This window comes from Clostridioides sp. GD02367, assembly GCF_045900275.1.
Lineage (GTDB): Bacteria > Bacillota > Clostridia > Peptostreptococcales > Peptostreptococcaceae > Clostridioides > Clostridioides difficile_A.
The window spans coordinates 173,015-288,357 of sequence record NZ_JBJODK010000001.1 but is presented as its reverse complement, the minus strand read 5'-3'; the positions used below and the strand labels follow the sequence as shown (position 1 = coordinate 288,357).

The window sequence follows — 115,343 nt, the reverse complement described above, 5'->3', positions numbered from 1 at the left end:
GGTTGAAAAAGATTTAGACTTCGAATCTATAGGCCATGCTTTTATATCTGGATTAGTTTCTGGAAAATATGAAGGAAAAGGTAAACTGCCAAACGAAAAGGAGGAAAAATAAGATGAAAAGAGGATTAACATTTACAGTAATAGCACAGGCTCAAAGTTTAAACTATGGTGAAGGGATAGGTAATATATCAGAATTAAAAAAACTAAGTAGAGCTGATGGAAACATCTATACATTTGCATCTCGTCAGTGTTTAAGATATGACATAGTACGATTAGCTTCGGAGTTATTTAATTGGAATTTACAAGTTGTTGATAAAGGAAAAGGTACAGTTCAATTTAAAGATAATATAAGTATAAGAGAGTCAGAAGAAATGGATTTATTTGGATATATGAAAACAAATAAAAAAGATGAGAAGGATAAAAAAGGAGGCTCACTTACTAGAGAAGCTACTGTAAGATTAAGTAATGCAATTTCTCTTGAGCCATATAGAAGTGATATGGACTTTTTAAATAATAAAGGATTAGCAGATAGAATAGGAGAACACCCTAATCTTGCAAACATAGAACAACATTTAAGCTACTATACATATACAGTGACTATAGATTTATCTAAAATAGGTAAAGATGGAGATATAGAACTTGATAATAAAGATAAATGTAAACGAGTAGTAGAATTTTTAGAAATAATAAAAGTATTAAATAGAAATATTAGAGGTAGACAAGAAAATTTATCTCCTCTGTTTGTAGTAGGAGGAGTGTATGAAATAGCAAATCCATTCTTTTTAGGTAGAATAAAATTAAAAGGAGATAAAAATGGATTTAAAGTAAATAAGTCAGCAATAGAAGAAGTAGTTCAAGGTACTTTTTTAGGAAAGGGTCTAAAAGAATTTACTTATGTTGGAATGGTAGATGGAACATTTACAAATAAAGAAGAGTTTGAAGAGTTATTTGAAGATAAATTTTTAAGTGTAGATAAATTTTTTGGACAATTAGTTAAAGAAGTAAAGGAATATTATGAGGTGAATTAATATGAAAGTATTGAAATTAGATTTATTTCAAGAAACTGCATGCTATAAAAAACCATTTGCCATGAAAATTACAGAAACTTATCCACTACCACCATATTCTACAGTAAATGGATTAATTCACAAAATATTAAATGCTACAGAGTATATACCATTTAATATAAGTGTACAAGGAACATATGAAAGTATATTTAATAATTATCAGACAACATATTTTTATAAAAAGGATAGTATTACATCTATGCCAATGAATAGTCATATGTTATTGAATGTAAATTTGATAATTCATATAGGTGGGGATTTTGATTTATTAAAAAAATTATATGATAGTTTATTAAATTGTAATGAACATTTATCATTAGGTAGAAAAGAGGATTTAGTAAGAATTAATGATATTAGATTTGTAGAAGTTAACAAATTTGAATTAGATGAAGACATACAATTAGATGATTATGAAAATTATAAGTTATCAGAATATGATATAAAAAGACCTATATATATACCAAAGTCAAGCTTACAAAATACAGATATATATGTTATAAGCTATAGGCTCCATAATTATTATGATAATAATGCTAAAGAAGATAAGAAAAGAGTTTGGAATAAGGTAGATAGTTATTATGTTGAAGATGGAAGTACTATATCAATTGGAGATATATTATTAGATAATGAAGGAGATATATTATATTTTAACAATATAAGTTAGGAGGAAGGTTATGTTATATGCTAAATCTAATCCAGTGGAAACACTGAGAGAGCATACTGATGAGCTTTTAAAACAAATGAATGTGTTAAGAGAATGCTATGGGACAAATATAAGTAGACTAAATTTTTTAGAGGAAGATAAATTTTGGCAATTACTTGATTTTGTTATAGAATTTCATGATATTGGAAAAGCATTTTCTCCATTTCAAAAACTAATAAGAAGTAGAATGGATATTGAAACAAATGAACCTAAGATAGTAACTCATCTAGAAAATAGTATAGGCCATAATTACCTTTCTCCTGCATTTATTGATTATAGTTATGTAGACAAGGAAAAAGATAGAGAACTGAGAGAAGTATTAAATCAAGTTATTGTATATCATCATGAAAGAGATATATTTATAGATAAAGATTTTAAAACTTTAATACAAAAAATATTAGATGAGGATTTAATAAATAAAGTTTATGAATTACAACATGAATTTAAAGTTAGATATCCAATAAGAACCGAAAAATTAAGTAAAGTGTATATACAAAGTGTAATAAAAAGAATAGATAAAAATCACAAATACTATAATCTATATATTATGTTAAAAGGTATATTACATAGATTAGACCATAGTGCTTCTGCTCATGAGATTGTTGAGTGCAATAGTAACATGAATATAGGTGAATACACAGAAAAACATTTAGTAAAAGAGTTTGGTAGTTTAAGAGAAGTGCAGTCATTTGCTAAATCAAATAGAAATAAGAATATAATACTAATTGCCTCTACAGGGATGGGAAAAACAGAAACTGCTTTAATTTGGATAGATAATGATAAGGCATTTTTCACACTGCCATTAAGAGTGAGTATAAATGCGTTATTTGATAGAGCTAAAAATATAGTTGGAGTAGGAGAATCAAATGATACATTCTTAGGTCTGTTACATTCAACAGCAATAGATTATCTAGAAGAAAGTAATCAGGAAAATTCAAATGAGATTGTAGATTTAGCAAAGTTATTATCTTGTAAACTGACATTTTCTACAATAGACCAAATATTCAAATTTCCTTTTTTGTATAGAGGGTATGAAAAAGTATATTCAACATTAGCATATTCAAAAGTAGTAATAGATGAGATACAAGCATATTCACCAGAAATAGCAGCTGTATTGGTAAAAGGTATAGAAATGATACATAAAATAGGTGGAAGATTTATGATAATGACAGCTACTATGCCAACTATATATATAGATGAACTAAAAAAAAGAGGTGTAATTGATAGTAACTTAGCTGATTTAACATGTAACACAGAAAAAATAAGACATTGTGTGTCTATTGTAGAAAATTCAATAGATGAAAATTTAGAACAAATAATACAAAGTGGAATGAATAAAAAGGTTCTTGTAATAGTAAACACAGTTAAAAGTGCCATAGAAAAATATGAATTAATAGAAGATATAGTTAAGTCAAAAGGAATAGATGTTAATGTAAATCTTTTACATTCTATGTATATACAAGAAGATAGAGCAAAGCTAGAAAAATATATAAAAGAATTTGCAGATAGTAATAGTAATGGTATTTGGATTACTACACAATTAGTGGAAGCATCCCTTGATATTGATTTTGATGAACTTCATACAGAAAATTCAATACTAGATAGTCTATTCCAAAGATTTGGTAGATGTTATAGAAGTCGAGAGTATAAAGAAATTAGCCCAAATATATTTATATATACAGAAAAAGTTACAGGAATAGGTAGCATTTATGATAAAGATATTGTAGAAAAAGGACTTGAACTATTGAAATCTTTTATAAATGGCAAAGAATGTTTGAAGATAGAAGAAAAATATAAGGTAGAAATGGTTAAGATGCTATACTCTAAAGAAAATTTAGAAGGTACAGACTTTAAAAAAAGATTTACTAGTGCTTTAAATATTTTAGACACTATAACACCATATAGTTTAGGCTCTAACGAGGCACAAAATATACTTAGAAATATTGAAGGATATACAGTAATACCAGTGGATATATATAATAAAATTGAAGAGACTTTAATAAAAGATTATGAAGAATTAGGACAAGAACTTACAGAAGCATATAGTAATGATGATAGAGAATTGATAAATGAAATAAAGTTTAAGAGAAAAAAGGCTAGAAGAGAGATAATTAAAAAAACTGTAAATTTACCAATATATAAAGCTAAACAAAATATAATGGACATACAGGTGAAAGGTCTTGAAGATTTAAAGATACTTTTATATAAATATGATATACATGAAAATGAGCATACAAAACAGATATTTGGCAAAGGTGTGCTTATAGGTAAAGAAATAGACCAATTTATTTGATTTTTATATTAACAATGTGGCTAAAATTTACTAAAGAAGGTGATTTTGTGCCAATAGATTTAGAACTATTAAAAGTTCAAGGAGTAAAGATAAATTATTATTATGTATGTAAAAGAAAACTATGGTTATTCTCTAAAGGAATAACTATGGAACAAAATAGTAATAGAGTATTGTCTGGAAAGATAGTACATGAAGATTCATATAAAAGAATGAAAAATAAAGAAGTGTTGATTGATGATATCTTGAAATTAGATATAATAAAGGACGAGTATGTAAAAGAAGTAAAAATAAGTTCAAAGATGAAAGAAGCAGATGAAATGCAGTTATACTATTACTTATACTATTTAAAAGATAGTATGGGGATAGAGAAAAAAGGAACTATAAATTATGTTAAGGAAAAGAAACAAGAAGAATTGATATTGACAGAGGAAAAAGAAAGAATTATTGAAAACACACTTATAAATATAAATGAAATAAACATGAAGTTATCTCCTCCCAAAATTGAAAAGAAATCTTATTGTACAAAATGTGCTTATTATGAATTTTGTTTCGTGAAGGAGGAGTAACAATGTATAGAGATTATTATATTATAAGTAATGGGAGTATAAAAAGAAAAGAAAATACGATTTACTATTATAATTTAGAAGGTGAGAAAAAAATATTACCAGTAGAACAAGTTGATGATATTCATATATATGGGGAAGTGGATTTAAACACAAAACTTATAAATTATATAAGCCAATATGGAGTTATGCTTCATTTCTATAATTACTATGGATATTATTCAGGTACATATTACCCAAGAAAGAAAAATGTATCAGGATTCAGTTTAGTATCTCAATCGGCTTGCTATTTAGATAAAAATGAAAGACTATACTTAGCAAAATCATTTGTGGAAAGTGCATCATATCATATTTTAAGAAATATGAGATATTACAAGGTTGATGAAAGCTTAATTGATACTATAAAAGATGAACTAAATAGTTTGAATGATGTCAAAGAAATATCAGAACTTATGGGTAAAGAAGGAAGAATAAGAAAAACATACTATAAATCATTTAATCAAATATTGAAAGATGACTTTGAGTTTTATAAGAGAGAAAAAAGACCTCCTAAAGACCCAGTAAATGCTCTTATGTCTTTTGGAAATAGTATAATGTATACAAATGTTTTAAGTGAAATATATAAGACACAACTTGACCCTACAATAAGCTTTTTACATGAACCATCGATAAAGAGATTTTCCTTAAGTTTAGACATTGCAGAAATTTTCAAGCCAATTATAATTGACACAATAATTTTTAGCTTGATTAATAACAAAAGAATTAATAAGAGTGATTTTGAATATCAGGACAAAATTTGTTATTTAAGTGAAAAAGGAAAGAAGAAATTTCTACAAGAATTTGAAAATAAGATGCAGACAACTATAAAACATAGAAATCTTAATAGAAAAGTTTCATATAGAATGTTTATAAGGTTAGAATGTTATAAATTAATTAAACATTTTATCAATGATGAAAAGTATAAAGTTTTAAAGGCATGGTGGTAAAGTATGTTTGTTATTGTTACTTATGATGTTGTTGAAGCAAGGTCATTAAACAGGGTTAGAAAAACACTTAAAAAATATCTAACTTGGACTCAGAATTCTGTTTTTGAAGGAGATATTACTGATGGGAAGTTACATAAATGTATTTCTGAAATAGAAAAGATTATTGATAATAGCGAAGATTCGATTTATGTTTATGAGATAAAAAATCCTAATTCAATTAAAAAGAAATGTTATGGTATTGATAAGTATTCTGATGAAATGTTTATATAGGTTTGCAGTGAGCGATATTTGTGCTAAAATAAGGCTTAACAGTTGGAATATAAGAGATTGAAGGGTACTGATAATTGTTATTAATTGCACTATTGCTCGCTCACTGCAAATTTTGATGTTTTTATTGAATTATGATTGCGTGAGTGTAGCATTTTCAGGCTATTCAATTGCACCTATTTTGGGGTTTTATATTAACTAAGTGGTATGTAAAGTGTAAAATCTTCAAAGAAATCCATGAGGGACTTAAAGTTTTATATTAACTAAGTGGTATGTAAAGACAGTATAAGATACTTCTTCTTTTATAAATTTCTTTAGTTTTATATTAACTAAGTGGTATGTAAAGTTATAATCTTTTATACCAAATTTACTTGCTAGTATCCGTTTTATATTAACTAAGTGGTATGTAAAGTTGTATCCTTTTATCCCCATTTTTTCAGCTAATTTTGTTTTATATTAACTAAGTGGTATGTAAAGCACCTCTCGTTACTATGCTATTACTATCTATTGTTAGGTTTTATATTAACTAAGTGGTATGTAAAGAGAACCATTTGTTTCCCAAACTCCTTTTACTTCACTAGTTTTATATTAACTAAGTGGTATGTAAAGATATTTGTTGATTTGTCAGTTATATGTCAGTAAATAGTTTTATATTAACTAAGTGGTATGTAAAGTAGTATTGACTTTCTTTTTAATCTAATAAAACCTTGTTTTATATTAACTAAGTGGTATGTAAAGTTCAGCTTCTCATGAGTGTAATCATATCCAAATAACGTTTTATATTAACTAAATCATATCTAAATGAAGTAAACTTATACTATAAATAAAAATCAACATAAAAATGGGGTGAAATAAAATTTATGATAAGAAAATCAAATGATAAAGATATAAACAAAATCATGGAAATATGGAAAGAAAGCACAATCAAAGCACACAACTTTATAAATAAAGAATACTGGGAAAATAACTATAACACTGTCAAAAATGAATATATACCTATATCAGATACATTTGTATATGAGGATGGTCAAGAAATAAAAGGATTTATAAGCATAATAAATAAAAGCTTCATAGGAGCCTTATTTATAAATTCAAACTATCAAAACCTAGGTATAGGAAGTAAACTTTTAGACTATGCAACTAAAGAATACAAGAATCTAAGTCTAGCAGTATACAAAGACAATAAAAAGGCAGTTGTATTTTACAATAAAAAAGGATTTAATATAGTAAAAGAGCAAATAAATGAAGATTCAGGATTTAAAGAGTACATCATGGAATATAGTAAATAACATTAATATATTTATTATTCCAATAGGCATAATTTAAAGAATATTTTTTAGAGTTGTGAATTACATGTACTTAAGATATTAATAAACATAATGACAGGGGGAAAAATAATGAATAAAAGAGCATTTATATATTACACTAGAATAAGAGGATAGCGCACAAATTGTGGCTATTTTACAACAGCTTATAACACATTTTATATAATCTAGAAAAGTTATCTTATGCAAGTAGCCATAATTTCGTGCTATTTAAATTAAATAGTGAATTTAAGGAGATTATGGGAATGAAACAGAATATAAGTAATGTAAATAAAAAAAATATCGGTAAACTAAAAAAGATAGAAACAACTAGATTACTACTTAATGAAAATATAGAAGTATTTAAATGCCCACTTTGCAAAAAAAATATGGTTACTGTTGATAAAAATAGTGTCAAATGTGTGAATAAACACTGCTTTGATATATCTAAAAAAGGATATGTTAATTTATTAAATAGAAATACAAAAACTATTTATAATAAAGAATTATTTGAGTCAAGACATGAAATATATAATTCTAATGTGTATGATTATTTAATAGAAGAAATAAAATCTATAATTAAAAATTACACTTTAAATAAGTATAGTAACTATGTATTAGATGCAGGTTGTGGTGAAGGATATTTCTTAAATAAATTATATGAAGATGAAGAGATTAATAATGGATGTAAATTAATTGGAATTGACATAGCTAAAGAAGGGATTTCTATTGCTACAAGAGGAGAAAATGAAATTATATGGTGTATTTCAGATTTAGCAAATCTGCCACTTCAAGATAGTAAGCTTGATATAATATTAAATGTACTTTCTCCTGCAAACTATAAGGAGTTTACAAGAGTTTTAAATAATGGTGGAATAGTAGTAAAGATTGTTCCAGAGTCAAATTATTTGAAAGAAATAAGAAAAAGTATACAGAAAAATGTAAAAAATAGTTATTATGATAATAAAAATATTGTAGATGTATTTAAGAAGCATCTTGATTTAATTTATGATAGTAGAATTAATTATAAGACCAATATCAATGTATTAAACTTAAGTAATTTAATTAAAATGACCCCTTTGACATCATCATTAGCTGAAGAAGAAATTTTAATGTTGTTAGAATCAGGTATATCTGATATAACAATCGATTTAAGAATCATAGTTGGTACTATAAAGAAATAAAAAGAATCCTTATAAGAGTTAGATAAAGTTTAATTATGGTTTTATAATAGAAAATTGCTATGAGGCCAGCTTAGTAAAGTTGGATTTCATAGCAATCTTAATTATCATAAAAATGTTTATTTTATATATTTTAAAAACTTATATAGTATCTAATAAAATATTCTTCTTATTTAAAACTATAAATTATTAAATCTTAAAATATTCTTTTTGAGACATGTTTATTTCAGAGTCACAATTTCCACAACAATAAGACGTTGAGATATCTTTAAATTCTTCGTTATTCTCATCAAACTCCATTTTTTTCTTTGCAAGAATACCAACCTTAGTTAAATTAGAACCACAATTATTACAGTTTTGGATTTTACATATACTATATAATTTGTCAGGTGTAATATTTTCTAATAGTTCTTCACAATTACAACATCTAATAGAAGCAATTTCACTAGATATTTCAACAGGTTCAGATTTATCAAAAGAGAATTTATATATTATGTCATTTGATACTTTATAACCAGTATCAAAAATATTCGAATTACAGTTTGGACACAAGTATTTTGGGATATATACATCTTTCTTTTCAAGAATATCACTACTAGTATGACAATCTAAATCATTTAAATCTGAACTTTCATCTATAGTTTTATACTTATTTAAATTTAGAAGATAATTATAAATTCTTTTATCTTCATTCTGTTTTGCTGTATTTAAAAGATGACTCATTATATTAGGATATTCTTTATTTTTTGATGGTGCATTCAAATCTATATAATTATTCTCAATAGCAAAGGATAATATATTAAAGTAATTATACTTAACTGCAAAAAATAATAACATTTCATCAAATACTTTATCTATTACTTTATCAGAAATGCTTATCCAAAAATCTGGCGAATCTAAATAAACTTTCTTACTAAGTTCATCCAACTCTTCATCTATGTTATTTAAAGTATTTTCATTAATTTTCATATCATCACTTCCTTATTATTTTTATATAAAATAAAATCTCATATAAAAATATATCATATTATAATTTACAAGTATAGACAAAATAGGTTTGTTTCTAAATAAATTTTTCTAAATGACCATTAAAATATAAAGCATTAATCCACAGTTTACTTAAAAATAAAATGTAAACCTATAATATATTTTAAGTTGACAAAAAAACGTCTTTCTTTTATACTAAAACAAAGCTTTGATAGAAAACTTGTATATATACATATAAACTAAATTGAATAAGACATATGAAGGGAATTATAAAAATGAAAAATACTAAGGTAAATATTCAAGATTTAACTAAAATGTCAATATGTGTAGCATTGTTATGTATATCATCCTACATATATATACCATTGCCATTTACACCAGCAGGAGTAACAGCACAAACAATAATGATAAATTTAATAGCTTTGATTTTAACACCAAGACAAGCATTTAGCACAGTTGGCGTATATATAATGATAGGTTTAATTGGAATACCAGTATTTGGTGGAGGAACATCTGGGATTGGAAAATTGTTAAGTCCAACAGGAGGTTTTTATTTTGGATTTTTGTTTGCAGCATTAATTATTAGTTTATTAAAAGGAAAAAATAATGATATTAAACGATATATACTAATAACAATTTTTATTGGTATGCCAATTATATATTTTATGGGAACAGTATTTATGTGTTATTTTAATCAAATGACAGTAGAAGCAGCACTTTTTACAGCTGTTGTACCATTTTTAATTGGAGATACAATAAAAGCAGTTATTGCATCCTTTTTAGGTATTAAATTAAATAATGTACTAAAAAGAAATCTATTATAAGGAGAGATTATAATATATGGAAGAAGTTTTTATATTAGGAGGACTTAGAAGTCACATAGGTCTAAAAAATGGGATATTTCAATTTGTTCAACCTGAATCATTAGGCGCAAGTGTATTAAAACATCTAATTGAAAAATATGAAATTGATAAGATTGATGAGATTATATGTGGAAATGCAGTTGGAACAGGTGGTAATATAGCAAGATTAATGACTTTAACAGCAGGTGTGTCAAATGAAGTACCTGCTTTTACTGTAGATATGCAGTGTGCTTCTGCTATGATGAGCATAGACATAGCATTTTCAAAAATTAAATCTGGGCAGTGTGATTTAATTATTGCTGGTGGGTTTGAAAGTAGCTCTCTGCAACCAATGCGTACATACCATAAAAATGATAAACGATATGATATAAAGAATCCTAATTATATAGTTGCTCAATTTTCACCTGATGATAATAGTGAAAATAGCATGTTAGAAGGTGCAGAAAGAGTAGCAAAATTGTATCAGATTAAGAAAACAGAATTAGATTTTTGGGTGAAAGAAAGCCACAAAAGAGCAAAGAGGGCGAGAGAAGATAAAGTACTTGAGGATATCATATATCCTATAGATAATAATACTTATGACGAAGGTATACGAGACAAGATGAGCCAAAGATTATTAGACAGAGTTCCACCGATTTTGGGAAAAGAAACTATTACAAATGCAGCAAATTCATGTCTTATTAATGATGGAGCTTCATTTATTATATTGTGCTCTAAAAAATACATAGAAAATACAAAAAAGAAGCCTAAAGCAAAGATTGTCAATGCATGTACAATAGGAACAGATGCAAATTTAAGTCCAACATCTGCTATAAAAGCAATGGAAAAAATTTTAGAAATAGAAAAAATTAATTATCTAGATATATCTGCTGTTGAATTTAATGAAGCATTTGCAGTTATAGATGTACTATTTCAAAGAAAATATCCAGAATTGATTGATAGATACAATTTATTTGGTGGAGCTTTAGCATATGGCCATCCATATGGTGCTTCAGGTTCAATTATTGCATTACATCTTTTAAAAGCATTAGAAAAGACTAATGGTAGATATGGGATTTGTTCTATAGCTGCAGCTGGTGGATTGGGTTCAGCCTTATTAATTGAAAGGGTGTAGATTATGAACTACTATGAACTTCTAAAAATAAAAAGAGATAGTCATAAAAATAAAGATTTTTTAATTATAGATGGGGAAAAACATACTTATAAAAATATGTTAAGTTATAGTGAGGAGCTTGGAAAACAAATTTCTATAGGAGATAATACACCTATTTTAATATATTCTAAAAGTATAATGTTTCAGTTAGTGAGTTTTTTCGCAATTAATTATTCAAAAAATGTACCTATTATTTGTCATTATAATCTTTCTAAAAAAGTATTGAATGATATTCTAATAAAAAATAATATTTCAATAGTTATATCTGATGAGCCTATGGACAACATTAATTTATTTGATGATAATGAAAAAGTAAAGAAAACTAATTTTTCTATATTTAATCCTAAATTTAATATATATATGTATCAATATAATACTCCTATAAACTATATAGATAAAGATATTTGCATGGGTGTTTTATCTTCAGGTTCTACAAGTGTTCCAAAAGTATTGTATAGAACATATCATAGTTGGGTTGGATTCTTTCCTATTCAAAATGATATTTTTAATATATCTAAGGAATCAATTTTATTTATTAATGGAACATTGAGTTTTACAGGAAATCTAAATTCTTTAATATCAGTATTATATGAAGGTGGAAGTGTTGTAATAAGTTCAGGTATGAATTGTAAGGCATGGATAAAAGCAATAAAACAATATAATATAACGAATATATATCTCATACCTACAAAGCTACAACTCTTAGTCAAACATTTAAAAGAAGAGATACTCAATGTTGTAAGTATTTTCACTGGCTCTCAATTATTGTTTGAAAATACTGCAAAAAGTTTAAAGTACTATATGCCAAAATCTGAAATTATTTTATATTATGGAGCAAGTGAATTAAACTACATTACATATTTATGTTATGATGAATTGATTAAGAAACCTTTAAGTGTAGGAAGACCATTTCCTAAAATAGATGTATATGTTAGAGATGGAAAGATTTTTGTAAATACAAAATATGCAGTATATGATGCAACAAGACCTTATTCTGTTAATGATGTTGGATATTTTGATGATGATGGATATTTAATTTTTGAAGGAAGAAATGATGATATTGTAAATATTGGAGGATTTAAAGTTAGCTCTACTAAGGTTGAAAATGAAGTGAAAAAAATTCCTCAAATTGAGAACGCAGTTGTATTACCATATTCAGACTCCATAAGAGGAAGTCAAATTGCATTATTTGTAACAATTATAGATAAAATTACAAAGAAAGATTTATTAATTAAAATGAGAGAGAATCTAATAAAAAATGAAATACCAAGAAAAGTTATCTTTTTAAATTCATTTCCATATACCTCTTCTGAAAAGATAGATAGATTAGCATTATTAAAAATATTATAGATATAATATTTAGTAATTTTAGTGAACCAATATATTGATAAAAACATATTGTATATAGTAAAGGAGGCTTACAATATGTCAAATCAATACGATATAACTGTTATCGGGGGAGACCTGCGACAAGTGTACATGGTAAAAAAACTAATTAATAAAGGGTATTCTGTAGTCACTTATGGAATATCAAATGAAATAATAAATGGAATCGTTGGAAAAGCAACTTCACTAGCTGAGGCACTATCCAAAAGTTCCATTATTTTATGTCCAATTCCATTTACAAAGAATCAAGTTAACATTGAAAATACTGATGGTTGTCTAGATGCTACTATTGATAACTTGCTAATTAATTTATCTCCTAATCAAATATTATTTGGAGGTAACATACCAACTAAAGTTTGTAAATTTTGTGAGCAACACTCTATTCAGATTTATGATTTTATGAAAATGAATGATGTTGCTATTTTAAATGCAGTTGCTACAGCTGAAGGCGCTATAGCAGAAGCTATTAAAAGAAGTATAATTAATATACATCAAAGTAACTGCTTAGTATTAGGTTTTGGAAGATGTGCACAAATACTTGCAAAAAAATTATACTCTTTAGATGCAAATGTATGTGTTGGAGCAAGGAGTAATGATGCAAGAAGTACGGCTAATGCATTTGGATATTCTAGTATTTCTTTGAATCAACTTGATGAAAAACTTTTACAGTTTGATTATATTTTTAATACTATACCAGAATGTGTTTTAACAAAAGAAAGACTGGAAAAAGTATCACAAGAAGTAACTATTATTGATATAGCTTCTTCTCCTGGTGGAGTGGATTATTCTGTTACGAAAGATACAGGTATTAATGCGACTCTTTGTCCTGGGCTTCCTGGTAAATACTCACCAAAAACATCTGGTGAAATTCTTGTTAATGCTATAGAAAATATTATAAATGAAAGAAGGGGTTAGAAATGAGACTTGAAGGACTTACAATTGGAGTAGGATTTACTGGTTCGTTTTGTACTTATGATAAAATATTTATAGAGTTAGAGAATTTGGTTAAAGAAGGAGCAAATGTACACACTATATTTTCAGATGTATCACAAAATATTGATTGTAGATTTGGAAATTCTGAAGAGTTTATGAAAAAAGCATATGAACTTACAGGTAATAAGCCTATAGTTACAATTGAAGAGGCAGAGCCATTTGGACCTAAAGGGATTGCTGATATTATAATAATAGCACCTTGTACTGGAAATACTGCTGCAAAATTAGCTAATGGGATTACAGATTCACCAGTATTGATGGCAGCTAAAGGTCATCTTCGTAATGATAAACCATTAGTAATATCAATATCAACGAACGATGCTCTGAGTTTCAACTTCAAAAACATTGGTATTCTCCTTAATTCTAAAAATATATATTTTGTACCTTTTGGTCAAGATAACTGTAAAGCAAAGCCTAATTCTATGATTGCACATACTGAGTTAATAGTTCCAACTATAGAACTTGCTCTAGAGAATAAGCAATTGCAACCAGTTATAAAAAGTCCACACCAATAAATTAGTGATGTGATATATGTATTGTATGTAATATTAATAAAAGTCCAGCAATGTTATTTGCTGGACTTTTATCTATAATATATTAAAAGTATTTACCTAATCTAATTTATAAACTGGAATTTATATTACTTTGCTTCTTTGAATATCAAGTTAACTGTACTTGATACAAAACAAGCAGACATAATTAAGATAAATACTGATAGTCCTCTAATAAACAAATTGTCCACATAATAGGTTACTACTGCAATACCTCCAAGAGCTAAAATTGTACTCATAATTAAAGATAAAATGCTAATTACTTTTAATTTTTTCATCCTTATTCCTCCTATGAACTCTAAGTTTATCTATATTGTATTAACTATATCTTATTTCATATCACATAAGAATTGTGAATGTATATGTTTAATTATACTATATTAAAAAATTCTCCGTATATATTTTTATTTATAAGAAAAATGACATGTTAAAATAATAACGTTATCATTAAGTTTTGAGATGGATTTTTCTATAATCTACATAAAAAATAAAGTGATATATGATGAAAATAAGTATTCTTAAAGTAGAGTATTAGTGGGACAAGTAAGATTATTTTAAATAAAAATAAAATGTTAAAAAAATAACTTGAAAATAGAAAAAGAAGGTGCTATACTGTTAATAAATTAACAGTTAAGTAAAAAATACTATTCTAGGAGGTTGTCAAAATGGCCAATAAAGAACAGGATATAATAGAAAATATAAAGGGAGATGAGGTTATGTCAATTAATGTAGATGTTGTAAATAATGTTGAAACTTTAGTTAAAAAGTTAGCAAAAATTAGAGAGGCTCAAAAAATATTTGCCACATATACTCAAGAGCAAGTAGATAAGATTTTTTTAGCAGCATCTTTAGCAGCTAATAAGCAAAGAGTTCCTCTAGCTATAATGGCACAAAAAGAAACTGGTATGGGGATTGCAGAAGATAAAGTCATAAAGAATCATTATGCTTCAGAGTATATATATAATGCATATAAAGAAACTAGAACTTGTGGTGTAATAGAGAAAGATGAGGCATTTGGTATGACTAAAATTGCTGAACCAATAGGTGTTATTGCAGCTGTTGTACCTACAACTAATCCAACTTCTACTGCTATATTTAAAGCACTTTTGGCACTTAAGACTAGAAATGGGATAATTTTCTCTCCACATCCAAGAGCAAAGAATTCTACTATAGAAGCTGCAAAAGTAGTTCTTGAGGCGGCTGTTTTAGCTGGAGCTCCTGAAGGTATAATAGGATGGATAGACGAACCTTCTTTAGAATTAACTACAACTGTTATGAAAGAAGTGGATTTAACTCTTGCTACAGGGGGACCTGGAATGGTTAAATCAGCATATTCATCTGGGAAGCCAGCTATTGGAGTTGGAGCAGGTAATACACCAGCAATAATTGATGATAGTGCAGATATAAAAACTGCTGTAAATTCAATTCTTGTGTCTAAAACTTTTGACAATGGTATGATATGTGCTTCTGAACAATCAGTTATAGTATTAGAAAATGTATATAATGAAGTTAAAAAAGAATTTAAAGAGCGTGGCGCTTATTTATTAAATAAAGATGAAACAGAAAAAATGAGAAATGTAATTTTGATAAATGGAGGATTAAACTCTAAAATAGTTGGACAGACAGCTTGTACAATAGCAAAACTTGCAGGTTTTGAAGTTCCAGAGGATGCTAAAGTTTTAATAGGTGAAGTAGAGTCTGTTGAGTTAGAAGAGGCTTTTGCTCATGAGAAACTTTCACCAGTACTTGCAATGTATAGAGCAAATGATTTTGATGATGCAGTTAGAAAAGCAGAAAAATTAGTAGAAGATGGAGGATTTGGTCATACATCTTCACTATATATTGATGATGTAAATCAAAGGGAAAAACTTGATAAATTTACTTCTGCTATGAAAACTTGTAGAATTTTAATTAATACTCCTTCTTCTCAAGGTGGTATAGGTGACTTATATAATTTTAAACTAGCTCCTTCTCTTACTTTAGGATGTGGGTCTTGGGGTGGAAATTCAGTATCTGAAAATGTAGGAGTTAAGCACTTACTTAATATTAAGACAGTAGCTGAGAGGAGAGAAAATATGCTTTGGTTTAGAGCACCAGAAAAAGTTTATTTCAAAAAGGGTTGTTTAGGAGTTGCATTAAAAGAACTTAAAGATGTAATGAATAAAAAGAGAGCTTTTATTGTAACAGATACATTCCTTTACAATAATGGATATACTAAAGCAGTGACTGACTTATTAGATGAAATGAATATTAAACATACTACATTCTTTGAAGTAGAGCCAGACCCAACTTTGGAATGTGCCAAGATAGGTGCTAAAGCAATGAGAGAGTTTAACCCAGATGTAATAATATCTATAGGTGGAGGAAGTGCAATGGATGCAGGAAAGATAATGTGGACATTGTATGAGCATCCAGAAGTAGATTTCCAAGACCTAGCTATGAGATTTATGGATATAAGAAAAAGAGTATATACATTCCCTAAAATGGGTGAAAAGGCCAATTTCGTAGCAATACCAACATCAGCAGGTACTGGCTCAGAAGTAACACCATTTGCTGTTATAACTGACCAAGATACAGGGGTAAAATATCCACTAGCTGATTATGAATTAATGCCAAATATGGCTATAGTTGACTCTGATATGATGATGAATATGCCAAAAAGTTTAACTTCTGCTTCTGGTATAGATGCTTTGACTCATGCATTAGAAGCATATGTATCTATGCTTGCAACTGATTATACAAATGGTATTGCACTACAAGCTATTAAGAGTATATTTGAATATCTTCCACGTGCATATGATAATGGAGCAAAAGACCCAGAAGCTAGAGAAAAAATGGCAAATGCTTCAACAATGGCAGGTATGGCTTTTGCAAATGCATTTTTAGGGGTTTGTCACTCTATGGCCCATAAACTAGGTGCTTTCCATCATGTACCACATGGTGTTGCAAATGCTCTTTTAATAACAGAGGTTATGAAATTTAATTCTTCAGATGCACCAAAGAAAATGGGAGCATTTTCTCAATATAAATACCCAGAGGCGTTGAAAAGATATGCTGAAATAGCTTCATTCTTAGGTTTAAAAGGAAATTCTGATGAAGAGAAATTCGAAAGCTTACTAATAGCTATTGAAGAATTAAAATCTAAAGTTGGTATTCCTAAAACTATAAAAGACTTTGGTGTTGAAGAATCTAAGTTCATGGATTCAATAGATGAAATGGTAATTCAAGCATTTGATGACCAGTGTACAGGAGCAAATCCAAGGTATCCTCTTATGAGTGAAATAAAAAATATGTATTTAAATTCATATTATGGAAGATAAATTAATAAAAAATAGATAAAATAAAGTCCCTTATGCATAAGATAAAAATTTACTGTATAAGGGATTTTTATTTTAAAAAATGAATAGTTTTTATTCTTTAATTCAAAATTTAATTAAATAGTGTTATTATAATAATTAAGGATGTTTTATATAATAATTATATTGGTTTTAGACATTATATTTGGGTATATGTGTATATAACATAAATGATAAATTTGTATTAAAAAGATATGTTAGCTATATAAGGTATTGACTAATTAGGGGAGGAGTCAAATGACAAAAAGGAATAAGAATATTACATTAATTATAATTCTTTTATTGACCTCAATATTTCTGATAATGGGGTATCTATATATAGAAGATACAAAAAATCTTCTTATATCAGAGGCAGAGGTACATATAAAAGAAGTTGCAACACAAGGTTCTCAATTAGCGCAAAAACAAATTGAAAAAGATTTAGATGTTTTAAATATTTTTTCAAATTATTATACTTCAAATCCAGACATATCTAATGAAGAAAAAATGAAAAAACTTTTAGAGGAAATGGAAAATCAAAAATTTTATACTATGGCAATTGTTGACATGGAGGGTAATGCAGAAAATACTAAGGGTAATAAGTTTTCAGTTAAGGATAGAGAATTTTTTAAAAATTCAATCAAAGGTAAGGAATACGTTTCAAGCCCATATGTTGATGAAGTAGATAAATCTGTAAAAAAAGTTACTATCTCAGTACCAATATTAAATAATAATAAAGTGGTTGGAGTTTTATATTGTACTTATGATGTTAATACTCTAATGAAACTTATAAATGTATCTTTTTATGAAAATAACAGTATATCTTACGTTGTAAAAAATGATGGTACAGTCATACTTCATCCTCAACAAGATAGACTATCAGAAAATATTTATAAATTGTTAAAACAGGATAATGATATTAAAGATGTAAATAAGTTAAAAAAAGAGTTACAAGAAAACCAAACAGGTGCGACAATCTTGGAGATGTCAGGAGAAAAAAGATACCTAGGATATGCCACTATGGATAATGGAAATGAGAAAAATAACTATATAAAGGATTGGAATTTGATTTTTTCAGTTCCAGAAAGTGTTATATTTAAGAATTCAGAGCAGATTATCAAGAGAGCTTTATATGCAGTGTTATTAATTATATTTATATTTATTACAATAATTTTCTACATAATGTACATAAAAAATTCTAATGAAAAAGAAGTCTTGAGTTTGGCCTATGAAGATAAGATTACTCATATAGGAAATCAAAATAAGTTTTATAAGGAGTGTAGTAGATATCTTTTAAATAAACCATCTTTAAACTATATTATAGTATATTTTGACATTAACAATTTTAAGATGATTAATGATACTTTTGGATATGGATTTGGTGATAATCTGTTAATTACAATAGCAAAAGCTTTGAAAGAAGAACTAACAGAAGGTGAAATATATGCAAGACTTTCAAGTGATTATTTTTCAATTTTCTGTGATTATAAAAAAGGAAGAGATAAAGTTATAAGAAAACTTGATAATATACGAGATAATATTGAAAGGAATCTAAATACCGTATTTGAGATTTCTCTGTGTGTAGGGATTTACTTTGTAGAAGAAGGAGAAGTAGATATTCAAAAGGCTGTAAATAAGGCAAATATGGCTAGGTCTGTTGCCAAAGGTAAAAATGTAAATTATGCTATTTACAATGAGGATGTTAGAAATAAGCTTAGTGAAGAATCAATTATTTTAGATGACATAAAAACAGCCCTAGTAAAAAATCAATTTGAAGTATATTATCAACCTAAGTTTTCACTTGTAAATGGTGAAATGATAGGAAGTGAGGCACTAATAAGATGGAATCATCCAGAATATGGATTTATAAGCCCAGCAATATTTATACCTATAGCAGAGAAAAGTCAATTGATTTTAAAAATTGGAAGGTTTGTGTTTGAAAGAGTATGCATAGACCTATCTGACTGGAAGAAACAAGGTAAAAATATAGTTCCAGTTTCAGTAAATTTATCTAGAGTTGAGTTATACCAACCAGATATAGTGAAATTCATCAATGATACTATACAAAAGTATAATATAAATTCAGATTTAATTGAATTGGAGATAACAGAAACTGTAGCTATGAATGAATTAAATATTTTAAAGAATGTCTTAAATGAGTTAAGAAAGTATGGATTTTTTATTTCTATGGATGACTTTGGAACAGGCTATTCTTCTATCAGCTGTTTAAGGGATATGCCAATTGATGTACTTAAATTAGATAGATCTTTTCTTGATGGTATTGAAAATGATAAGAGAAGCCGTAATATAGCAAAATCTATAGTATCTCTAGCTAAATCACTAGACTTAATTGTAATTATAGAGGGTGTTGAGACTAAGGAACAAGCTGAGTTAATGAAGCAATTTGGATGTGATTTAGTTCAAGGATTTTATTTTGCAAGACCAATGCCAGGTATAAATTTTATAAATTTACTAAAAGATTAGGATTTAATCTTTATATAAAGCACTAGTTATAAATACTTGAGTTTAATAAATTCTTGTTAAATAATTAGTGTTTTTTTGATTTTTAGTCATATATTGACTGTATGTAAAGGAAAAATAATCGCCTTTTACAAAAATTGTATTAAAAATAAATTATTTTGTTAATAAACATGTCATTAACAAAGGAATAGTACTATAATGTATAGATGATAAAAACTTTAATAAAAATTTAGTGTATAGGAGTTGTTTGAGTATGATAGATGTAAGTATTGATAAAAAACTTAAGGAAAGATGGCCTAATGCTAAGTTAGGATGTATCCAAGCAAAAGTAGCAGTAAGTAAGAGCTCAGAAAAATTGATTAGTGAGATAAACGCATTTTGTGATATTTTAAATCAAAGTCTAAAAGTTGAAGATATTACAAAATTGGATAAGATTAAAGATGCAAGAAACGCTTATAAAGAACTTGGTAAAAATCCAAGTAGATATAGAACATCTTCAGAAGCATTAGTTAGAAGAATTATTCAAGGGAAAGGTCTTTACACAATAAATAATATAGTTGAAATAAATAATCTAATATCAATAAAATCATTGTATCCAGTAGGTACATATAATGTAAGTAAATTACATTCACCAGTATGCTTTACTGTAGGAGATGAAGGAGAGCAGTATAAAGGTATTGGAAAGGAATTGATAAATATAGAAAATCTTCCGATATTATCTGATTCACTAGGTAAATTTGGAAGTCCGACTAGTGACTCTGAGAGAGCAATGATAACAGAGGATGCAAATGAAATATTGATTTGTATATTTTCTTTTAGCCAAGAATCGGATATTGAAGAATATTTTGACTATGCTAAGGAATTACTTAAAGAATATGCAGATGGAAAAGATATAGAAACTAAAATAATTAAATAGAATGTATATAACAACGTTATGTTAGATTGAAATATAATCTTTAAAATAAGTAGTTATTAGTTACAAAAACAGATAGATATCCCCATGATTCTTAAAAGTATGGTAATATATTAATATAGCAGAGCCTAATATTTAAGGGATTTTGAAAGGAGGTATTTACAATAACTACTTTATTTAAAATATAAAATAGTATCATGAAAATAACTCTATATTTAAAAATGTAAATAATACTACAGTAATTTGGGTATATAAAATAAGGCAAATATGATTTTGTTTAAAAAGCAATAAAGTACATAGGTAATTATAATGTAAGGAAGGATTTAATTATGATTGATGGAAAAGAGGTAAAACAAGAAAGTGGGCAAAAAAATCTGAAGTTTAAGATAGGTATAGTAGTCGGTGTTTTAGTTGTAGCTTATATAGGAATGGCAATCTTTTTTAGAAGTCATTTTTATTTTGGAACAACTATTAATGGAGTTAAAGCTTCAGGAAAAACAGTTGAGCAAGTAAATGATTTATTAGCATCAAGTACTAGTTCTTATACCTTAAATTTAGAGGAAAGAGATAATAAGAAAGAACAAATAAAAGCAAAAGATATTGATTTAAAGTTTACATCAGATGATAAAGTCCAAAAGATAAAAGATAGCCAGAGTGCATTTGGATGGATTGTTGGGATATTTAAATCTAAAGAGTATAATAATATGGTAACTCTTTCATATAATAAAGATTTACTAGAAAAGAAATTTAATGCTCTAGCTTGTTTTGATAGTAAAAAAGTTGTAGAACCTAAGAGTGCTTACCCTAAGTATGATAGTACTAAAAATGCTTATACTATAGTTCCAGAGGTACTTGGAAACAAGGTAAAAGAAGATGACTTTTATAAGTTAGTACAAAAATCAATTAATTCTGGAGAAACTTCTATTTCTTTAGAAGAAAATAAGGTATATGAAGCACCAAACAATACGAAGGATTCAGAAAAATTGAAAGAAGCTATTAAGACATTAGATAAGTATGTTGGTGTAGTTGTTACATATGATTTTAGTGACCGTAAGGAAACTTTAGATGGTGTTGAGATTAATAAATGGTTAAAGGTAGATTCAGAAAAGAATTATGAGATAAGCTTTGATAATGCTACTATGGTTGAATATGTGAGAGGACTAAGCAAAAAATATAGTACTTTTGGAGATTCAAGACCATTTAAAACTGCAACAGGTAAAGACATTACAATTTCAGGTGGAATTTATGGTTGGTTGATAGACAAAAACAAAGAAGCTGAAGCATTGGTTGATGTTGTAAAAGCTGGTAAAAATGTTACAAGAGAACCTATTTACATACAAAAAGCTATATCTCGTAATAAAGATGATATTGGAAATACATATGTAGAGATTAGTCTTTCTAACCAACATATGTGGTTCTTTAAAAATGGAGAGATGCTTGTATCAACAGATGTTGTAACAGGGGATTTAGGTAGAGGATTTGCCACACCATCAGGTATATACCCTCTTAATTATAAGGCTAGAAATGTTTCATTAACTGGGCAAGGTTACAGTTCACCTGTAAGCTATTGGCTTCCATTCAATGGAAATATAGGAATTCATGATGCTACTTGGAGAAGTTCTTTTGGTGGAGGTATATATAGATCTTCAGGTTCGCATGGATGTGTAAATACGCCTTTTTCTAAAGCAAAGAAGATATATGAAAATATAGAGCCAGGTACACCAATTATTTTATATTAGTGAATATATAGGATTATGAGCATTAAGTGAAGTCATCTTAGTTTTTTAAGATGACTTCATTTTTATATAGGGGTTATTAAAAGGAGGAATATATAATGAATGAAAAATTAATTAGGATTTTAGAAGAAGCCAGGAAAGATGAAAAGTTCAAAATAGAACTTATAAAAACAAGAGAACAACGTGATGTTATGGATTCATTTTGCAAAGTTGTTACATCTAGAGGTTATGATATAACAGTAGGGGAACTTTTCTCTATAGGAGAAGAATATACATCAAATCTATTGAAAAGTGTAAATGGAGGAGCAGCATATCCTATTGAAGATTGGAGTGATTGGTACGAGGATTTTTTTATAATGCTGTCGAATATATAAAATAACTGGATATATTATCGATTTTAAATTAATATAACTAGTTAAAATAAAAATATCAAATATAAGTGTAAATTTTATCAATCTTAGAAAATATTAATTTATATCTAAGTAAATACAAAAAATTAAATTAAAAATAAGGTGACAAAAATCGATATCGCTCAATGATTTATAAAACTTAGATGAAATAGTGTGAGATATTTCTAAAAATTCAAAAAAAACAATTAGTTTCAATACTATAAGTGTTGAAAAAACTGATAAAAATATTTTATATGTAATAAATAAAATTATATATAGAAAAATATTGAAATAAAAATTAAAAATGTCGATAAAACGTTAATTTTAAAACAGAATAACGCTATTGACAAACCATATCGCTTTAAATTATAATTATTGAAAATAATGGTATTAAAAAATCATACTCATGTCATAGTCTAAAAGTAAGTCAAAAAAGGATGTAAATCTAAGTAAATGCTACTCTAAAATATGTTTTATTAAGAGATAAACGTTAAAAAATATTAATTATTATATAAAAATGCTGTTTATACTTTAACAATGAGGTAGTAATCTAATTAGAATAAAAAAATCTAATTGGTTATATACATAGTAAAAAGGTAAGAGAGGTGATTTGGATGGCTTTTGAAATAATAAAAAGCATTGTTGAGGCAGAGCAGACAGCAGACAGTATCAAAGTAAAAGCTGTTACTGATGCAGAGTCTATCAGAGCTGATGCTGTAAACAAATGTGAAAGCATCTTTGCTGATGTAAAAAAGCAAGCAAAGCTTATGGAAGAAACTCTTATTGAGAAGGCAGTCACCGACAGTAAGGTGGAGGTTGATAAAATCTTAGCTGATGCTAAAAGTGAATGTCTGAAAATTGAAAAAACTGCTAAAGAAAGAAAAAGTAAGGCGATTGAAGCGGTTATTGGAAAGGTAGTGAGATAATATGGCAATAGTTAATATGAACAAAATATCTATTGTTGGCTTAGAAGCTCAAAAAAGCCAGATTTTAAAGCTACTTATGAACCGTGGGTTTGTTCAGATTGATGATAGTGCCTTTCTTACTGAGGAGGAGGAGTTAAAAAATTATCTTGTAAAAGATAGTGAAGAATCAGAAGTTATAATGTTAGAACAAAAGATGTCTCATGTAAATCAAGCGATTAACATTGTTTCTTCACTAGTGAAACAAAAGAAAGCCATGTTTGTACCAAAAAGAGAGTTTGACAGAATTAATAGCGAAAAAGAAGAACAAATTTACGCTGAAGCTTTGGAGTTAAACACTCTACATAAGGAGATAGGTACAATAAGGGCTAACATAAATCTATTGAATAACAATAAAAATATGTTAGAACCATGGGTGAATTTTGATATTCCTCTTGAAAATATGGAAACTAAGTATACAAAAACTATACTTGGGACTGTACCTACAAGTGCAAATGTTGATGCCTTAAGAGTAAAATTAGAAGATGAAATACCAGAAAGTGTTCTTGGAATTATTAATTCCGACAAGTTAATGAACTATGTTTATTTAATTACTTTGAAAGAAACTTTTGATAATTCTTTAGAGGTTCTAAAAGAATTTAATTTTTCAGTAGTTGCATTGCCAAATGAAGAAGGTACACCATCACAAGCTATTAAGAAATATAATGAAATGATAATTAGACAGGAAAACGTTTCTAAGAATAAGACAGAAGAAATTAAAAGCCATGCAGATAATATGCACATGCTTGAAAATCTATATGATTTTTACACTATAGAAAGAGACCAAAAAAAGATTATAGAGAGGCTTGTCAAAACAAAAACAACATTCTGCCTTAACGGTTGGCTACCAAGCAAAAGAGCAGATGAGCTAATTAAAGAAATTACAGAAAAGTTTGACTGTTGTGTTCAAACAGAGGAAGGAGATAAAGAAGAAGGTTTCCCAATTCTGCTTGAAAACAATAAAGTTGTAACACCTTTTGAAAGTGTAACAAATATGTACAGCTGTCCAAGCACAAAAGATATTGACCCAAATACAATTATGACTTTCTTTTATGTTGTATTCTTTGGAATGATGCTAAGTGATGCTGCATATGGGATGATAATTGCACTAGCATGTGGATTTATTGTATACAAATCAAAAATGCAAAAAGGTGAAGGAAATTTAATTAAACTTATTGGTATTTGTGGAGTTTCAACTACTATATGGGGTCTTATATTCGGGGGTATTTTGGGGGATTTAATTCCTATAAAAGCTCTAATCAATCCTTTAGAGGATGTTATGGTACTTATGGGAATGTCATTACTGTTCGGTATTATCCATATATATGTAGGTTTGGGAATTAAAGCATATACATTAATAAGAGATGGCAAGGTAATAGATGCAATTTTTGATATAGGTTTTTGGTATTTATGTATAACAGGGGTATGTCTACTTATAATACCTTTTGTTGCAGGCGATATAGGTGTATTTTCTGAAGTAGGAAAATATTTGGCAATTATAGGTGCTTTAGGTCTTGTCCTTACTCAAGGAAGAAGCTTTAAAGGTGTTCCTGTTAAGCTTTTCAAAGGATTCTCAAGCCTTTATGGTATAACAAGTTATTTTGCTGATATATTATCTTATACAAGAATTATGGCACTTTGTCTAACAACAGGAGTTATAGGGCAGGTTATCAATCTTTTAGGGGCTATAGCTGGTCCAATATTTGCAGTTGTAATTGGTGTTGTAGGACACACAATAAACCTTCTTATAAATGCACTAGGTGCATATGTTCATACAAGTAGGTTACAGTATGTAGAATTTTTCAACAAGTTTTATGAAGGCGGAGGAGTTCCTTTTGTTCCGTTTAAGTATAAAACAAAATATACAAGCATTAATAAAAAGGAGATGTAAATATGGAATTTTTAAACGCGTTAGGAAATGGTCAATTTTTGGCAATATCAGGAGCTGCTATAGCAGCATTATTTGCAGGTATGGGTTCTGCTAAAGGTACTTCAATAGCAGGTCAAGCCGCAGCAGGTGTTGTAACAGAAGACCCTAGTAAATTTGGTCAACTTCTAGTTTTACAACTTCTTCCTGGTACACAAGGTCTATATGGATTTATCATAGCTTTCCTTATTTTATCAAAAGCAGGGATTATTGGGGGAGATGCAATACCAACATCAGCTCAAGGTTTACAACTTCTTATGGCAGGACTTCCAATTGGTTTAGTTGGTTTAGTGTCAGGTATTGCACAAGGTAAGGCAGCAGCAGCAGGGGTTGGAATAGTTGCTAAAAGACCTGAGGAACTTGGTAAGGCTATAACATTTGCAGCGATAGTTGAAACATATGCTCTTTTAGGACTACTTGTTTCTTTCTTAGCTTACAATGGAATTGCAATTGGTTAATTATAGATTATAATTCATAAGTAAAAAAAATGAAAAGGAGGAAGCACTCCTATGGGTAATGAACAAAAAATGATTGACAGAATTATAGCTGATGCCAAACAAGAAGCACAAGAAATATTGGATAAAGCTAAGAGTGAGGCAGATTCAAAAATAAATTCAGCTACTGAAAAAGCTGAAAAGGAAATGGCTTCCTATACAAAGCTTGCAGAGGCAGAAGCAGAAAAAGCAGCTTCTAAGGAAATATCAGGAGCTTATATGGAGGCTAAGAAACAAATATTATCAAAAAAACAAGAGATTTTAGAAGAAGTAATCTTAGAAGCTAAAAATAAACTTTTAAATCTTAAAGATAGTGAATATGAAGAGATTATATTAAATATGATTGAAAAATCAAACTGCACAGAAGACTCACAGATAGTATTATCTAAAAAAGATAAAAAAGCATTGAAAGATGTGTTATCAAAAAAAGGCATTAAAGTATCTGATGAAATCAGAGATATTACTGGAGGCTTTATAGTTAAAAAAGGCGACATTGAGTATAATTATTCATTTGAAGCCATAATTGCAGTAGAACATGAAGATATTGAGCAAATTGCAGCAGAAATTTTGTTTAATTAAGGAGGGGTTAAAAAATGGCAGAAGAAAAAACTTATCCCTATGCCGTGGCACGAATAAGAGTGCTTGAAAAACAGCTTCTTAACAGACAAATGTTTATTCAAATGGCAGAAGCCAAAAGCCCTGAAGATTCTTTAAGAATTATAGCTGAAGCAGGTTATGTGGATACATCGAATAATAATATCCATAATTTTGAGAATATTTTGACTCAAGAATTATCAAAGACATATGAAATTCTTAAAGGTCTAGCTCCTGAAGAAAAATTTGTTGATGTATTTCTTTATAAAAATGACTATCACAACTTAAAAGTGCTGATTAAAGAAGAAATTTCTGGTGTAGATGGTGAAAAATATTTGATTGATGGAGGTACAATTCCTCTTATTAAGCTTAGAGAATCTTTAGCAAATCGTAATTTTAGTGATTTACCTAATATAATGGCAGCAGCCATAGTAGAGGCATTTGATGTTTATAGTAAGACACAAAATGGTCAGATGGTCGATATTGCTTTAGATAAAGCGACTTTTTCTAGTATGAAAGAGACTGCTAAAGAAAGTCAAAACAAATTTGTAATAGATTATGTTATGAAAGTTTGTGATTTAACAAATCTAAAAAGTTTTATAAGAGTTAAAAATATGAAGAAAGATTTTCACATGTTTATGAATGTGTTTGTTTCAGGTGGCTCACTTGATAAGGAAAAATTCTTAGAAGCTTTTTCTTCAGACACTCCAGCATCATGTTTTAAGTCTACTTCTTACTCTGATATCTGTAAAAATGGTATGAGTAATGGATTCACTGTATTTGAAAAACTCTGTGATGACTATCTTATGGAATATGTTAGAGAAGCAAAATTTAAACCTCTTACATTAGAGCCATTAATTGCTTATTTATATGCTAAAGAATCAGAGATAAAAACAATAAGAATTATTTTGACTAGTAAGCTTAATAATATAGACGCAGATACTATAAAAGAAAGGCTAAGGGATGCTTATGTATAAGGTAGGAGTAGTTGGAGATAAAGATAGCATCATGGGATTTTTAGCTCTTGGAATAGATATCTTCCCAGCCTATGATAGTGACGAAATTAAAAAAAGTATACATAAGTTGGTTGAAGATGAGTATGCGATAATTTATATTACAGAACAGGCATCATTGCTTGCAAAAGAATCAATAGCAAAATACAAGGACTACCAACTTCCTGCTATTATAGTTATTCCAGGTATTGGAGGAAGTATGGGATTAGGTATGAATGAAGTAAGAGAATCTAGTAAACGTGCCATAGGTGCAGATATATTATTTAAAGAATAAATGGAAGTTGAATAAAAGACAATCTCAAATTTTATTAGTGCTAAAAGTATGTATTGATAAAATATAGGAGGGAGTATTTAAATTTTGATAAAGTATATGATTGCAGGTGAGAGAATATGAAAACAGGCACAATTGTAAAGGTGTCAGGACCGCTTGTTGTAGCGGAGGGCATGAGAGATGCGAATATGTTTGACGTCGTAAGAGTTTCAGATAAACATCTTATAGGCGAGATTATAGAAATGCATGGAGATAAAGCTTCTATACAGGTTTATGAGGAGACTTCTGGTCTAGGACCAGGAGAGGACGTTGTTTCTCTTGGAATGCCTATGAGTGTTGAGCTTGGACCAGGTCTTATTTCAACTATTTATGATGGTATTCAACGTCCACTTGAAAAAATGTATGATATTTCAGGTACTAATATAACTAAAGGTGTTGAGGTATCTTCACTTGATAGAGAAGTTAAGTGGGAATTTAAACCTAAAAAAGCTGTAGGCGATAAAGTTGTATCTGGTGATATAATTGGTGGAGTTCAAGAAACAGCTGTAGTGGAATGTAAAATTATGGTTCCTTATGGAGTTAATGGTACTATAAAAGAAATATATTCTGGAGAATTTACTGTTGAAGATACAGTTTGTGTTATTACAGATGAAAAAGGTAACGATATAGCTGTAACTATGATGCAAAAATGGCCAGTTAGAAAAGAAAGACCATATAGAGAAAAGAAAACACCAGATTCACTTCTTGTTACAGGTCAAAGAGTTATAGATACATTTTTCCCAATCACAAAAGGTGGGGTAGCAGCTATACCAGGTCCTTTTGGAAGTGGAAAAACTGTTACACAACATCAGCTTGCTAAATGGGCAGATGCAGATATAGTTGTATATATAGGCTGTGGTGAACGTGGAAATGAAATGACAGATGTTCTTCTTGAGTTCCCTGAATTAAAAGACCCAAGAACAGGCGAGTCACTTATGCAAAGAACTGTGCTTATAGCAAATACATCAGACATGCCAGTTGCCGCACGTGAAGCTTCTATATACACTGGTATTACAATAGCTGAATACTTTAGAGATATGGGATATAGTGTTGCACTTATGGCAGATTCTACATCAAGATGGGCTGAGGCTCTTAGAGAGATGAGTGGTCGTCTAGAAGAGATGCCTGGTGAAGAAGGTTATCCTGCATACTTAGGTTCACGTCTTGCTCAATTCTATGAGAGAGCAGGAAAGGTAAATTGTCTAGGTATGGATGATAGAGAAGGAACACTTACAGCAATTGGTGCAGTTTCTCCTCCTGGTGGAGATACATCAGAACCTGTCAGCCAAGCAACACTTCGTATAGTAAAGGTATTCTGGGGGCTTGATGCTTCTTTGGCATATAAGCGTCATTTCCCAGCAATCAACTGGTTAACAAGTTATTCACTCTATCAGGAAAAAGTTGATGTATGGACAGATAAAAATGTAAATGACAATTTCTCAGCTCAAAGAGCTCAAGCTATGAAACTTTTACAAGTTGAATCTGAACTTCAAGAAATAGTTCAATTAGTTGGTGTGGATTCACTTTCAGATGGAGATAGATTGATATTAGAAGTTACTCGTTCTATAAGAGAGGACTTCCTTCATCAAAACTCTTTCCACGAAGTTGATACTTACACATCACTTCATAAACAATATAGAATGATGGGACTTATATTAAAATTCTATAAGTCAGCACAAGATGCCATAAAGCAAAATGTTACTATAAATGATATTATCAAGCTTTCAGTTCTTGAAAAGATTGGTCGTGCTAAGTATGTAGAAGAAGACAGTATAGATGCTACTTACGATTCAATTGAAGAGGAAATAGACAATGAGCTTGCAGACCTTATTAAAAAGAGGGGGGCTGAAGAACTATGATAAAGGAATATAAGTCAATACAAGAGGTTGCCGGTCCTCTTATGCTAATAAACGGTGTAGAAGGTGTAAAATTTGATGAACTTGGAGAGATTGAACTTTCAAATGGAGAGATTCGTCGCTGTAAAGTTCTAGAGGTAAATGAAGATACTGCACTTGTTCAGCTTTTTGAAAGTTCAACAGGTATAAACCTTGCTGAAAGTAAAGTTCGTTTTTTAGGAAAGAGTCTTGATTTTGGAGTTTCACCAGATATATTAGGTCGTGTCTTTAGTGGAATGGGTAAACCTATTGATGGAGGCCCAGAAATTATACCAGATAAAAGACTTGATATAAATGGAGCTCCAATAAATCCAGCAGCACGTGATTATCCAGCAGAATTTATACAGACTGGTGTATCTGCGATAGATGGACTTAATACACTGGTTAGGGGGCAAAAGCTTCCTATATTCTCAGCAGCAGGTTTGCCACATGCTAACCTTGCTGTTCAAATTGCAAGACAGGCAAAAGTACGTGGAACTGATTCTAAGTTCGCCGTTGTGTTTGCTGCAGTTGGTATAACTTTTGAAGATGCAGATTTCTTTATAAGTGACTTTAAAGCAACTGGTGCTATTGACCGTTCTGTAGTATTTGTAAACCTTGCAAATGACCCAGCTGTAGAGCGTGTATCTACACCTAGAATGGCACTTACAGCAGCTGAATATCTTGCTTTTGACCAGGGCATGCATGTACTTGTTATAATAACAGATATTACAAACTACGCAGAAGCATTACGTGAAGTTTCAGCAGCTAAAAAAGAAGTACCAGGACGTCGTGGATATCCAGGTTATCTTTATACTGACCTTGCTACAATGTATGAAAGAGCAGGAAAAATGAAAGGGCATGAAGGTTCTATAACTATGATTCCTATACTTACAATGCCTGAGGAGGATAAAACACATCCAATTCCTGACCTTACAGGATACATTACAGAAGGACAGATTATACTTAGCCGTGAACTTTATAAAAAAGATATACAGCCTCCTATAGATGTTTTACCATCACTTTCTCGTCTAAAAGATAAGGGGATTGGTAAAGGTAAAACTCGTGAGGACCATGCAGATACAATGAACCAACTTTTTGCCGCTTATTCAAGAGGTAAAGATGCAAAAGAACTTATGGCAATACTTGGTGAATCTGCACTTTCTGAGATTGATTTAATGTATGCAAAGTTTGCAGATGAATTTGAGAAAGAATATGTTTCACAAGGATTTAGAACTGACAGAACTATTGAGCAAACATTAGAAATTGGATGGAAGCTTCTTAGTATGTTACCAAAGAGTGAACTTAAACGTATTCGTGATGAATATTTTGAAAAATATATGCCTAAGGAGTGATATCTGTGGCTAGATTAAATGTAAATCCAACACGTATGGAAATGACTAGACTTAAGAAACTCCTTAAAACTGCTACAAGAGGTCATAAGCTTCTTAAAGATAAGCTTGATGAGCTTATGAAACAATTTCTTGATATTGTAAGAGAAAATAAGCGATTACGTGAAGAAGCAGAAAATGCTCTTGATAGTGCTTATAAAAATTTTATAATTGCAAGAGCAGTTATGAGTCAGGAGTATCTAGGTTCAGCACTTATGATGCCAAAGCAATCTGTTTCAGTAGATGTCTCTACGAAAAATATAATGAGTGTCGATGTTCCTGTGTTTGACTTTAAAACTGAAAACAATCAAAGTGATATTTATCCTTATGGACTTGCCTTTACATCAGGTGAATTAGATTCTGCTATGGAAGCATTCTCATCTGCTATGGAGCCACTTTTAAGACTTGCAGAAAGTGAGAAAAGTGCACAACTTCTTGCTCAAGAGATAGAAAAGACACGTAGACGTGTTAATGCTCTTGAGAATGTAATGATACCAAATTACATGGAGACTATTAAGTATATTGCTATGAAGCTTGAGGAAAATGAAAGAGCAAGTACTACTAGACTTATGAAGGTTAAGGATATGGTGCTTAAAAAAGCACTTGAAGAAAAGAAGAAAAATAATTTGGTTGTGTAATTAAATACTTATAAAAGTAAGTCTAACATTCTAGTTTATAGGAGTTAGGCTTATTTTTTATGCTCAAATTAAAAATATAGATACCATAAAATAAAATATTGTTTAAAAGCATATTAGAATTAATCAAAAATAACATATTTAACAAAAATTTCTAAAAATTAACGAACTGTTAATTTACACTTAACTTTATATTAACAAATTAGGTGTATTATATAAACATAAGCAAAAACAATAAAAAACAATTAAAAAAATATAAAAACACATAAAATACATAAAGGGGGAAGATATGAAAGAATTTATATTTACTTGTCTGTGTATTGTAGTAATTGCATTTATGACAAGTTGCATATCAACAACACCACAAACTACTCAAGGAAAAGGAAATAATAAACTTACAATATATGCAGCATTAGAGGAAGAGCAAATAGCTTACTATATGGAAGGTTTTAGAGAAGAGTATCCAAATATAGATGTAGAGATAGTTATGGATTCTCATGGAGTAATAGCTTCAAAATTATTAGCAGAAAAAGATAATCCGCAAGCTGATGTTATATGGGGATTGTCAACAATGAACATGATAGAGTTAAAAGAAGATGGAGCCCTTGAAGTGTATAAGCCAAAAAATTATGATAAGGTTGATAAAAAATTCAAAGATACTGGAGAAGATGTATCCTGGGTAGGAATGAGTGTACCAGAAACAGCTATAGTAGTTAATTATAAAGAGCTTGAAAAACTAGGTATTGATGTTCCAAAAAGTTATAAAGATTTGATAAAACCAGAATATAAAGGGCTAATAACAATGCCAAATCCAGCATCATCTGGAACAGGGTATCTTACAGTATCAGGACTTATTCAAATGATGGGCGAAAAAGATGCTTACGATTATATGGATAAATTACATAAAAATATAGCTACATATACACACTCTGGTTCAAAGCCTGCTAAACTAGCTGGTTCTGGAGAATATCCAATAGGTATTACACTTGGATATAGAGCTACACAACAATTATCTAGTGGTGAACCTATAGAAGTAGTATTTCCAAAAGAGGGTTCAGGTTGGGATTTAGAAGCAAATGCTTTAGTTAAAAAAGAGAATATAAAAAAAGAAGCAAAAATATTTCTAGACTGGGCAATGAGTGATTCAGCTATGAATAGATATGCACACGAAGTAGCAGTTACTTCTATAAAGACAAATAATCCAGTTCCAAAGGGTTATTCTAAACAACCATTTGAACAGCTAATAAAGGAAGTAGATTTAAACTCTGCTGCAAAAAATAGAGGTATGGTATTAAAAACTTGGGAATCAAAGTATGGTTCAAAATCTGAAAGTAAGTAAAATTTAAATGAATAGTTTAGAAGAGATAATTTTAGAAGAAAAAAATTTAAAATAAAAATATAATTAGATAAGGGGAGATAAGATATGAGTTACTTAAAAATAAATAATGTGTTTAAAAATTATGACCAAAAAAGGGTTTTAAATAATATTAGTTTGGATATTGAAGAAGGTGAATTTTTATGTTTACTTGGGCCTAGTGGATGTGGTAAGACTACATTACTTAGAATAATAGCTGGTCTTGAAGAAGTAAATAGTGGAGCTATAATTCTCCAAGATAAAGATATTACAGATTTAGAACCGTCAAAGAGAGGTTTTGGAATAGTGTTTCAATCATATGCTTTGTTTCCAAATATGACTGCATATAACAATATAGCCTTTCCGCTTAAAGAAAGAAAAGTTTCAAAAGAAAAAATAGATAATAAAGTTAAGGAAGTTCTTGAAATAGTGGGATTAACTCATGAAGCTCATAAATATCCTAAAGCGTTATCAGGTGGGCAACAACAAAGAATTGCAATAGCGAGAGCATTAGCGCTTGAACCAAAGTTTTTGCTTTTAGATGAGCCAATGTCTGCATTAGATGCAAAGGTTAGACACAAGCTTAGAATGGATATTAAAAGGCTACAAAAAGAACTTAATATAACAACAATAATGGTAACACATGACCAAGAAGAAGCTATAACAATGGCAGATAAAATCGCTATTTTAAACGGAGGAGATATAATGCAGATAGGAACTCCAGAGGAAATATATCAAAATCCTCAAAATCTATTTACAGCTCAATTTATAGGAGATACAAACTGCTTTGATAATGGAGATTCTATATTAACTGTAAGACCTGAATATGTTCAAATAGAGAAATCAACAAAAGAAAATTATCAAGGAATAATATCTAACATAGAGTTCAGAGGAAATCTCCTAAGAGTAGAAATAAAAGATAAATTAAATGAAAATTTCATAATAAGTGATGTTTCTATAAAAGAATGGGTTAATTTAAATTTAGTAGAAGGTGACCTTGTAAAGATAAGTATAGATGAAAAATACTATTTAAAGTATCCAAAAGTTAAAGGAGCATAAGTATATGAATAATAATGCTATGAGTTCTAAGGGTATAAGTCTTAAATCAAAAATGAATCTAGATATAAAAAAGTGCATGCTTACAGTATTGGTTATGTCTTTAGTAATATTCTTACTGGCACCTATAATATATCTATTTGTGCAGGCATTTTTAGATAAAGATGGAGTCTTTGTTGGATTGCAAAACTTCCAAGAATACTTAGCTTCTGAAGCTCTGTTGAATTCGCTGAAAAATACAGTATTTGTATCTATTATATCAACTGTGATATCATTAACGCTTGCATTAGTATATGCGTATGCACTAACAAGGACAAAGATTAAATTTAAGGGATTTTTTAAGTCGTTAGCAATGTTTCCTATGTTTGCTCCAACAATGATGCACGCAATAGGCTTAGTATATTTGTTTGGGAATCAAGGAGTTGTAACTAATTTACTTGGAATACATGTTCCAATATATGGAGCAGTAGGAATAATATTAGCACAAATTATATATGTATTTCCTCAATCATTTCAAATACTTTATATATCATTAAGTTCAACGGATTATAGATTATATGAAGCTAGTAACACTATGGGTATAAGTAAAATAAGAGAATTTATAAGTATAACAATTCCTAGTATAAAGTACTCTTTGATAAGTTCTGCATTTGTATCATTTACATTATGCTTTACAGACTTTGGAGCTCCAAAAGTAATTGGAGGAGAGTTTAATGTATTATCAATAGATGTGTATAAGCAGATTATAGGACAACAAAATATGCCAATGGGTGCTACTGTATCAATTTTACTTTTAATACCTGCAATAATATCATTTATGGTAACTAAAAAAATTGAAAAGAATCAAAATTCGTATATAAATTCAAAGTCAATTCCATATAAAATTAAATCTAATAAATTAAGAGATAGTATTTTTGGTGGGATTGTAGGGTTTATTGCATTTGGTATAATAGCTGTAATGTTAACTGTAATCTTATCATCCTTAATATCTGTTTGGCCATATGATTTAAGACTCACACTAGAACACTTTTCTATGAAAAATAGTATTGATGGAATTGCACCATTTATAAATTCAATAAAAATGTCACTATTAACAGCTATTCTTGGTACAAGCTTTGTTTTCTTATTTGCATATCTAAATGAAAAAACAGAAAAAGCTCCGTATTTAAAATCATTTGGATATTTTTTAAGTACATTACCTATGGCATTGCCAGGGTTGGTTTTAGGTATATCTTATGTACTATTTTTTAATAAGTTAGAGTTTAATTTTATGGATACAATATACATTAAGAACTTATTCAATGGATTATATGGAACAGTACTTATAATGGTTATATGTAATGTAGTACATTTCTTTTCAGTAGCGTTTATAACTGCTACTACAGCCATTAAGAAAGTAGATAAGGAATTAGATATGGTGGCTAAGTCGATGGGGATAAACAGTGCATCAATTCTTAAAAATGTAACTATACCACTTTGTTTGCCAGCAGTTTTAGAAAATTTTATGTATTTTTTCTTAAACTCTATGGTGACCATATCAGCTTTAGTATTTATATATACTGCAAGTTCAAAAGTGGCTGCAATATCAATTGTACAATTGGATGATAAAGGTAGCACTGCACAGGCTGCAGCATTGGCAGTATTAATACTAATTACAAACATATTAGTGAAAGTAATACATGAGTTCATAAAAAATCGTTTGGAAAAAAGGACAAATCTTAACTAAATAAATTCTTAAAAAAATACAAATTAAAAAAGTCTATTCTTGTTATTTATGGAATAGACTTTTTAAGCTTAGAATTAATGTTAATCACGTGTTTTAAATTTCCTTTTATTATCGTACATTTGAGAATCTGCACGATGATATGTATCAAACAAAGAAACATCTAATTTATCATCAAAAACAGCATATCCAATAGACATTGATAACTTTAACTCGTTAGTCGAGTTTTCTTCAATTATTTTTAAATTGATATTATTTATAATAGTATTTATCTCTTCATGAGATGAATTTTTTAGAATGACTATGTATTCATCTCCACCAACACGATAAACTACATGTTTTTTAGCTATAACATCTCTTATAATTTTACTTGCATGCTTAATGTATAAATCTCCTGTCTGATGACCAAATTTATCATTGATTTTTTTTAAGCCATCTAAGTCTATTGATATGATAGATATTAGCTTTTTTATATTTAAATTGTTCAAATTATTCATGTCTATTTCGAAGGCATTTCTATTTTTTAAACCTGTTAAGTAATCTGTATTAGCAAAATCAGTATATGTAGGGTTTGATATACGCTTAAATAGAACTACCGCAACCAATGCTGATATTAGACAAGTTAATAATGCTATAAGTGGTGTAACTATGCTTATAAATTTAAATGTATTGTATTGATGGTTTGCTTCAAATTCAATTCCTATTACCCCAACAACTTCACCATCATTATTGTGAATAGGAAAGTATGATATGAATATGTATCCCCAGGATGTTGCTTTAATTTTTTTAGGGAGCAATATATTATTATCCAGCGCTTTGTTAAGGTCACCCCAAATTTCTTTTTCTATTAAATCACCAGCGTTTCTAAAATCACTCCTAGATGAATCTAAGCCATCAACAACATACACTAATGAGCCATCTTTTGTTTTTTTAGCAGTATATAGATACATGACTCCAGTGGTATTTTTTATAGATTCTAATAAGGTCTTAGAACTTTTATAAGAGTTTTTTGATTGGTCTTCTTTAGAGTTAATTTCAGTAAATGTATCTTTATCAATATTTTTTTCTGCATACTCATATATGCGTCTAGACCTTTCACTCAAAGTATATATCATATCATTGTAAGTCAATTGATAGTTAAAAAAATACACGCACGAAGAAGATATTATTACAATAATTGCAGTAAGTATTGAAACCTGCATATCAACTCTATTAAATTTTTTATTTATTTTCATAGCTTAGTTGTTTTGTGAAAAGAGCTTCCCACAATCTCCTCATAATTAATATATATCTATAAATTTCACCATAATATATCTATATATTACCAAATTTATATAAAAATTACAACGAATAAACAAGCCTATAACCTTAAAATATAAAGCTTTATAGAATTATAATATATTTTAATAAATATTTTAATATTACTTATATTATAAATATTTTATTTATAAATATTTGCTATTATGTCACATATTATATCAATTCTTTTAAAAGGTGTAATAATGTAATAACCATCTACATAGGGTTCAATTTCTTTTGCTATTTGAGTAGATATATTAATAGCAAGCTTGGTAGACTCTTCTTTTGATGTATCTTTGTACAGGTCTATAATATTTTGAGAAACAGTAATCCCTGAAATCTCATTATTCATAAAGCAAGCATTTCTATAGCTTACAACAGGTATTATTCCTCCAAGTATCTTTGCAGGAAGTATTTCTTTAGCTTTTTTTAGGTTTATTAAAGCTTGCTCTGTTAAAACTGGCTGAGTTAAAAACATAGTAACTCCATTTTCTATTTTAATCTTAGCATGTTTAAGTTGAGAATCGAAGTTTATTGCATTTATATTTAATGCTCCAAGTATATTAAAAGGTGTATTAAATGTATTTTCATTCAATGTTTTTATGTAATTTGCTAATATTGAGGAATTAAAGCTAAACATAGCTTTTATTTCATCTCTTTCAGCAGATGGTATAGGGTCTCCAGTTACTACAAGTACATTATCTATATTTTCAATATTAAGTCCTAAAAGGAGAGCTTTAGTTGCATTAATATTCCTATCTCTACATGTCATATGAGGTATAGGGGTAATATCTAATTCTCTTTTTATTTTGCAAGCTAATAAACTACTATCAACTCTTGCCCTAGCTATTGGACAATCTGCAATTGTAATTGCATCGACTCCGTGGTCTTTTAATTTTTTGGCACTACTCATAAAAAATTCAATATCTGTATCAATTGGAGGGTCTAATTCAACTGCTATAATTTTTTTACCTACTTCAAGTTTTTCCAAAAGTTTATTTTTTGATATTGGTTTGATTTTTTCCTTTGAAGAAATAACTTTTTCTATAGCAGATTCACCTCTATATGAAGAATTTATTATATCAACAGTCTTTTTTATAAATTCTGGTGTTGTACCACAACATCCACCTAATATATGAACCCCTTGGTTTAGTATTTCCAACATTTGTTCTGAAAAATAGTCTGAATTATCTTCAAAAAAAGTACGGTTATTGATGATAGTAGGATAGCCTGCGTTAGGCATAATGGAAACTATACTGTCATTAATATCAATTGTCTTTATAAAATGCAATAGATGATGTGGTCCAGAGATACAATTAAATCCTAATGCGTCTATGTTTTTATTCTTTGAAATAGATTCAAATATTTTTGCACCACTTTTTCCAAGTCTAGTAAATCCCTCAGGATTAACTGCAAATTCTGTTAATATAAATGAATTTGGTTGTTTTTTCTTTATATAACTTGAGATTTCTGGTAGATATTCATCATTACTGAATGTTTCAAATATAAAGTTTGTTGCACCAAGCTCTAAAAATATATCTACTATTTTTTTATAGTCAGATAGTAAATCTCTGTCATTTAAAGCAGGTATTGGACCTATGTCAGCAAATACAAATACATCTGTATTTTTTGTTGCCTCTAATGCAATTTCATATCCACTTTTGATAATATCTTTGACAGTTTTAAAATCACATTCTAGGAGTATTTCATTGGCAGCAAAGGTATTTGTTTTAATAGCTTTACACCCAGCTCTTATATATTCTCTATGAATAGATAAAATTGTAGATGCATCATTGATATTAGCCATTTCACAGTTGAAAGCGTTATTCTTTAGTTTAGAATAGTATGTTCCCATAGCACCATCAAAAACTAAGATAGAGTCTTTTATATATTCATTTATGTTCATTGATTCACCTCATAAGAATTTAAAATATTTTAAATATTAGTATATCAACCCCAAAAAAGCTTGTCAATCTTTGGAAAATATAGAATAAATAATTCTAATTAATTACAAGTTTATTATTTATTGAACTATATCCACTTAATTGATGTTAAGATAAGAATTATAATAGTAATTGAGGAAATAATTATATTTATACTTATGAGTATATAGCAATTATATTTATGATAGAGAGTTTAACTAAATAAGTTGATAAATCTAGCTGTATAAATAAATTTAAAATTTTATAATCTATAAGAGGTGGGAAATGAAAGATAGACTTGATTTAACAGAAGGAAGAATTACAGAAAAATTACTTAAACTATCACTTCCAATAATGGGGACTTCATTTATACAAATGGGATACAACATGATAGATATGATATGGGTTGGTAAAGCTGGAAGTAAGGCAGTAGCAGCGGTTGGAACGGCTGGATTTTTTCCATGGCTTGCAATGGCATTTATTATGATTTCTAAGGTGGGTGGAGAAGTAAAAGTAGCACAAAGTATAGGAGAAAACAATATAAGTGCCACCAAATCATATATAAAATCAGCAATAGAAATAAATATTATGTTAGCAATAATATATACAATATCTTTAATAGTGCTTAATAAACAGCTGATAGGTTTTTTTAAATTGGGAGATTTAGAAGTTATTACTATGTCTAGACAATATTTGATAATAGTAGCCTTAGGTATGGTATTTTATTTTATAAACCCAGTGTTTACTGCAATTTTCAATGGTCTTGGAAATAGCAAAACTCCTTTTTGCATTAATACAGTAGGATTAATAACTAATATTATACTTGACCCTATATTAATTTTTGGATGGGGTCCTGCTCCAAGACTTGGTGTAGCAGGAGCTGCTATAGCAACTGTATTTGCACAGATAGTAGTTACAATGTGTTTTTTATATATAGTTCTTAAGAGTAAAGAAGAATATTTTAGAATAAAAATATTTAGAAAAATAGAACTTAGATATTATAAAGTGTTGTATAAATTAGGTTTTCCCGTAGCGATACAGAATGGAATGTTCACAGTATTTTCAATGTTGCTAGGAGTAATCGTAGCATCATGGGGACCTGTTGCTGTTGCTGTTCAAAAAGTGGGCTCACAGATAGAAGCAATATCGTGGATGACTGCTGAAGGATTAGCAGTTGCATTAGGAAGTTTCGTTGGACAAAACTATGGTGCTAAAAAGTACTCTAGAATAAACAAGGGTTGTAAAATAGGTATAATTGTGTCTTCTATACTTGGAATAATAACTACTTTAGTACTAGTATTTGCAGGAGAGAGTATATTTTCTGTTTTTATAGATGAAAGTGAAGCTATAGAAAAAGGGGCAACTTATCTTAAAATCCTAGGATATTCTCAGTTTTTTATGTGCTTAGAGATAATTACAACGGGAGCTTTCAAAGGATTAGGGAGAACCTATATACCTTCTACTATAGTTACTATATTGACTGGTGCAAGAGTACCATTAGCTTACCTTATATCCAGACCAGAAATATTAGGTTTAGATGGTGTATGGTGGAGTATAACGTTATCAAGTATCTTAAAAGGGACACTAATGATAAGTTTATTTATATATTTACTTAAAGTTGGAAAGTTGTATAAGATGTCTGAATAAAATTAAAATTATCTTAAATGTATAGACATTTTCTTTGTTTGTATATAAAATTATCTTATTATGTAAAAGATTTAACTAATAAGGAGTGAATTAAATGAAAGAGCCAATTTATAAAGTTATAGAAAATCATGTTAGAGAATTAATAAATTCAGATAGTTTGAAGAAAGGGGATTTAATCCCCTCTGAAAAACAGCTAAGTGAGGAGTTTAATGTGACTAGAATGACTGTAAGGTCTGCACTAAATAACTTAGTAAAAGAAGGATATATAGCCAGACAAAGAGGTGTAGGAAGTATAGTTCTTGCAAATAATATATATGATAATATATCATCTGTCAGTGGATTTACTAAAGAGATGGAAAGTAAAGGATATAAAGTATCTAACATATTGGTATCTCTTGAGATAGTTCAGGCAGATGAAGAATTATCAAGTAGATTGAATATAAGTCTGGAAGAAAATGTATGGGAAATAAAAAGAGTAAGATTAGCAAATGATGCAAGAGTTTCATATATGATTACTTATATGCCAGTTAAGCTATTTCCAAATTTAAATAAGATGCATTGTGAAAATTCTCTTTATAATTTTGTTGAAGAAGTGTGTGGATACAAGATAGCTATGTCAGAGAGAGAAGTACAAGCTGTAATATCAAATGAAGAATGTATGGTCAACTTGAAGTTAGAAGAACCAGAGGCACTTTTATATATAAATCAAATCTGCAAGTTACAAAATAGTGAGGTTTTTGAATACTCACACACATATCATCATGGATATACTTTAACTTTGAGTGCTGTTGTCGAATAAAATTTAAATAAAATGAAAAAGTTTTCTTGAAATGTATATACATTTGATATATAATAATATCAAGAATTAAATGTATATACATTTAAAAATAAGATATATACATTGGAATAATAATTAATAAAAAAGCATACTTTAAATGTATAATTTAAAGAAATTATGACTTAAAAAATATTTAATAAATCTAATTTGGAGGGAAAAAAATGATAAAAATAATGTTAGCTTGTTCAGCAGGAATGTCAACTAGTTTGTTAGTTACGAAAATGGAGGATGCTGCAAAGGAAAACGATATAGAGGCGAAAATATGGGCTATATCAGAAGTAAACTTAAAAAATGAAATAGAAAATTGTGATGTCTTACTTTTAGGACCTCAAGTTAGATATGTATTAGGAAAAGCAACTGAAATGGCAAAACCACATAATATTCCAGTAGAAGTTATAAATATGATGGATTATGGAAGATGTAATGGAAAAGCTGTATTAGATAGAGCCATAGAATTAAATAATTCGAAATAAAGTTGTACTGGAGGATGTAAATATGGAAAAATTCATGTCATTTATGGATAAATATATAGTGCCTGTAGCTGCTAAAATAGGAGCTCAAAGGCACTTAGTAGCAGTAAGGGATGCATTTATAGCTATGATACCTATAACTATGGTAGGTGCATTAGGAACATTAATAAACAACTTGCCACTAAAAGCATATAAGAACTTAATGGCAAGTATATTTGGAGAAAACTGGACTACATTTGGAGGCGACCTTTGGTGGGGAGCAATAGGTACTATGGCAGTATTTTTAGTAATAGGTGTTGCCTATTTCTTAGCCAAATCTTATGAAAGTGATGGGTTACAGGCTGGACTTATAGCACTATCTATCTTTTTTATAATGGCTCCACAAATTGGTAAAATAGTTCCTGAAGGAGGAACTACAGCAGTTGAAGGATGGGGAATGATACAACAAACTTACTTAGGTACAGCAGCATTGTTCTCTTCTATATTAATAGGATTATTATCAACTGAGATATTTGTAAGATTATCTAAAGTAAAAAAATTAACTATAAAAATGCCAGATGGAGTTCCACCAGCAGTTTCAAGGTCATTTGCAAAGTTAATACCAGGAATGTTAACTATAATGATATTTACAGTAATAGGACTATTTATAAAGATGTTTTCAAATGGAAGTTTCTTAACAGATATTTTAAATACTTATTTAGGAGCACCACTATCAAATGTAGCTGATAGTCTAGGTTCTACAATGCTTATTGCATTTATAATTCATATACTTTGGACTGTTGGTCTTCATGGTGCAAATATAGCACTTCCTTTTACAGAAACTATACTTATGAAGTTAGGTGGAGAAAATGCCGCTTTAGCCCAAGCAGGAGCAACTGAAGGATACCATGTACTTGCAGGTTCATTCTTTGATGCATTTGTATATTTAGGTGGTTCTGGAATGGTATTAGGATTAATTATAGCTTTAATAATAGCAGGAAGAAGACGTAAAGAAATGATAGTATTAGGTGGGCCACCAGCAATATTTAATATAGGAGAACCATTAATATTTGGACTTCCAATAGTTTTAAATCCTATATTTATGATTCCATTTGTACTTGCACCAGTAATATGTAGTGCTGTATCATACTTAGCAATAGATTTTGGATTAGTAGCACCAGTAATTTTACCTAAAATACCTTGGGTGACACCTCCTATACTAGGTGGAGCAATGGCTACAGGCGATTGGACTGGTGGAGCTTTAGCACTATTTAATTTAATATTGTCAATATTAATATATATTCCATTCGTCATAGCATCTGAAAAAATGGAGGCTAAGAAACTAAAAAATTAACAACTAGGTAATTTTATACGCATAATTAATTTATCAAGTTGTATAGAATACACTAAATTATAGGTAAGGATGGTATAATGAGATGAAAAATGGACTAAAAATAGTTACAATCGGAGGAGGTTCAAGTTATACTCCTGAGCTTGTAGAGGGTTTTATAAATAGATATGAAGAGCTACCTGTAAAGGAATTGTGGCTTGTAGATATAGAGGATGGAAAAGAAAAATTAGAGATAGTAGGAAATTTAGCTAAAAGAATGGTAAAAAAAGCTGGAATAGATATGAAAATAAATCTTACATTAGATAGAAGAGAAGCTCTAAAAGATGCAGATTTCGTGACAACACAACTTAGAGTAGGTCTTTTAGATGCAAGAATTAAAGATGAAACTATTCCTTTATCTCATGGAGTTATGGGTCAAGAAACTAATGGTGCTGGAGGGCTATTCAAAGCCCTTCGCACAATACCAATTATATTTGATATAATAAAAGATGTGGAAGAATTATGTCCAAATGCATGGATGGTGAACTTTACAAATCCAACAGGAATAATAACAGAAGCTGTATTCAAATATACTAACTTTAAAAAATATATAGGTTTATGTAATGTTCCAATTCATCTAAAAAACGATGTTGCCAAACTATTTAATGTAAAAAGCGATAGAATAAGTATGGATTTTGCAGGTCTTAATCATATGGTTTATGGTTTAAATGTATTTTTAGATGGAGAAGATGTTACAAAAGAAGCAATAGATAAGTTTGTTAAAGCAGATATAAGTATGCAAAACATAAAGGCAATTGACTTTAATTCAGAATTTATAAAATCTCTAGGTGCAATACCTTGTCCATATCATAGATATTATTATAAAACTAAAGAAATGCTTGAAGATGAGTTGAGGGAGTTTAAAGAAGGAAAAGCCAGAGGTCAAGTAGTTAAAGAATTAGAGGAGCAACTATTTGATTTGTATAAAGATGAAAAACTAGATATAAAACCACCTCAGCTTGAAAAAAGAGGGGGAGCTTATTATAGTGATGCAGCTTGTAATTTGATAAGCTCTATATACAATGATAAAAAAGATATTCAAGTAGTTAATACATTAAACAATGGTGCTATAAGAGACTTTAAAGACGAGCAAGCTGTAGAAGTCAGCAGTGTAATAACAAAAAATGGTCCAAAACCACTAAGTATGGGATACTTACCAGATTCTGTACATGGGTTAGTAAGTCAAATTAAGTCATTTGAAGTATTGGCAGCTAAAGCAGCTGTATATGGAGATTATGAATCTGCCCTTTTGGCACTTTGTATAAATCCATTGATTCCTTCAGATGATTTGGCGAAAACTATATTAGATGAAATGTTAGAAGCTCATAAGGATTATCTTCCTAGATTTAATAGATAATCTATAGAAAGTAGGTTGTGGTATGACTAAAATTATAATAAATGCAGATGACTTTGGCTATTGTGAAGCTGTGAATTATGGTATAATATCAGCTCATAATAATGGAATAGTGAAGTCTACTTCTATGATGGCGAATATGCCTGGAGTAGAACATGGAGTAAAATTACTTAAAGAAAATAAGTCTTTAAATTGTGGCGTTCACATGACTTTAAGCTGTGGTAGACCATTATTATCTGACTTAAAAACTATTGTTGACAAAGAAGGTTTTTTTATTAGAAGAATTACAGACGAAATTATTAAAAATATGGATTGTGATGAGATTTATAGAGAACTTTGTGCTCAAATAGATAAAGTAAAAGAACTTGGAATAGAAATATCTCATCTGGATAGTCACCATCATATCCATACTTTAGTAAGTTTAAAGCCAGTGATAGAGAAGATTGTAAATAAGTATGACCTTCCAATAAGAGGCGGATTTGAATATAATTTAGAGTATTCAAAGGTAGTTCCATTAATTGATAGTTTTTATAAGGAAAATGTAAGTGAAGAGTTTTTTATAAAAAATATAGACAAAATAATGAAGTATGATGTAGTGGATATTATGTCTCACCCAGCTTTTTTAGATGATTATATTTTAAATTCTACATCTTATGCAATTGATAGAACAAAAGAGCATAAGATACTTACATCTAAAGGAGTCAAAGAATTTTTAGAAAAGAATGGATTAGTCATATCAAGCTATAGAGATATTTAGGAGGTAGAATATATGGATGAAAAAATGATAGAAATATCTTTTGGAATAATTGGATTTGCAGGGGATGCAAAAGGATTGGCATTTGAAGCTATAAAAGAAGCGAAGAGTGGGAATATAGACAAAGCTAGAGAATGTATTGAAAAGTCAAAAGAATCAATTCATAAAGCTCATAAATTCCAAACAGAACTAATACAAAACGAAGCTAGTGGTAATAAAACTGATATAAGTGTTATACTTATTCATGCACAAGACCATTTAATGACGTCTATGAATTTTCAGCAATTAGCAGAAGAATTTATAGATGTATATGAAAGATTAGAAAATAAGTAATTTAAAGCATTTATCATAAAAAGAGTATCTGTAATGATTTATTATAATTATTACAGATACTCTTTTTATTAAAATAGAATTTACTAATCTATTATGCTTTTATCCATGTTTTAAAATTTAGACTTCTCATAATTATAAGGTATACTAGTGCCAACAACTACATCTTCAATTTTTTCAATAATAAGCCAATCATCCATATTTTAAATCCTTCTTACTAAAGATTTCTTTATAAATTGTATTTTATCATTGTTTAACTGAAAAGTCATTCTGTCTATATAAAAATTCAAGTTTTAAATTATTGTTTAATATGAGAAAACCTTATCTGTAGTATATATAATTAAGATTAATTAGGAATTTTTATCCTTTTACAAAATAATATTGACTAAAAATAGAAAAATGCTATAATAAATATGTGCTTATGATAATCAATATCATATAAATATAATAAACAAGTAGGAGAAAAAATCATGAAAAAAATAAAATCACTTGCAATATTTATATCTATTATAACTACGCTAGTACTTGTTACAGCATGTTCAGATAAGAATGCAGAGAATGAAGATAAATCAGATACAAGGGTTGTACAATCTGTTAAGGGAGAGGTTAAGATACCATCAAATCCTAAAAAAATAGTTGATATATCAGGAAGTAGTGAAGAACTATTATTGGTAGGCCATAAACCTGTTGCAACAGCAAATGTAGACTCATATGAAACTGATAAATTACCAAGTTACATAAGAGAAGAACTTAAAGATGTAAAAATAGTTGGACACTCAATGATGGATACTATGGATATGGAAGCTATATTGGAAGTAAATCCTGATTTAATAATAATGAGTCAAAGACAAGAGAAAATATATGACCAATTAAAAGAAATAGCACCTGTAGTAATGATGAAAGATTATGCAAATGACTGGAGAAGTAAGTTAACTGATGTTTCAAAGTTATTTGATAAAGAAGAGGATGCTAAAAACTGGTTACAGAAGTATGATGAAAAGGCTACAAAATTGGGTAAAGAAGTTACGGAGAAAAATGGAGAAAAAACTTACTTACCAGTATTAGCTAGTTCAGGTCAATTTATGGTATTTAGTGATGGTGGAATAGGAACTTTAATCAATGATGATATGAAGCTAGCTAGACCTAAGAACATGCCTAAACAAGATGGAATAACATTGCCAATGGTAAGTATGGAAGGTCTAACAGATATAGATGCAGACCATATAGTTGTAATTGCCACAGAAGCAGATAAAAAAGATTTAGAAAATAGTGCTATCTGGGCTCAAATAAGAGCAGTAAAAGATGGAAATGTAACAATACTTGACGCAGCGCCATTTTTTAGCCAATCATATAATCCAATCGGAAAAGAGTTATTATTAGAATCAGTTAAAAATGAATTAACAAAGTAATTCTTAACTTAGTAGGTGTGAGATAATGATATTCATTTTTCACACCTATTTTTAATAAAACTTAGAAAATATTTAATAGATATTATTATACTAACAATTAAAAGGGAGAAGGAGGTAGGATAATTGACTAAGTTTAATAAAAAAAATTTAACTTATTTGCTGATATTAATAAGTCTAGTTGTACTTGTGCTTGGAATTGTATTATCCATAGCTATTGGGGCAAAAGATATGAATCTGTCAACTGTTATAGATAGTTTAATAAAAATGGAAGATGGGATAAATATGAGAATAGTAAAGGATGTTAGACTTCCAAGAGCAATAGCAGCAGCACTTGTTGGAGGCTTTTTAGCAGTTTCTGGGGCAATAATGCAGGGGATAACAAGAAATCCTATAGCGGAACCTTCTGTTATAGGTATTACACAAGGGGCTACATTTGCAATTGCAATATCACTAGTGCTTCAAAAAACACTTCCTCAGCTTATACATGGAAATCTTAGTGTAATGATGTTTGCATTTATTGGAGCAAGTATAAGTGGATTATTTATATATTTTATAAGTTCTAAGTCAAGAGGAAGAGTTAATAATGTAAAATTAGCTCTTGCAGGAGTAGCACTTGGGACACTACTAATTTCTTTAGCATCAGCGATATCTATGTATTTTAATCTATCTCAACAATTGAGCTTCTGGATATCAGGAGGTCTTGTAGGAGTGAATTGGGAAGGTGTAAAGTTATTATTTATAGCTGGTGGTATTGGATTTATATTAGCTATGGTTATGGCTCCAAGAATAACTATATTAAGCCTTGGGGAAGAAGTAGCAATAGGATTAGGTCAAAAAACTAACACTGTTAGATTCATATGTATAATACTCGTAATATTAATGACTGGAGCATCTGTTTCAGTTTCTGGTAATATTATTTTTATAGGTCTTATAGTCCCTCAAATAGCTAAAGGAATAGTAGGTTCAGATTATAAGTATATAATACCAAGTTCTTTAGTTCTAGGAGCTGTATTGCTTGTATATACAGATATATTAAGTAGGATTATAAATCCTCCATATGAGACACCAGTAGGTTCTATAACAGCACTTATAGGAGTGCCAATATTTATATACCTTGTTAGAAAGGGGGAAAAATAAGTACTATGAAAAATATTATGAAAAACAATTCAAAAACATTGCTTGTTGTATCCATTTTAGTGGTACTTATTTTTATCACTTTTCTAGTGAGTTTAAACATGGGTTCATTTTCCATAGAACCAATGGATGTTATAAAGACTTTTTTAGGGCAAGGTCAGCGTAATCATGAAATTGCAATATTTAAATTGAGATTACCAAGAATAGTAATAGCTCTTTTGGTTGGTTCAGCATTATCAACAGCAGGTGTAATACTTCAAGGTGTTACAAAGAATGATTTAGCAGACTCTGGTATTTTGGGGATAAACTCAGGCGCTGCATTATTTGTAGTCGTTTATATATACCTTATGAATGGGAATGTTTATGAAGGAATGAGTAATCTTACCGTATTTACAATGCCAGTTGTTGCACTTGTAGGAGCTTTATTTGGAGCTTTTCTTATATATTCTCTTGCATGGAAAGGTGGTATAAATTCTTCAAGATTACTACTTATTGGTATAGGTATAAACATAGCTTTCACATCGATTTTGACGATATTCCAATTGAAGTTTACAACACAAGAATTTAATAGAGTCATGGCATGGACATCAGGTAGTATTTGGGGAACTAGTTGGAAATATGTGATAGCTGTACTTCCGTTTATAGTAGTTTTTATGGGTATAACTATATATAAAGCAAAGTATATAGATGTTTTAAACTTGGGTGACGAAGTATCTACGAGTCTTGGTGTAGAAGTAGAAAAACAGAGAAGAAGACTTATAATATATGCAGTAATTTTATCAGGTGTATCTACAGCAGTAGCGGGTAGTATTTCATTTTTAGGTTTAATAGCTCCACATATAGGTAGAAAAATAATAGGACCAAAACATAAAAGATTAATACCAGTATCAGCACTTATAGGGACATTATTACTTTTAGTTGCAGATACGATATCTAGAAATATTCTGGCACCTATAGAGATACCAGTGGGTATAGTGGTTTCTATAATAGGAGTGCCATACTTTATTTATTTAATGTTGGCAAATGATTAAGAAAGGGTGTTGTTATGAACTGTATAAATACTAAGAATTTAAATATATCATATGGAAATACAGATATTGTAAAGAATTTAAATTTGAATATACCAAAAGGAAAAATAACTACTATAATAGGGGCTAATGGTTGTGGAAAATCAACAATACTTAAAACTATAGGAAGAATTATTAGCCCTAAGAGTGGAAGTATATATATAAATGGAAAGGACATCCATAAAAAGAAATCCAAAGAAATAGCAAAAGATATGGCTGTACTTCCACAAAGTCCTCAGGCTCCTGGTGGTCTTACTGTTTCAGAGTTAATTTCTTATGGAAGATTTCCTCATAAGAGTGGGTTTGGTAATTCTAGCAAAGAGGACAGAGATATTGTAAATTGGAGTTTAGAAGTTACTGGAATTTCAGATTTTAAAGATAGAAATATAGAAGATTTATCAGGAGGGCAAAGACAAAGGGCATGGATAGCTATGGCTTTAGCACAAGAGACTGATATATTACTACTAGATGAGCCTACAACATATTTAGACTTAGCTCATCAGTTAGAGATACTAAAATTATTAGATGAATTAAATAAAAAACAAGGAAGAACTATTGTCATGGTAATACATGAACTTAATAATGCAGCGAGATTTGCTGACCACATGATAGGTATTAAGAAAGGTAAAATAGTTTGTGAAGGTGATGCACATGATGTTATGACGAAAGATAATCTAAAAGAATTATTTAACATTGATGCAGAGATAGCAACAGACCCAAGAACAAACAAACCAATTTGTATAACTTATGACATGGTATAAATGGTGACAACATGGAAAATCAAGAAGCATTAAGACATGAAAAAATATGGATTTTATTATTTAGATATTCGATACCTGCAATAATAGCAATGATGGTAACTTCACTTTATAATGTAGTAGATAGAGCATTTATTGGCTCTATGGAAGGCATTGGTTCCATAGCTATTGCAGGTCTTGGTGTAACTATGCCAGTATTCACACTAATAATAGCTTTTGGGATGCTAATATCGGTAGGTGCTAGTACAAGATTGTCTATCAAGCTAGGTGAAAGAAATAAAGAAGAAGCAGAAAAGATATTAGGTAATGCTTTGACATTATCTATAATTATATCTTTAATAATAACTGTATTAGGGTTAGTTTTTTTAGAAGATATACTTTTTATTTTGGGTGCAAGTAAAGATTCAATCTCTTATGCAAAAGACTATATGAGTGTTATATTGGTTGGAAGTATATTTAATCTAGTTGCATTTTCTCTTAATAATGCAATTAGGGCAGAAGGTAATCCAAAATTAGCAGCAAGGACAATGATTGTAGGTTGTGTACTAAATTTAATATTAGACCCTATATTCATATTTGTGTTTGATTTAGGTATAAAAGGAGCAGCTATAGCAACAGTACTCTGTCAAGTTGTAGTATGCATTTGGGTAACACAGTACTTTATAAGAGGGAAGTCTAATTTAAAACTAAAAAAGTGTAATTTAAAGTTGGATAAAGATATAGTGAAAAATGTATTTGCAATAGGTATGACACCTTTTGCTATGGAAGTAGCTATAAGCATAACTCATATGTTTACAAATAATTCTCTAAAGGCTTATGGTGGAGATTTGGCTATTGGAGCTATGACAGCACTTACATCTATTTTATTGATGTTTATGATGCCTGTGTTTGGTTTGAATCAAGGTATGCAAACTATAATATCATACAATTATGGTGCAAAACAATATGAGCGTGCAAAGAAAACTTTAATACTATCTATTATAGTATCAATTGTTATATTATCATTTGGATTTTTAGTAGTACAAGTTTTTCCAGAAGTATTTGTAGGTATATTTAATAAAGATTCAGATTTAATGGAAATAGCTGTAAGAGGTATAAATATAAATCTAATTACATTGCCTATAATGGGAATTTCCATTGTAGGGCCTGTATATTTCCAATGTATAAGTAAGGTTAAACATTCTATGTTTTTAACTCTTTTAAGACAATTTATTTTATTTATACCATTAATTATTGTACTTCCAATTCAGTTCAATTTGGATGGGGTTTGGTTAGCACAGCCAATTGCAGATTTTATTGCTATGATAATTGTATTGTTATTCTTAAAAAGGGAATTTAAAACAAGTCAAGTATAGATATATATAAAAGTAAAAGGTCTATCTAGAAATAATTTTGATTATTGAGAGATAGACCTTTTTATATATTTCAAATTTTATGTTGAAGAATAGTATCTTGTATATTTATAGAGGGAGTATATCTATATAAAGATATTTTATTATTATATTTATCAGATATTAAAATGTAGAAGCAATTCTATAAATACCAAATTCTCTATGACCAAGACTTTCAGCTTTAGTATATTTACCGTTACAGACTTCTACTATTTCGTTGAATATTTCTTGACCTATATCTGCTATTTTAGCACCATCTGTTATTATTCTACCAGCATTTATATCTATATTGTCTGGCATTTTGTTGTATGTACCACTATTTCCAGTGATTTTAATAACTGGAGAAATTGGGCTTCCTGTTGGAGTACCTCTACCAGTTGAAAAGATTACGATTTGCGCACCACCTGCTACCATACCAGTAATAGAATCTATGTCTTGTCCTGGTGTATCCATAAAATACAGACCTTTTTTATCAGAAGGTACAATATCGGCGTATTCAAGAGCACCTTTGAATGGTTTGTTACCCGCTTTATACATACATCCAAGTGATTTTTCTTCAATTGTTGAAAGTCCGCCAGCTTTATTACCTGGAGTAGGTTGACCACTACGTAAATCTTCTCCCATGGCAATTGCTCTCTTTTCTACATCACTTACAAATTTAAGAAACTTATCTTTCATTTTTTCATCTTCAAAACGAGTAGCTAATAAATGTTCTGCACCAATTACTTCTGTAGTCTCACTTAGTATACTGCTTCCACCCTCATCTACAAGAAGGTTTGAAGCGACTCCAATTGAAGGATTTGAAGCTATTCCACTTGTTGGGTCAGAACCACCACATTCAAGTGCTAATGTAATTTCGCCCATATCGAACTCAACCCTTACTTCTTTTGATACTTCACGAGACATTTGACCTATTATTTCAGCTCCTTTAGAGACTGTTTTTAATGTTCCACCACATTCTTGTATAACAACATAATCTACTTTTTTTCCTGTTGTAGCTATCTCAGAAGCTAAGTCTTTTGCTTGAATACCATCACAACCAAGACCAACTACTAAAACTGCGGCAACATTAGGATTTTTCCCAAAGCCTATCAATGTTTTTGCTGTAAGTTCTATATCAGAACCAATTTGACAACATCCATGTTGATGAGGTATAGCTATTGCTCCAGGTACAAGTGATGCTATTCTTGTAGCTGTCTCACTTGAACATACAGATGTTGGAATAACTAAAATATGATTACGAATACCAAATTGTCCATTTTCTCTTAAATAACCCATTAATTTCATTTTAATTACCTCCTATTTTTTGTCTCCACGACCACGTGTACTTTCAATATTATGTACATGAACATAATCACCAGTTTTTATGTCAACTGTTGCGATTCCTATAACTTCACCATATTTATAGACAACATCACCTTTTTTTACATCCTCTGTAGCCATCTTGTGAAAAACAGGGATATCATCATTTACTATGTAAGATTCTCCATCAATTGAAACTTTTTCACCTTTAACTAAAGGTCTAACACATGTAACTAGATTATCTTTTTCATTTGCATGAATAATTGCATTCATTACTTTTACCTCCTTAAATATTAATTTACTTCAATGTTTTTATTTGCTTTAAAAATAGCTTTTTTCCTTTTTTCTCTCTTATCTAAATAAGAAACCAACATTGGACAACATATTGCTGTAACAATGATAGCAGCAGCAACCTGCACTGTTGAAACGGCTGCAATTGTCGCTAGAGTAGGGTCTATAGCAGCTAAAGCTTCAGGAGTACCAGCTGCATTACCAGCTGTTGTACCAGTAGCTGCACCTACTGCTGGATGCTCTGCACGTATAAGTTTCATTACAAAATATCCACCCATACCAGTTATTAGAGTAACTCCTAAACCAAGACCAACCCCAGGTAATCCAGCAGTTATAATTTGATTAAAGTTTAATGCTGCTCCTAAAGGAAAAGCAAAGAAAGGAATTAATAATGTTGTACCAGGTGCAAGGAATTCTCGTATATCTTCATCAAGATTTCCAAGTATAAATCCAAGTAATATTGGTATAAGTGCTGCAAATAGTGCTACTATAGGTACATTTGCAAGCCCAGTCACTCCAAAAGCAAGCATTGTGAAAAAAGGACCATCATTTAGTGATAATATAGATATTGCTCCAACATCTGTAGAGTCTCCATATTCCCCTGCAAGTGCAGCAAATAGACCTCCATTTGAATTAGTCATGGTAGCAACTATGGCAAGAGGTGTAATACCAAGTATACCTTTAGGTCCTATAAATTTACTGACAATAATACCTAATACTGCACCAATTACGAATTTTGTTGCTGTAAGTGCTATTCCTTTAGTCAATGGTTTACCAGCTTGTCTAATGTTAATTTGAGCTCCATTACATAGACAAAATAGAGCAAGTATACTCATTGCACCAGTTTTAAATAAGGATGTTGTGAATCCTCCAATTTCTAGAGCTTGTGGACATACTGTATTAAATAGTGCTCCCAATAACAGGGGGCATACCATAAGTCCTCCTGGCATCTTTTTCACTGATTTCAAGATGTGCATTTAGTATCACTCCTTTTTATTTTTATATAAGTATCTAAAAGCAATTACTATGCCAATATATAGATTTTATGTTTTAAGTTATTATGATTATTTTTGCTGATTGCTTGAAGTGCTGTAGAATACTTAGAACTAAAAGTATAATTGTGTAAATCTTAACATTGAAAATAATTATTTCATTATGCAATAATATTTCTCAGTGAAAACAAATAAACGTCTTATGTATTAAAATTAAACATAAAACGTTTCGATATATTAAGTATGTATTATTTTTAAACATCACTTTCAATTTCTTTTAACTTTCTCCATAGAGTAGAGCGAGTTATTTTTAGAATTTCACAAGTCTTTGTAGTGTTTCTATTGTTTTCGTTGTAAATTTTATAGATATATTTTTTTTCTAGTGTCTTTAAATCTAAGTTATTACATTCAAAATTATTATTTATATTATCTATATTGCTCGTATTATCTATATTATTTATATACTCGCTGTTATATTTTTCTAACAAAATCGAGTCAAATGATTCTACAATAACAGCTCTTTCCATCATTCCTTCTAATTCTCTTATATTTCCTTCATATTCTCGTTCGAGAAGTACTTGCTTAATATTTGGAGTGATAATTAAAGGGGTTTTGTTGTATTTGATTGAGTATTTATGTATAAAAAATTCTGATAGTTTTAATATATCTTCTTTTCTTTCTTTTAATGAAGGGAGATATAGTGTTAAGATATTTATTCTAAAATAAAGGTCTTGTCTAAATAAACCATCACGCATCATATTTTTTAAGTCTTTATTAGAAGCACAAATAATTTTTACATCTATAGGAATGACTTTATCACCACCAATTCTCATAACTTGTTTTTCCTGTAAGACTCTCAATAGTCGTCCTTGAAGTTCAAGAGGAATTTCACTTATTTCATCGAGAAAAATTGTACCCTCATGTGCTAGTTCAAATACACCTGCTTTGCCTTTTTTTCTCGCACCTGTAAATGAACCTTCCTCATAACCAAAAAATTCACTTTCTATTAAAGATGGAGGTATAGCAGCACAATTTACAGCTACAAAAGGTGCATTTTTACGTTTACTATAGTTGTGTATGCTTTGACAAAACAGCTCTTTACCAACACCTGATTCTCCAGTGATAATCATAGGGGTGTCATAACAGGCATATTTCTTTGCAATTTCTATGCAATTTTTCGTTTTTTCACTAGCATGAATTATGTCATCGAAAGTGTATTTAGCAGAGAGACCTTTATTTAATAGACTTCTTCTTATTGTATGCTCAAAAGAACTTATCTCCTTGCTATCTTGAAAGGTAGAAACAGCTCCTTGGATTTGACCATCGACGATGATTGGAACTCTATTTGTTATGATTTTTGTACTTCCTATATTTTGTATTTCACCAATTTGTGGCTCCATAGTTTCAACTACTTGAGGAAGGACTGTATTTGGGATTACATCTATAATGTTATGATAAAGTGCATTCTCTTTTTTTATACCAAATATTTTTTCTGCACTCTTATTAAATAATGTGATTATAAAATTTTTGTCAACAGTTATTATGCCATCATGTACAAAATCTGTCATAGCTTCTATCTGTAATCTTCTTTTTTGTTCATCTTTGGTTGCATCAAGTATTTGTTCTGCTTGTTGAATGGCTCTAAGTATATTTTCTTCCCTAGATTCGATTAATATCCCCTTGCAATTGAGTCTTTTAACAATATGTGCAACAGTAGTATCTCCTATGTATGTGTTGATACCTTTTTTTCTGTATTTCTCTATAGCATCATAAATCTCTTCTTCTTTTTCAATTTCAATCATAGTTATTTTCTTATTTAATATTTCTTCTATGATGTCAAAACCATAGATTACATTATTAAATCCAATTATTCCAAATGGCTCATTAGAGTTTTTTACTTCTTTATAGCTTTCTATGATATCATAAGCATCTACTTTAATCTCAACTATAGGTATGTTGTAAGTAGCTTTTAGCATATTGTAAGTACCACCTCGGCTTATGATGATTCTAGTTCCATGATTAATACTTTTTTCCGCAAGAGGTATCCCTTCTTTTAGATTACCAAATACAACATCAATATTTGTATAATTGTATTTTTTAACTATATGAATTGATTTTTCATAGGTTCCTTTAGTGGGAGCAATAACGAGTATTTCTTTCATAATAATTCCTCCATTTTTCATCAAATAAACTTAAATATTATACTGTGACTAAAATTTATCAGTTATATTTTAATATTTTACTTTATATTTAATTATAAATAAAGTGTTTTTAAAAAGAGCATTATAAAAGACTGTATAAAAGTTAGATTTTAGAATTCTAAAACTTCTTTTTTGTACAGTCTTTTAATGTGTAATATCTATTTATCAAATCTATTTACTCTAAATAATTTCATATTTTTATTTTCTTTACCAAGATACAATTCACTCAACATTATACCACCCAATATTGCAAAGAGTATTCCATTGGCTCCATAACCTAGGCAATACCATAGATTGTGGTTTTTGTTATCTGGTCCAATAAACCCTAAATTGTCTAAAGTAGAAGCAAAGCAACCACAATATTTATATTCAATCTGTATATCCTTTATATCCTTAAACATGCTTTTCAATCTTTGTTCTAAAATATCATACTTTTTATTAGCTAAAGTTTCATTTTCTATATCATCAAAACTTACATCCTCGCCACCTATAATTAATCTATTATCTTTTGTAGTTCTTAGATAATTATATGGGTCGCAGTTATCTCTAATTAGAATATTGTTTTTCCAAGAATCTATGTTTTTAATTGGCTTTGTTGCTATATTAAAAGTATTTGACTTAGTTGCAAAGTTTCTTTTGGTAAATAAACTTGTATTGTATCCTGTAGCTACAATTAGTTTTTTTCCATGAACTTTATAACCATAAGATACTTCAGCAGTTACTTTATCATTTGCGAAATCTACTTTTTTTACTTCTGTATTTTCATATACCTGAAGACCATTTTTTAGACTTACATCGATTAAATGATGACTGTATTTATATGGGTCCAATTCTCGTCCTCCGTTTTTTGCTATTAATCCTGATTTCAAATCAAAACTAAAAGGGTTTGTAGATTCATCAATATATTCAACATCAAATCCATTTTCTTTTCTTAAATTATATTCTTCTTTTATAGCCTTAATTTCAAGCTTATTAGCAGTGTAAAGTAGAGTATCTCTTTTAGCATAATCACACTTATTTCCATATAGTTCTATAAATTCATCTAATTCTTCAAGTGCTGATACACAAAGATTGTATGCTTTTACTGCATCAGTTAAAGTCATAACTTCTGTTAAGTCTATCAAATTGTCATCTAATTCGTATTGCAAAAGAGAAGTGGTTACACTAGTGCTTCCGTGTGCAATCCTTCCTTTTTCTAGAATGACTGATTTTATATTGTTTTTAGCTAGATAGTAAGCACAAATGCATCCAGTAACACCGCCACCAACAATTATAACATCAGTATCAATATCATCAGTAAGATATGGAAATTGTTTTGGTATTTTGTTTATATTGGTAAAAATAGGCTTTCCTTTTACATATTCTTGATTCATATATTTCACTCCTAACATTTATTATGTATGAGTGTATTATTTTCTATAGCAAATAATATTATACATTTTAATTATCTAGATATATGGGTATGTATAAATAAAAATGTGATAACATTTTAGAGTAAAACATATGTATAATATATTCATAAGTACTTTGTTTTAAGTAATAGTGGTATATAATGTTTTTAATAAGAAAAGAGATTTAATAAAAATCAATTAAAAATTTAAAGTAGGAGGTAAATTTATGCTTTCAAAAGATATAGCTTCAAAGGTATTAGAAAAGTGTCTAATTACTGGAGGAGATTTTGCTGAGATTTTTGAAGAAGACACTCTAAATAATTCTATCAGTTTAATAGATAATAAAGTAGAAAATGCAATAGGTGGAAGAAATTATGGTATAGGAATAAGAATATTTAAAGGTTTAAAGAGTATATATGCTTATACAAGTGACAATTCTCTAAGTAGTCTGTTGGATGTAGCATATAAAGCTGCTGTTGCTTTAGGCAAATTAGAAGATGGTAAAAGTATAATATTAAATGACAGTATTAAAATAAATAACATACATAATATAAAAATTTATCCAAATTCAATAGATAATAGAGATAAAGTAAATGTAATGAAGGTTGCATATAAGAGTGCAAAAGAGTTTAGTAGTGATATATCTCAAGTAAGTGTTAGTTATTCAGATAAAGACCAAAAAATATTAATTGCAAATACTGAAGGGATATATGTTGAGGATAGAAGAATAAGAACGAGACTTGGGATAAGTTCAGTTGCATCTAAAGGCAATGAAAATCAAACTGGATTTGAAGGACCAGGAGGTTGTAAAGGTTTTGAGATATTTGAAGAAATAGACCCAGAATACTATGCGAGAGAATCAGCTAGAGTAGCACATACTATGTTGCATGCTAAAAATTGCCCAGCAGGTAATATGATGGTAGCAATCGATAATGGATTTGGAGGGGTAATTTTCCATGAAGCTTGTGGACATTCTCTGGAAGCTACATCAGTTGCAAAAGGGAACTCTGTATTTGCAGATAAATTAGGTCAACAGATTGCTTCTACAAAGATTACAGCTATAGATGATGGAACAATACCAAATTACTGGGGCTCTATGAATATAGATGATGAAGGAAATCCAGCTCAGAAAAATATACTAATTGAAAATGGGATATTAAAGTCTTATATGATAGATAAACTTAATGGTAGACGAATGGGAATGAATCCTACAGGAAGTTCTCGTAGACAAAACTATAAATTTGCTCCAACTTCAAGAATGACCAATACTTATATTGCTGCTGGAGAAGATAAACCAGAAGATATTATAAAGTCAATACCAGATGGACTTTATGCTAAAAAAATGGGTGGTGGCTCTGTAAACCCTGTAACAGGAGAGTTTAATTTTGCAGTTTCAGAGGGATACTTGATAAAAAATGGAGAAATACAAGAGCCAGTTAGAGGAGCTAGTTTGATTGGAAAAGGTAGTGATGTACTTATGAATATAGATATGGTTGGGGATAACTTAGAACAAGCTCAGGGGATGTGTGGTTCATCCTCAGGAAGTATACCAACTAATGTAGGTCAGCCTATGATAAGAGTAAAAGAAATTACTGTAGGTGGAAGATAGGAGGGATAAGTATGGAACTTAAAAGTTTTAAAGATATATTATTTAAAAAAGCTCTAAGCGAAGGTTTTGAAGAGTGTGAGGTATACTATTATACAGGAGAAAATCTAAGTATAAATATATATGAAGGCGAAGTTGAGAAATACAATCTTGATAAGTCTTTTGGTTTGTCTTTTAGAGGAAAAATAAATGGAAAGATAGGTTACTCTTATACAGAAATTTTAGATGATAAAGCTGTTGATATGTTGATAAAAAATGTAAAAGATGGAGTAAATACTATTGAAAATGAAGATGTACAATTTATATATGAAGGTGATAAACAATATAATGAGGTAAAAACTTATTCTAAAGAGCTAGAAAATTTAGAAGCAGATAAGTTGATTGATTTAGCCTTACAAATGGAAAGAGAAACTAAAGCTTATTCAAACAAGGTAATAAATTTATCTAGATGTACTCTATCTTATTCTGTATCAAGTAATGGTATATATAATACTAAAGGTCTTGATTTAAGTAATAAGACTAATATGCTTATAGGATTTGTAGTTCCCATTATACAAGACAATGAACAAAAATATGATGGAGTAGGGTATAATATAGCAACTTCTATTGAAGAAATAAAGCCTTATGAGATAGCAAAACTTGGTGTTGAAGATGCTTTATCTAAGGTAGGGGGTAAGAGTATCCCATCAGGTAAATATAAAACTATATTGTTTAATGAAGCTATGGTATCTTTGCTTAGCACATTTTCTGGAATATTTAATGCAGATTCAGCTCAAAAAGGATTATCTTTATTGAAAGATAGAGAAGGAGATATGATAGCATCTCCTATAGTTACAATAGTTGATGACCCACTTTTAGAAAATGGTATGGCATCTACTCCTTTTGATGATGAGGGTGTAGCTACATTTAAAAAAGAAGTCATTTCAAATGGAAAGCTTATAACTTTACTTCATAATTTAAAGACGGCTAATAAGGCAAGTGTAAAGACTACAGGAAATGGAATAAAATCTTCATATTCATCACCTATAGGTATACATCCAACTAATTTCTATATAGAGAAAGGGGATAAATCTCTAGATGAAATTATGAATTATATAGGTGAAGGTTTGATGGTTACTAGTTTTGCAGGTCTTCATTCAGGTGCAAATTCAGTAACAGGAGATTTTTCTTTAGCAGCTAAAGGTTTTTATATTAAAGAAGGTAAAAAAGTATTTCCAGTAGAGCAAATTACAGTAGCAGGAAACTATTTTGACTTGTTGAAAGATATTGAAGTTATAGGGGATGATTTGGAATTTCCAATGAGTAGTATAGGTTCACCTTCAGTTGTTATTAAAGAACTATCAGTAGCAGGTAAGGATGAATAATTAAAAATAATTGTATAAGTAAAAAGCCATATTAAATAGAATAATTTTAGATGAAAAGGTTCATGTAGGTCTATTTAAAAAAGCAATAGAAAAGTATTGTAGATAAACTCAAAAGTTTAGTTATTCATCATTTTATTCATATATATAAAATTACTATCATACATTTTCTTGAAGGGAGTTGCTATTGATATGTATTATGTATATGTAAATGATATAAATATAGCAGTTTATGATTTAAATCCGAGTGCTAAAAAAACAGTACTTTTTATACATGGTTGGCCATTAGGACATAAGATATTTGAATATCAAACTAACATACTGCCAAAACTCGGATATAGAACAGTTTCAATTGATTTAAGGGGTTTTGGTAAATCTAGTGCAACATCAGGAGGATATACTTATAGCCAATTAGCAGATGATATTTATAAGGTAGTACATGCTATTGGATTAAAAGATTTTACTCTTGTTGGTTTTTCAATGGGAGGAGCAATTGTACTTAGATATATGAGCCTGTTTCATGGATATGGGGTATCAAAGTTGGCATTGTTTGCTGCTGCTGCACCATCATTTGTACAAAGACCTCCAGAGTTTCCATATGGCATGACACGTGAAGATGTTAATAAACTGATAGCTCAGGCATGTACTGATAGACCAGCAATGGTAAGCCATTTTGGAGAAAAAGTATTTGCATCAAATCCACCTGAAAGCTTTAGAAGGTGGTTTGACGATATTGGTTTTAGAGCATCAGGCATTGGTACAATTGCAACAGCAGTATCTTTAAGAGATGAAGAATTATTTAACGATTTAAAATGTGTAAGAGTGCCAACAGGTATCTTTCATGGAAAACTAGACCAGGTATGCCCATATGAGTTTGCAGTTTTTATGAATGAAAAAATAGAGAATTCAACTTTATATACTTTTGAGTATAGTGGCCATGCTATATTCTATGATGAACTCAAACTATTTAATCAGGAATTTTTACAGTTTTTAGAGGGATAGAAATATTTTAGAATATTTAAAATAAAGTAATATTATATAAAGTGGTATAGATGAAGTCTTATGTCACTTCATATACTATAGACAAATGGGGTTTTAGAACTATCACTAGTTCTGAGACCCTATTATTATATGTACCTAAAGTTAAGTGTTATGTATATTATTTAGAAAAAATTTCTTTATAAATAATATTAATAAATATATAATCGAAAATAAAAATAGATATTTATCTGAATAAAGTATGTGCTCACTCATTTATTTGTATACCCTTGTATAGGACTGATATAGCTACTGATATAAGTATTATACCCATAAAAGCAGGAGAAGCATGACCAAATAATACATAGATTTGACCTCCAATAATAGGTCCAATTATTCTTGCTAAAGATTGAATTGACTGGCTACCTCCTTGAATTCTTCCTTGTTCACTAGAATCTACAGATTTGGATACCATGCCGTTAAATGAAGGTCCAAAGATTGAATCACCAAAGCCAAATATAAACATTCCAATAATAAAAAGAGGATAGAATGAGAATAAAGCTGATGTGGCTATAAAACAGTAACCTGTAATCTCTGAAACCATTCCTAGAATTACTATTTGTACATCACTAAATTTTAATAAAAGTTTTGGCATTATAAAGCCTTGTGAGATTATATCTTGTATACCCATAATTGAAAACATAAGTCCAATTAGTGTAGGTCCCCAACTAAAAGTATCTAATGTAAATTGAGAGAAGATAGCCTGCAAAGAGCCATTGGGTATCCAAAGTAAAAATCCTGATATAAGCAACCTTTTTAATGTCTTTATTGAAAGTACATTCGTGAGTTGCGTGAATGGGTTCAATCTCACCAATGTAATCTTCTTAAGTCTATTAGTTTTGTCAAGGCTCTCAGGCATATAAAAGAATCCATAGATAAAATTTAATAAAGTAATTGTAGCACCAAAATACATAGGTACAGAATAACCAAATCTTGCAAGTAATCCACCAATAGTGGGCCCTATAGCAGCACCTGCACCTGCAACTGCACTAACCCATCCAAAGTATTTTGTTCGTTGTTCTATAGGAGTGATATCTGCAAAATATGCGAAAATAGTACTTATACTACCTCCTGTTAGACCTTCTATTATACGTCCAACAAATAGTATCCATAGAGCTCCTCCTATACCAAAGACTAAGTATCCAATTGCAGAGCCTAAGAAGCATATTAAGAGTAAAGGACGTCGACCATATCTGTCACTCAAAGCTCCAAGCCCAGGAGCAGCAAAAAATACACAGAATGCATAAATGGATGTAAGTAGAGTAACGACTATAGCTTTATTTTGGGGATTAGTTATATAAGGCTGTACTAAGAATGGCACAACAGGATTTATAATACTGAAGCCTATTCCACAAAGAAACACAGACATAAGACCAAATGTTAAAGCCTTTTTATTTAGAGTTTGTTCTGTGTTTTGTTTATTGTTTGATTTAAATTTGAACATTTAAATTCTCCTTTCAAAAGTTTATTTTGATTCCTTGGAAACATATTTATCGTATCATTGTTTTGTTTCTTTGTCAACAAAAAGTGAAAATAAAAAAGCAACCTGTTCTCATTAGAGTCTGGTTGCCTGTAATTTTATTCATTTGAATTTATTCTGATTTAATATCTATATCAAGTTTTTTAATCTCTGCGTCCAAATGCTTATTATATTTTTCTACAAGGTTAATCATACTGTTAAGTTGTTCTTCTGTTACATTTTCAAATACAGTTTTATCTCTTTCTTGAAATTCTCTATGAAGTTCCTCATGAACCTTATTAATTGCTTTTCCTTGCTTCGTAAGCCTAAAATAGATTTCTTTTTTATTATCCTGTTTTTGATAACTTTCAATATAGCCTTTTTTCATGAGTTTTTTAGTTACTTTACTCATAGCTCCTCTAGTCATATAAAAAGATTCTGCAAGTTTTGTTACGTTGGAATCTGTATTTTTTGCAATGTATTCTATACAATGTACCTCAGAAGGTTTATAATCCTTAAGAGCTTCTTCCATCTTAGACTTATTAAGCCAAGCCAGTTTGTTAAATAAGTTCCTAAAGCCTGTTATGACTTGTTCTTCTTTATTCATGAACCGTCCTCCAATTCGTTGATGCATTAACAATATTATATTAAATTTTTGTTATTATTTCAACAACGTCAAAATAATCATACTAGAAATTAAATGATATATAAAAAAGACAGCATACACAGGCTTTTTGTAGAAAATAATACCAAATGATATAAAATATGATTTTTAAGATTTAAAACTTTTTTAAAAAGTGCTACAATAGACCAAATTATTAGTTTCTATATTCACTAAACAGGAGGTGATGGTATGAAAAAACATAATATTTTATTTATATCAACAGATGACAAAATAAATATAGATACATCAAAACAGTTAGAAAATATATTTGGAGAATTTTGTAATATAGATAACTTGGTCTATATAGATAGAATTGATATTGAAGTATTAAAGTATGAGCTTATAGTATGTTCAGATAATGAGATAAAAGAACATATACACAATAATATCGATAAAAATATACCTATTGTAATAATACATCGTACAATAAACATTGAAAATATAAACCAGATAATAAGTATAGAAAATGATTCTGAAGTTATGGTCATAGATGATTATAAAGAGTCAGCAGATGAAACAACCAAGATAATTAGAAAACTAGGCCTAATTCATATTAATCTAATACCATATTATCCAGGATGCAATAAGTCTAAATGTGAAATTGGGATTATTACAGGAAGTAGAAATAATGTACCACAAAATGTGAAGCAAATAATTGATATAGGGGATAAAATAATCGATATAAATACAGTCATAGAAATCTTTACAAAGCTGAACATATCTATAGATAAGTTACATATTATTAAAGAAAAATATAATGAAGATACAGTAAGTGGATATAGGTATTATACAACTATGAATAAAACTATGAAGAGTTTTTTGGAGATTATTGATGAAGGTATTGCTTCTATTGATAAGCTAGGAAAGTTTATATATTGCAATAAAGTATTTTCTAATCTAGTTGGGATAGACCAAAATGAGATTATATCTAATAATTTTATGGATTTATTTAGTGATAAAATTATTAAAAAAATATTTTTTCAAGAGGATGAAGTTAGTGATGAAGTAGTGAGTCTAAATAACAAAAAACTCATAATTAATAAAGTAAATGTGTATGAAAATAATGAACGTATAAAAAGTATTATAAGTATTAAAGATATAAGTGCAATTCAGATACTTGAGGATAAGATTCAAAATAAATTTCAGACAAAAGGCTTTGTATCAAAGTACACATTTGATAATGTTGTAGGCGAAAGTAAAATAATAAAAGAAAAGATTAATATTGCAAGAAAAATAGCATCTACAGATTTTTCTGTGTTGATACTTGGTGAAAATGGAACAGGAAAGGAAATATTTGCTCAAGCAATACACAATGAATCTCTAAGAAAAGATAAGCCCTTTGTTGCAGTAAATCTATCTTCTTTATCAGATACACTTATTGAAAGCGAACTTTTTGGTTATGAAGAGGGAAGTTTTACAGGAGCTATAAAAGGTGGAAAAATAGGGATATTTGAAAGAGCACATACAGGAACAATTTTTTTGGATGAGATAGGTGACGTCTCTCTAGATGTACAACAAAGATTGTTAAGAGTCTTACAAGAAAAAGAAGTCATGAGAATGGGAGGAAGTAAAATTATACCTGTGGATGTTAGAATTATAGCTGCAACAAATAAGGATTTAAAGAAAAAAATCAAAAAAGGTTCTTTTAGAGAAGATTTGTATTATAGGATTAATGTATTGCATATAGAAATACCTAGGCTTAGAGAACGTAAGGAAGATATACCTCTTATAAGTAAGTATTTCTTGAATGAAATAAATAGTAATAAGTGTTTTACAGAAAAGTCGATGCAGGTATTAAAACTGTATGAGTGGCCAGGTAATGTAAGAGAACTTAAAAATTTGATTTATTATATAGACACCATAGTGGAGGAAGATAGGGTAGACTATGAGCATTTGCCAGAACAATTTAAATTTGAAAATAACAATACTCTAGTTAATGAAAATTTTGATTCAATTATACTAGATTTTAAACAATCAAATTTCTTTAGTGAGAGTATTTGTATATTGATGAGTATAGAAAATTGGAATAATAAAAATATATCCTTAGGAAGAAATAAATTACAAGAAATTTTAAAAGAAAGAAGTATAACATTAAGTGTAGACCAAATTAGAAAAAGAATAGATAAGTTAAAAAATCATGGATTACTATCATCTGGAGTAAAAAAACAAGGGAGCTTTATAACTGATGAAGGAAAGAACTTTATATCATATGTAAAATTTAAGGGGGAAATATAGGGGATTAAAAATGAAAAATCCCCTAAAAATCCCCTAAGATAATCTTAGATAAATAAAATTATTTCAAATATTGAGATAATTTAAAAAATATTGAATTAAAAATAAAAAATATTATTTCGAATAAACAGTAGTAAATCGTCATTTTACTACCGTTTTTATTTTTTGAAAAATTTAATGTGCAATTAAAACTTATATTTTGGCATATCAATTGCTATATAGTGAAAATATAAAAAAATTGTAAAATTTGGAGGATGTTGTTATGAAGTCAGCTTATAAAGGATACGAAGCTTATAGTTATTTAGAAAAGGGAAAAGATATCTCATCTATTGAGATGTGTAAAGGAGATAAGAGAGTAGAAGAGTATCTTATCGAGTTAGATGATGTTCAAGAAGCTAAAGTTAAAAGTATAGTAGATGAAAAAGTATTTATATCTCTACATGAACATCCAGTTTTATTCCCAGAACATTTAGAAAGAGATATATTTGAATACAACAGAGAAGGAAAACAAAGATGTGCCTATGAAGCATTGTCAAGAGGATATTATGATGCTATATTTGATAATTTAATGGATGGTGTGTGCACAATAACATCAAATGCTGGATGGAAATGGGATGATATACTAATTGATTTAGGTATGAGGTTATGTGATTTAGCACACCAAGATTTTGTTATAAAGTGTGAAAAAGTGGAAGACATATATAGAGCTAAAAGTGAAGGTAAAGTGGCATTGATACCAACACTAGAAGGAGCAGCACCAATAGAGAATGAACTTGATAGAATAGATATATTATATGGATTTGGTATAAGGTTAATGGGAATCACGTACAGTGAATCCAATGCATTAGGCTCTGGATTAAAAGAAGAAAAAGATGGAGGTCTTACGAATTTTGGTAGAAAAGCTGTTGAAAGAATGAATAAGATTGGTATGGCAATAGATTGTTCTCATGTTGGAGTACAAACAACACTTGATGTTATAGAGTATAGTAAAGACCCAATAATATTAAGTCATGTTGGAGCAAGAGGATTATGGGATACGAAAAGATTGACTCCAGACGAAGTGTTAATAGCATGTGCTAAAAAAGGAGGAGTTATAGGTGTAGAAGCAGCACCTCATACTACGATAACTGAGAAAAATAAAGAACATTCAATAGATTCATTTATGGAGCATTTTGAGTATATCAAAAACTTAGTAGGAATAGACCATGTAGCATTTGGTCCAGATACAGTATATGGTGACCATGTAAAATTACACTCAGTGTTAGCTGCTAAATTTGATATAAAAAAGATAACAGGTACAAAAGAACATCCTAAAGTAGAATATGTAAAAGGGCTTGAGAATCCAACTGAGACTTCAAAAAATATTGTTAGATATTTAGTAAAAAATGGGTACAGTGATGAGGAAATAGAAAAGGTACTAGGAGGAAATATACTTAGAGTGTTAAAGCAGGTGTGGAAATAAGTAAATAGAGTAGAAGTATTAATAAAAGTTGAGGATTTATAGGGAGGTTTTATAAATGGATTATTTAAAATTAGCTAATCATCCACTCTTGTGGATAGCAAGTACAGTAGCAGTATCAATAGTAGTGGTACAATCCCTTATATTTGCTATAAAGTCTTGTAAAGTTGGTAAAACAATGGGAATAACAGATAAACAAATAAAATCAGCTGTTAAAAGTAGTGCTATTTCAGCTATAGGACCTTCAATGACTATATTTGCTGGAATGGTATCGCTTATAGTTACAATGGGTGGACCTATAGCATGGATGAGATTATCGTTTATAGGTTCTGTAATTTTTGAATCTATGTCAGCAGGGTTTGGAACAGATGCGCTAGGTATAACTTTGGGTTCTCCTGAAATGACAGAATTGGCATTTACAAATGCAGTTTGGACTATGATACTTGGTTCTTTAGGATGGATAATATTCACGTTACTGTTTGGGCATAAATTGGATAAGATAACTAATGTTATATCTAGTGGAAAGAAATCATTTATACCAATAATATCTTTAGGAGCGATGCTAGGTTCATTTGCATATTTAAATGCTGATAGGGTATTACGTTTTGATAATGGAACAATTGCATGTATAAGTGGGATGGCTATAATGATAATATTATGTATGATTGAAAAAAAGAAAAATATAAAATGGTTAAGAGAGTGGGGGCTTACAATATCAATGTTCAGTGGAATGATAATAGCTTCAGTAATATAAAGGGGGAAGTTTTATGAGTAAAGTAAAATCTATATACAATGAAGAGTACTTACCTTTTATGATAAGGTATGGAAGATTGACATTATCTTTAGGTATTATAGCAGCTTTGGTTCCTGGAATAATTTTGAGTTTTGGATTTGGTATTATGCCTCCAATATCAGCATTATTGGCAAGTACAATGGCAATTGTTAGCATGAGTGCTCCAAACTACATAATAGAGCCAGTTTCTTATTCGCCAATTTTAGGTATACCAGGAACTTATATGAGTTTTCTTTCTGGAAATATATCTAATATGAGACTACCATGTTCAATAGCAGCTCAAAAGGCAGCAGAAGTTGAATCAGGAACAGAAGAAGGTTCAATAATATCTACAATAGGTATAGCTGTATCTATTTTAGTGAATATAAGTATATTAACTATAGGAGTAATTCTAGGAGGAAGTGTATTATCTAAGATTCCAGCTGAAGTAGTAGAAAAACTAAATTTAATATTACCAGCTTTATTTGGGTCAGTATTTGGACAAGTATTTTTACAAGATAAAAAATTAGGTATAGTAGCAATTGTAATATCTGTATTAACGATTACACTATCAAAGCAAGGTATAATACCACAATCTTTAGTAGTTCTTATATGTGTATTTGGGACTATATTAATTGCAAGAGCTATGTATAAAGATAAACTTAGTGATTAATAACATTTAAATGATAATAAATTCTTAAATATTATAATTCAGTTTTAATGTACAAAAAGTTACAGAAAAAATTACTTAAAAGTACAGTTTTAGGGAGGGAATATCTTGATATACGATTTAATCTTAAAAAATGGATTTATAGTAGATGGTACTGGAGAGGTTGGTTTTTATGGAGATATAGCAATTAAAGACAATTTAATAGTTAAAATAGATTCTGGGATAAATGAAGAAACAAACAAAATAATTAATTGTCATGGAAAAGTTATAACTCCTGGATTTATTGACCCTCATGTTCATGAAGAGATAGTAGCAATACTAGATGGCAAATTTGAAAAATTCCTAAAACAAGGAGTTACAACAACTATAAATGGTAATTGTGGGCATTCTATAACACCATATTCTTCTGAAAATGTATATGAGTATATGTATAAAAACGGCTTATTACTTGAAGAAGAGAAAAAATATCTTATAGATAAAAATAAATATTGGAATAACTTTACAGAATATTGTGACCTTATATCTAAAAGTGGCATTTCTATTAATATGGGATTTTTATTGGGTCATGGAACTATAAGATGGAGTGTTATGGGAGGTTCTAAAGATAGACCACCTACAGAAGAAGAAAAAAAAGAAATTACAAATATAATAAATGATGGTATGAAAAGTGGGGCTTTTGGAATATCTACTGGATTGGCATATATTCCAAGTAAGTATGCTGATATTGATGAACTGGTTGATATCGCAAAGTTAATTAAAGAGCATGATGGTATATATACATCTCATATTAGAGATTATATAGGAAGATATAATGCAGTAAAAGAAACTATAGAGGTTGGTCAAAAAAGTGGGGCTAGAGTACAAGTATCTCACTTAAGCCCCGTTGAAATAGAAGCCTTTGATGAGATATTAAGAGCTAGATACAATGGCGTTGATATAATGGTTGATACAGTACCAAGAAGTTCTGGTCATTGTATGAAGAAGAAAAGAGTGATTCAATTTATTATGGCAATATCATCTAGCTTATTTGAGCTAGGTATGGATGGAGTAATGGATGCTCTTAAAAATGAAGAAGGAAGGGCACTTATATTAAAAGAGGCATTTATACTTGGAGATAGAGGAAGTATAATACTTCTAAACACTAAAGATACTGATATGGAAAAAAAATCAATACGTGAAATAGCCATTCAAAAATGTGTGGATGAAGATATATTATTACTTGATTTACTTTTATGTGGAGATGAAGAGCTTATCTTTTGTTTAGGTGGGATGTATAGAGCTGATTTCCCAGATAAATTACATGATAATAAAATAATTGACAATCCATTTGTTATGGTTGGCTCAGATTGTTTGTTTAGTGTAGGTGGAGATATGTCATGGTTTGAACTACAAAGAAGAGGAGCATTTCCAATTTTCTTCAATATGTATAGAAAATCAGGTGTAAGACTAGAAGAAATTGTAAGAAGAGTTACTTCATTACCAGCTAGACAATTTAAAATAAAAGATAGAGGCATCCTTGAAGAAGGAAAAATAGCTGATATAGTTGTTATTGATATAGAAAACTATAGTTATCCTAGGTCAGAAGAAGTTGATTTCTCAAAACCACAATTATTAGCTAAAGGTGTTGAATATGTAATTGTAAATGGTAAAATCGCATTGGAGGAGGGGAAGGTCACTGATATTCAATGTGGTGAAGTATTAAAAAAATAAATTCTTGAAAATAATAGGAATTTATAAATAAAATAAGTATCCAATAAGTAAAGACGAAGTGTGAAATTTATTTAAATAAAAATCATATTTCGTTTTTACTTTTAGTAATAAAATTTAATTTATTTTAATAATAGTGAAGATGAATATAAAAAAGATACAAAAAATATTTTCATTATACAATGAAAAATTAATATTTTTAATCGTTAAATTATGTAGAAAAATTAGATAAATAAATAATTATATCGCTTTGGAAAAAATGTTTTATAAACAAAAAATGATAAAATTATAACGGCTATATAAAAACTACATTAAAGGAATAATTATATATTTTACGACTTAAAGGTCATAGAAACAATTGAAATTATGTTGTATATATTAAAATAATATAACATATAGTTAGAATTTTAGAGATATATTTATTAGTCATTAGTATATGTAAAATGTAGTATTTATTATAGTATGACAGTTGTTTGATGGAGAATAATTCTAACTGGTTAAGAAGGAGGCTTGGTGAGTATTATATATTATGTTTATTGTAGGAATATAACATGTAAAGTTGCATTAGATTGAGTTGGAATTGTTTATATATATCTTATAAAGTTGATTGGAAATGATAAAAAAATAACTATAATTTAAGAATTAAAGAATTTTAATACTGACTTTATTCTACAAAATAAGTATTATTTTTATTTTAAGAAATTCGCATAAAGACGAAAATAAATTGTCAGAATAATCTTGACAGTCTAAAATCGTGACTGTATAATACAATTAAAAATCGGATTAATTACCTAGTTTACAGAAAATAAAAATAATGCTAAGGCAAACGTTTTATTTTTTTAGTAAGTAATCCTCCGCCACTCCTTAAATTAGAGCTTTTCTAATTTCAAAATGTATAACTAAAACTTCATAATTTAACTGTGCAATATTTATTAGGCTCTAACTTTTAAGGTTACTAATAATTTATTACATAGCTCCATACATTTGGCGGCAATGGCGGGAGCGATAAGGGGTAAGATATGGAAAATTACAAGTATGGATTTAACGACAAGCCAAAGCTTCTAACAGCAATACCGCTTAGTATGCAACATGTTTTTTCTGCTTTTGCGGGTACTATGTCTGGTGCTATTTTAGTAGCTGTTGGCATGGGTCTCTCACTAAGTGAGACTGCATTTTTGATTCAATGTTCGATGTTGATTGCAGGAGTGAGCACCATACTGCAATCTATGGGGATTGGGCCAATAGGGTCACGGTTACCAATTGTTACTGGTGGTAGTTTCACCTTTGTAGCACCATTAATTGCCTTAAGTACGAATAATGATGTCGGTATTGCTGGAGCTTTTGGGGCAGTACTTGTAGGAAGTTTAGTCTTAACTTTAGTAGGACCATATGCAGTAAAATATTTGCATAAATATTTTACACCTACAGTTACAGGAAGTGTTGTTTTAGCAGTTGGGTTATCACTTATGAGTTCTTCATTTGACTATGCAGTATCATTTGATGCTCATAGCCCTGATGTAGTTGCTAATTTTTCTTTGGCTATATTTACACTGTTATTGACACTAATTTTAAATCAATTTGGAAAAGGTTTTCTGAAAGTGGCATCCATAATAATTTCAATAGTGATAGGGTATATAGTAGCAGTGATATTTGGTATGGTTGACTTTTCTAGTATGGCACAAGCAAATTGGTTTGCGATGCCAAGACCTGTATTTTGGGGACTGGAGTTTAACTTAGGGGCTATTGTAACCATATGTACGATTCATATTGTGACAGTTATGGAGATAATAGGAGACACTACAGGTGTTGTCAGCTCTGTTGAAAATCGATTACCTACACAAAAAGAATTGATGAGAGCAGTAAGAGCAGATGGAGTTGGAAGTTGCTTTGCAGCTTTGTTCAACGGGCTTCCAGTTATATCAGGTAGCCCAAACATAGGCATAATCTGTATGACAGGTGTTGCAAGTAGGTACATAGTAGCACTTGGAGGAGTAATAATAGGGATTTTAGCATTTTTTCCAAAGTTTGCACAAATATTAGCTTTAACGCCAAATCCAGTTATTGGAGGAACATTAGTTATGATGTTTGGAACAATTGCATCATCAGGTATTAAAGTTATTGGTATGGGTAAAATGACAAATCGTAACATAACAATTTTAGCAGTTTCATTAGGTATTGGTATGGGTGGTTATTTTAATCAAGCTGCATTAGCATTTTTACCAAGTATAGTAGTCACTTTAATGACTGGTATATCTGGAACAGCTTTATTATCTCTAATACTAAATATCATATTACCTAAGGAAAAGGAAGATGTAGTTGAGAGTGAAGTAAGTTGTAAAGCTTAGAGAACGTAATTCTAAAGGATATCCAAGAAGGAGCGCCTTGCTTCTATTTTTTTTACCAAAAATAGGATTGAACTTTGAAGGAAACCCAATAGCTTATAAATACAATCTGAAAGGATATCCAAGAAGGAGCGCCTTGCTTCTATTTTTTTTACCCAAAAACCTTAAAAACTTGAATAATCAAAAGATATGATACTCATTTTAATAAAAGTATAATCTGAAAGGATATCCAAGAGGAGCGCCTTGCTCCTCTTTTTTTATCAGTAATTAGAGGATTTTGTGTAAAAAAGAGTTGAAAAAAGAGCTTAAATAATACAGACAAAGTAATTAAATTTAAAATTTCATAGAGATATACATAATTAAATTCTGTAGGTGGAAGGTGAAGGTTATGGAGGTTATTGAACTTGATATAAATGGCACAGTGAAAGAGGTAGCCATAGAAAATAAGTGGACTTTACTTTATGTCTTAAGAGAAAAATTAAATCTAACTGGAAGTAAATGTGGATGTAGTACAGGTGATTGTGGAGCTTGTAAAATAATTTTAAATGGAGAAGCAGTGAATTCATGTCTGATTTTAGCAAAAAACGCAGTGGGTAAAAAAATCATGACAATTGAAGGGTTATCAGATGGAATCAATATACATCCAATCCAACAAGCCTTTATTGATTGTGGAGCTGTACAATGTGGATATTGTACTCCAGGTATGATAATGTCAGCAAAAGCTTTGTTGGATAAAAATCCAAATCCTTCTGAAATGGATGTTAGAAAGTCCATAGATAATAATCTTTGTAGATGTACAGGATATGTAAAAATTGTCGAGGCTATACTTTTATCAGCAAAAAGAATGGGAGGTGTAGCATTTGAGTAGTGAACTGAATGTTATAGGTGAAAGAGTTCCAATAAGGGATGCTGTGCTTAAAGCTACTGGTCAACTTAAATACACTGCAGATATGAAAATCCCCAATATGCTATATGCTAAGGTATTATTTAGCCCTGTGGCACATGCAAAAATTAAGAGAATAGACACATCAAAAGCAGAAAAATTAGAAGGAGTAAAAGCTATAGCTACATATAAAAATTCACCAAGAATAGCTTTTAACAGCGCAATGAGGTTTTATGAACATGAATTGCCTGAAGTTGAATACATTTTTGATGATATTGTTCGTTTTGTGGGGGATAAGGTCGCAGCTGTTGCAGCCGAAGATTTAAAAACAGCTGAAAAAGCACTGAAACTTATTGAAGTCGAGTATGAAGAATTGCCTTCAGTATTCGACCCAGAAGAAGCAATAAAAGAAAATGCATATCCAATACATAAAGATGGTAATAAACTTACAGAAAATGTGCAGGAATGTGGAAATGTAGAAGAAGCTATGAAAAAAGCTGATTACATCTTTGAAGATAAATATAAACTTCCAGCTATACATCATGGAGCTATAGAAACTCATGTTGCTATTGCAGACTATGATTATAGTGGAAAACTTACAGTCTATAGTCCCAATCAAAATACTTTTGCTTTTAGAGTAATATTATCTAAAATATTTGAATTGCCAATGAATAAAGTAAGATTGGTAAGCCCAGCTATTGGTGGCGCTTTTGGAGGAAAATTGGAAATTACTATTGAGCCAATAGTAGCTTTACTGGCAAAGTTATCAGGCAGACCAGTAAAACTAGAGCTTAATAGGAGAGAAACTATGGCTTCAACAAGAACTAGACATGGTGCAGTTGTATATCTAAAAACAGGTGTTATGAAAGATGGGCAAATTATAGCGCAAGATATGAAAGTTATTACAAATACAGGAGCATACACATCAAGTGCTCTAAATGTAATAGGAGCTATGAGTCATAAAGTATTTAAATCATATAAGATTGAAAATATGAGATATACTGGGATACCAGTGTATACGAATACTCCAATTGCAGGAGCTATGAGAGGATATGGTTCTCCACAAGCTTTCTTTGCTCAACAATCACAACTAAATAAGATTGCGAAGAAACTCAACATGGATATTTTAGATTTACAACTTAAGAACTTAGTTGAGCCTGATGGAATAGACCAGAGATTTAAAAGTCCTCATGGAAATCCAAGACCAATAGACTGTATAAAGAAAGGAATGGAAATGTTTGAATGGAAAAAACAAATTAAACAGCAAAATAGTTCAAGCGGGAGATTCTTAATCGGCATAGGTATGGCAGTTGGTTCACATGGAAATGGATGTTTTGGGGCACATAGAGACATGACAGCTTTGATGCTTAAGATGAATGAAGATGGTTCAGCTGTATTATATACAGGTACTCATGATATGGGAAATGCATCTGTAAGTGTTCAAGTGCAGATTATATCTGAAATACTTGGAATAAGCCAAGAAAAAATAGAGTGTATACAAGCAGATACAGAAGCATCACCATGGAATCTAGGTGACTATGCAAGTAGAGGAGTATTCGTATCTGGAAATGCAGCTTTAAAAGTTGCTAACTCAGTAAAAAAACAACTATTAAAAGAAGCATCACAACTTCTAGAAGAGGATGAAGAATGGATAGAATTAAAAAATGACAGAGTTTATTCTATTAAAAATACTGATAAAAATGCTACATTGTGTGATGTTATGATACATGCACAAAAAGTAAATTTAAGGGAAATTATTGGAGTTGAGACATTTTCTTCAGACACTGGTGCAAGTTCATATGGTGCACATTTTGCTAAAGTTGAAGTTGATACAAAATTAGGAGATGTAAAGGTACTTGAATATGTAGCAGTACATGATGTAGGAAAAGCACTAAATCCAATGTCTATAGAAGGTCAGATTGAAGGGGCAATTCAGATGGGAATAGGATATGCTTTGACGGAGGAACTTGAATTTGATGATAGAGGAAGAATAAAGACTAATTCATTTCGCTCATACCATATGATAAAAGCAAGTGAAATGCCTAAGATAAAAGTAGGCATGATAGAATGTGGAGAACCTGGTGGTCCGTTTGGAGCTAAGAGTATAGGAGAATGTTCAGTAGTACCTTCAGCACCAGCAGTGTCAAATGCTGTGGCTAATGCACTAAAGTGTGACTTTTATAGTTTGCCATTAAAGAAAAATACTTTATTAGAAAATATAAGTATTTAATCTTGTCTTATAAAAAATAAGAAACCATTTAAGATGTTTTAGAGATTGTAGTAAGACACTTTTTTCTAGCTGTAAATATAAATTATGTGAATGTAAAGGGTGTGGTGGTTGTGGATTTAAGATTTAGAGATAAGGTTGTTGTGATAACAGGAGCGGGTCAAGGATTAGGGGCAGGTTTTGCTTTAGATTTTGGTATAGAAGGGGCAATTGTAGTTTTGATTGGAAGAACTAAAAGTAAGTTGGATAATATTGCAGATAAAATCATCAAATCTGGTGGTAGAGCATTCGTTTCAGTTTGTGATGTAAGTAAATCCAAAGAAGTAGATAATTGCTTTAAGAACTTAATAGAAAAGTTTGGGACTGTAGATATCTTGATTAATAATGTCGCTACTCATAAATCATGTCCAGTAATTGATACTACTGCTGAAGAATGGGATGCTCAGATAAAGACAAATTTGAGTGGAACTTTCTATTGTACGAAAGCTGTTCTCAAATCAATGATAGATAAAAGATATGGAAAAATAATAAACATTAGTTCCACAGCAGCAAAGCACTTTTTTCCAGGGTTTGGTGCATATTCAGCTTCTAAAGGAGGTGTGGTAAGTTTTACTCAAACTTTATCTGAAGAAGTAAAAGAATATGGAATTAATGTAAATGCAATATATCTAGGAATGACAAATACAGAATATACAAGAAAACGATTTGACTCTGATGATGCAGTTACAATACCACTTGAAGAAATGTTGCAAGTAGAAGAAGTATCAAAGGTCGTAACTTTTTTAGCATCTGATGAAGCTAGTCCAATAATGGGAGCTGCGATTGATGTCTGTGGAAAAAAAGCATAAATAAAATATATTGAGAGGTATGAAAATGATAAGTTTAAATAAAAAGGCGATGGTAGTAGTAAGAGAAATATTGGAAGATGCAGAATCATTAGGGTGTGAAGTCATCAAGACAGATTGTGGAGCAACCATAATTGATATGGGTTTAAATTGTAGTGGAAGTTGGAAAGCAGGTGTTTTATTTACTAGAGTTTCTATAGGTGATTTGGGGATAGTAACATTGGGAGATTTTAAACTAAATGAAGAATACTCTTTTTCATCTGTTGAAGTATTCATAGATAAGCCTTTAATTGCATGTATGGGTTCACAGATTGCTGGATGGAAACTCGGTGAAGGAGAGTTTGCGACTATAGGGTCAGGTCCAGCAAGGGCTTTAGCAAGAGTTAAATCAGATTGGTATTTTGAAATGACTCCATACAAAGATGATTATCATGAGGCAGTCTTGTGCATTCAAGATATAAAATATCCTGATGAAAAAACTATTTTAGAAGTTGCAAATGCTTGTAAAGTAAAACCAGAAGACACATATATATTGATTTCACCTAGTACGTGTATTGTAGCATCAATGCAAGTATCAGCAAGAATCATTGAGCAAGTATGCCATAAAATGTTTGAAAAAAACTTTGATGCAGGTCAAATTGTACTTGCAAGAGGAAAAGCACCAATAGCACCAATAGTAAAAGACGAAATTAAGACTATGGGAAGAATCAATGATGCATTAATTTATGGTAGTGAAACTGAGTTTTGGGTAGATTCAACTGACACTGCTATTGCAAAAACTATACATCAATTGGCGGGGAAAACGTCATCTCCAAATTATGGAGAATTATTTGAGGATGTATTTGAAAAAGCAGGAAGAGATTTTTTCTATGTAGACCATGATGTACATTCGATTGGCAAAATACAGATACACAATATAAATACTGGAAAATCATTTTCATCAGGAGAGATAAATTATTCAGCTCTTGAAAGAAGTTTTTTAAAATAAATGATTTAAATTCTATTAATTTAGGGGGAGACAAAATGGTGTTAGATAAAACAAGATTAGAAAAATTATACCGTGATATGGTTATGATTCGAAGATTTGAAGAAGTAATAGAAGAGTATGCTGCAAATGGTACCATACCAGGATTTGTTCATTTAAGTATAGGTCAGGAGGCTTGTCAAGCAGGTATAGTAGATGCACTTAGAAAAACAGATTATAAATTTCCAGACCATAGAGGACATGGGACTATAGCACTTTGTGGAACCGACCCAAAACTTGTAATGGCTGAAATATTTGCTAAAGCTACAGGTATAAATGGTGGCAGAGGTGGTTCAATGCATATAAATGATATTGAATGTAGAAATATGGGATTCAATGGAATACAAGGTTCTACTATGGTAACTTGCTTAGGCACAGCTTTTGCATCTGTATATAAAGAAACTGACGATGTAACAGCAGTATTTTTAGGAGATGGTACTTTAGGAGAAGGTACTTGTCATGAAAGTCTTAATATGTCAGCTACATGGAAACTACCAATAATATACTGTTTGCTTAATAATCAGTATGCTATATCTACACACTATACAGATTCTCATCCTCAAAAAGAACTAAAAACATGGGGGGAAGGATACGAGATTCCAAGTTATAGAGTTGATGGGAATGATGTAGAAGCAGTAATTGAGATAGTAGAAAAAGCAGCAGATAGAGCAAGAAAAGGTGAAGGTCCAACATTAATAGAGTTTCTTACTTATCGTTGGCAAGGTCATTTTGCAGGAGACCCAGCAGCATATAGACCTGAAGAGGAAGTTAAGTATTGGAAAGACAGAGACCCAATAAAACTAACTAGAAAAGTACTTATTGAGAGAGAAGGTATGTCAGAAGATATACTTAAAGATATTGAAGAAGAAATAGAGGCTGATGTTCAAGAAATGCTAAGATTCTCATTGGAGAGTCCATCACCAGATGTTAAAGATGCAGTTACACACACATATGTTGATAGAGAGGTGGAAATAAGATAATGGGAAGAAAACTTTCGTATGGAATGGCAATAAATGAAGCACTTCATCAAGCCATGGAAAATGATGATAGAGTTTTTATATTAGGTGAAGATGTTGCTAAGATGGGTGGAGATTTTGGAATTACTAAAGGAATAATGGCTAAATGGCCAAATAGAATCAAGGATACAGCTTTATCAGAGTCAGCTATATTAGGATTATCAAACGGAGCAGCTCTTTGTGGATTAAGACCTGTACCTGAGATAATGTTTGCAGATTTTTTAGGTGTTTGTTTTGACCAACTTGTAAATAATGCAGCAAAACTTAACTTTATGTTTCAAGGGAAAGCTCATTGTCCAATTACTGTTCGTGCAGTGCAGGGAGCTGGTATACGTTGTGCATATCATCACTCAGTTTGTGCAGAATCATGGTTTATGAATACTCCTGGACTTGTAGTGGTTTCACCAACAACACCTTATGAAGCTAAGGGAATGTTATTATCAGCTATAAAGAACGATAATCCAGTATTGTTTTTGGAACATAAAATGCTATATAACGTTAAGGGTGAAGTACCAGTTGAACCATATGAGATACCTTTATATGAAGCTGAGATTGAGAGAGTTGGCAGTGATGTTACAATAGTGGCTACACAAATGATGTTAGGTCTAGCACATAAAGCAGCAAATGAACTTCAAAAAGAAGGAATTAGTGTAGAGATAATCGACCTTAGAACTGTTTTTCCTTATGACAAAAAAACTATAGTAGAATCAGTAGCAAAAACTAGCAGATTAGTTATTGCTCAAGAAGGACCAAGAGTAGGAGGATGGGCAGCTGAAATATCTGCAATGATAAATGAAGATGTATTTGAGTATCTAAGTGCACCAATAAAAAGAGTTACATCAATTGATGCTCCAGTGGCATATGCACCAGTTTTAGAGGATTTTGTTTTGCCAAAACTAGAAAACCTAATTAAAGCCTGTAGAGAAGTTATGCAATATTAATCAAGGGGGGATAAGTCATGATTACAGAGGTTAAAATGCCAAAGTTTGGTCTTTCTATGGAAGATGGGACAATTGGTACATGGTTGATTGAAGAAGGTACCATTGTAAATAAAGGCGATGAACTTTTAGAAATTGAAACTGATAAGATAACTAATACAGTTGAAGCAACAGAAGATGGAGTACTAAGAAAAATACTGTTTGAAGAGGGGGAAGTTGTAAATTGTGGAGAAATAATCTGTATAATTGCAGATGCAAATGAAGATATTAGTGGACTTAATCCGACAGTTAAAACAAATATAGAGAAAGAAGAAGATACTCCAAGCTTAGAGCAGATAATAGAGGTAAAAAATTTGGAGATAGAAAAGAGAATAACTCCAAGAGCTAAAAAAATAGCTGAAGAAAAAGGCATTGACTATTCAAACATAGAAGGTACAGGAATACATGGAGCAATAACAATTGATGATTTGAAAAACTTCATGAATAAAAATCTAGAAGAAAAGGTAATTGAAACTAATCAAAGTGAAGTAGTTGAAAAAGGAGTACGGCAAGATGCTACATCTATTCCTCAAATTAAGAGCGCTAAGACAACTATAAGGGAAAATGATGTGGTAACTAAAATGACTCAAATGCAAAATATAATAGCAAAAAAAATGCACGAAAGTTTGTTGACAACAGCTCAAACTACTATTGCTACTGAACTAGAAATTACAAATCTAACTAAAGTATATAAAAGTTTAAAAGAAAAATATAAAAATGCAGGTATTAAACTGAGTTATACAGCTCTTATAATAAAAGCTGTAGCTCAAGCTCTTGAAAATCATCCTAAACTTAGAACACAAGTGTTTGATGAAAATCATTTTAAAATAAATGATGAGATTAATGTAGGTGTGGCTGTAGACATTCCAAATGGATTAGTAGTACCTGTAATAAAGAATGCAAACTTGAAAGACTTAAGAACAATATGTATAGAACTAAGTGATTTAAGTGAAAAGGCTAAAAATAATCAATTAAATCAAGATGAGATGAGTAATGGAACTATTACTATAACCAATTTAGGTATGTTTGGAATAACATACTTTACTCCAGTATTAAATACACCAGAAAGTGCAATTTTAGGGATTGGAAGTATAATAGAAAAAGTTCTTGTTAAAGAGGGTGCATTTTATGCTGGTTCTGTAATGAATATGAGCTTAACCCATGACCATCGAGTGGTAGATGGAGCTCCTGGAGCACGCTTTCTTCAAGAAGTTACTCAAAATCTCTTAGATTTTAGATGGATGTAAAATAATATTATAAGCACCACAGTAATCGACAGATAGTTTGTTATGCGTTTCTCGAAAGATTTTTTCTCTCCAAACTATCTGTCAAAATTAAAGTATGGCAGAAAATTATATGGAGGTTACTGCATGAGAAAAGTAGATTTGATAATTAAAAACGCTTATCTAATTTCAATGAATACGGAGAGGGAAATATTAAAAGATGCTTGTATAATAATTGAAAAGAGCAAGATAATTGATATAGGAAAAGCTAATTTGTTAGAAAAATATATTTCAGAAAAAACTATAGATGCTAAAGGTAAAGTAGTTTTTCCTGGATTCATAAGTACTCATTCTCATCTATTTCAGACTTTATTAAAGGGATTAGGAAGAGATAAATTATTACTAGACTGGCTTGATAGTTCTGTTAGAAGAGCTATCCATAAGATAGATGATGAATGTTGCTATTATGCAGCATTAACAGGGTGTATAGAAGCAATTAAGACAGGTACAACTACTATACTTGATTATATGTATTGTCATGGAAAAGAAGGTCTTGATGATAGCATAATACGAGCATTTGAAGACTTAGGAATAAGAGGAATACTGGGAAGAGGATTTACAGATACAAGTAAATTTCCTGAGGAATTTGGTTGCACTTATCATGATACAGAGCAAAAATTCTTTGATGATGTCAGAAGATTAAATAAAAAATATAAAAACCATTCAAGAATTGGTATGGCATTGGCACCTGGAATTATATGGGACAACACTGAAGATGGCTATAAAGAGATAAGAAAGATAGCTGATGAGCTTAATATACCAATAACAATGCATTTACTTGAAACTGAAGATGATGATAAATATTGTTTAGACGATAGAGGTATGAAAACTGTACCATATCTTGAAAAAATGGGGATTTTAGGCCCTGATTTTATTGCAGTTCATTGTATACATATGTCAGATGAAGACATAGAGTTATTTAAAAAATATGATGTCAAGATATCTCACAATCCTGTATCTAATATGGTTCTAGCAGCAGGAGTTGCACCAATTCCAAGGTTTATAGAAGAGGGATTAACTATAAGTCTGGCATGCGATGGTTCGGCTAGTAATGATACTCAAAATATGCTAGAAGTAATGAAGATGACTACATTATTACAAAAGGTTACTCATAGAGATGCAAAACTCTTACCTTCATCAAGTGTACTTGAAATGGCAACCTTAGGGGGAGCAAAATCTATAAATAAATTAGATTCACTAGGTTCAATAGAGGTAGGAAAAAATGCCGATATTGTAATTTATAACCCATATAAAAGTTCAATTTCTATACCAATTCATGACCCGATTAGTTCACTAATATATTCCTCTACTCCAAATAATATAGAAACTTCTATTATAGATGGAAAAGTGGTTATGGAGAATAATCAGATAACTACTATAGATGAAGAAAAGGTACTATATAAAACTCAACAAATAGCAAGTAAATTAATAGCTGATATTGGTCTAGGTAATGTACAGTGGGGAAAAAGAATTTATGGATTGTAAAACAATTAAGAGAGGATGGTAAGAGTATGAATAATCTTGAATTTTTCAGTATACCAAGAGGTAATTTAAAAATAGATGTATTAAATAGAAATGAAAAGATATTAAGTACAATAAAATCAAATTCTAAAGAAGATGTATGTATACCAGATGTTATAGAGTATTATACGGAATTATTTTTTCCTCAGGCAAGTGAAAAAAGACCATATACATTTTCTTCTATGGTTTTATCTTCTGATGGAAAGATGGCATATGAAGATAATAAGGCAGGCCCCTTGATTGGGAAAAATAATTTTATAGACCCAGATGGTGCTCTAGCAGATTTTTGGGTTTTAAATGTATTAAGAGCATGCTCAGATGCTGTGATTATTGGAGCTAGAACTTTACAAAATGAACCAGGAATAACATGTCATGTATTTGACGAAACTCTGACACAACAAAGAAAAGATTGTTTAAATAAAAAATATCAACCATGTGGGGTAGTAGTTTCTTTTGATGCTACAGATATTCCATTTAATCACTATACATTTAATGTTGATAAAAGCCAAGAATACAAAATGGTTATAGCTACATCTCCAAACGGCTGGGAGTATATAAAAGAAAACTCTCCTCTAAAACATGTGTGTATAGGAAGTTTTAGTTCAATTGAGGATGTTGATGATTGTACATTTGAAGAATTATATAAAGATTTTGATGTTTTTCCTGTGATTATAACTGGAAAAGATAGTACGCCAGATTCTGAGGTATTGCTTTATGTACTTAAAAATTTAGGTATAGAAAAAGTGTGTGTAGAATCTCCTTCATATTGCACACATTTGATAGAAAATAAGTTATTGGATGAATATTTCATAAATTATTCGATGGTATTTGTAGGTGGAAGAATGACTCCAGGTTGTACAATAGCTTATAGCCATTTAGAGCATCCACATTCAGAATTATTGACAATAGGAATTCATAGAAATAATTTTATTTTTACACGTCAAAAACTTCATTATGATATTAAAAATCAAATAGATTTAACAGGATATAAATATTGATAACAAAATTTTGGACATAGTGAATTAATATTTATGATTTAAAAGGAGGAATAGTGAAGATGAACACTGATTTAATTGTAATTGGCGGTGGACCAGGAGGATATGTTGCGGCAATTAGAGGAACTCAACTTGGATTAAATGTTGTAATTATAGAAAAAAATGAACTTGGAGGTACTTGCTTAAATACAGGTTGTATCCCCACAAAGACATTATTTAAGTATGCACAAGTTTTAAATTATTTTAAGCATGCTGAAGAATATGGTATAAAAGTTGAAAAATATGAACTAGACTTAGAAAAAGTACAATCAAGAAAGAAAAAGGTGGTAAAAACTTTAACCAGTGGCGTAAAAGGACTTTTAAAGGCTAATAAAGTAGTAATAGAAAAAGGTGAAGCAAAACTAATAAGTAGAGATTCTGTAGAAGTCAAATTGGAGGATGGGTCTAAGAAAATAATTAAAGGTAGAAATATTTTAATTGCATCTGGTTCAAAATCTTCTAAGCCACCAATAAAAGGAGCTAATTTAGAAGGTGTAATAACAAGTAAAGAAGCCCTAGAAATGAATAATTTGCCTAAGAAAATTGTAATCATTGGAGGTGGAGTTATAGGAATTGAGTTTGCAGGAATCTTAAACGAATTTGGTTCAGATGTGACTATTGTTGAGTTTTTGGATACTATAATTCCTATGGTTGATAAAGAGGTATCCTCTAGATTAAGTAAATTACTGAATAAAAGAGGAATTAAAATAATAATTTCATCAAAAGTAGAAGAAATATATAAGAATGGTGAAGGATTAGTTGCAGAGATAAGTAAGAATGGAGAAAAAACAAAAATAGCCTGTGACAATATACTTATATCAACAGGAAGGGAACTTGATGTAGAGGGGTTAAACCTAGAAGGTATAGGCATAAGATATGATAAAAAAGGAATAAAAGTTGATGAAAATTATTGCACTTCTGTACCAGAGATATATGCAATTGGAGATGTGATTGGAGGAGTGATGCTTGCACATGTTGCATCTGAAGAGGGGAAAGTTGCTGTTGAACGAATGGTAGGAGAGAAAACGAGTGTAGATTATAATTTAGTGCCAAATTCAATTTTTACTTTTCCAGAGGTGTCTACAGTTGGATTATCTGAAGAAGAAGTTAAGGATAAAAATTTAGATTATGTTGTCAGTAAATTTCAGTTTTCTGGAAATGGGAAGGCGCTTACAATGAATGATTCAGAAGGCATGGTTAAGATAATTGCTTCAAAGGATAAAACTACAATATATGGCGTTCATATTATAGGACCTAATGCTAGCGATTTAATACATGAGGCTGTGGTTGCAATGAAAGCTATGTTGACAGTTGAAGAAGTTGCAAGTATTATGCATGGACATCCAACTTTATCAGAAGCTTTTTTAGAAGCATCTATGGGAATATTAGATAAATCAATACACATGCCACCTGTGAGAAAATGATGTTGTAATAAATAAATGTAAGAATAAGAAGTGGTTATATATAGGTAAATTAAGTTGAAAATAGTTGTATAGAAAAAATAGTCAAATATTAAAGAAGGAAGTATATAATATGAAATTAAAAGTATTTGAAAAGCCTTTGTTTGTTGAAGAACTAACTTTCAGGGTAAATATCAACTTAATAGAAAAATACTTACAATTAGATTATGAAATTTGGGTTAAGGGTTTAGAATTATTAGAGGGATTTGCTGGTTCTGAGATATGGATTAGTGAAAGTAATCTAGGAGAAATAACATCAATAGTATATTGGACTGATTATAAGTATTATAAAAATATTGATGAAAATTGGCTCTATGCTAGAAAGAAAAAAATGTCTGAACTGATGGGTGAGGGAAATTTAGAGTTTATAAGGGCAGAACACGAAATCAATAAAAGGTACAAACTTGGAGAGTACAAAGAATAAGATTGAGTACCACTAAAAACTATACATAGATAATATTGTGGTCAAAATAAATATCGTTCAAGTTAGCTGATATGATGGGAGCTACAACGATTGTTACTATTAGAGCTATGAATAGAGAGGTTACAGATAAAGAATTAGAGTCTGCTACGATGGGAAATGCATTGACATCTATAATAGTATCTATATTTAGTTCAATACCAACTACACCTTCATGCATAATAGGAGGTGTTACTTTAGCCGATGGATTTATAATAGGTTCTCCTAGAATTTATTTGCTGATATATAATTTAAATAACCCCTTTTAATGTTTATTAGATAGTCTACCATAAATATTAAAAGGGGTTATTTGGTATATAAAAATTATTTGTAATAAAGTAAGATATATTAATAAATATGATAGAATATATATTATAAATTAAATTTTAGAAATATAAGGGGGGAACTTTGAGTTCTTATAGATTTCTTATATTATAAGAACCAATACTTTATGCGGGATTTATTAAATGTAACACTTATAGCAATACTTGTTTTGATAAATGCTTTTTTTGTAGCTTGTGAATTTGCTATGGTAAAGCTTCGTAGTTCCAGGATAGATACTATGATAGCTGAAGGCAATAATAATGCAATAAGATGTAAAACAATAAAAGACAATTTAAACTCCTATCTTTCAGCATGTCAACTTGGAATAACACTCTGTTCACTTGCATTAGGTTGGATGGGAGAATCTACAGTTAAAGAGTTAATTTTACCAATAATAAGTATCTTTAATCTTAGTGAAAGTATTATATATACCATATCAATTTCTATTTCATTTTTAATTATAACAATGGTAGAAGTTGTAATAGGAGAATTGGTTCCTAAAGCTTTAGCACTTTATAATACGGAAAAAATAATGTTAAGTACATCTTTTTTATTAATAGGATTTTATAAGTTAACATATCCAGTGATATATTTTTTTAACCTAAGTACTGATTTATTTCTTAAACCATTTGGATATTCACAAGCTGATGAGGTTGATGAGCCACATACAGGTGATGAAATAAGGTTATTAGTGGAAGAAAGTTATAGAAGTGGTCTTATAGATGAATCAGAACAAAGATTTGTTGATAATATTTTTGAATTTGAGGAAAAGAAAATTAGAGAGATAATGGTGCCTAGAACTGATATGGTATGTGTATATGAAAGTGATTCAGAAGAAAAGATATTATCTACTTTAAAAGAAGAAGGTGTCACAAGATATCCAGTATGTAGAAAAAATAAAGATGATATATTAGGTTTTGTACATATAAGAGATTTATATAATCAAAAGATAAATGAAAATAAAATTGAACTGAAACAAATATTGAGAGATATTATATACATATCTGAAAACTTAACTATAGATAAGGCTCTTGAGAGAATAAGAAAAGAGAAGCTTCAACTTGCTATAGTAGTTGATGAATATGGTGGTACATCTGGAGTGGTTACAATAGAGGATATACTAGAAGAGATAGTTGGAGAAATTCAAGATGAATTTGATAAAGAAGAGACTCATATTAAGAAAATAGGAGCAGGTTCTTATTTGGTTGATGGAACTGAGTCGATTAACTATATTAACAAGTATTTTGGGTTTGATATAGAACATGATGGGTTTGACAGTATAGGTGGATGGATATCCTATATGCTAGGTTCAAATATTAAAGTAAATCAAAGTGTGACTTTTGAAAACTATAATTTTACAATATTAGAATTGGATAAATTGAGGGTTGTAAAATTAATCATAAAAAGTGTAATATAATTATATCAAAAAATATTGGAGGAATTGTATGCAAAAAGTAGAAGGAATTATTTTTGATATGGATGGAGTTTTGTTTGATTCAGAGAGAATATCTCTTGAATTTTGGATAGAGACATTTGAAAAGTATGGATATACTATGACTAAAGAAATATACACATCAGTTATGGGAAGAAATCGTAAGGGTATAATAGAAGGTCTTACAAATATATACGATAGTTCTGTTCCAATAATAGATTTGTACGATGAAAAAACTAAAAACATGATTGAATTTATGGATAGAGAAGGAGCACCTATTAAATTAGGAGTTAATGAATTAATCTCATTCTTAAAGGAAAGTGGATATAAAATGGCTGTTGCAACATCTACAAAAAGAGAAAGAGCAGTAAAGAGGTTAGCCAAAGCAAATTTAAAAGAGTACTTTGATGCTATAGTATGTGGGGATGATGTTGTAAACTCTAAGCCAAATCCAGAAATATTCTTAAAAGCAGCAAAAAAAATAAATATAGAACCACAAAATTGTATTGTTATAGAGGATTCCCCTATGGGTGTGGAAGCTGCATATAATGGTGGTATAAGATGTATAAATGTACCAGATTTAAAAGAACCAGACGAACAGATTAAAGCACAATCACATAAGATACTTGAAAACTTATTAGAGGTTAGAGAATACCTAAAAAGTTTGAATTCTAAAACATGTAATAATCTATAATATAAAATATTAGATTAAATAAATTAAATATAATTTCTTCGATTTAGAATAAATCCATGAATATGAGAAAAAATAATTATAAACAACTAGGAGGAATATTCATGGATAATGCAGGTTCTCTATTATATTTTTTATTTAATTTTTTCTTGTATGGTTTTATAGGTTGGATAATTGAAAACTTATACAGTTATTATACACAAGGACATTTTCAAGAGGATGGATTTTTAAATGGCCCATTTAAACCAATGTATGCAATTGCAATGTCGATTATAATAGAAGTCTCAAGATTTATTGACCCAAATAATATATTTGCATTGCTTTTATTATGTTTAGTGGTACCAACAACAGTAGAATACATTACAGGTATACTTATGAAAATATATTTTAATAAGGTATATTGGGATTATTCTGATTACAAGTACAATAGTAGAGGAATAGTATGTTTAAAGTTTTCTATGTACTGGACTATACTGACTTTTATTGGGGTAAGATATTTTCAAGTATATATAATTGACAATTTGTATCGACTTATAATGCCTTATTGGCCAATTCTTGCAACTGTACTATTGGTAGCACTGTTTGTAGATGAAATTTTTACTATAAAACTATTGAGAGGAAATAGAGATATAGTGGAAAGGTAACTTTAAAAGTATAGGTTAAACTTAGATTGTAGTAGAAAGAAAGCTATGTTAAAATGATGAAATCATTTAAAATTAGCTTTCTTTTTTATTTGATGAATTTATTTGAGAATATTATAATAGGTTATAAAGTTTTCTATTTAAATCAAAATAAAATATAGAAAATAGGGAGTGATTTATAATGAGTAAAGTAAGATTTGGCATTATTGGGACAAGTAATATAGCAAAAACATTTCTAAGAGCTGCTTTTAGGATTAAAGAATTTGAATTGGTTGCTGTATATTCAAGGGATTTAGAAAGAGCTAAGGAATTTGGAGAGCCATATGGAGTAAGTATTTTTTTGGATGATTTAGAAAAAATGGCTAAATCAAGTGATATAGATGCTATATATATAGCTTCTCCAAATGCTATACATTCAAAACAAGCTCTTACTTGTCTAAAATACAAAAAACATGTACTTTGTGAGAAATCATTAGCATCTAATTTAAAAGAAGTAAAACTGATGATAGAAACAGCTAGAGACAATAATGTACTTCTTATGGAAGCGATGAGAATTACATGTGTTCCAAACTTTAAGGCAGTTAAAGAAAACTTATATAAAATAGGAAAGATAAGAAGATACTTTGGAAGTTATTGTCAATATTCTTCAAGATATGATAAGTATAAGAATGGAATTATAGAAAATGCTTTTAAAAAAGAGTTATCGAATGGTGCATTGATGGACATAGGAGTGTATTGTATACATCCAATGGTAAATCTATTTGGAGCTCCAAAATCAGTAAAGGCAACTTCTCATATACTTCAAACTGGAGTTGATGGAGAAGGCTCAGCTATATTTAAATACGATGATATGGATGCAATAATTCAGTATTCAAAAATAGCTGATTCTTATATACCATCTGAGATACAAGGAGAAGAGGGAAGTATAATAATTGAAAAACTGAATCTATTTGAAAAAGCTATTATAAAGTATAGAGATGGAAGAGAAGAAGATATATCTATTTTAAAAGAAAAAGAAGAGGAAAAACCTAGAGAAATAGAAGGTATGTACTATGAACTTGTTGAGTTTATAAGTCTTATAAATAACAATAAAATAGAGTCTAAAATAAACTCTTATGAAAACTCAATAATTGTAATGGAACTTATGGATGAGATAAGAAGACAATGTAATATTGTTTATCCAGCTGATAGTATGTAATTTATATTGTAAAGTATTGATAATATATAAAAAAGTGTGAGGAGATGTATATGTATAATATAAAGTGGGCTATATTAGGACCTGGGACTATTGCTTTAGAGTTTGCACAAGCTATGAATGAGTTAAATTGTAGTATGTATGCAGTTGCTTCAAGAAGTATCGAAAGAGCTGAGAATTTTGCAAACAAGTTTGGGATAGAAAAAGTGTATGATGATTATGATAAAATGTTAAAGAATGAGGATATAGATGTAGTGTATATATCTACTCCACATTGTAACCATTATGAATATATAATGAAAAGCTTAGAAAATGGAAAACATGTTTTTTGTGAAAAAGCTATAACGGTAAATGGAAGTCAACTAAGAGAGATTGTAACCTTAGCTAACGAAAAAAATTTGATAGTGGCAGAGGCAATGACTATTTATTACATGCCTTTATATAAAAAATTAAAAAACATAGTAGAGTCTGGAAGTTTGGGAAAAATTAAAATGATACAAGTATCTTTTGGAAGTTGTAAAGAGTACGATGTTAATAATCGATTTTTTAGTCAAGATTTAGCTGGAGGGGCATTACTTGATATTGGTACATATGCACTTTCATTTACTAGATACTTTATGTCAACTCAACCAAATGAGATTTTAACAACTGTTAAAAACTTTGAAACGGGTGTAGATGAACAATCTGGAATAATTTTAAAAAATTCTAATGATGAGATGGCTGTAATATCATTAACTATGAGGGCGAAGATGCCTAAAAAAGGTGTTGTTGCAGGTGAATTAGGATTTATAACTGTAGAAAATTTCCCAAGAGCATCGAAAGCAACAATAACTTATACAGATGATGGAAGAGTTGAAAATATAGAATGTGGATATACAGAAAAAGCTTTAAAATATGAAATTGAATATATTAATAATTGTATCTTGAATAAAATAAAAGCTGATACTATAGAATTGTCTATAGATGTTATGAACTTAATGGATGAGATAAGAAAACAATGGGGATTAAGGTATACTTTTGAGTAAATTTAATTTTAGATTAAGTTAAAATGTATACATAGTTAAGTATTAAAATGTCAAATTATAAGTATAAAAAAGTACTAAGAGGAAACTCTCTCTTAGTACTTTTTTTTTGTTTTTTTTACAATTTTGTAACAGTATCAAAAAAAGTTTTGGCGATTTTATTACAATTTTGTAGTTGAATATATACATCAAAACTAATATGATTAATAATAACATAAATTTGAATATTTTTAGAGGAGAGAAAATATGAGAAAATTGATATACTTTATTACTCCGTTTATAATAGGCGTAGTATTTTTATTTGGGCTAGACAAATTTCTTGATTCTAAAACTGATGAACTTTTGAGGGAGAAAAATCTACTTCCAATTATGGATGATACTTTAAGTGATATAAAGGACAAAGGTGTTACAGCAAATAATCATTTTTTAAGAGAAAAGGATATTATGATTTTGGGGTCATCAGAACTTGGTAATTCAACAAAACAACATCCAAAGTACTATTTTAATACGGATAGGAGTAAAAACAAGGTGTTTGCAATTGGGAGAGCCTATACTCAGACATTACAAGATGCTGCAATATTAGGAAGTATGAATCCTAATATTGATAATAAGAAAGTTGTCTTGTTAGTTTCTATGCAATGGTTTATGGAGAAAGATGGGGTAACAAGCCATCATTATCAATCTAGATTTTCACCAATACAATTTTATAGATTTTTAGATAATCCAAAGATATCTAGAGAAAATAAGATTGAATATGCAAAAAAATCAAGCAAACTATTGTGGGGAAGTGACGAGTATAAAGCAGAGGCACTATATGCAAAGCTATATGAACCTAAGACCTTGTCAGAAAAAGCTGAGAAGGTGATTTTAGAGCCTTATTTTCAAGGAAGAAAGTATTGTATAGCTCTTAAAGAAAAAGGGATACTTTATAAAAAATTAATTAGGCTAGATGAAAGAAGAAAAGGAAAAAGAAAAGGGCCAATAAATTGGTCACATGAGAGAAAGAAAGCTATTGAAGATGCTAAAAAAAGAGTTGGTAAAAATCCACTAAATATTGATAAATATTATTATCAAATGCATTTTAAGGATGGTATAGAACAATTTAAAGGAAGAGACAAAGACGTAGATTTGTTAACTTCTAAAGAGTTTGACAGTTATAAACTTATGCTAAATGTCTGTACTGACTTAGATATTAAGCCAGTTGTTGTACTAATCCCAAGTATGGGTAAATTCTATGATTTGACTGGTATATCTGAAAAAGAAAGAGACCAATACTATGATAAAGCACAAAAAATAGCAGAAAGTAAGGGTTTTGAAGTTCTAAATCTTAAAGATAAAGGGTCAGATAAATATTATTTAAGAGATGTAATGCATCTTGGTACGAAAGGATGGGTAGATGTCTGTGAGAGATTATTTAAAATATTTAAAGAGCAATAAAGAATTGGTAACTAGTATTTGTTTAACTATGGTTATAATATTGGCGATAGGAGTACTAACATTTACTCCATTTAAAGAATTGCCATTTATTTATAACGGATTTTAAAGGAGCATTTTTATATGAAAATTATTGAAGGAATAAAAAAATATTCAAATACAGATAGAATAGCACTAATGTGTAATGGAAATAAACTTTCTTATAAAGATTTAAATCAATATTCAGATGCTATATCAGTTTTTCTAAAAGATGTATACAAAGAAGAAGATACTCCAATAGTGATTTATGGAAATAAAGAAAATATGATAATGGCGTGTATGATAGGAGCTTTAAAATCAGGTAGAGCATATGTACCTCTTGACATTAGTTTTCCAATAGATAGAGTTTTTGAAGTTACTAAAGAGATAAAACCAAAGGTATTATTTAATTTTAGTGATGAAAAAGATTTTGGAGATATCAATGTAATTGATATGAACAAGCTAAATGACATAATAAATGAATATCAAGGAAAATCATTACATAAAGAAAACTGGGTAAAAGATGATGAAAATGCATATATACTATTTACTTCAGGAAGTACAGGAAAGCCAAAAGGGGTTCAAATAAGTTCAAACAATTTAGATAGCTTTTCGGATTGGATAAGTCCATATCTAAATATAGATGGAAGTGAAAAAGTAATAATGAATCAAGCGGCGTATTCTTTTGACCTTTCAGTTACAACTATATATCCTGGTCTTATTCATGGAGCGACATTATTTTCAATATCAAAAGATGTATTAGCAGATTATAAAGAGCTATTTAGACAGTTTAGCATGTCAGATATAGCTATATGGGTGTCAACTCCTTCTTTTGCAGGTGTATGTGTAACAGAAAAAGAATTTAATAGTAAAATGCTTCCTAAACTTGAGTCAATGATATTCATAGGAGAAGCACTTTCAAAAAATCTTACTAAGGAACTTATGAGTAGGTTCCCAAATACAAGAGTCATCAATGGATATGGACCAACTGAAGCTACTGTTGGTGTAAGTGTAAATGATATGACTAAAGAAGCCATAGATGATGAAAAAAGTCTTCCAGTTGGATATCCTATGTCAAACTGTAAAATAAAAATACTTGGTGAAGATGGAAATGAGCTTGAAGAAAATGAAAAAGGTGAGATTATAATAATTGGACCATCAGTTTCTAAAGGTTACTTTAATAATAAAGAAAAAACTGACGAAGTATTCTTCTATGATGAAATAGATGGTGTAAAATGGAGAGCTTATAAAACTGGAGATATGGGATATCTTCTAGATGGAAATATATACTATTGTGGGAGAAAAGATTTTCAAATAAAATTAAATGGATTTAGAATTGAAATAGAAGATATAGAGAATAACTTAAGAAAAGTACATAATGTAAAAAATGCAGTAGTTGTACCAATATATAAGGATGAGAAAATTGCTTACTTAAAAGGTATTGTTGAGTTAAATGAAAAGAATGATTTAAGTAACATTAAAAATGGGATGATAATAAAAAAGGAATTGGGAAAATATATACCTTCATATATGATTCCAAGAAATATTTCAATAATCTCTAAGTTTCCAACAAATATCAATGGTAAAATAGACAGAAAGAAACTTATGGAGGAAATTTAATGATTTTTTCACAGTATGGAGATTATTTTTATCTTTATATATTATTATTAACATCAATACCAGCAGTGATTTTAGGTCTAATGGGTAAGAATATAAAGTATTATGGTATGTTGGCAAGTTTATTTATGATATTCTTAATTGTAGGGATGGATGTCCAACTAAAATACCTAGTAATATTTATTATTCTTGAAGTTATAATAGTTAAAGGATATGAATATGTAAGAAGAAAAACTAAAAATAAATACATATATTGGGGATTCTTGTTTGCATCAATGCTCCCAATAATAATAAATAAAATATCTCCAGTTACTTCTTTTGGGATAATTGGATTTATTGGAATATCATACTTAAATTTCAGAACTATACAAATGGTTATTGAAATTTATGATGGAGCTATAAAAGAAGTTAAAATTTCAAAGATGCTTTATTTTATGCTATTTTTTCCAACATTAAGTTCTGGCCCTATTGATAGGTCAAGACGTTTTGAGCAAGATTTGGAAAAACAAATATCTAGAAAAGAGTATCTAGAAGAATACTTACTGCCTGGAATAAAAAATATTGTTATGGGTGTAGGTTATAAGTTTGTTATAGCATTTTTGATAAATACATATTGGGTATCCAGAATACCTAAAGATATGAGTTTTATAAATATTTTAAGTTACATGTATGCATACAGTTTATACCTATTCTTTGATTTTGCAGGGTATAGTTTGTTTGCTATAGGTGCAGGATACATATTTGGAATACAAGTACCAATAAACTTTGATAAGCCATTTATGAGTAAAGATATGAAGGAATTCTGGACAAGATGGCATATAAGTCTTTCAAGATGGTTTGGAGATTATATTTTTTCAAGATTTGTTATGTCATCAATGAGAAAGAAAAGATTTAAGAAAAGAACTACTGCTGCTCATGTAGCTCAGATGATAACCATGATAACGATGGGATTTTGGCATGGATTAACATGGTATTATGTTGCTTATGGAGTATATCAAGGGCTGGCACTTGTTTTGACTGATATATATCAGAGAAAATCTAAGTTTTATAAAAAACATAAAAAAGAGAAATGGTTCGAGAGAGTTCAAATTTTCATTACATTCCACATTGTATGTTTTGGATTACTGATATTCTCAGGTTATTTAGCTTAATTTTAAGGAGGCAGATTTATGCAAGAAACAGTTATAGAAATATTTGAAGATGTATTAGGGACTGATGAGATAAGAGAAGATTTAGACCTTAACTTATTTGAGACAGAGCTTTTAGACTCATTAGCTATAATTGAAGTTTTACTTGAAATTGAAAATAGACTAGGAATAGAACTTCAGCCAACTGATTTAGAGAGAAAAGATATGTCTACTGTAAATAATTTAGTAAAATTCTTGGAAACAAGAAAATAAATTAATAATTAAGTTTTAAATATTAATTTATAAAATAAAGTTTTATAAAGTCCATCTGATATTAATATTTGATGGACTTTTTTTATTATAATATACATTATTTTAAATTGAACTTTAATTGAGTGAAAATGTTTATCATGGAATAATAATTTTGTAAAGGTAGGTATCATTGTAATATTATAGGAGCAAAATATACATATTTAGGAGGAAAAGTGATGTCTTTAAATTCAATAGATAGAAAAAAAGAAATACTTAAATTATTAGATTCAAAAGGTAAAGTAAATACAAAAGAGTTAGTAAAAAAACTAGAGGTATCATCAGAAACAATAAGAAGGTATTTAGAAGAGTTAGAAAATGAAAATAAATTGAAAAAGGTTTATGGTGGTGCTATAAAAATAAATTATGGGGTGATTGAACCAGCACATATAAAGAGAAATAGTACTAATTTGGATAAAAAACAGAGTATTGCTAAATATGCATCTAAATTTGTGAATGATAATGAATCAATTGTCATAGATGAAGGTACTACTAATTTACAAATTGTGGATTATATAGTATCTGTAAAAAATTTAAAGGTTATTACAAGTTCTTATCCTGTACTATCAAAGTTGATTTCCTATGAAAGTCAAGGTTTATTTGATGGGGAAGTTATATTTATTGGGGGAAAAGTAAATTTAAAGCATCAAAGAACAGCATGTCAAATGTCAATAGAGACTATGAGAAACTTATATGTGGATAAAGCCTTTATATCTAGCGAAGGTATACTTGATAGCTTTGGAATTAGCAGTATAGACCAAAATAAAGCATTATTATCAAGAGAATATATAAAAAATTCAAAAGAGAGTTTTATATTGTGTGATAGTTCCAAAATTGGAATTGTCAGTATGTATAAGATAGCAGATTTAGAAGAATTGGATTTTGTGATTTGTGATACAGAACCTCCAAATGAATGGAGAGATAAATTAAATGAAATAAACATAACATGGATAGAAGCAAAATAAATACAATAAAATTATAAAATGTAACTAGCTCATAGATTTATATGAAAAAGGAAATTTCAACTTATAATTTGGAGTTTTGTGAAGTTTTTATATAGAATAGTAAAAACAAGTATAACCAAGTAAAAACAACTAAAAACATAAATTTAATATACATTTAACCTGAATATGATGTATAATTAACATGTAAAAGTTATACTTTAAAAGTAAAAACAATTAAAAACACAAAAATTCTAAAAGAATCTATGGAGGCTATAAATATGAAAAAGATATATGGAGAAAAAATAAAGGCAGTAGTATTTGATTGGGCTGGAACAACAGTTGATTATGGATGTTTTGCACCTCTTAATGTATTTATAGAGATATTTAAAAGAAGAGGTATAGATGTAACTATGGAAGAAGCAAGAAAACCTATGGGAAAATTAAAGATAGACCATATAAGAGAAATGTGTGAAATGGATAGAATAAAAAACCTTTGGTCAGAAAAATTTGGCAAAGCACCAACTGAAGAAGACGTAAATAAGCTTTATGCTGAATTTGAGCCAATGTTATTTGAAACATTAGAAGAATATACAACTCCAATTCCTCATGTTGTTGAAACTGTTGAGAAATTAAGAAAGAATGGATTAAAAATAGGTTCTACAACAGGTTATACAAGAGAAATGATGAACATAGTCGAACCAAATGCAGCAAAAAAAGGATACTCACCAGATTTTCTTGTAACTCCATCAGAAGTATCTCAAGGAAGACCATATCCTTGGATGTGCTATAAAAATGCTGAAGCTCTAGGGGTATCTCCTATGAGTTCTATGGTAAAAGTGGGAGATACAATCAGTGATGTAAAAGAAGGCGTAAATGCAGGAATGTGGAGTGTTGCTGTAATAAAAGGTTCAAGTGAGTTAGGACTTACACAAGAAGAAGTGGATAACCTGGATAAAGAAGAACTAAAAGCTAAGATGGATGCAGTTTCAAAGAAATTTAAAGAAGCAGGTGCACATTTTGTAATAGAGACTATGGCTCAATTAGAAGATGTCTTAGTGAAAATAGAAAATGAAACTATTAAGTCAGACTTTGTACCAGAAAATGATTACATATTGCTTACACCAGGACCACTATCTACTACTAAATCAGTAAGAGCATCTATGCTAAAAGACTGGTGTACTTGGGATGTTGAATATAATGACTTAGTGCAGGATGTTAGAAGAAGATTAGTGTCTCTAGGAACAAAAAATACAGATAAGTACACAAGTGTATTAATGCAAGGAAGTGGAACTTTCTCAGTAGAGGCTACAATAGGAAGTACTATTCCAGAAGATGGTAAACTTCTTGTAATTGCAAATGGGGCATACGGAAAGAGAATGAAAGATATATGTAATTATTTAAATATAGAATTTATTGATTGTACATTTAAAGATGTAGAGGCAGTTGATTTAAATGTAGTAGAAAATTTATTGAAGGAAAATAAAGATATAACGCATATATCAATGGTTCACTGTGAAACTACTACAGGTAGATTAAATCCTATACAAGAAGTAGGAAAACTTGCAAAAGAATATAATAAGATTTATATAGTTGATGCTATGAGTAGTTTTGGAGGAATTGAGATTGATGTTGAAGACTTTAATATAGATTTTCTAGTTAGTAGTTCTAATAAATGTATACAAGGAGTACCTGGATTCGGTTTTATAATAGCTAACAAAGAAGAATTAGCTAAATGTAAAGGTATAGCTAAGTCATTGTCTCTTGATGTGTATGCACAATGGGATACTATGGAGAAGAATAATGGTAAATGGAGATTTACTTCACCTACACATGTTGTAAGAGCTTTTTATCAAGCATTATTGGAGTTAGAAGAAGAAGGTTCTGTTGAAAAAAGATATGCTAGATATAAAGAAAATCAGTTTACAATAGCATCAAGATTAAAATCTTTAGGTTTTGACACTTTGGTAAATGATGGTGCTCAATCACCTGTAATAACAACTTTTTTATATCCTAAAAATGCAAAATTTGAATTTATGGAATTTTATACGTATTTAAAAGAGAATGGATTTGTTATTTATCCAGGAAAATTGACTGATATAGACACGTTTAGAATAGGTAGTATAGGAGAAGTTTATCCAACTGATATGGAGAGATTGGCTGATGTAATCGAAAAATTCATCAATATGTAGAATAGGATGAATTGTAAATTATTGTAGAGTTTAGAGAATAATATTTTAGAGGTTTATATAACAAATATATATAAAGATTGAATAATAGGGATGTATTTCACTTAAATCATAAATCTAAACAATTTAGATTTATAGTTTGAATAGAGTGTTTTCCCTATTATTTTTTTATTATTTATATAAATTAAAATAGAACTTAAATGAAGGTTGTTTTACTGAACATAATTATTATACTTGACAACGTAACAATGTTTTGTTATATTAGTTTCAAGGATAAAATACATTAAGGAAAGGATATCATTATGAATGAAGGATTAAGTTCACTAAACTTTAATGGAGTTGGAAAGTGTAAAGGTGGAATTTTTGATAGTGTTAATGTAGCAGGAACAGGAAAAATAGAAGGAAATATAAAATGTAGTAAATTTGATTCTTCTGGTTCAGCAAAAGTGCTTGGAACAACAGAATGTAATGAATTTTTTACATCAGGTCTAAGTAAAGTAGAAGGAAATATATTGGCATCAAAAGTGGAGATATCTGGACTTCTTAGATGTACAGGAGATATTAATTCTATTGAAATTGATACGGGCGGAATTATTAATGTCGAAGGAAATATAAAGTCGGATATTATTCATGGAAAAGGATATTTAAAGGCCAATAAGAATATAGATTGTGAAAATATCAATTTAAGTGGAATTTTAAATTGTAACGGATTTTTAAATTGTGAAGAAATTAATATTAGTTTGAATGGAATTTCTAATTTTAATGAAGTTGGAGCAAGTAGGATAAATATAAAAAAAGGTCATGGAGACTATTGTAAAAAGTTTCGTATGTTGGAGAAAAAGCCTATAAACTTTGAAAAAATATCTTCAAATTTAATAGATTTAGGTCTATTATCAATTAGAACATATACAGAAAGTAAGTTATTTGCAAATATTATAGAGGCAGATGAAATAAGCTTAGAAAATAGTGAAATCAAGGTTGTAAGAGGCAAAAATATTAAAGTAGGTAAAGGTTGCTATATAGAAAGTTTGGAGTACAGTGAAAGTATAGAGATTGATGAAGATTCAATAGTTGCTGAAATAAAGAATATAAATGAGACAGTAAACTTAAAGAAAGATAAGTAATAAATGGTTTTAAAAATAAAATTTAAAATGAGGTAATAATATGGAAAAAGGGTCTATAAAAATACTTGGAGAAGGATTTATAAGTAGCGGGGAATATGAAAGCATAAAAATTATGGGAAGTGCTAAATCAAAAGGAAATATAACAAGTGATGAAGTAAAAGTGTTTGGAGATTCAAAGTTTGAAGGTGATATAAATATAAAAAACTTTGTTGTAAATGGAAAAACTGTTATAAGAGGTAATCTTAAAGCTGAACGTGTAAGGGTGAATGGTCAACTTAGTATAGATGGAGATGCAGAAATAGATGACTTGGTTATAACTGCTCAACAGAAAGTTGATGGTAAACTGAAATGTAATAATGTTACAATAAAAGGACAATTAAGTGTAAATGAAAATATGTATGCACAAGATATAAAAATATATGGTGAAATGAGAAATAAAGCAAATATAGAATGTGAAGATATAAAGGTATATGGAGCTATAAAATGTGATGGTCTTTTAAATGGAGAAAATATATATGTTTATTCAGGAGGAGGCTCTTATTGTAAGGAGATAGGTGCAACTAATATACAAATAGGAAGAAGTAAAAATGCTTTTCAATTGATTAAGATTATCAATATTTTTTCTGGAAAATTTAAATGTGATTTGATAGAGGGAGATACTATTGAATTAGAGGATGCATCAATAAAAGATATACGTGGGAAAAATATATCTTTAGTAGATAATTGTGATGTTGGAAATATTGAATACAGTGATAATTTATCAGTTTCAGATAATTCTACTGTAAAAAACAGTATAAAGGTGGGCTAGAGAAACTATGGAAGAATTAATATCTAAGAAAGATTTACTGAGCAAAACTAATATATCTTATGGGCAATTATATAGATGGAAGAGAAAGAATATTATACCAGAGGAATGGTTTATAAAAAAATCAGCTTTTACAGGTCAAGAGACTTTCTTTCCAAGAGATAAAATACTAGAGAGAATAGAACTAATATTATCTATGAAAGAAGAGACTTCTCTTGATGATATTGCAAATATGTTTATGAAAAAAGATACTAATAAAGAGTTTGATATTGATTTTATTCTCAGTAAAGAAGTCATATGTAATTACACAAAAGAAATATTTCAAAACTTATATAAGAAAGAACAGAATATAGGTAAAAAAGAACTACTTATATTGAATATAATAGAGAAATTTTTAGTTAAATCAACGATAACCTTTGAAGAATTAAAATTAATAGTGAACATAATAGAAGAAAATTTTACAGCAATATACAATGAAAGTGGTAAAATTTATTTATTTAGAAAGTTTGGAGTTCCATTTGTAGTGGGATGTTTAGATTATAAAAAAGTAAGGTTTGAAAAAGATGTAGTTAAAATTATTGAAATCGATTTGATGAAAGAAATAAATGATATTAGTATAAGATTATCATAGTAGGTTATCCTATCTAATTATCTCATATAAATTTAGACGATGTATTATAGTTTTGAAGGAATAATAAAATGAACCATAAAGGATTACTATAAATGTTCAAAGTATATTTTATATCTATAGTAATGTTTATGGTTCATTTTATTGTTATCAAGACAATATGGTATTTATAAAAATGTTTGCTATAAATATCATAGATTATTTAAATACAATGATTCTCTTAGTCTATTCAAATAATGAGTTTTTAAAATCTAAGAAATATCCTTGTGGATGAAGACATACAGGACAAGCCTTTGGTGCTTCTTTACCAACATGTATATGTCCACAATTTGTACATATCCATTGAATATCTTCATTTCTTCTGAATAAAGTACCTTCTTCTAAGTCAGTAGCATATCTACCAAATCTATCACCATGAACTTTTTCTATTTCAGCTATGTTTTCAAATAATTTAGCTATAGCTTCAAATCCTTCTTCACGTGCTATTTTACCAAAATTCTTATATACATCATCCCATTCTTGAAGCTCATTATGTTGTGCAGCTTTAAGATGTTGTGCTGTTTTGTCGTATAAATCTACAGGATATGCTCCTGATATACTTATGTTTTCACCAGAAAATTCTTTTAATTTAGTAAAAAATTGTTTTGCATGTGATTTTTCTTGGTCAGCAGTATAATTAAATAAAGATTCTATTATATACAACCCTTCTTTTTTTGCTACAGATGCAGAAATATTGTATCTATTTCTAGCTTGACTCTCTCCTGCGAAAGCTCTTAATAAATTTTCTTTAGTTTTACTATCTTTTAAATTCATATTCTACCTCTCTATCACAATAAATTTTTACAATATTTAATTCTTTTTATTTATTATTCCAATAGAAGATATAATTATGCTAAGTTTAGTCAGCATTTTTAAAATTGTCATTGATTTTTTTTAAAATTCTAAGAAATTCTTGTTTTTCATTTTCTGTAATATTATGGTATGCAGTGTCTTTTACTTGTGTTGAGATACAGTCAAAAGTATCCTCTATAAGTAATGCCTTTTTTGTAAGTTTTATATATGTAATACGCTTGTCATTGGCACATTTTTGTCTTTCTATATATCCTAGATTTATGAGTTTATTAACCAACACTGTGACAGTGGACTTATCCTTTCCTATTTTAGTTGCAATTTCCTTCATTGTAAGTATTCCATTGTTTTCATAAAGTGCAGTTAAAATATTTCCATGAGTAGGTATTAATTCATCTAGACCATTTTGACTAAGTTTATTTTCAATGAATTTAACCATATTAGCCTTTGTTTTACTTATGAAATGTATAATATATTTATCTTCCATAAATTAATCTCCAATCCTTAATTTATTTAAATTAGTTTGACATAAAACTATTTATAAACTATAATTAGTTTAACATAAAACTAATTGTATTGGGAGGAAATTTATGAATAAAAAATTTAAATCATTATATATTACAGAAGAAGAAGGCGGTTTTAAGAGAAATATAATTGAAAGAGAAATAGATTCATTACCAGAAGGAGAAGTTATAATAAAGGTAAAATTTTCTTCTCTAAATTACAAAGATGCACTTTCTGCAAATGGAAATAAAGGTGTTACTAGAAAATATCCACACACACCAGGAATTGACGCATCTGGGATAGTAGAATATAGTAGTTGTGATGATTTTAAGGTTGGAGATGAAGTTTTAGTAACAGGTTATGATTTAGGTATGAATACTTCTGGTGGTTTTTCAGAATATATAAGAGTTCCTTCTAGCTGGGTAGTGAGGCTTCCAAAAGACCTTTCATTGAAAGAAGCAATGGATTATGGTACAGCAGGATTTACAGCAGCTTTATCTGTATATAAATTTATAAACTCTGTAGATAAAGATATGGGAGATGTATTAGTTACTGGTGGTACTGGAGGAGTTGCAGTAATTGCAGCTAAAATATTGATTAAATTAGGTTATTCAGTTGTAGTTTCAACAGGAAAATTAGAAGAACAGAAAGATGTATTATTAAATTTAGGTGTTAAAGATGTTATACATAGGTCAGAAGTGGATGATAACTCAGGTAGACCTCTACTTAGACCAAGATGGGCTGGAGTAATAGATACAGTAGGAGGTAATACTTTATCAACAGCAATAAAGACAACTAATTATTGTGGAGCAGTGACAACTTGTGGTAATGCAGGTGGAATTGAGTTTACAAGTTCAGTGTATCCATTTATCTTAAAGGGAGTTACTTTATATGGTATAGATTCTGTAGAATGCCCAATGAATGTAAGATTAAAGATATGGGATTTATTATCTAATGAATGGAAATTAGATGATTTAGACGATATGGTAAATGTAGTATCATTAGAGGAATTAAATAATAGTATAGATTTAATAATGGCAGGAAAGCATGTAGGAAGAACAGTAGTTGATTTAGAAAAAATGTAGATAGCCAAATTAAATTTATAAATATAATTTTAGAATATTAAGAAAAAATGAGATACCTTAAAGTTATTTAGGAGTATCTCATTTTGATTTTTATGTAAAGGATTATTCATGAACAATTAATTCAAACACATCAGGTCTTGAATAATGACCTTCTGAGTCAAAATCTAATCTACTAAGAACTATCTTTTCTAGGTCTAAATCAGCTATTAACATTTCTTCTTTATTGAAAATAGGCCCTGCTACATATTTTCCAAAAGGGTCAACTATACAGCTTCCTCCTGGACACATAATTTCTGGCTCTACATCTAATTCTTTATAGTAATTAAGGTCAGTTGGATACATATTTTTTTCAACATATTGATTACATCCAATAACATAACATCTTCCTTCTAGAGCAATATGTTTCATAGTTGATTGCCATTCTTCTCTTGAGTCTGCAGTAGGAGCTATATAAAGTTTTACTCCTTTAGCATAAAGAGCTGTTCTAGCTAATGGCATATAGTTTTCCCAACAAATCAAGCCCCCCATTTTTCCATATGGAGTATCAACTACTGTAAGAGTACTTCCATCTCCTTCGCCCCAAATACATCTTTCTGTTCCTGTAGGTTTAAGTTTTCTGTGTTTACCAATAAGTTTACCTTCTGGAGAGAAAAATAAGTTTGTGCAATAAAGAGTACAGTTTATATCATTACCATCTCTTTCTGTTATACCCATTGATAAGTATACTCCTGCTTCTTGAGCTGCTTTTCCTAATAAATCTGTTGTAGCGCTAGGAACTGGCACAGAATTATCATAGTATCTTTTCCAATCTTCTCTACCTTCCATCGTTCTACTTCCAACAACAAATCCAAATGAAAGACCTCTTGGATATGCAGGTATGAATGCTTCTGGAAAAACTACAATATTTGCCCCTTTTTTACCAGCTTCTTTAATTAATCCCAATGCTTTTTCAACTGTTTTTTCTAAGTCCATTATGATTGGTGATGCCTGAACAACAGCTATTCTTACATTTTTATTTTCTTTGTTCATAAAAAACCTCCTAAAAATATTTAAATTAGTTACTTTGAACAGATTACATCAAATAATATTTTATAAGTAGAGTATTTATATTCTGAATAATGATGCAACTGTATACTTAAAATGATACATCATGATTTGAAAAATTACAATTATGTAAAAATATCAAGTTTAAATATTCAATCTCACTATTTTATAAGACATTTTTAATAGTATAAAGACTATTAAATAGTCTTATTTATAATGAATAGTATTTACTTCTTAGCGAACAATAATTAAAAACAAAAATTTTGAATGAATAAAGTCTAAAGAAACAAATTTAATACAATATAATATAATTAAAAAGAAAACAATAAAGAAAATTTATAAAAATAGACAGTCTAAGGAGAATTTTATGAAAGAAAAAATTTATTACAATGGAAATATCATCACAATGGAAGATTCAATATGTGGAGATGCTATTCTTATAAAAGATAAAATAATAAAAAAGATAGGGATAAAAGAAGAAATACTTGCTTTAAAAAATAAAGATACAGAAATTATAGATTTAAAAGGTAAGACATTGATGCCTTCTTTTATTGATTCACATAGCCATTTGATAGCTTTTGCTACTACGCTAAAATTAATTCCTTTAGAAGATGCAACTAGCTTTAAAGATATAGTAAAAAAAATACAGGATTTCAAAGAGAAAAATAACATAAAAAAAGGTGAATGGATAATTGGATTTTCATATGATAATAATTTCTTAGAAGAAAATAGGCATCCAGATAAAGATGTACTTGATAGTGCCTCTTCAGAAAATCCAATACTAATTTCACATGCTTCTGGTCACATGGGAGTTGCAAACACTCTAGGATTAAAGCAACTTGGTGTTACTCATGAAACACAGGACCCTGAAGGTGGACATATTGGTAGAGTAGAAGGAAGTAAAGAACCAAACGGATACTTAGAGGAAAATGCATTTTTTAATGTATCATCTAAAATAAAACAACCATCACCAGATGAGATTTTTAAATCAATTGAAAAAGCACAGGACATATATCTAAGTTATGGTATTACAACAGCTCAAGAAGGTTTAATGGCAGAGAATCAGTTTAATCTTTTAAAAGCAATGGCAGGTAAAAAGAAATTAAAGATGGATATTGTAGGATATGTGGATTTGAAAAAAAGTAAGTCTATAGCAGATGCAAATAGAGATTTTGTAAAGAAATATACAGATAGATTTAAAATAGGTGGATATAAGATATTTTTAGATGGTTCTCCACAAGGTAAGACAGCTTGGTTAACCAGACCATATGAAAATTCAGATGATGATTATTGTGGATATCCTATATATAAAAATGAAGAAGTAGAGGAATTTATAAATACTTCACTAAAAGAAAAAATGCAACTTTTAACTCATTGTAATGGAGATGCAGCAGCAGACCAGTTGATAGATTCATTTGAAAAAGTTTTAAACTTAGAAGAAAAAAATAATAAAAATGATGCAAGACCAGTTATGATACATGCTCAAACAGTAAGAGAAGACCAAATCGATGATATGAAGAAAATAAGTATGATACCTTCATACTTTGTGGCTCACACATACTATTGGGGTGATATTCATATCAAAAACCTTGGAGAAGATAGAGCATTTAAGATTAGCCCACTTAAGACAACTATAGAAAAAGGTTTAACTTACACTCTACATCAGGATACACCAGTAATAGCTCCTAATATGTTTGAAACAGTATGGTGTGCTGTTAATAGAATTACTAAAAGAGGTGTGCAAATAGGAAAAAATGAAAAGATAAGTCCATTAGAAGCTTTAAAGGGTGTTACTATAAATGCAGCATATCAATATTTTGAAGAAGATAAAAAAGGTTCAATTAAAGAAGGTAAATTAGCTAATTTGATAATAATAGATGAAAACCCACTTACAATCGACCCTATGAAAATAAAAGATATTAAAGTATTAAAGACTATAAGAGAAGGAGAAGTATTATATTCTTTAAAATAGATGTAAATTGTGTGAGATTGTTACCATATAAAAATAGACTTAATTAATAAATAGGTAGAACTAAATAAGATTGTAGTTAAATCAACAATTTATTAAGTTGAAGATTTATCAGTATAATCTTATTAATTCTACCTTCTTAAATAAATATGAATTTATTGAGTTATCTATGTAGTATGTGAGATAATTAAGTAGATAATAGTCTATGAAACGATTATGTATATTACTTTACTTTCAATTTCATTAGGATTTCCCCATTTATGTCTCATGCCAAATGGAATTTTGACACTATCCCCTTCGTTTAGTTGGAATACATCATCTTCCAAGTTAAGTTGAACACTTCCTTTAAGAACATATGCTACTTCATCTCCATCATGTCCATTTTTTTCTTTACAATAAGATTTAGGAGCTAAGTTCATAATTGCAAACTCAAATTCATTAAATGGATTGCTTGATAACATTTCATATAAAATATCTTTTGAGTCTGGCAGAATTAATATTCTCCTTTGATTATTTCTAACAATTAGCTCCAGATTATCTATAGAAGGAATAAAAAAATTGACTAATGGTACATTTAAAGCATTTGAAATTGATTTTAAAAAACTTATGGATGGATTTACACTTCCTTTTTCTATTTGGCTTATTAATGAAGGTGTAACTTTAATTAATTTAGACAAGTCTTTTATACTGAGATTCTGTTTTTTTCTACATAAAGTCAATTTCTTACCTATATTTGAATTGTTCATTTAAATCCTCCTATTAAAATAAATGATTTATAAAGAATTATATCATAAGGTAAAAAAATTTATATGAAAGCGAATAATTACATAAGATTGATAAAGAAAAAGTCAAAATAGATAATTGATTAGCAAAATCGATATAATTATAATGAAGTTAATTATAGAGATAGTAATCAAAAATTAAATTATATTAATTTAATTAAATATAATTTGACAATATATAAAAAAGTGAGTAAAATATAACTAAATAAATGAAATAAAAAATATTTCTTAACCTCAGACAGAAAATATATTATCAAAATTATTTGAGATTAAGAGAGAATGTCCAATCTTAAGTACTGAGGAGGAAAAAATGCTTGATATAAAAAGAATAAGAGAAAATTTAGATTGTATAAAAAAAGCTATGGAAAGAAGGGGTGAGAAAGCCTTTAGTCTTGATGAAGTAGTTAAGTTAGATGATGAAAGAAGAAAAATTCTTCAAGAAGTTGAAGTCATGAAAAATGAATTAAATACAGCATCTAAAAATATGCCAAATCTTATAAAAGAAGGTAAAGATGTAGAAAATGAAAAGGCTAAGTTAAAAGAGTTATCTGATAAGATTAAAGTTATAGACCAAAAGCTCAAGGAAGTAGAAGATAAGATGGAATATTTGTTAATGAGAATACCAAATGTACCCCATCCAGAAGTTCCACAAGGTGAAACTGATGAAGATAATGTTGAAGTAAGAACTTGGGGAGATACTACTAATTTTGACTTTAAATCTAAAGCACATTGGGAAATTGGAACAGAACTAGGTATACTTGACTTCGAAACAGCAGGTAAAATAACAGGTTCAAGATTTACTCTTTATAGAGGATTAGGAGCTAGGTTAGAAAGAGCCTTATTAAATTTTTATTTAGACACAAATACAACAGTAAATGGATATACAGAGGTTATTCCACCATTTATGGCAAATAGAAATAGTTTTCTAGGTACAGGTCAACTACCTAAGTTTGAAGAAGATATGTTTAAAATAGAGGGATTGGACTATTTTTTAATTCCGACATCAGAAGTTCCTTTGACCAACATACATGCGAATGAAATACTTAAATTTGAACAATTACCAATAAATTATACGGCTTATACTCCATGTTTTAGGTCAGAAGCTGGTTCTGCTGGAAGAGATACAAGAGGATTGGTAAGACAACATCAATTTAACAAAGTAGAAATGGTCAAAATAGTAGCACCAGAAGAATCTTATAATGAGTTAGAAAAGCTTACTAACAATGCTGAGAATATGTTACAATTATTGAAATTACCATATAGAGTAGTAAAGATATGTACAGGTGATTTAGGATTTACAGCTTCTTTTAAATATGATGTAGAAGTTTGGATGCCAAGTTATAATAGATATGTTGAGATTTCATCTTGTTCAAACTGTGAAGATTTCCAAGCTAGAAGAGCAGGGATAAGATTTAAAAGAGATAAAGATTCTAAAGCTGAATATGCACATACATTAAATGGCTCTGGATTAGCTATTGGAAGAAGTGTTGCAGCTATATTAGAAAATTATCAACAAGAGGATGGTTCTGTAGTTGTTCCTGATGTTTTAAGACCATATATGGGAGTTTCTATTATTAAATAAGAGTAAATTATGTACTTTTAAATAATACAATAAACTAGAAGAAATTAAAAAATAATAATAAATATAAAAAAGTGTACAAACTAATGAATATTGATATAGTGAGCTATCATATGAAAGAGTATGTACATTTTTTTATTTATTAAATTTACTGAAAGATAAATAATTTACAAGTAGAAAGGAATCTTTTATGAAAATTCAAAAGACAGAGTGGGGATATATTGAATGGAAACATACTTATGATGAAAATAATCCTAAACAAGCTATGAATATATATATTGCAGTAACTATGCAAGGTAAAAAACACTTTAATCATGTTCATTATGGTCAAGAACAGATGATATATATTTTAGAGGGGGAAGGTTTGTATATCATAAATGGAGTATGGAAGCCATTTTATCAAGGGATGATTTTTTATATAGAATCTGGTAGTACACATGAAACTATAAATACAGGCGATAGACCAATAAAAGAACTTATTGTTTCAAATAATGTAAATGATGCGGGAGAGAGTGAAGTCATAGATATTAATCCTAATAAATATCTAAAGAAAACTTTGATAAATTATAGCGAAAGTACTTTAAACTTATATGCAGCAATAGAATCAATTCGTGGTCAATTTATAGACCCATTTAAAATTCCATTGATTATATATGATGATTCATGGAATATAGTTTTAAAAAATCCTTACTTTCCTTTATTTTGCTTTGAAAAATGTAATCCTATGAAATTTCCTCAAAATTGTGATTGTATGAATCGAAAAAGTAGTAACCAATTTGTATGTAAGCATGGGATAACAATATATAACATCCCAATACTGTATAAAAACAATAGTATAGGCGTCATAAGGGGTGGATATGTATTATTATCTGATTTAAACTTAGATACAACACATAGTAATTTATATGATATACCAGAAGGTGCTGCTAGAAGTATAAAACGTCTCTTAAAACAAATATCTAAAAACATAATAAATTTTTGTTCATTCAATGACATAAGAAAGGATTTGCAAGAAAAGGAGAATACTATTGCAAGAACATATCATTATGGAGAGCAACTGGAAATGAATTTAAAAGTAGCTCAAGATATGGTTACTAACCTAAGGATAAATCATCATTTTTTATTTAATACCCTAAATTCAATGGCAAGTATAGCACTTGATGATGGTAGTTATGATTTATATAGTGCAATAATAGATTTATCTAAAATGTTTAGATATACAATGAAGTCTGATTTACGCTTTGTAGAATTAGAGTCGGAAATATTATATATTAAAAATTATTTAAACTTACAGAAATTACGCTATGGAGATGCACTTAAAGTAAATTATCTTATTCCTAAGAAGCTATACAGTCTTTCTGTACCTTTTAACTTTATTCAACCTATTGTAGAAAATGCTTTTACACATGGGTTTAGAGATATTGATACGGAAAAAAGAGTAGAAATAATTGCAAGAGTAGATTCTGAGTATGCGATTATGGAAATTCATAATAATGGAACTATTTTAGAGGAAAATAGTATAGAAAAAATAAAGGCAGGTATTCGTAGTAATAATGGTCATGGATTGTCTTTAATATATACGAAGTTTACATATGCTTATGGAAATGATTTTGATATGGACATAAAGTCAAGTGATAAAGAGGGTACTTACATAATGATTAAAATTCCTATTGAAAATTGTAAGGAATATGAATAGAGCTTGTTTAAAGTTAATGAGTTTTATAAATGTTAAGAAATATATTAGATGTTTTTATGTTGTTTTATATATCTTACTTTTTTATATTATTAAGCTAAAAGGGAGGAATTCTCATGAGAAGAGCACTAATAATAGATGATGAAGAAGCTGTTTTAAAAATAATAACACATTTTATAGAAATGAAAGATATGCCGATAAAGATTGTTGGTAAAGCAACATCTGGTGATGAAGCAGTAGATAAAATAATTGATTTAGAGCCAGACATAGTGTTTATAGATATTCAGATGCCCATATATAATGGGTTAGAAGTAATAGAAAAAACATCTCACCTATCTAAAAAAATAAACTTTGTGGTAATAACTGCTTTTGATTATTTTGAATATGCGCAAAAAGCCTTGAGATTAAATGTGAAAGATATACTTCTTAAACCATTAGACATGGACGAGTTTAATAAGACTATAGAAAATATTATTGGCTATCAATATACTAATAATAATTTATTAAATGAGATACTAGAGTATATAAATTTAAATTATAGTAAGGATTTAAAACTAAATGATTGTGCTAAGTTATTTTTAACTAATCCATCTAATATATCTAGGATTTTTAAAAGTAATTTGAATACAACTTTTATATCATATCTAAATCATATAAGAATAGAGAAGTCAATTGAGTTACTTGAAAATACTACAAAAAGTATAAATGAGATTGCAGAAATGGTTGGTTATAATAGTCTAAATAATTTCTATAAAAATTTTAAGATAGAAAAAGGAATGACTCCAAAGGTCTATAAATTAAATACTAAAAATTGAAATTGATAAATAAAAAGTCAATATAGATAATTGTTTGAGAGTGTCTGAATAAGTATACTTTAATTATAGTAAAAATTAAAGCGCTTTAAACATATTTAATAATATTAAACCTTATAAAAGCTATACCTATTTATATAAAAAAATATATATAAATAAAAAAAAAGATATATAAAATAAGAAAGTAAATCAAATACTGTCCCAAAAAGACAGAATTTTCATTTAATTTACTAAGGATTTATATTTGTTGAAGAAGGTAACTTTATAATGGAGGTAATTTAATATGTCAGACAAAATGAATGTGAAAAATATTATCTGTATTGCAGGAGCTTATTTAGCAACGGCAATTGGTTCTGGATTTGCAACAGGTCAAGAAATACTCCAATTTTTTGCCTCTCAAGGGTATATGGGTCTAGTTGGAGCATTAATATCAATGGTATTATTTTCATTTCTTGGTGCTGAAGTTATAACTAGAGGTAGAGAATTAAAACTTAAGGAACCAACTAGAATTTACACTTTTTATTGTGGAAAAATTTTAGGAAAATTTTATGAATGGTTTAGCCCAATATTTTTATTTGGAATTCTTATAGTAATGATTTCAGGTGCAGGTTCAACTTTAACTGAATACTATGGCATAAATCCTTATTTGGGAAGAGTTTTAATGGCAGTAGCTACATTAATTACAGTATCTATGGGTCTAGAAAAATTAGTAGGTATACTTGGTCGTATTGGACCAGTAATAGCAGTATTTACAATTGCTGTTGGGTTAATAAGCTTATTCAAACATTTCGATGGGTTATCTATGGTTGGAGAAGCTATGAAGAATATTGAAGTTACAAAAGCATCAGGAAGTCCAATAGTTTCAGGTGTAATATATAATACATTAAATATTATTGTAATGATTGTTTTTTTAACAGGTATGGGGGCTTCTATTGAAAGTAAAAAGGATGCTTTCTGGGGAGGTCTATTAGGTGGAGTAGTATTTATGACTGCTGGAATTGTTATGTATTTAGCTATGATTTCAGATATAGGAAATCTATATATGAAAGAAATACCATCACTTTATTTAGCAGATAATATATCCCCTATTGTAGGTGTGCTTTTCTCAGTTGCACTTATATTAGGTATTTATACAACAGCTGTTCCACTTTTATGGTCTGTAACTAATAGAATAGTTGAAGATGAACACCCTAAATTTAAACTTGTAACAACAGTAATAGCTATTTTGGCTTGTATAGGTGGTTTTTTACCATTTGGTAAACTTGTAAATATTTTATATCCATATACAGGTTATATGGGACTTTTGATTTTAGTTTGTATGGTATATAAAGCAGTCACATGTAGAGAAAAATCAACACAAAGTCAGGAATAGAGGCACTAATGAATAGTTTCTAGTTAAAGAAATTTTTATATAATCTAAATTTAAAAAGTCAAAATAGTTAAATAAATTGCAAGATATGATAATATATTTAATTTAAATAATGTAGTAAAATGTAAATATAAACAAAGTTAAATTAAATTTATAAAAAATATCTTTATGAATATTAGTAACTTATATAATTTGTAGTTAAATTAGCAAAAAAATTAAAAAATAAAATTTTGGAGAGGTGTTAGTATGCATGAACTTATTTTAATCTCAGAAAAGTATAAAGAAGATATTTTAGATTTTTTTACAGATATTCATATGCACCCCGAATTAAGTTTTAAAGAATTTAGGACTACAAAAGCTATAAAAGATTTATTAGTAAGTTTAGGTATAGAGATATTAGACCTAGGAATGGAGACAGGAGTAGTAGGATTATTAAAAGGAAAATACGATGGTCCTACAGTAGCATTAAGAGGAGATATTGATGCTTTACCAATATATGAAGAGGTTGATATTGGATACAAATCAAAATATGATGGTATAATGCATGCATGTGGACATGATATACATACATCTTGCCTTGTAGGATGTGCATATGTATTGTCTCACATTAAAGATAGTCTCCATGGAAATGTAAAGTTTATATTTCAACCAGCAGAAGAAGTTAATAAAGGTGCTAAGATGCTGGTTGAACGAGGAGTAATGGAAAATCCAAAAGTTGATGCTATATTTGGTCTTCATAATCACCCAGATATACCTTGTGGAAAAGTGGGTGTTAAGTTAGGTGGATTAATGGCAGCAGTAGATACCATTAGGATAGAAGTAAATGGTTTTGGAGGTCATGGAGGTATACCAAATAGAACAATAGATCCTATAGTAGCATCAAGTGCAATTATAATGGGTATTCAAACCATAATAAGTAGAAATATAAGTCCATTAGAACCAGCTGTTATATCAATAGGTACTATAAATGGAGGAACTGCAAATAATGTAATTTCAGAAAAGGTAGATATGACAGGTACATGTAGAAGTTTTAGTAATGAAGTACGAAAGAAAATATCTGAAAATTTGGAAAATATAGTTTGTGAGATAGCTCGTGGATATCAAGCAACTGCAAAGTTAGATTATTTATTTGACCTACCAGCTGTTATAAACAGTAAAGAGATGTACACAATAGCTTGTAAGTCTGTGTGTGATTTGTATTCAGAAGATGCCATAGTTGATCCAATACCTTCTACAGGAGGAGAAGATTTCTCTATATTTATGGAAAAAGCACCAGGATTTTTTTACTGGTTAGGAGTAGGCAACAAAGAACAAGGTTGTATGTATCAGTGGCATAATCCTAAATTTAAAGCTGATAAAAATTCTATATTAGTAGGTACAAATGTACTATGTCAGTCTGTTATAAATTATATGGATAAATTTAAAAAATAAAATTTAAGCTAGAGTGTTTCTGGAGATAAAGTTTATGGGGGTGATTAGTTTGAGGAAAATTAATTCACAGGAAAAAAACAAAGATAGTGGATTATTGATGAGAGCATTAAATGTTGTAGAGAGAGCAGGAAATAAACTTCCAGACCCAGTAACCATATTTTTATTACTATGCATAATTGTTTTAATATTGTCAGCAGTTATATCTAATTTAGGAGTAGAAGAAATACATCCTTCTACAAAAGAAGTTGTAAAGGTAGTAAATCTATTAGAGAAAGAGCAGATTCAA

The 115,343-nt window shown here is 29.4% G+C and carries 101 protein-coding genes and 1 CRISPR repeat array (2 of these 102 running past the window's edge); of the genes, 86 read left to right on the top strand and 15 right to left on the bottom strand.

The window, feature by feature from the left end:
• From cas8a1 to Q3223_RS01125, 9 genes are all read left to right on the top strand, one after another.
• Positions 1-112: the 3' portion of a type I-B CRISPR-associated protein Cas8b1/Cst1 gene (gene cas8a1, locus Q3223_RS01165; protein ID WP_167640416.1), read on the top strand. Its footprint begins 1,760 nt before the window's first position; 112 of the gene's 1,872 nt are visible here — the last part of the coding sequence; its start codon lies off the left edge, out of view; its stop codon occupies positions 110-112.
• Between the two features lies 1 nt (position 113).
• Positions 114-1,028 carry a type I-B CRISPR-associated protein Cas7/Cst2/DevR gene (gene cas7i / locus Q3223_RS01160; protein WP_167640417.1) on the top strand — a complete coding sequence of 305 codons (915 nt, stop codon included), beginning with the start codon at positions 114-116 and terminating at the stop codon, positions 1,026-1,028.
• A 1-nt stretch (position 1,029) separates the two neighbouring features.
• Entirely contained in the window at positions 1,030-1,731 is a 702-nt protein-coding gene (cas5b, locus tag Q3223_RS01155; protein WP_219672850.1) for a type I-B CRISPR-associated protein Cas5b, read from the top strand.
• 10 nt (positions 1,732-1,741) lie between these two features.
• Entirely contained in the window at positions 1,742-4,063 is a 2,322-nt protein-coding gene (gene cas3, locus Q3223_RS01150) for a CRISPR-associated helicase Cas3' (protein ID WP_284182343.1), read from the top strand.
• A gap of 47 nt (positions 4,064-4,110) precedes the next feature.
• The gene (cas4, locus tag Q3223_RS01145) at positions 4,111-4,629 is read left to right on the top strand and encodes a CRISPR-associated protein Cas4 (protein WP_407811476.1); all 519 of its coding nucleotides are present in this window, start codon (positions 4,111-4,113) and stop codon (positions 4,627-4,629) included.
• A gap of 2 nt (positions 4,630-4,631) precedes the next feature.
• Positions 4,632-5,612 carry a type I-B CRISPR-associated endonuclease Cas1b gene (gene cas1b / locus Q3223_RS01140; protein WP_054271502.1) on the top strand — a complete coding sequence of 327 codons (981 nt, stop codon included), beginning with the start codon at positions 4,632-4,634 and terminating at the stop codon, positions 5,610-5,612.
• 3 nt (positions 5,613-5,615) lie between these two features.
• On the top strand, positions 5,616-5,882 hold the full coding sequence (gene cas2 / locus Q3223_RS01135; protein ID WP_054271501.1) for a CRISPR-associated endonuclease Cas2: 267 nt from the start codon (positions 5,616-5,618) through the stop codon (positions 5,880-5,882).
• Positions 5,883-6,065: 183 nt separating this feature from the next.
• A CRISPR array of direct repeats spans positions 6,066-6,682; the repeat unit is 29 nt; unit sequence GTTTTATATTAACTAAGTGGTATGTAAAG.
• Positions 6,683-6,739: 57 nt separating this feature from the next.
• Entirely contained in the window at positions 6,740-7,168 is a 429-nt protein-coding gene (locus Q3223_RS01130) for an N-acetyltransferase (protein ID WP_054271500.1), read from the top strand.
• A 281-nt stretch (positions 7,169-7,449) separates the two neighbouring features.
• Complete coding sequence (locus tag Q3223_RS01125) at positions 7,450-8,367, top strand: putative RNA methyltransferase (protein ID WP_407811475.1); 918 nt, start codon at positions 7,450-7,452, stop codon at positions 8,365-8,367.
• Positions 8,368-8,553: 186 nt separating this feature from the next.
• On the opposite strand, the gene Q3223_RS01120 is transcribed toward Q3223_RS01125, so the two are convergent.
• The gene (locus Q3223_RS01120; RefSeq protein WP_243193297.1) at positions 8,554-9,333 is read right to left on the bottom strand and encodes a hypothetical protein; all 780 of its coding nucleotides are present in this window, start codon (positions 9,331-9,333) and stop codon (positions 8,554-8,556) included.
• 293 nt (positions 9,334-9,626) lie between these two features.
• Between Q3223_RS01120 and Q3223_RS01115 the strand changes: the two genes are divergently transcribed.
• The 5 genes from Q3223_RS01115 to Q3223_RS01095 all read left to right on the top strand — a co-directional run bounded on the left by Q3223_RS01115 (position 9,627) and on the right by Q3223_RS01095 (position 14,261).
• Complete coding sequence (locus Q3223_RS01115; RefSeq protein WP_243193298.1) at positions 9,627-10,175, top strand: biotin transporter BioY; 549 nt, start codon at positions 9,627-9,629, stop codon at positions 10,173-10,175.
• Positions 10,176-10,191: 16 nt separating this feature from the next.
• Positions 10,192-11,328: a thiolase family protein gene (locus Q3223_RS01110; protein WP_407811474.1), complete on the top strand. Its 1,137-nt coding sequence runs from the start codon at positions 10,192-10,194 to the stop codon at positions 11,326-11,328.
• Positions 11,329-11,331: 3 nt separating this feature from the next.
• Entirely contained in the window at positions 11,332-12,717 is a 1,386-nt protein-coding gene (locus tag Q3223_RS01105; protein ID WP_407811473.1) for an AMP-binding protein, read from the top strand.
• A 75-nt stretch (positions 12,718-12,792) separates the two neighbouring features.
• The gene (dpsA, locus tag Q3223_RS01100; protein ID WP_407811472.1) at positions 12,793-13,668 is read left to right on the top strand and encodes a dipicolinate synthase subunit DpsA; all 876 of its coding nucleotides are present in this window, start codon (positions 12,793-12,795) and stop codon (positions 13,666-13,668) included.
• A gap of 2 nt (positions 13,669-13,670) precedes the next feature.
• Positions 13,671-14,261, top strand: coding sequence for a dipicolinate synthase subunit B (locus Q3223_RS01095; RefSeq protein WP_054271494.1), 591 nt, complete (start codon positions 13,671-13,673; stop codon positions 14,259-14,261).
• 125 nt (positions 14,262-14,386) lie between these two features.
• Here Q3223_RS01095 and Q3223_RS01090 read toward each other — a convergent pair whose 3' ends face one another.
• Complete coding sequence (locus tag Q3223_RS01090; protein ID WP_074179836.1) at positions 14,387-14,575, bottom strand: hypothetical protein; 189 nt, start codon at positions 14,573-14,575, stop codon at positions 14,387-14,389.
• Between the two features lie 387 nt (positions 14,576-14,962).
• Here Q3223_RS01090 and adhE point away from each other — a divergent pair, with 387 nt between their 5' ends.
• The 17 genes from adhE to Q3223_RS01005 all read left to right on the top strand — a co-directional run bounded on the left by adhE (position 14,963) and on the right by Q3223_RS01005 (position 36,487).
• The gene (adhE, locus tag Q3223_RS01085; protein ID WP_407811471.1) at positions 14,963-17,617 is read left to right on the top strand and encodes a bifunctional acetaldehyde-CoA/alcohol dehydrogenase; all 2,655 of its coding nucleotides are present in this window, start codon (positions 14,963-14,965) and stop codon (positions 17,615-17,617) included.
• Positions 17,618-17,890: 273 nt separating this feature from the next.
• Positions 17,891-20,116, top strand: a complete 2,226-nt coding sequence (locus Q3223_RS01080; RefSeq protein ID WP_054271492.1) for an EAL domain-containing protein — start codon at positions 17,891-17,893, stop codon at positions 20,114-20,116.
• Positions 20,117-20,366: 250 nt separating this feature from the next.
• Positions 20,367-21,029, top strand: coding sequence for a B3/4 domain-containing protein (locus Q3223_RS01075; RefSeq protein WP_054271491.1), 663 nt, complete (start codon positions 20,367-20,369; stop codon positions 21,027-21,029).
• Positions 21,030-21,355: 326 nt separating this feature from the next.
• On the top strand, positions 21,356-22,765 hold the full coding sequence (locus tag Q3223_RS01070; protein WP_407811470.1) for a L,D-transpeptidase family protein: 1,410 nt from the start codon (positions 21,356-21,358) through the stop codon (positions 22,763-22,765).
• Positions 22,766-22,860: 95 nt separating this feature from the next.
• Entirely contained in the window at positions 22,861-23,136 is a 276-nt protein-coding gene (locus Q3223_RS01065; protein WP_074179833.1) for a hypothetical protein, read from the top strand.
• A 629-nt stretch (positions 23,137-23,765) separates the two neighbouring features.
• Positions 23,766-24,077: a hypothetical protein gene (locus Q3223_RS01060; RefSeq protein WP_074179832.1), complete on the top strand. Its 312-nt coding sequence runs from the start codon at positions 23,766-23,768 to the stop codon at positions 24,075-24,077.
• 1 nt (position 24,078) lies between these two features.
• Complete coding sequence (locus Q3223_RS01055) at positions 24,079-26,004, top strand: V-type ATP synthase subunit I (protein WP_074179831.1); 1,926 nt, start codon at positions 24,079-24,081, stop codon at positions 26,002-26,004.
• Positions 26,005-26,006: 2 nt separating this feature from the next.
• Positions 26,007-26,498, top strand: coding sequence for a V-type ATP synthase subunit K (locus Q3223_RS01050; RefSeq protein ID WP_003422657.1), 492 nt, complete (start codon positions 26,007-26,009; stop codon positions 26,496-26,498).
• Positions 26,499-26,549: 51 nt separating this feature from the next.
• On the top strand, positions 26,550-27,113 hold the full coding sequence (locus Q3223_RS01045; RefSeq protein ID WP_054271486.1) for a V-type ATP synthase subunit E: 564 nt from the start codon (positions 26,550-26,552) through the stop codon (positions 27,111-27,113).
• 14 nt (positions 27,114-27,127) lie between these two features.
• Positions 27,128-28,105, top strand: a complete 978-nt coding sequence (locus tag Q3223_RS01040; RefSeq protein WP_054271485.1) for a V-type ATP synthase subunit C — start codon at positions 27,128-27,130, stop codon at positions 28,103-28,105.
• Positions 28,098-28,415, top strand: a complete 318-nt coding sequence (locus tag Q3223_RS01035) for a V-type ATP synthase subunit F (protein ID WP_009893746.1) — start codon at positions 28,098-28,100, stop codon at positions 28,413-28,415. The genes Q3223_RS01040 and Q3223_RS01035 overlap by 8 nt, the downstream gene beginning before the upstream one ends.
• 116 nt (positions 28,416-28,531) lie before the next feature.
• On the top strand, positions 28,532-30,310 hold the full coding sequence (locus tag Q3223_RS01030; RefSeq protein ID WP_167640743.1) for a V-type ATP synthase subunit A: 1,779 nt from the start codon (positions 28,532-28,534) through the stop codon (positions 30,308-30,310).
• Positions 30,307-31,680, top strand: coding sequence for a V-type ATP synthase subunit B (locus tag Q3223_RS01025; RefSeq protein WP_054271483.1), 1,374 nt, complete (start codon positions 30,307-30,309; stop codon positions 31,678-31,680). Before Q3223_RS01030 ends, Q3223_RS01025 begins: the two co-directional genes overlap by 4 nt.
• A 5-nt stretch (positions 31,681-31,685) precedes the next feature.
• Complete coding sequence (locus Q3223_RS01020) at positions 31,686-32,354, top strand: V-type ATP synthase subunit D (protein WP_284182335.1); 669 nt, start codon at positions 31,686-31,688, stop codon at positions 32,352-32,354.
• Positions 32,355-32,640: 286 nt separating this feature from the next.
• Entirely contained in the window at positions 32,641-33,690 is a 1,050-nt protein-coding gene (locus tag Q3223_RS01015; RefSeq protein ID WP_284182334.1) for a putative 2-aminoethylphosphonate ABC transporter substrate-binding protein, read from the top strand.
• 84 nt (positions 33,691-33,774) lie between these two features.
• Positions 33,775-34,764 (top strand): ATP-binding cassette domain-containing protein, encoded by a 990-nt coding sequence (locus tag Q3223_RS01010; RefSeq protein ID WP_284182333.1) that lies wholly within the window; start codon positions 33,775-33,777, stop codon positions 34,762-34,764.
• A gap of 4 nt (positions 34,765-34,768) precedes the next feature.
• Positions 34,769-36,487, top strand: a complete 1,719-nt coding sequence (locus Q3223_RS01005; RefSeq protein ID WP_167640742.1) for a putative 2-aminoethylphosphonate ABC transporter permease subunit — start codon at positions 34,769-34,771, stop codon at positions 36,485-36,487.
• An 80-nt stretch (positions 36,488-36,567) separates the two neighbouring features.
• Here Q3223_RS01005 and Q3223_RS01000 read toward each other — a convergent pair whose 3' ends face one another.
• The gene (locus tag Q3223_RS01000; RefSeq protein ID WP_284182332.1) at positions 36,568-37,686 is read right to left on the bottom strand and encodes a GGDEF domain-containing protein; all 1,119 of its coding nucleotides are present in this window, start codon (positions 37,684-37,686) and stop codon (positions 36,568-36,570) included.
• 239 nt (positions 37,687-37,925) lie between these two features.
• On the bottom strand, positions 37,926-39,689 hold the full coding sequence (locus Q3223_RS00995) for a bifunctional homocysteine S-methyltransferase/methylenetetrahydrofolate reductase (protein ID WP_074179826.1): 1,764 nt from the start codon (positions 39,687-39,689) through the stop codon (positions 37,926-37,928).
• A 301-nt stretch (positions 39,690-39,990) separates the two neighbouring features.
• On the opposite strand from Q3223_RS00995, the gene Q3223_RS00990 reads away from it, so the two are divergent.
• The 12 genes from Q3223_RS00990 to Q3223_RS00935 all read left to right on the top strand — a co-directional run bounded on the left by Q3223_RS00990 (position 39,991) and on the right by Q3223_RS00935 (position 52,190).
• Entirely contained in the window at positions 39,991-41,352 is a 1,362-nt protein-coding gene (locus tag Q3223_RS00990; protein WP_054271476.1) for an MATE family efflux transporter, read from the top strand.
• 94 nt (positions 41,353-41,446) lie between these two features.
• Positions 41,447-42,151, top strand: coding sequence for a GntR family transcriptional regulator (locus tag Q3223_RS00985; RefSeq protein WP_054271475.1), 705 nt, complete (start codon positions 41,447-41,449; stop codon positions 42,149-42,151).
• 200 nt (positions 42,152-42,351) lie between these two features.
• Positions 42,352-42,663 carry a PTS sugar transporter subunit IIB gene (locus Q3223_RS00980; RefSeq protein WP_074179824.1) on the top strand — a complete coding sequence of 104 codons (312 nt, stop codon included), beginning with the start codon at positions 42,352-42,354 and terminating at the stop codon, positions 42,661-42,663.
• A gap of 22 nt (positions 42,664-42,685) precedes the next feature.
• Complete coding sequence (locus Q3223_RS00975; protein ID WP_054271474.1) at positions 42,686-43,993, top strand: PTS sugar transporter subunit IIC; 1,308 nt, start codon at positions 42,686-42,688, stop codon at positions 43,991-43,993.
• 82 nt (positions 43,994-44,075) lie between these two features.
• Positions 44,076-45,386: a 6-phospho-beta-glucosidase gene (locus Q3223_RS00970; RefSeq protein WP_054271473.1), complete on the top strand. Its 1,311-nt coding sequence runs from the start codon at positions 44,076-44,078 to the stop codon at positions 45,384-45,386.
• Positions 45,387-45,408: 22 nt separating this feature from the next.
• A complete protein-coding gene (gene chbG, locus Q3223_RS00965) occupies positions 45,409-46,140 on the top strand; it encodes a chitin disaccharide deacetylase (RefSeq protein WP_054271472.1) in 732 nt (243 codons plus the stop codon).
• 12 nt (positions 46,141-46,152) lie between these two features.
• Complete coding sequence (locus tag Q3223_RS00960; protein ID WP_021385850.1) at positions 46,153-46,470, top strand: PTS lactose/cellobiose transporter subunit IIA; 318 nt, start codon at positions 46,153-46,155, stop codon at positions 46,468-46,470.
• Between the two features lie 467 nt (positions 46,471-46,937).
• Complete coding sequence (locus Q3223_RS00955; RefSeq protein WP_054271471.1) at positions 46,938-47,876, top strand: ABC transporter substrate-binding protein; 939 nt, start codon at positions 46,938-46,940, stop codon at positions 47,874-47,876.
• 123 nt (positions 47,877-47,999) lie between these two features.
• The gene (locus Q3223_RS00950; protein ID WP_219672858.1) at positions 48,000-49,013 is read left to right on the top strand and encodes an iron ABC transporter permease; all 1,014 of its coding nucleotides are present in this window, start codon (positions 48,000-48,002) and stop codon (positions 49,011-49,013) included.
• Positions 49,014-49,018: 5 nt separating this feature from the next.
• The gene (locus Q3223_RS00945; protein ID WP_074179820.1) at positions 49,019-50,041 is read left to right on the top strand and encodes an iron ABC transporter permease; all 1,023 of its coding nucleotides are present in this window, start codon (positions 49,019-49,021) and stop codon (positions 50,039-50,041) included.
• A 14-nt stretch (positions 50,042-50,055) separates the two neighbouring features.
• Positions 50,056-50,838, top strand: a complete 783-nt coding sequence (locus Q3223_RS00940; RefSeq protein WP_407811469.1) for an ABC transporter ATP-binding protein — start codon at positions 50,056-50,058, stop codon at positions 50,836-50,838.
• Between the two features lie 11 nt (positions 50,839-50,849).
• Positions 50,850-52,190 (top strand): MATE family efflux transporter, encoded by a 1,341-nt coding sequence (locus Q3223_RS00935; protein WP_054271467.1) that lies wholly within the window; start codon positions 50,850-50,852, stop codon positions 52,188-52,190.
• A gap of 159 nt (positions 52,191-52,349) precedes the next feature.
• Here the strand turns inward: Q3223_RS00935 and Q3223_RS00930 are convergent, their stop codons facing one another.
• The 5 genes from Q3223_RS00930 to Q3223_RS00910 all read right to left on the bottom strand — a co-directional run bounded on the left by Q3223_RS00930 (position 52,350) and on the right by Q3223_RS00910 (position 58,385).
• A complete protein-coding gene (locus tag Q3223_RS00930; protein ID WP_407811468.1) occupies positions 52,350-53,513 on the bottom strand; it encodes a UxaA family hydrolase in 1,164 nt (387 codons plus the stop codon).
• A 12-nt stretch (positions 53,514-53,525) separates the two neighbouring features.
• Positions 53,526-53,801, bottom strand: coding sequence for a UxaA family hydrolase (locus Q3223_RS00925; RefSeq protein WP_054271465.1), 276 nt, complete (start codon positions 53,799-53,801; stop codon positions 53,526-53,528).
• Positions 53,802-53,821: 20 nt separating this feature from the next.
• Positions 53,822-54,796 carry a 2-keto-3-deoxygluconate permease gene (locus tag Q3223_RS00920; RefSeq protein WP_054271464.1) on the bottom strand — a complete coding sequence of 325 codons (975 nt, stop codon included), beginning with the start codon at positions 54,794-54,796 and terminating at the stop codon, positions 53,822-53,824.
• Positions 54,797-55,065: 269 nt separating this feature from the next.
• Entirely contained in the window at positions 55,066-56,973 is a 1,908-nt protein-coding gene (locus Q3223_RS00915) for a sigma 54-interacting transcriptional regulator (RefSeq protein WP_054271463.1), read from the bottom strand.
• 197 nt (positions 56,974-57,170) lie between these two features.
• The gene (locus tag Q3223_RS00910; protein WP_407811467.1) at positions 57,171-58,385 is read right to left on the bottom strand and encodes an NAD(P)/FAD-dependent oxidoreductase; all 1,215 of its coding nucleotides are present in this window, start codon (positions 58,383-58,385) and stop codon (positions 57,171-57,173) included.
• Positions 58,386-58,629: 244 nt separating this feature from the next.
• Here Q3223_RS00910 and Q3223_RS00905 point away from each other — a divergent pair, with 244 nt between their 5' ends.
• From Q3223_RS00905 to Q3223_RS00895, 3 genes are all read left to right on the top strand, one after another.
• A complete protein-coding gene (locus Q3223_RS00905) occupies positions 58,630-60,012 on the top strand; it encodes a TldD/PmbA family protein (protein WP_219672860.1) in 1,383 nt (460 codons plus the stop codon).
• A gap of 11 nt (positions 60,013-60,023) precedes the next feature.
• Entirely contained in the window at positions 60,024-61,373 is a 1,350-nt protein-coding gene (locus Q3223_RS00900; protein WP_054271460.1) for a TldD/PmbA family protein, read from the top strand.
• Between the two features lie 189 nt (positions 61,374-61,562).
• The gene (locus Q3223_RS00895; RefSeq protein ID WP_054271459.1) at positions 61,563-62,372 is read left to right on the top strand and encodes an alpha/beta fold hydrolase; all 810 of its coding nucleotides are present in this window, start codon (positions 61,563-61,565) and stop codon (positions 62,370-62,372) included.
• Positions 62,373-62,616: 244 nt separating this feature from the next.
• Here Q3223_RS00895 and Q3223_RS00890 read toward each other — a convergent pair whose 3' ends face one another.
• Both Q3223_RS00890 and Q3223_RS00885 read right to left on the bottom strand, forming a co-directional pair.
• Positions 62,617-63,852, bottom strand: coding sequence for an MFS transporter (locus Q3223_RS00890; protein ID WP_407811466.1), 1,236 nt, complete (start codon positions 63,850-63,852; stop codon positions 62,617-62,619).
• Between the two features lie 148 nt (positions 63,853-64,000).
• Positions 64,001-64,474, bottom strand: coding sequence for a MarR family transcriptional regulator (locus tag Q3223_RS00885; protein WP_074179783.1), 474 nt, complete (start codon positions 64,472-64,474; stop codon positions 64,001-64,003).
• A 246-nt stretch (positions 64,475-64,720) separates the two neighbouring features.
• Here Q3223_RS00885 and Q3223_RS00880 point away from each other — a divergent pair, with 246 nt between their 5' ends.
• From Q3223_RS00880 to Q3223_RS00725, 32 genes are all read left to right on the top strand, one after another.
• Positions 64,721-66,766 carry a sigma-54 interaction domain-containing protein gene (locus Q3223_RS00880; protein WP_407811465.1) on the top strand — a complete coding sequence of 682 codons (2,046 nt, stop codon included), beginning with the start codon at positions 64,721-64,723 and terminating at the stop codon, positions 66,764-66,766.
• A gap of 259 nt (positions 66,767-67,025) precedes the next feature.
• Positions 67,026-68,225 (top strand): membrane dipeptidase, encoded by a 1,200-nt coding sequence (locus Q3223_RS00875; protein ID WP_231301520.1) that lies wholly within the window; start codon positions 67,026-67,028, stop codon positions 68,223-68,225.
• A gap of 55 nt (positions 68,226-68,280) precedes the next feature.
• Positions 68,281-68,976: a DUF5058 family protein gene (locus tag Q3223_RS00870; RefSeq protein WP_054271454.1), complete on the top strand. Its 696-nt coding sequence runs from the start codon at positions 68,281-68,283 to the stop codon at positions 68,974-68,976.
• Positions 68,977-68,989: 13 nt separating this feature from the next.
• Positions 68,990-69,667: a hypothetical protein gene (locus Q3223_RS00865; protein WP_054271453.1), complete on the top strand. Its 678-nt coding sequence runs from the start codon at positions 68,990-68,992 to the stop codon at positions 69,665-69,667.
• Positions 69,668-69,772: 105 nt separating this feature from the next.
• Complete coding sequence (locus Q3223_RS00860; protein ID WP_407811464.1) at positions 69,773-71,374, top strand: N-acyl-D-amino-acid deacylase family protein; 1,602 nt, start codon at positions 69,773-69,775, stop codon at positions 71,372-71,374.
• 1,016 nt (positions 71,375-72,390) lie between these two features.
• Complete coding sequence (locus Q3223_RS00855) at positions 72,391-73,716, top strand: uracil-xanthine permease family protein (RefSeq protein ID WP_407811463.1); 1,326 nt, start codon at positions 72,391-72,393, stop codon at positions 73,714-73,716.
• Positions 73,717-74,101: 385 nt separating this feature from the next.
• Positions 74,102-74,581, top strand: coding sequence for a (2Fe-2S)-binding protein (locus Q3223_RS00850; RefSeq protein WP_054277445.1), 480 nt, complete (start codon positions 74,102-74,104; stop codon positions 74,579-74,581).
• Positions 74,574-76,826 carry a xanthine dehydrogenase family protein molybdopterin-binding subunit gene (locus tag Q3223_RS00845; protein WP_407811462.1) on the top strand — a complete coding sequence of 751 codons (2,253 nt, stop codon included), beginning with the start codon at positions 74,574-74,576 and terminating at the stop codon, positions 76,824-76,826. Before Q3223_RS00850 ends, Q3223_RS00845 begins: the two co-directional genes overlap by 8 nt.
• 110 nt (positions 76,827-76,936) lie before the next feature.
• Complete coding sequence (locus Q3223_RS00840; protein ID WP_219672863.1) at positions 76,937-77,671, top strand: SDR family NAD(P)-dependent oxidoreductase; 735 nt, start codon at positions 76,937-76,939, stop codon at positions 77,669-77,671.
• 25 nt (positions 77,672-77,696) lie between these two features.
• Complete coding sequence (mch, locus tag Q3223_RS00835; protein WP_054271447.1) at positions 77,697-78,656, top strand: methenyltetrahydromethanopterin cyclohydrolase; 960 nt, start codon at positions 77,697-77,699, stop codon at positions 78,654-78,656.
• A gap of 35 nt (positions 78,657-78,691) precedes the next feature.
• Positions 78,692-79,672 carry a thiamine pyrophosphate-dependent dehydrogenase E1 component subunit alpha gene (locus tag Q3223_RS00830; RefSeq protein WP_074179776.1) on the top strand — a complete coding sequence of 327 codons (981 nt, stop codon included), beginning with the start codon at positions 78,692-78,694 and terminating at the stop codon, positions 79,670-79,672.
• Positions 79,672-80,649 carry an alpha-ketoacid dehydrogenase subunit beta gene (locus Q3223_RS00825; RefSeq protein ID WP_054271445.1) on the top strand — a complete coding sequence of 326 codons (978 nt, stop codon included), beginning with the start codon at positions 79,672-79,674 and terminating at the stop codon, positions 80,647-80,649. Before Q3223_RS00830 ends, Q3223_RS00825 begins: the two co-directional genes overlap by 1 nt.
• A gap of 17 nt (positions 80,650-80,666) precedes the next feature.
• Positions 80,667-81,932 (top strand): dihydrolipoamide acetyltransferase family protein, encoded by a 1,266-nt coding sequence (locus Q3223_RS00820; protein WP_074179775.1) that lies wholly within the window; start codon positions 80,667-80,669, stop codon positions 81,930-81,932.
• Between the two features lie 123 nt (positions 81,933-82,055).
• The gene (locus Q3223_RS00815; protein ID WP_054277441.1) at positions 82,056-83,453 is read left to right on the top strand and encodes an amidohydrolase family protein; all 1,398 of its coding nucleotides are present in this window, start codon (positions 82,056-82,058) and stop codon (positions 83,451-83,453) included.
• Positions 83,454-83,479: 26 nt separating this feature from the next.
• Positions 83,480-84,487 (top strand): dihydrofolate reductase family protein, encoded by a 1,008-nt coding sequence (locus tag Q3223_RS00810; RefSeq protein WP_167640396.1) that lies wholly within the window; start codon positions 83,480-83,482, stop codon positions 84,485-84,487.
• Between the two features lie 59 nt (positions 84,488-84,546).
• Positions 84,547-85,947: a dihydrolipoyl dehydrogenase gene (gene lpdA / locus Q3223_RS00805; RefSeq protein ID WP_407811461.1), complete on the top strand. Its 1,401-nt coding sequence runs from the start codon at positions 84,547-84,549 to the stop codon at positions 85,945-85,947.
• 109 nt (positions 85,948-86,056) lie between these two features.
• Positions 86,057-86,407, top strand: a complete 351-nt coding sequence (locus tag Q3223_RS00800; RefSeq protein ID WP_407811460.1) for a TIGR03792 family protein — start codon at positions 86,057-86,059, stop codon at positions 86,405-86,407.
• 71 nt (positions 86,408-86,478) lie between these two features.
• Positions 86,479-86,712 carry a hypothetical protein gene (locus Q3223_RS00795; protein ID WP_407811459.1) on the top strand — a complete coding sequence of 78 codons (234 nt, stop codon included), beginning with the start codon at positions 86,479-86,481 and terminating at the stop codon, positions 86,710-86,712.
• Between the two features lie 182 nt (positions 86,713-86,894).
• Complete coding sequence (locus Q3223_RS00790) at positions 86,895-88,184, top strand: hemolysin family protein (protein ID WP_407811458.1); 1,290 nt, start codon at positions 86,895-86,897, stop codon at positions 88,182-88,184.
• 28 nt (positions 88,185-88,212) lie between these two features.
• A complete protein-coding gene (locus Q3223_RS00785; RefSeq protein WP_054271438.1) occupies positions 88,213-88,893 on the top strand; it encodes an HAD family phosphatase in 681 nt (226 codons plus the stop codon).
• A gap of 101 nt (positions 88,894-88,994) precedes the next feature.
• Positions 88,995-89,534, top strand: a complete 540-nt coding sequence (locus Q3223_RS00780; RefSeq protein WP_054271437.1) for a putative ABC transporter permease — start codon at positions 88,995-88,997, stop codon at positions 89,532-89,534.
• Positions 89,535-89,712: 178 nt separating this feature from the next.
• On the top strand, positions 89,713-90,729 hold the full coding sequence (locus tag Q3223_RS00775) for a Gfo/Idh/MocA family protein (protein ID WP_407811457.1): 1,017 nt from the start codon (positions 89,713-89,715) through the stop codon (positions 90,727-90,729).
• A 50-nt stretch (positions 90,730-90,779) separates the two neighbouring features.
• Positions 90,780-91,751, top strand: a complete 972-nt coding sequence (locus Q3223_RS00770) for a Gfo/Idh/MocA family oxidoreductase (protein ID WP_284182317.1) — start codon at positions 90,780-90,782, stop codon at positions 91,749-91,751.
• A gap of 243 nt (positions 91,752-91,994) precedes the next feature.
• Positions 91,995-93,185, top strand: coding sequence for a D-alanyl-lipoteichoic acid biosynthesis protein DltD (gene dltD, locus Q3223_RS00765; RefSeq protein ID WP_054271434.1), 1,191 nt, complete (start codon positions 91,995-91,997; stop codon positions 93,183-93,185).
• Between the two features lie 120 nt (positions 93,186-93,305).
• Positions 93,306-94,820 (top strand): D-alanine--poly(phosphoribitol) ligase, encoded by a 1,515-nt coding sequence (locus tag Q3223_RS00760; protein ID WP_407811456.1) that lies wholly within the window; start codon positions 93,306-93,308, stop codon positions 94,818-94,820.
• A complete protein-coding gene (dltB, locus tag Q3223_RS00755) occupies positions 94,820-95,968 on the top strand; it encodes a D-alanyl-lipoteichoic acid biosynthesis protein DltB (RefSeq protein WP_054271432.1) in 1,149 nt (382 codons plus the stop codon). The genes Q3223_RS00760 and dltB overlap by 1 nt, the downstream gene beginning before the upstream one ends.
• Positions 95,969-95,986: 18 nt before the next feature.
• Entirely contained in the window at positions 95,987-96,217 is a 231-nt protein-coding gene (gene dltC / locus Q3223_RS00750; RefSeq protein ID WP_003422749.1) for a D-alanine--poly(phosphoribitol) ligase subunit DltC, read from the top strand.
• Between the two features lie 215 nt (positions 96,218-96,432).
• Positions 96,433-97,218 carry a DeoR/GlpR family DNA-binding transcription regulator gene (locus Q3223_RS00745; protein ID WP_407811455.1) on the top strand — a complete coding sequence of 262 codons (786 nt, stop codon included), beginning with the start codon at positions 96,433-96,435 and terminating at the stop codon, positions 97,216-97,218.
• Between the two features lie 257 nt (positions 97,219-97,475).
• Positions 97,476-99,386: a 2-aminoethylphosphonate--pyruvate transaminase gene (phnW, locus tag Q3223_RS00740; protein ID WP_407811454.1), complete on the top strand. Its 1,911-nt coding sequence runs from the start codon at positions 97,476-97,478 to the stop codon at positions 99,384-99,386.
• A gap of 299 nt (positions 99,387-99,685) precedes the next feature.
• Entirely contained in the window at positions 99,686-100,507 is an 822-nt protein-coding gene (locus Q3223_RS00735) for a polymer-forming cytoskeletal protein (RefSeq protein WP_284182315.1), read from the top strand.
• 40 nt (positions 100,508-100,547) lie between these two features.
• Complete coding sequence (locus tag Q3223_RS00730) at positions 100,548-101,315, top strand: polymer-forming cytoskeletal protein (protein WP_054271429.1); 768 nt, start codon at positions 100,548-100,550, stop codon at positions 101,313-101,315.
• A 7-nt stretch (positions 101,316-101,322) separates the two neighbouring features.
• Positions 101,323-101,943, top strand: a complete 621-nt coding sequence (locus Q3223_RS00725) for a YhbD family protein (protein ID WP_407811453.1) — start codon at positions 101,323-101,325, stop codon at positions 101,941-101,943.
• A gap of 222 nt (positions 101,944-102,165) precedes the next feature.
• Here the strand turns inward: Q3223_RS00725 and rbr are convergent, their stop codons facing one another.
• Both rbr and Q3223_RS00715 read right to left on the bottom strand, forming a co-directional pair.
• Complete coding sequence (rbr, locus tag Q3223_RS00720; protein WP_231301510.1) at positions 102,166-102,753, bottom strand: rubrerythrin; 588 nt, start codon at positions 102,751-102,753, stop codon at positions 102,166-102,168.
• 85 nt (positions 102,754-102,838) lie between these two features.
• A complete protein-coding gene (locus Q3223_RS00715) occupies positions 102,839-103,276 on the bottom strand; it encodes a MarR family winged helix-turn-helix transcriptional regulator (protein ID WP_054271426.1) in 438 nt (145 codons plus the stop codon).
• A gap of 103 nt (positions 103,277-103,379) precedes the next feature.
• On the opposite strand from Q3223_RS00715, the gene Q3223_RS00710 reads away from it, so the two are divergent.
• On the top strand, positions 103,380-104,378 hold the full coding sequence (locus Q3223_RS00710) for a YhdH/YhfP family quinone oxidoreductase (RefSeq protein ID WP_284182314.1): 999 nt from the start codon (positions 103,380-103,382) through the stop codon (positions 104,376-104,378).
• Between the two features lie 102 nt (positions 104,379-104,480).
• Here Q3223_RS00710 and Q3223_RS00705 read toward each other — a convergent pair whose 3' ends face one another.
• Entirely contained in the window at positions 104,481-105,407 is a 927-nt protein-coding gene (locus Q3223_RS00705) for a carbon-nitrogen hydrolase family protein (RefSeq protein ID WP_054271424.1), read from the bottom strand.
• 382 nt (positions 105,408-105,789) lie between these two features.
• Here Q3223_RS00705 and Q3223_RS00700 point away from each other — a divergent pair, with 382 nt between their 5' ends.
• Entirely contained in the window at positions 105,790-107,394 is a 1,605-nt protein-coding gene (locus Q3223_RS00700; protein WP_284182313.1) for an amidohydrolase, read from the top strand.
• Positions 107,395-107,594: 200 nt separating this feature from the next.
• Here the strand turns inward: Q3223_RS00700 and Q3223_RS00695 are convergent, their stop codons facing one another.
• Positions 107,595-108,137 (bottom strand): helix-turn-helix domain-containing protein, encoded by a 543-nt coding sequence (locus tag Q3223_RS00695; RefSeq protein ID WP_054277425.1) that lies wholly within the window; start codon positions 108,135-108,137, stop codon positions 107,595-107,597.
• Between the two features lie 346 nt (positions 108,138-108,483).
• Between Q3223_RS00695 and serS the strand changes: the two genes are divergently transcribed.
• From serS to Q3223_RS00665, 6 genes are all read left to right on the top strand, one after another.
• Positions 108,484-109,755 (top strand): serine--tRNA ligase, encoded by a 1,272-nt coding sequence (gene serS, locus Q3223_RS00690; protein ID WP_054277424.1) that lies wholly within the window; start codon positions 108,484-108,486, stop codon positions 109,753-109,755.
• Positions 109,756-109,942: 187 nt separating this feature from the next.
• On the top strand, positions 109,943-111,448 hold the full coding sequence (locus tag Q3223_RS00685; RefSeq protein ID WP_284182312.1) for a histidine kinase: 1,506 nt from the start codon (positions 109,943-109,945) through the stop codon (positions 111,446-111,448).
• Between the two features lie 113 nt (positions 111,449-111,561).
• Positions 111,562-112,260, top strand: coding sequence for a response regulator (locus Q3223_RS00680; RefSeq protein WP_074180128.1), 699 nt, complete (start codon positions 111,562-111,564; stop codon positions 112,258-112,260).
• Between the two features lie 280 nt (positions 112,261-112,540).
• Positions 112,541-113,629 carry a hypothetical protein gene (locus Q3223_RS00675; protein WP_054271417.1) on the top strand — a complete coding sequence of 363 codons (1,089 nt, stop codon included), beginning with the start codon at positions 112,541-112,543 and terminating at the stop codon, positions 113,627-113,629.
• Between the two features lie 243 nt (positions 113,630-113,872).
• Positions 113,873-115,057, top strand: coding sequence for a M20 family metallopeptidase (locus tag Q3223_RS00670; protein WP_219672868.1), 1,185 nt, complete (start codon positions 113,873-113,875; stop codon positions 115,055-115,057).
• Between the two features lie 97 nt (positions 115,058-115,154).
• On the top strand, positions 115,155-115,343 hold the 5' end (the start) of the coding sequence (locus Q3223_RS00665; RefSeq protein ID WP_054277422.1) for an AbgT family transporter. The gene runs 1,314 nt beyond the window's last position; only the first 189 of its 1,503 coding nucleotides appear in the window; the start codon lies at positions 115,155-115,157; its stop codon lies off the right edge, out of view.

Coding starts and splice junctions, on each gene's coding strand:
- cas7i (WP_167640417.1), top strand. CDS start 114: ATGAAAAGAGGATTAACATTTACAGTAATAGCACAGGCTCAAAGTTTA.
- cas5b (WP_219672850.1), top strand. CDS start 1,030: ATGAAAGTATTGAAATTAGATTTATTTCAAGAAACTGCATGCTATAAA.
- cas3 (WP_284182343.1), top strand. CDS start 1,742: ATGTTATATGCTAAATCTAATCCAGTGGAAACACTGAGAGAGCATACT.
- cas1b (WP_054271502.1), top strand. CDS start 4,632: ATGTATAGAGATTATTATATTATAAGTAATGGGAGTATAAAAAGAAAA.
- cas2 (WP_054271501.1), top strand. CDS start 5,616: ATGTTTGTTATTGTTACTTATGATGTTGTTGAAGCAAGGTCATTAAAC.
- Q3223_RS01130 (WP_054271500.1), top strand. CDS start 6,740: ATGATAAGAAAATCAAATGATAAAGATATAAACAAAATCATGGAAATA.
- Q3223_RS01125 (WP_407811475.1), top strand. CDS start 7,450: ATGAAACAGAATATAAGTAATGTAAATAAAAAAAATATCGGTAAACTA.
- Q3223_RS01120 (WP_243193297.1), bottom strand. CDS start 9,333: ATGAAAATTAATGAAAATACTTTAAATAACATAGATGAAGAGTTGGAT.
- Q3223_RS01115 (WP_243193298.1), top strand. CDS start 9,627: ATGAAAAATACTAAGGTAAATATTCAAGATTTAACTAAAATGTCAATA.
- Q3223_RS01110 (WP_407811474.1), top strand. CDS start 10,192: ATGGAAGAAGTTTTTATATTAGGAGGACTTAGAAGTCACATAGGTCTA.
- Q3223_RS01105 (WP_407811473.1), top strand. CDS start 11,332: ATGAACTACTATGAACTTCTAAAAATAAAAAGAGATAGTCATAAAAAT.
- dpsA (WP_407811472.1), top strand. CDS start 12,793: ATGTCAAATCAATACGATATAACTGTTATCGGGGGAGACCTGCGACAA.
- Q3223_RS01095 (WP_054271494.1), top strand. CDS start 13,671: ATGAGACTTGAAGGACTTACAATTGGAGTAGGATTTACTGGTTCGTTT.
- Q3223_RS01090 (WP_074179836.1), bottom strand. CDS start 14,575: ATGAAAAAATTAAAAGTAATTAGCATTTTATCTTTAATTATGAGTACA.
- adhE (WP_407811471.1), top strand. CDS start 14,963: ATGGCCAATAAAGAACAGGATATAATAGAAAATATAAAGGGAGATGAG.
- Q3223_RS01080 (WP_054271492.1), top strand. CDS start 17,891: ATGACAAAAAGGAATAAGAATATTACATTAATTATAATTCTTTTATTG.
- Q3223_RS01075 (WP_054271491.1), top strand. CDS start 20,367: ATGATAGATGTAAGTATTGATAAAAAACTTAAGGAAAGATGGCCTAAT.
- Q3223_RS01070 (WP_407811470.1), top strand. CDS start 21,356: ATGATTGATGGAAAAGAGGTAAAACAAGAAAGTGGGCAAAAAAATCTG.
- Q3223_RS01065 (WP_074179833.1), top strand. CDS start 22,861: ATGAATGAAAAATTAATTAGGATTTTAGAAGAAGCCAGGAAAGATGAA.
- Q3223_RS01060 (WP_074179832.1), top strand. CDS start 23,766: ATGGCTTTTGAAATAATAAAAAGCATTGTTGAGGCAGAGCAGACAGCA.
- Q3223_RS01055 (WP_074179831.1), top strand. CDS start 24,079: ATGGCAATAGTTAATATGAACAAAATATCTATTGTTGGCTTAGAAGCT.
- Q3223_RS01050 (WP_003422657.1), top strand. CDS start 26,007: ATGGAATTTTTAAACGCGTTAGGAAATGGTCAATTTTTGGCAATATCA.
- Q3223_RS01045 (WP_054271486.1), top strand. CDS start 26,550: ATGGGTAATGAACAAAAAATGATTGACAGAATTATAGCTGATGCCAAA.
- Q3223_RS01040 (WP_054271485.1), top strand. CDS start 27,128: ATGGCAGAAGAAAAAACTTATCCCTATGCCGTGGCACGAATAAGAGTG.
- Q3223_RS01035 (WP_009893746.1), top strand. CDS start 28,098: ATGTATAAGGTAGGAGTAGTTGGAGATAAAGATAGCATCATGGGATTT.
- Q3223_RS01030 (WP_167640743.1), top strand. CDS start 28,532: ATGAAAACAGGCACAATTGTAAAGGTGTCAGGACCGCTTGTTGTAGCG.
- Q3223_RS01025 (WP_054271483.1), top strand. CDS start 30,307: ATGATAAAGGAATATAAGTCAATACAAGAGGTTGCCGGTCCTCTTATG.
- Q3223_RS01015 (WP_284182334.1), top strand. CDS start 32,641: ATGAAAGAATTTATATTTACTTGTCTGTGTATTGTAGTAATTGCATTT.
- Q3223_RS01010 (WP_284182333.1), top strand. CDS start 33,775: ATGAGTTACTTAAAAATAAATAATGTGTTTAAAAATTATGACCAAAAA.
- Q3223_RS01005 (WP_167640742.1), top strand. CDS start 34,769: ATGAATAATAATGCTATGAGTTCTAAGGGTATAAGTCTTAAATCAAAA.
- Q3223_RS01000 (WP_284182332.1), bottom strand. CDS start 37,686: ATGCAGGTTTCAATACTTACTGCAATTATTGTAATAATATCTTCTTCG.
- Q3223_RS00995 (WP_074179826.1), bottom strand. CDS start 39,689: ATGAACATAAATGAATATATAAAAGACTCTATCTTAGTTTTTGATGGT.
- Q3223_RS00990 (WP_054271476.1), top strand. CDS start 39,991: ATGAAAGATAGACTTGATTTAACAGAAGGAAGAATTACAGAAAAATTA.
- Q3223_RS00985 (WP_054271475.1), top strand. CDS start 41,447: ATGAAAGAGCCAATTTATAAAGTTATAGAAAATCATGTTAGAGAATTA.
- Q3223_RS00980 (WP_074179824.1), top strand. CDS start 42,352: ATGATAAAAATAATGTTAGCTTGTTCAGCAGGAATGTCAACTAGTTTG.
- Q3223_RS00975 (WP_054271474.1), top strand. CDS start 42,686: ATGGAAAAATTCATGTCATTTATGGATAAATATATAGTGCCTGTAGCT.
- Q3223_RS00970 (WP_054271473.1), top strand. CDS start 44,076: ATGAAAAATGGACTAAAAATAGTTACAATCGGAGGAGGTTCAAGTTAT.
- chbG (WP_054271472.1), top strand. CDS start 45,409: ATGACTAAAATTATAATAAATGCAGATGACTTTGGCTATTGTGAAGCT.
- Q3223_RS00960 (WP_021385850.1), top strand. CDS start 46,153: ATGGATGAAAAAATGATAGAAATATCTTTTGGAATAATTGGATTTGCA.
- Q3223_RS00955 (WP_054271471.1), top strand. CDS start 46,938: ATGAAAAAAATAAAATCACTTGCAATATTTATATCTATTATAACTACG.
- Q3223_RS00945 (WP_074179820.1), top strand. CDS start 49,019: ATGAAAAATATTATGAAAAACAATTCAAAAACATTGCTTGTTGTATCC.
- Q3223_RS00940 (WP_407811469.1), top strand. CDS start 50,056: ATGAACTGTATAAATACTAAGAATTTAAATATATCATATGGAAATACA.
- Q3223_RS00935 (WP_054271467.1), top strand. CDS start 50,850: ATGGAAAATCAAGAAGCATTAAGACATGAAAAAATATGGATTTTATTA.
- Q3223_RS00930 (WP_407811468.1), bottom strand. CDS start 53,513: ATGAAATTAATGGGTTATTTAAGAGAAAATGGACAATTTGGTATTCGT.
- Q3223_RS00925 (WP_054271465.1), bottom strand. CDS start 53,801: ATGAATGCAATTATTCATGCAAATGAAAAAGATAATCTAGTTACATGT.
- Q3223_RS00920 (WP_054271464.1), bottom strand. CDS start 54,796: ATGCACATCTTGAAATCAGTGAAAAAGATGCCAGGAGGACTTATGGTA.
- Q3223_RS00915 (WP_054271463.1), bottom strand. CDS start 56,973: ATGAAAGAAATACTCGTTATTGCTCCCACTAAAGGAACCTATGAAAAA.
- Q3223_RS00910 (WP_407811467.1), bottom strand. CDS start 58,385: ATGAATCAAGAATATGTAAAAGGAAAGCCTATTTTTACCAATATAAAC.
- Q3223_RS00905 (WP_219672860.1), top strand. CDS start 58,630: ATGCTTTCAAAAGATATAGCTTCAAAGGTATTAGAAAAGTGTCTAATT.
- Q3223_RS00900 (WP_054271460.1), top strand. CDS start 60,024: ATGGAACTTAAAAGTTTTAAAGATATATTATTTAAAAAAGCTCTAAGC.
- Q3223_RS00895 (WP_054271459.1), top strand. CDS start 61,563: ATGTATTATGTATATGTAAATGATATAAATATAGCAGTTTATGATTTA.
- Q3223_RS00890 (WP_407811466.1), bottom strand. CDS start 63,852: ATGTTCAAATTTAAATCAAACAATAAACAAAACACAGAACAAACTCTA.
- Q3223_RS00885 (WP_074179783.1), bottom strand. CDS start 64,474: ATGAATAAAGAAGAACAAGTCATAACAGGCTTTAGGAACTTATTTAAC.
- Q3223_RS00880 (WP_407811465.1), top strand. CDS start 64,721: ATGAAAAAACATAATATTTTATTTATATCAACAGATGACAAAATAAAT.
- Q3223_RS00875 (WP_231301520.1), top strand. CDS start 67,026: ATGAAGTCAGCTTATAAAGGATACGAAGCTTATAGTTATTTAGAAAAG.
- Q3223_RS00870 (WP_054271454.1), top strand. CDS start 68,281: ATGGATTATTTAAAATTAGCTAATCATCCACTCTTGTGGATAGCAAGT.
- Q3223_RS00865 (WP_054271453.1), top strand. CDS start 68,990: ATGAGTAAAGTAAAATCTATATACAATGAAGAGTACTTACCTTTTATG.
- Q3223_RS00855 (WP_407811463.1), top strand. CDS start 72,391: ATGGAAAATTACAAGTATGGATTTAACGACAAGCCAAAGCTTCTAACA.
- Q3223_RS00850 (WP_054277445.1), top strand. CDS start 74,102: ATGGAGGTTATTGAACTTGATATAAATGGCACAGTGAAAGAGGTAGCC.
- mch (WP_054271447.1), top strand. CDS start 77,697: ATGATAAGTTTAAATAAAAAGGCGATGGTAGTAGTAAGAGAAATATTG.
- Q3223_RS00830 (WP_074179776.1), top strand. CDS start 78,692: ATGGTGTTAGATAAAACAAGATTAGAAAAATTATACCGTGATATGGTT.
- Q3223_RS00825 (WP_054271445.1), top strand. CDS start 79,672: ATGGGAAGAAAACTTTCGTATGGAATGGCAATAAATGAAGCACTTCAT.
- Q3223_RS00820 (WP_074179775.1), top strand. CDS start 80,667: ATGATTACAGAGGTTAAAATGCCAAAGTTTGGTCTTTCTATGGAAGAT.
- Q3223_RS00815 (WP_054277441.1), top strand. CDS start 82,056: ATGAGAAAAGTAGATTTGATAATTAAAAACGCTTATCTAATTTCAATG.
- Q3223_RS00810 (WP_167640396.1), top strand. CDS start 83,480: ATGAATAATCTTGAATTTTTCAGTATACCAAGAGGTAATTTAAAAATA.
- lpdA (WP_407811461.1), top strand. CDS start 84,547: ATGAACACTGATTTAATTGTAATTGGCGGTGGACCAGGAGGATATGTT.
- Q3223_RS00800 (WP_407811460.1), top strand. CDS start 86,057: ATGAAATTAAAAGTATTTGAAAAGCCTTTGTTTGTTGAAGAACTAACT.
- Q3223_RS00795 (WP_407811459.1), top strand. CDS start 86,479: ATGATGGGAGCTACAACGATTGTTACTATTAGAGCTATGAATAGAGAG.
- Q3223_RS00790 (WP_407811458.1), top strand. CDS start 86,895: ATGCGGGATTTATTAAATGTAACACTTATAGCAATACTTGTTTTGATA.
- Q3223_RS00785 (WP_054271438.1), top strand. CDS start 88,213: ATGCAAAAAGTAGAAGGAATTATTTTTGATATGGATGGAGTTTTGTTT.
- Q3223_RS00780 (WP_054271437.1), top strand. CDS start 88,995: ATGGATAATGCAGGTTCTCTATTATATTTTTTATTTAATTTTTTCTTG.
- Q3223_RS00775 (WP_407811457.1), top strand. CDS start 89,713: ATGAGTAAAGTAAGATTTGGCATTATTGGGACAAGTAATATAGCAAAA.
- Q3223_RS00770 (WP_284182317.1), top strand. CDS start 90,780: ATGTATAATATAAAGTGGGCTATATTAGGACCTGGGACTATTGCTTTA.
- dltD (WP_054271434.1), top strand. CDS start 91,995: ATGAGAAAATTGATATACTTTATTACTCCGTTTATAATAGGCGTAGTA.
- Q3223_RS00760 (WP_407811456.1), top strand. CDS start 93,306: ATGAAAATTATTGAAGGAATAAAAAAATATTCAAATACAGATAGAATA.
- dltB (WP_054271432.1), top strand. CDS start 94,820: ATGATTTTTTCACAGTATGGAGATTATTTTTATCTTTATATATTATTA.
- dltC (WP_003422749.1), top strand. CDS start 95,987: ATGCAAGAAACAGTTATAGAAATATTTGAAGATGTATTAGGGACTGAT.
- Q3223_RS00745 (WP_407811455.1), top strand. CDS start 96,433: ATGTCTTTAAATTCAATAGATAGAAAAAAAGAAATACTTAAATTATTA.
- phnW (WP_407811454.1), top strand. CDS start 97,476: ATGAAAAAGATATATGGAGAAAAAATAAAGGCAGTAGTATTTGATTGG.
- Q3223_RS00735 (WP_284182315.1), top strand. CDS start 99,686: ATGAATGAAGGATTAAGTTCACTAAACTTTAATGGAGTTGGAAAGTGT.
- Q3223_RS00730 (WP_054271429.1), top strand. CDS start 100,548: ATGGAAAAAGGGTCTATAAAAATACTTGGAGAAGGATTTATAAGTAGC.
- Q3223_RS00725 (WP_407811453.1), top strand. CDS start 101,323: ATGGAAGAATTAATATCTAAGAAAGATTTACTGAGCAAAACTAATATA.
- rbr (WP_231301510.1), bottom strand. CDS start 102,753: ATGAATTTAAAAGATAGTAAAACTAAAGAAAATTTATTAAGAGCTTTC.
- Q3223_RS00715 (WP_054271426.1), bottom strand. CDS start 103,276: ATGGAAGATAAATATATTATACATTTCATAAGTAAAACAAAGGCTAAT.
- Q3223_RS00710 (WP_284182314.1), top strand. CDS start 103,380: ATGAATAAAAAATTTAAATCATTATATATTACAGAAGAAGAAGGCGGT.
- Q3223_RS00705 (WP_054271424.1), bottom strand. CDS start 105,407: ATGAACAAAGAAAATAAAAATGTAAGAATAGCTGTTGTTCAGGCATCA.
- Q3223_RS00700 (WP_284182313.1), top strand. CDS start 105,790: ATGAAAGAAAAAATTTATTACAATGGAAATATCATCACAATGGAAGAT.
- Q3223_RS00695 (WP_054277425.1), bottom strand. CDS start 108,137: ATGAACAATTCAAATATAGGTAAGAAATTGACTTTATGTAGAAAAAAA.
- serS (WP_054277424.1), top strand. CDS start 108,484: ATGCTTGATATAAAAAGAATAAGAGAAAATTTAGATTGTATAAAAAAA.
- Q3223_RS00685 (WP_284182312.1), top strand. CDS start 109,943: ATGAAAATTCAAAAGACAGAGTGGGGATATATTGAATGGAAACATACT.
- Q3223_RS00680 (WP_074180128.1), top strand. CDS start 111,562: ATGAGAAGAGCACTAATAATAGATGATGAAGAAGCTGTTTTAAAAATA.
- Q3223_RS00675 (WP_054271417.1), top strand. CDS start 112,541: ATGTCAGACAAAATGAATGTGAAAAATATTATCTGTATTGCAGGAGCT.
- Q3223_RS00670 (WP_219672868.1), top strand. CDS start 113,873: ATGCATGAACTTATTTTAATCTCAGAAAAGTATAAAGAAGATATTTTA.